114 protein-coding genes (1 of these 114 cut by a window edge) are annotated in these 112217 nt (G+C 63.5%); 48 read left to right on the top strand and 66 right to left on the bottom strand.

Going from position 1 to position 112217, the window contains the following annotated elements:
- Nucleotides 1-3: 3 nt before the first annotated feature.
- Complete coding sequence (locus BJ994_RS15550; protein ID WP_209066921.1) at nt 4-1182, top strand: ROK family transcriptional regulator; 1179 nt, start codon at nt 4-6, stop codon at nt 1180-1182.
- Here BJ994_RS15550 and BJ994_RS15545 read toward each other — a convergent pair.
- The 3 genes from BJ994_RS15545 to BJ994_RS15535 form a co-directional block, all read right to left on the bottom strand.
- Nucleotides 1172-1765 carry a DinB family protein gene (locus BJ994_RS15545; protein WP_167995335.1) on the bottom strand — a complete coding sequence of 198 codons (594 nt, stop codon included), beginning with the start codon at nt 1763-1765 and terminating at the stop codon, nt 1172-1174. The genes BJ994_RS15550 and BJ994_RS15545 overlap by 11 nt on opposite strands.
- A 123-nt stretch (nt 1766-1888) precedes the next feature.
- Entirely contained in the window at nt 1889-2755 is an 867-nt protein-coding gene (locus BJ994_RS15540; RefSeq protein ID WP_167995334.1) for an NPCBM/NEW2 domain-containing protein, read from the bottom strand.
- Between the two features lie 23 nt (nt 2756-2778).
- Entirely contained in the window at nt 2779-4164 is a 1386-nt protein-coding gene (locus BJ994_RS15535; protein WP_167995333.1) for a Gfo/Idh/MocA family protein, read from the bottom strand.
- 204 nt (nt 4165-4368) lie between these two features.
- On the opposite strand from BJ994_RS15535, the gene BJ994_RS15530 reads away from it, so the two are divergent.
- Together BJ994_RS15530 and BJ994_RS15525 are read left to right on the top strand one after the other, a co-directional pair.
- Nucleotides 4369-5010, top strand: a complete 642-nt coding sequence (locus tag BJ994_RS15530) for a hypothetical protein (protein ID WP_167995332.1) — start codon at nt 4369-4371, stop codon at nt 5008-5010.
- Between the two features lie 10 nt (nt 5011-5020).
- On the top strand, nt 5021-5626 hold the full coding sequence (locus BJ994_RS15525; RefSeq protein WP_209066919.1) for a hypothetical protein: 606 nt from the start codon (nt 5021-5023) through the stop codon (nt 5624-5626).
- On the opposite strand, the gene BJ994_RS15520 is transcribed toward BJ994_RS15525, so the two are convergent.
- Nucleotides 5623-6384 carry an IclR family transcriptional regulator gene (locus BJ994_RS15520; protein WP_167995330.1) on the bottom strand — a complete coding sequence of 254 codons (762 nt, stop codon included), beginning with the start codon at nt 6382-6384 and terminating at the stop codon, nt 5623-5625. The genes BJ994_RS15525 and BJ994_RS15520 overlap by 4 nt on opposite strands.
- Nucleotides 6385-6576: 192 nt before the next feature.
- Here BJ994_RS15520 and BJ994_RS15515 point away from each other — a divergent pair, with 192 nt between their 5' ends.
- Genes BJ994_RS15515 through BJ994_RS15500 form a run of 4 tightly spaced genes read left to right on the top strand, consistent with a single transcriptional unit; the run spans nt 6577 to nt 11682 of the window.
- On the top strand, nt 6577-7992 hold the full coding sequence (locus BJ994_RS15515) for an NAD-dependent malic enzyme (RefSeq protein ID WP_167995329.1): 1416 nt from the start codon (nt 6577-6579) through the stop codon (nt 7990-7992).
- A gap of 9 nt (nt 7993-8001) precedes the next feature.
- On the top strand, nt 8002-9600 hold the full coding sequence (gene aceB, locus BJ994_RS15510; protein WP_167995328.1) for a malate synthase A: 1599 nt from the start codon (nt 8002-8004) through the stop codon (nt 9598-9600).
- On the top strand, nt 9601-10860 hold the full coding sequence (locus BJ994_RS15505) for a DUF6986 family protein (protein ID WP_167995327.1): 1260 nt from the start codon (nt 9601-9603) through the stop codon (nt 10858-10860).
- A gap of 9 nt (nt 10861-10869) precedes the next feature.
- A complete protein-coding gene (locus BJ994_RS15500) occupies nt 10870-11682 on the top strand; it encodes a bifunctional allantoicase/(S)-ureidoglycine aminohydrolase (protein WP_209066917.1) in 813 nt (270 codons plus the stop codon).
- A 49-nt stretch (nt 11683-11731) separates the two neighbouring features.
- On the opposite strand, the gene BJ994_RS15495 is transcribed toward BJ994_RS15500, so the two are convergent.
- Nucleotides 11732-13471: an L-aspartate oxidase gene (locus BJ994_RS15495; RefSeq protein ID WP_167995326.1), complete on the bottom strand. Its 1740-nt coding sequence runs from the start codon at nt 13469-13471 to the stop codon at nt 11732-11734.
- 71 nt (nt 13472-13542) lie between these two features.
- On the opposite strand from BJ994_RS15495, the gene BJ994_RS15490 reads away from it, so the two are divergent.
- Both BJ994_RS15490 and BJ994_RS15485 read left to right on the top strand, forming a co-directional pair.
- Nucleotides 13543-14481, top strand: a complete 939-nt coding sequence (locus tag BJ994_RS15490) for a LysR family transcriptional regulator (RefSeq protein ID WP_167995325.1) — start codon at nt 13543-13545, stop codon at nt 14479-14481.
- Between the two features lie 5 nt (nt 14482-14486).
- Nucleotides 14487-14846, top strand: a complete 360-nt coding sequence (locus tag BJ994_RS15485) for a DoxX family protein (protein ID WP_167995324.1) — start codon at nt 14487-14489, stop codon at nt 14844-14846.
- Nucleotides 14847-14848: 2 nt separating this feature from the next.
- On the opposite strand, the gene BJ994_RS15480 is transcribed toward BJ994_RS15485, so the two are convergent.
- The 3 genes from BJ994_RS15480 to BJ994_RS15470 all read right to left on the bottom strand — a co-directional run bounded on the left by BJ994_RS15480 (nt 14849) and on the right by BJ994_RS15470 (nt 17231).
- Nucleotides 14849-15148: a DUF4193 family protein gene (locus BJ994_RS15480; protein WP_167995323.1), complete on the bottom strand. Its 300-nt coding sequence runs from the start codon at nt 15146-15148 to the stop codon at nt 14849-14851.
- A gap of 124 nt (nt 15149-15272) precedes the next feature.
- Complete coding sequence (locus BJ994_RS15475) at nt 15273-16346, bottom strand: alkene reductase (RefSeq protein WP_342450400.1); 1074 nt, start codon at nt 16344-16346, stop codon at nt 15273-15275.
- Between the two features lie 162 nt (nt 16347-16508).
- Nucleotides 16509-17231, bottom strand: a complete 723-nt coding sequence (locus BJ994_RS15470) for an SDR family NAD(P)-dependent oxidoreductase (protein ID WP_167995322.1) — start codon at nt 17229-17231, stop codon at nt 16509-16511.
- Nucleotides 17232-17298: 67 nt separating this feature from the next.
- Between BJ994_RS15470 and BJ994_RS15465 the strand changes: the two genes are divergently transcribed.
- Together BJ994_RS15465 and BJ994_RS15460 are read left to right on the top strand one after the other, a co-directional pair.
- Nucleotides 17299-17817: a MarR family winged helix-turn-helix transcriptional regulator gene (locus BJ994_RS15465; RefSeq protein WP_167995321.1), complete on the top strand. Its 519-nt coding sequence runs from the start codon at nt 17299-17301 to the stop codon at nt 17815-17817.
- A 76-nt stretch (nt 17818-17893) separates the two neighbouring features.
- Entirely contained in the window at nt 17894-18433 is a 540-nt protein-coding gene (locus tag BJ994_RS15460; protein ID WP_342450456.1) for an alpha/beta fold hydrolase, read from the top strand.
- A gap of 197 nt (nt 18434-18630) precedes the next feature.
- Here the strand turns inward: BJ994_RS15460 and BJ994_RS15455 are convergent, their stop codons facing one another.
- Nucleotides 18631-19152 carry a hypothetical protein gene (locus BJ994_RS15455; protein ID WP_167995319.1) on the bottom strand — a complete coding sequence of 174 codons (522 nt, stop codon included), beginning with the start codon at nt 19150-19152 and terminating at the stop codon, nt 18631-18633.
- 386 nt (nt 19153-19538) lie between these two features.
- Here BJ994_RS15455 and BJ994_RS15450 point away from each other — a divergent pair, with 386 nt between their 5' ends.
- On the top strand, nt 19539-19880 hold the full coding sequence (locus tag BJ994_RS15450) for a TfoX/Sxy family protein (protein ID WP_342450399.1): 342 nt from the start codon (nt 19539-19541) through the stop codon (nt 19878-19880).
- Nucleotides 19880-20491 carry a LysE family transporter gene (locus tag BJ994_RS15445; protein ID WP_167995317.1) on the top strand — a complete coding sequence of 204 codons (612 nt, stop codon included), beginning with the start codon at nt 19880-19882 and terminating at the stop codon, nt 20489-20491. Before BJ994_RS15450 ends, BJ994_RS15445 begins: the two co-directional genes overlap by 1 nt.
- Nucleotides 20492-20499: 8 nt before the next feature.
- Here BJ994_RS15445 and BJ994_RS15440 read toward each other — a convergent pair whose 3' ends face one another.
- Entirely contained in the window at nt 20500-20946 is a 447-nt protein-coding gene (locus BJ994_RS15440; RefSeq protein WP_167995316.1) for a MarR family winged helix-turn-helix transcriptional regulator, read from the bottom strand.
- A gap of 82 nt (nt 20947-21028) precedes the next feature.
- Between BJ994_RS15440 and BJ994_RS15435 the strand changes: the two genes are divergently transcribed.
- The gene (locus tag BJ994_RS15435) at nt 21029-21571 is read left to right on the top strand and encodes an NADPH-dependent FMN reductase (protein WP_209066915.1); all 543 of its coding nucleotides are present in this window, start codon (nt 21029-21031) and stop codon (nt 21569-21571) included.
- Here BJ994_RS15435 and BJ994_RS15430 read toward each other — a convergent pair.
- Entirely contained in the window at nt 21547-22188 is a 642-nt protein-coding gene (locus BJ994_RS15430; RefSeq protein ID WP_167995314.1) for a maleylpyruvate isomerase family mycothiol-dependent enzyme, read from the bottom strand. The genes BJ994_RS15435 and BJ994_RS15430 overlap by 25 nt on opposite strands.
- Nucleotides 22189-22704: 516 nt before the next feature.
- On the opposite strand from BJ994_RS15430, the gene BJ994_RS15425 reads away from it, so the two are divergent.
- Together BJ994_RS15425 and BJ994_RS15420 are read left to right on the top strand one after the other, a co-directional pair.
- A complete protein-coding gene (locus BJ994_RS15425; RefSeq protein ID WP_167995313.1) occupies nt 22705-23517 on the top strand; it encodes a PP2C family protein-serine/threonine phosphatase in 813 nt (270 codons plus the stop codon).
- An 85-nt stretch (nt 23518-23602) separates the two neighbouring features.
- Nucleotides 23603-24622 carry a phosphotransferase gene (locus BJ994_RS15420; protein WP_167995312.1) on the top strand — a complete coding sequence of 340 codons (1020 nt, stop codon included), beginning with the start codon at nt 23603-23605 and terminating at the stop codon, nt 24620-24622.
- Between the two features lie 44 nt (nt 24623-24666).
- Here the strand turns inward: BJ994_RS15420 and BJ994_RS15415 are convergent, their stop codons facing one another.
- The 3 genes from BJ994_RS15415 to BJ994_RS15405 form a co-directional block, all read right to left on the bottom strand.
- Nucleotides 24667-25068, bottom strand: a complete 402-nt coding sequence (locus BJ994_RS15415; protein ID WP_167995311.1) for a VOC family protein — start codon at nt 25066-25068, stop codon at nt 24667-24669.
- The gene (locus BJ994_RS15410; protein ID WP_167995310.1) at nt 25058-25693 is read right to left on the bottom strand and encodes a methyltransferase domain-containing protein; all 636 of its coding nucleotides are present in this window, start codon (nt 25691-25693) and stop codon (nt 25058-25060) included. Before BJ994_RS15410 ends, BJ994_RS15415 begins: the two co-directional genes overlap by 11 nt.
- Before the next feature lie 162 nt (nt 25694-25855).
- Nucleotides 25856-26668, bottom strand: a complete 813-nt coding sequence (locus BJ994_RS15405) for an NAD(P)H-binding protein (RefSeq protein WP_167995309.1) — start codon at nt 26666-26668, stop codon at nt 25856-25858.
- A 187-nt stretch (nt 26669-26855) separates the two neighbouring features.
- Here BJ994_RS15405 and BJ994_RS15400 point away from each other — a divergent pair, with 187 nt between their 5' ends.
- Nucleotides 26856-27158, top strand: coding sequence for a winged helix-turn-helix transcriptional regulator (locus BJ994_RS15400; protein ID WP_342450398.1), 303 nt, complete (start codon nt 26856-26858; stop codon nt 27156-27158).
- A 47-nt stretch (nt 27159-27205) separates the two neighbouring features.
- Here the strand turns inward: BJ994_RS15400 and BJ994_RS15395 are convergent, their stop codons facing one another.
- The gene (locus BJ994_RS15395) at nt 27206-28591 is read right to left on the bottom strand and encodes an ATP-binding protein (RefSeq protein ID WP_167995308.1); all 1386 of its coding nucleotides are present in this window, start codon (nt 28589-28591) and stop codon (nt 27206-27208) included.
- Nucleotides 28591-30246, bottom strand: coding sequence for an NAD(P)/FAD-dependent oxidoreductase (locus BJ994_RS15390; protein WP_167995307.1), 1656 nt, complete (start codon nt 30244-30246; stop codon nt 28591-28593). Before BJ994_RS15390 ends, BJ994_RS15395 begins: the two co-directional genes overlap by 1 nt.
- Nucleotides 30247-30528: 282 nt before the next feature.
- Here BJ994_RS15390 and BJ994_RS15385 point away from each other — a divergent pair, with 282 nt between their 5' ends.
- From BJ994_RS15385 to helR, 4 genes are all read left to right on the top strand, one after another.
- Complete coding sequence (locus tag BJ994_RS15385; protein ID WP_167995306.1) at nt 30529-32025, top strand: xanthine dehydrogenase small subunit; 1497 nt, start codon at nt 30529-30531, stop codon at nt 32023-32025.
- Nucleotides 32022-34445: a xanthine dehydrogenase molybdopterin binding subunit gene (gene xdhB, locus BJ994_RS15380; RefSeq protein WP_167995305.1), complete on the top strand. Its 2424-nt coding sequence runs from the start codon at nt 32022-32024 to the stop codon at nt 34443-34445. The genes BJ994_RS15385 and xdhB overlap by 4 nt, the downstream gene beginning before the upstream one ends.
- 1 nt (nt 34446) lies before the next feature.
- On the top strand, nt 34447-35244 hold the full coding sequence (gene xdhC / locus BJ994_RS15375; RefSeq protein WP_167995304.1) for a xanthine dehydrogenase accessory protein XdhC: 798 nt from the start codon (nt 34447-34449) through the stop codon (nt 35242-35244).
- A 143-nt stretch (nt 35245-35387) separates the two neighbouring features.
- The gene (gene helR / locus BJ994_RS15370; RefSeq protein WP_167995303.1) at nt 35388-37553 is read left to right on the top strand and encodes an RNA polymerase recycling motor ATPase HelR; all 2166 of its coding nucleotides are present in this window, start codon (nt 35388-35390) and stop codon (nt 37551-37553) included.
- Nucleotides 37554-37625: 72 nt separating this feature from the next.
- Here helR and BJ994_RS15365 read toward each other — a convergent pair whose 3' ends face one another.
- From BJ994_RS15365 to BJ994_RS15350, 4 genes are all read right to left on the bottom strand, one after another.
- Nucleotides 37626-37913 (bottom strand): DUF1905 domain-containing protein, encoded by a 288-nt coding sequence (locus BJ994_RS15365; RefSeq protein WP_167995302.1) that lies wholly within the window; start codon nt 37911-37913, stop codon nt 37626-37628.
- Nucleotides 37914-38085: 172 nt separating this feature from the next.
- Nucleotides 38086-39588: an NCS2 family permease gene (locus tag BJ994_RS15360; RefSeq protein WP_167995301.1), complete on the bottom strand. Its 1503-nt coding sequence runs from the start codon at nt 39586-39588 to the stop codon at nt 38086-38088.
- Between the two features lie 11 nt (nt 39589-39599).
- Entirely contained in the window at nt 39600-40094 is a 495-nt protein-coding gene (locus BJ994_RS15355; protein ID WP_167995300.1) for a nucleoside deaminase, read from the bottom strand.
- Nucleotides 40095-40381: 287 nt separating this feature from the next.
- On the bottom strand, nt 40382-41140 hold the full coding sequence (locus tag BJ994_RS15350; protein ID WP_167995299.1) for a hypothetical protein: 759 nt from the start codon (nt 41138-41140) through the stop codon (nt 40382-40384).
- Nucleotides 41141-41313: 173 nt separating this feature from the next.
- Between BJ994_RS15350 and BJ994_RS15345 the strand changes: the two genes are divergently transcribed.
- Nucleotides 41314-41910, top strand: coding sequence for a pullulanase X25 domain-containing protein (locus BJ994_RS15345; protein ID WP_167995298.1), 597 nt, complete (start codon nt 41314-41316; stop codon nt 41908-41910).
- Between the two features lie 24 nt (nt 41911-41934).
- On the opposite strand, the gene BJ994_RS15340 is transcribed toward BJ994_RS15345, so the two are convergent.
- From BJ994_RS15340 to BJ994_RS15300, 9 genes are all read right to left on the bottom strand, one after another.
- Nucleotides 41935-42732 carry an ABC transporter permease gene (locus tag BJ994_RS15340; RefSeq protein WP_167996053.1) on the bottom strand — a complete coding sequence of 266 codons (798 nt, stop codon included), beginning with the start codon at nt 42730-42732 and terminating at the stop codon, nt 41935-41937.
- A 112-nt stretch (nt 42733-42844) separates the two neighbouring features.
- Nucleotides 42845-43795 carry an ATP-binding cassette domain-containing protein gene (locus BJ994_RS15335; protein WP_167995297.1) on the bottom strand — a complete coding sequence of 317 codons (951 nt, stop codon included), beginning with the start codon at nt 43793-43795 and terminating at the stop codon, nt 42845-42847.
- Nucleotides 43792-44847 carry a LolA family protein gene (locus BJ994_RS15330; RefSeq protein WP_167995296.1) on the bottom strand — a complete coding sequence of 352 codons (1056 nt, stop codon included), beginning with the start codon at nt 44845-44847 and terminating at the stop codon, nt 43792-43794. The genes BJ994_RS15335 and BJ994_RS15330 overlap by 4 nt, the downstream gene beginning before the upstream one ends.
- 93 nt (nt 44848-44940) lie before the next feature.
- Entirely contained in the window at nt 44941-48399 is a 3459-nt protein-coding gene (locus BJ994_RS15325; RefSeq protein WP_167995295.1) for a DEAD/DEAH box helicase family protein, read from the bottom strand.
- 45 nt (nt 48400-48444) lie between these two features.
- Nucleotides 48445-49014, bottom strand: a complete 570-nt coding sequence (locus BJ994_RS15320; RefSeq protein ID WP_245192309.1) for a PIN domain-containing protein — start codon at nt 49012-49014, stop codon at nt 48445-48447.
- 62 nt (nt 49015-49076) lie between these two features.
- A complete protein-coding gene (locus BJ994_RS15315; RefSeq protein WP_167995293.1) occupies nt 49077-49532 on the bottom strand; it encodes a helix-turn-helix domain-containing protein in 456 nt (151 codons plus the stop codon).
- 75 nt (nt 49533-49607) lie between these two features.
- A complete protein-coding gene (locus BJ994_RS15310) occupies nt 49608-50537 on the bottom strand; it encodes a restriction endonuclease (RefSeq protein WP_342450397.1) in 930 nt (309 codons plus the stop codon).
- Nucleotides 50534-51727 carry a restriction endonuclease subunit S gene (locus BJ994_RS15305; protein ID WP_245192607.1) on the bottom strand — a complete coding sequence of 398 codons (1194 nt, stop codon included), beginning with the start codon at nt 51725-51727 and terminating at the stop codon, nt 50534-50536. The genes BJ994_RS15310 and BJ994_RS15305 overlap by 4 nt, the downstream gene beginning before the upstream one ends.
- A 2-nt stretch (nt 51728-51729) precedes the next feature.
- A complete protein-coding gene (locus BJ994_RS15300; protein ID WP_167995291.1) occupies nt 51730-53223 on the bottom strand; it encodes an N-6 DNA methylase in 1494 nt (497 codons plus the stop codon).
- Nucleotides 53224-53336: 113 nt separating this feature from the next.
- Between BJ994_RS15300 and BJ994_RS15295 the strand changes: the two genes are divergently transcribed.
- Entirely contained in the window at nt 53337-54581 is a 1245-nt protein-coding gene (locus tag BJ994_RS15295; protein WP_167995290.1) for a hypothetical protein, read from the top strand.
- Nucleotides 54582-54632: 51 nt separating this feature from the next.
- Nucleotides 54633-55127, top strand: a complete 495-nt coding sequence (locus BJ994_RS15290) for a GNAT family N-acetyltransferase (protein WP_167995289.1) — start codon at nt 54633-54635, stop codon at nt 55125-55127.
- On the opposite strand, the gene BJ994_RS15285 is transcribed toward BJ994_RS15290, so the two are convergent.
- From BJ994_RS15285 to BJ994_RS15275, 3 genes are all read right to left on the bottom strand, one after another.
- A complete protein-coding gene (locus tag BJ994_RS15285) occupies nt 55124-55336 on the bottom strand; it encodes a hypothetical protein (RefSeq protein ID WP_167995288.1) in 213 nt (70 codons plus the stop codon). The two genes, BJ994_RS15290 and BJ994_RS15285, sit on opposite strands and share 4 nt — an antisense overlap.
- Nucleotides 55337-55455: 119 nt before the next feature.
- Nucleotides 55456-55764: a hypothetical protein gene (locus tag BJ994_RS15280; protein ID WP_167995287.1), complete on the bottom strand. Its 309-nt coding sequence runs from the start codon at nt 55762-55764 to the stop codon at nt 55456-55458.
- Nucleotides 55765-55796: 32 nt separating this feature from the next.
- Nucleotides 55797-55937 (bottom strand): P-loop nucleotide/nucleoside kinase family protein, encoded by a 141-nt coding sequence (locus BJ994_RS15275; RefSeq protein WP_167995286.1) that lies wholly within the window; start codon nt 55935-55937, stop codon nt 55797-55799.
- Between the two features lie 47 nt (nt 55938-55984).
- Here BJ994_RS15275 and BJ994_RS18470 point away from each other — a divergent pair, with 47 nt between their 5' ends.
- Nucleotides 55985-56848 carry a GrpB family protein gene (locus BJ994_RS18470; RefSeq protein WP_167995285.1) on the top strand — a complete coding sequence of 288 codons (864 nt, stop codon included), beginning with the start codon at nt 55985-55987 and terminating at the stop codon, nt 56846-56848.
- Nucleotides 56849-56871: 23 nt separating this feature from the next.
- Here the strand turns inward: BJ994_RS18470 and BJ994_RS15265 are convergent, their stop codons facing one another.
- Genes BJ994_RS15265 through BJ994_RS15255 form a run of 3 tightly spaced genes read right to left on the bottom strand, consistent with a single transcriptional unit; the run spans nt 56872 to nt 57690 of the window.
- Nucleotides 56872-57150, bottom strand: coding sequence for a hypothetical protein (locus BJ994_RS15265; RefSeq protein WP_167995284.1), 279 nt, complete (start codon nt 57148-57150; stop codon nt 56872-56874).
- Complete coding sequence (locus tag BJ994_RS15260) at nt 57140-57424, bottom strand: hypothetical protein (protein ID WP_167995283.1); 285 nt, start codon at nt 57422-57424, stop codon at nt 57140-57142. The genes BJ994_RS15265 and BJ994_RS15260 overlap by 11 nt, the downstream gene beginning before the upstream one ends.
- Complete coding sequence (locus BJ994_RS15255; protein ID WP_167995282.1) at nt 57421-57690, bottom strand: hypothetical protein; 270 nt, start codon at nt 57688-57690, stop codon at nt 57421-57423. Before BJ994_RS15255 ends, BJ994_RS15260 begins: the two co-directional genes overlap by 4 nt.
- Before the next feature lie 127 nt (nt 57691-57817).
- On the opposite strand from BJ994_RS15255, the gene BJ994_RS15250 reads away from it, so the two are divergent.
- The 6 genes from BJ994_RS15250 (at nt 57818) to BJ994_RS15225 (ending at nt 66346) form a co-directional block, all read left to right on the top strand.
- A complete protein-coding gene (locus BJ994_RS15250; RefSeq protein ID WP_167995281.1) occupies nt 57818-60130 on the top strand; it encodes a beta-galactosidase in 2313 nt (770 codons plus the stop codon).
- Between the two features lie 105 nt (nt 60131-60235).
- Nucleotides 60236-61285 carry a DUF808 family protein gene (locus BJ994_RS15245; protein WP_167995280.1) on the top strand — a complete coding sequence of 350 codons (1050 nt, stop codon included), beginning with the start codon at nt 60236-60238 and terminating at the stop codon, nt 61283-61285.
- A gap of 308 nt (nt 61286-61593) precedes the next feature.
- A complete protein-coding gene (locus tag BJ994_RS15240; protein ID WP_167995279.1) occupies nt 61594-62913 on the top strand; it encodes an extracellular solute-binding protein in 1320 nt (439 codons plus the stop codon).
- 57 nt (nt 62914-62970) lie between these two features.
- Nucleotides 62971-63975 carry a carbohydrate ABC transporter permease gene (locus BJ994_RS15235; protein WP_167995278.1) on the top strand — a complete coding sequence of 335 codons (1005 nt, stop codon included), beginning with the start codon at nt 62971-62973 and terminating at the stop codon, nt 63973-63975.
- Nucleotides 63972-64859, top strand: a complete 888-nt coding sequence (locus BJ994_RS15230; RefSeq protein ID WP_167995277.1) for a carbohydrate ABC transporter permease — start codon at nt 63972-63974, stop codon at nt 64857-64859. Before BJ994_RS15235 ends, BJ994_RS15230 begins: the two co-directional genes overlap by 4 nt.
- On the top strand, nt 64859-66346 hold the full coding sequence (locus BJ994_RS15225; RefSeq protein ID WP_167995276.1) for a GH1 family beta-glucosidase: 1488 nt from the start codon (nt 64859-64861) through the stop codon (nt 66344-66346). The genes BJ994_RS15230 and BJ994_RS15225 overlap by 1 nt, the downstream gene beginning before the upstream one ends.
- Before the next feature lie 6 nt (nt 66347-66352).
- Here the strand turns inward: BJ994_RS15225 and BJ994_RS18240 are convergent, their stop codons facing one another.
- Nucleotides 66353-66520: a hypothetical protein gene (locus BJ994_RS18240; RefSeq protein WP_245192662.1), complete on the bottom strand. Its 168-nt coding sequence runs from the start codon at nt 66518-66520 to the stop codon at nt 66353-66355.
- Between BJ994_RS18240 and BJ994_RS15220 the strand changes: the two genes are divergently transcribed.
- A complete protein-coding gene (locus tag BJ994_RS15220; protein WP_245192604.1) occupies nt 66441-67415 on the top strand; it encodes a LacI family DNA-binding transcriptional regulator in 975 nt (324 codons plus the stop codon). The genes BJ994_RS18240 and BJ994_RS15220 overlap by 80 nt on opposite strands.
- A 14-nt stretch (nt 67416-67429) precedes the next feature.
- Nucleotides 67430-68485: a Gfo/Idh/MocA family protein gene (locus BJ994_RS15215; RefSeq protein ID WP_167995274.1), complete on the top strand. Its 1056-nt coding sequence runs from the start codon at nt 67430-67432 to the stop codon at nt 68483-68485.
- Here BJ994_RS15215 and BJ994_RS15210 read toward each other — a convergent pair.
- The gene (locus BJ994_RS15210; RefSeq protein WP_342450396.1) at nt 68466-69005 is read right to left on the bottom strand and encodes a GNAT family N-acetyltransferase; all 540 of its coding nucleotides are present in this window, start codon (nt 69003-69005) and stop codon (nt 68466-68468) included. The two genes, BJ994_RS15215 and BJ994_RS15210, sit on opposite strands and share 20 nt — an antisense overlap.
- A gap of 82 nt (nt 69006-69087) precedes the next feature.
- Entirely contained in the window at nt 69088-69240 is a 153-nt protein-coding gene (locus BJ994_RS15205; RefSeq protein ID WP_167990076.1) for a hypothetical protein, read from the bottom strand.
- A 136-nt stretch (nt 69241-69376) separates the two neighbouring features.
- On the opposite strand from BJ994_RS15205, the gene BJ994_RS15200 reads away from it, so the two are divergent.
- A complete protein-coding gene (locus BJ994_RS15200; protein ID WP_167995272.1) occupies nt 69377-71086 on the top strand; it encodes an HNH endonuclease signature motif containing protein in 1710 nt (569 codons plus the stop codon).
- Between the two features lie 194 nt (nt 71087-71280).
- A complete protein-coding gene (locus tag BJ994_RS15195) occupies nt 71281-71889 on the top strand; it encodes a hypothetical protein (protein ID WP_167995271.1) in 609 nt (202 codons plus the stop codon).
- Nucleotides 71890-71897: 8 nt separating this feature from the next.
- Here BJ994_RS15195 and BJ994_RS15190 read toward each other — a convergent pair whose 3' ends face one another.
- Nucleotides 71898-72458 (bottom strand): dihydrofolate reductase family protein, encoded by a 561-nt coding sequence (locus tag BJ994_RS15190; protein ID WP_167995270.1) that lies wholly within the window; start codon nt 72456-72458, stop codon nt 71898-71900.
- The gene (locus BJ994_RS15185; RefSeq protein ID WP_167995269.1) at nt 72458-73195 is read right to left on the bottom strand and encodes an alpha/beta hydrolase; all 738 of its coding nucleotides are present in this window, start codon (nt 73193-73195) and stop codon (nt 72458-72460) included. Before BJ994_RS15185 ends, BJ994_RS15190 begins: the two co-directional genes overlap by 1 nt.
- Nucleotides 73196-73304: 109 nt before the next feature.
- Between BJ994_RS15185 and BJ994_RS15180 the strand changes: the two genes are divergently transcribed.
- On the top strand, nt 73305-73580 hold the full coding sequence (locus BJ994_RS15180; RefSeq protein ID WP_167995268.1) for a hypothetical protein: 276 nt from the start codon (nt 73305-73307) through the stop codon (nt 73578-73580).
- A 65-nt stretch (nt 73581-73645) separates the two neighbouring features.
- Here BJ994_RS15180 and BJ994_RS15175 read toward each other — a convergent pair whose 3' ends face one another.
- The 3 genes from BJ994_RS15175 to BJ994_RS15165 form a co-directional block, all read right to left on the bottom strand.
- Nucleotides 73646-75664 (bottom strand): calcineurin-like phosphoesterase C-terminal domain-containing protein, encoded by a 2019-nt coding sequence (locus BJ994_RS15175; protein WP_167995267.1) that lies wholly within the window; start codon nt 75662-75664, stop codon nt 73646-73648.
- A gap of 132 nt (nt 75665-75796) precedes the next feature.
- The gene (locus tag BJ994_RS15170) at nt 75797-76252 is read right to left on the bottom strand and encodes a hypothetical protein (protein WP_167995266.1); all 456 of its coding nucleotides are present in this window, start codon (nt 76250-76252) and stop codon (nt 75797-75799) included.
- Between the two features lie 82 nt (nt 76253-76334).
- Entirely contained in the window at nt 76335-77033 is a 699-nt protein-coding gene (locus BJ994_RS15165) for a LysE family translocator (RefSeq protein ID WP_167995265.1), read from the bottom strand.
- 82 nt (nt 77034-77115) lie between these two features.
- Here BJ994_RS15165 and BJ994_RS15160 point away from each other — a divergent pair, with 82 nt between their 5' ends.
- The gene (locus BJ994_RS15160; protein ID WP_167995264.1) at nt 77116-78009 is read left to right on the top strand and encodes a LysR family transcriptional regulator; all 894 of its coding nucleotides are present in this window, start codon (nt 77116-77118) and stop codon (nt 78007-78009) included.
- Between the two features lie 98 nt (nt 78010-78107).
- Here the strand turns inward: BJ994_RS15160 and BJ994_RS15155 are convergent, their stop codons facing one another.
- The 9 genes from BJ994_RS15155 to BJ994_RS15115 all read right to left on the bottom strand — a co-directional run bounded on the left by BJ994_RS15155 (nt 78108) and on the right by BJ994_RS15115 (nt 86165).
- Entirely contained in the window at nt 78108-78737 is a 630-nt protein-coding gene (locus tag BJ994_RS15155; RefSeq protein WP_167996051.1) for an alpha/beta hydrolase family protein, read from the bottom strand.
- Between the two features lie 49 nt (nt 78738-78786).
- A complete protein-coding gene (locus BJ994_RS15150; RefSeq protein ID WP_167995263.1) occupies nt 78787-80244 on the bottom strand; it encodes an AAA family ATPase in 1458 nt (485 codons plus the stop codon).
- 20 nt (nt 80245-80264) lie between these two features.
- The gene (locus BJ994_RS15145; protein ID WP_167995262.1) at nt 80265-81017 is read right to left on the bottom strand and encodes a DUF1648 domain-containing protein; all 753 of its coding nucleotides are present in this window, start codon (nt 81015-81017) and stop codon (nt 80265-80267) included.
- 29 nt (nt 81018-81046) lie between these two features.
- Nucleotides 81047-81385, bottom strand: coding sequence for a DUF6504 family protein (locus BJ994_RS15140; protein ID WP_167995261.1), 339 nt, complete (start codon nt 81383-81385; stop codon nt 81047-81049).
- A 143-nt stretch (nt 81386-81528) separates the two neighbouring features.
- The gene (locus tag BJ994_RS15135) at nt 81529-81732 is read right to left on the bottom strand and encodes a hypothetical protein (RefSeq protein ID WP_167995260.1); all 204 of its coding nucleotides are present in this window, start codon (nt 81730-81732) and stop codon (nt 81529-81531) included.
- Between the two features lie 86 nt (nt 81733-81818).
- Nucleotides 81819-83450, bottom strand: coding sequence for a RecQ family ATP-dependent DNA helicase (locus BJ994_RS15130; RefSeq protein WP_167995259.1), 1632 nt, complete (start codon nt 83448-83450; stop codon nt 81819-81821).
- Entirely contained in the window at nt 83447-84196 is a 750-nt protein-coding gene (locus BJ994_RS15125) for a hypothetical protein (RefSeq protein WP_167995258.1), read from the bottom strand. Before BJ994_RS15125 ends, BJ994_RS15130 begins: the two co-directional genes overlap by 4 nt.
- A gap of 71 nt (nt 84197-84267) precedes the next feature.
- Nucleotides 84268-85383 carry an AI-2E family transporter gene (locus BJ994_RS15120; protein ID WP_167995257.1) on the bottom strand — a complete coding sequence of 372 codons (1116 nt, stop codon included), beginning with the start codon at nt 85381-85383 and terminating at the stop codon, nt 84268-84270.
- A gap of 71 nt (nt 85384-85454) precedes the next feature.
- Nucleotides 85455-86165, bottom strand: coding sequence for a hypothetical protein (locus BJ994_RS15115; RefSeq protein ID WP_167995256.1), 711 nt, complete (start codon nt 86163-86165; stop codon nt 85455-85457).
- Between the two features lie 308 nt (nt 86166-86473).
- On the opposite strand from BJ994_RS15115, the gene BJ994_RS15110 reads away from it, so the two are divergent.
- On the top strand, nt 86474-87025 hold the full coding sequence (locus BJ994_RS15110; protein ID WP_167995255.1) for a hypothetical protein: 552 nt from the start codon (nt 86474-86476) through the stop codon (nt 87023-87025).
- 4 nt (nt 87026-87029) lie between these two features.
- Here the strand turns inward: BJ994_RS15110 and BJ994_RS15105 are convergent, their stop codons facing one another.
- The gene (locus BJ994_RS15105) at nt 87030-87509 is read right to left on the bottom strand and encodes a nucleoside deaminase (RefSeq protein WP_167995254.1); all 480 of its coding nucleotides are present in this window, start codon (nt 87507-87509) and stop codon (nt 87030-87032) included.
- A 98-nt stretch (nt 87510-87607) separates the two neighbouring features.
- On the opposite strand from BJ994_RS15105, the gene BJ994_RS15100 reads away from it, so the two are divergent.
- Entirely contained in the window at nt 87608-88372 is a 765-nt protein-coding gene (locus BJ994_RS15100; RefSeq protein ID WP_167995253.1) for a MerR family transcriptional regulator, read from the top strand.
- Nucleotides 88373-88449: 77 nt separating this feature from the next.
- Entirely contained in the window at nt 88450-89532 is a 1083-nt protein-coding gene (locus BJ994_RS15095) for a PLP-dependent cysteine synthase family protein (protein ID WP_167995252.1), read from the top strand.
- On the opposite strand, the gene BJ994_RS15090 is transcribed toward BJ994_RS15095, so the two are convergent.
- A complete protein-coding gene (locus BJ994_RS15090) occupies nt 89529-90770 on the bottom strand; it encodes an ROK family transcriptional regulator (RefSeq protein ID WP_167995251.1) in 1242 nt (413 codons plus the stop codon). The genes BJ994_RS15095 and BJ994_RS15090 overlap by 4 nt on opposite strands.
- Nucleotides 90771-90922: 152 nt before the next feature.
- On the opposite strand from BJ994_RS15090, the gene BJ994_RS15085 reads away from it, so the two are divergent.
- Nucleotides 90923-91753, top strand: coding sequence for a DUF1206 domain-containing protein (locus BJ994_RS15085; RefSeq protein WP_167995250.1), 831 nt, complete (start codon nt 90923-90925; stop codon nt 91751-91753).
- A gap of 423 nt (nt 91754-92176) precedes the next feature.
- Here the strand turns inward: BJ994_RS15085 and BJ994_RS15075 are convergent, their stop codons facing one another.
- Nucleotides 92177-92746 (bottom strand): DinB family protein, encoded by a 570-nt coding sequence (locus BJ994_RS15075; protein ID WP_167995249.1) that lies wholly within the window; start codon nt 92744-92746, stop codon nt 92177-92179.
- A 57-nt stretch (nt 92747-92803) separates the two neighbouring features.
- On the opposite strand from BJ994_RS15075, the gene BJ994_RS15070 reads away from it, so the two are divergent.
- Nucleotides 92804-93280 carry a hypothetical protein gene (locus tag BJ994_RS15070; RefSeq protein WP_167995248.1) on the top strand — a complete coding sequence of 159 codons (477 nt, stop codon included), beginning with the start codon at nt 92804-92806 and terminating at the stop codon, nt 93278-93280.
- Nucleotides 93281-93286: 6 nt separating this feature from the next.
- Here BJ994_RS15070 and BJ994_RS15065 read toward each other — a convergent pair whose 3' ends face one another.
- From BJ994_RS15065 to rhaI, 8 genes are all read right to left on the bottom strand, one after another.
- A complete protein-coding gene (locus BJ994_RS15065) occupies nt 93287-93670 on the bottom strand; it encodes a VOC family protein (RefSeq protein WP_167995247.1) in 384 nt (127 codons plus the stop codon).
- 43 nt (nt 93671-93713) lie between these two features.
- A complete protein-coding gene (locus BJ994_RS15060; RefSeq protein ID WP_342450393.1) occupies nt 93714-94655 on the bottom strand; it encodes a DMT family transporter in 942 nt (313 codons plus the stop codon).
- 257 nt (nt 94656-94912) lie between these two features.
- Nucleotides 94913-95629 carry a cupin domain-containing protein gene (locus tag BJ994_RS15055; protein ID WP_342450392.1) on the bottom strand — a complete coding sequence of 239 codons (717 nt, stop codon included), beginning with the start codon at nt 95627-95629 and terminating at the stop codon, nt 94913-94915.
- A gap of 5 nt (nt 95630-95634) precedes the next feature.
- Complete coding sequence (locus tag BJ994_RS15050) at nt 95635-96540, bottom strand: DUF6807 domain-containing protein (protein ID WP_167995245.1); 906 nt, start codon at nt 96538-96540, stop codon at nt 95635-95637.
- Nucleotides 96533-97636, bottom strand: a complete 1104-nt coding sequence (locus tag BJ994_RS15045) for a Gfo/Idh/MocA family oxidoreductase (protein ID WP_167995244.1) — start codon at nt 97634-97636, stop codon at nt 96533-96535. The genes BJ994_RS15050 and BJ994_RS15045 overlap by 8 nt, the downstream gene beginning before the upstream one ends.
- Nucleotides 97637-97657: 21 nt before the next feature.
- Nucleotides 97658-99088: a rhamnulokinase gene (locus BJ994_RS15040; RefSeq protein ID WP_167995243.1), complete on the bottom strand. Its 1431-nt coding sequence runs from the start codon at nt 99086-99088 to the stop codon at nt 97658-97660.
- A gap of 9 nt (nt 99089-99097) precedes the next feature.
- A complete protein-coding gene (locus tag BJ994_RS15035) occupies nt 99098-101137 on the bottom strand; it encodes a bifunctional aldolase/short-chain dehydrogenase (protein ID WP_209066909.1) in 2040 nt (679 codons plus the stop codon).
- A complete protein-coding gene (rhaI, locus tag BJ994_RS15030) occupies nt 101137-102303 on the bottom strand; it encodes an L-rhamnose isomerase (RefSeq protein WP_167995242.1) in 1167 nt (388 codons plus the stop codon). Before rhaI ends, BJ994_RS15035 begins: the two co-directional genes overlap by 1 nt.
- Nucleotides 102304-102606: 303 nt before the next feature.
- Here rhaI and BJ994_RS15025 point away from each other — a divergent pair, with 303 nt between their 5' ends.
- The 5 genes from BJ994_RS15025 to BJ994_RS15005 all read left to right on the top strand — a co-directional run bounded on the left by BJ994_RS15025 (nt 102607) and on the right by BJ994_RS15005 (nt 107723).
- Nucleotides 102607-103605 carry a LacI family DNA-binding transcriptional regulator gene (locus BJ994_RS15025; protein ID WP_167995241.1) on the top strand — a complete coding sequence of 333 codons (999 nt, stop codon included), beginning with the start codon at nt 102607-102609 and terminating at the stop codon, nt 103603-103605.
- Nucleotides 103606-103845: 240 nt separating this feature from the next.
- Nucleotides 103846-105201 (top strand): reverse transcriptase family protein, encoded by a 1356-nt coding sequence (locus BJ994_RS15020; protein ID WP_167995240.1) that lies wholly within the window; start codon nt 103846-103848, stop codon nt 105199-105201.
- A gap of 75 nt (nt 105202-105276) precedes the next feature.
- Nucleotides 105277-105609 carry an L-rhamnose mutarotase gene (locus BJ994_RS15015; protein ID WP_167995239.1) on the top strand — a complete coding sequence of 111 codons (333 nt, stop codon included), beginning with the start codon at nt 105277-105279 and terminating at the stop codon, nt 105607-105609.
- 102 nt (nt 105610-105711) lie between these two features.
- Nucleotides 105712-106800, top strand: a complete 1089-nt coding sequence (locus BJ994_RS15010; RefSeq protein ID WP_167995238.1) for a Gfo/Idh/MocA family protein — start codon at nt 105712-105714, stop codon at nt 106798-106800.
- Complete coding sequence (locus BJ994_RS15005) at nt 106797-107723, top strand: glycoside hydrolase family protein (protein ID WP_167995237.1); 927 nt, start codon at nt 106797-106799, stop codon at nt 107721-107723. The genes BJ994_RS15010 and BJ994_RS15005 overlap by 4 nt, the downstream gene beginning before the upstream one ends.
- A 26-nt stretch (nt 107724-107749) precedes the next feature.
- Here BJ994_RS15005 and BJ994_RS15000 read toward each other — a convergent pair whose 3' ends face one another.
- Together BJ994_RS15000 and BJ994_RS14995 are read right to left on the bottom strand one after the other, a co-directional pair.
- Nucleotides 107750-108568, bottom strand: a complete 819-nt coding sequence (locus BJ994_RS15000; protein ID WP_167995236.1) for a maleylpyruvate isomerase N-terminal domain-containing protein — start codon at nt 108566-108568, stop codon at nt 107750-107752.
- Nucleotides 108555-108788, bottom strand: coding sequence for a PLDc N-terminal domain-containing protein (locus BJ994_RS14995; protein WP_167995235.1), 234 nt, complete (start codon nt 108786-108788; stop codon nt 108555-108557). The genes BJ994_RS15000 and BJ994_RS14995 overlap by 14 nt, the downstream gene beginning before the upstream one ends.
- 309 nt (nt 108789-109097) lie before the next feature.
- Between BJ994_RS14995 and BJ994_RS14990 the strand changes: the two genes are divergently transcribed.
- The gene (locus tag BJ994_RS14990; RefSeq protein ID WP_167995234.1) at nt 109098-111662 is read left to right on the top strand and encodes a rhamnogalacturonan lyase; all 2565 of its coding nucleotides are present in this window, start codon (nt 109098-109100) and stop codon (nt 111660-111662) included.
- Nucleotides 111663-111776: 114 nt separating this feature from the next.
- On the opposite strand, the gene BJ994_RS14985 is transcribed toward BJ994_RS14990, so the two are convergent.
- Nucleotides 111777-112217, bottom strand: partial view of a hypothetical protein gene (locus BJ994_RS14985; protein ID WP_167995233.1) — the end only. It continues 603 nt past the right edge of the window; the window shows 441 of its 1044 coding nt (coding positions 604-1044); its start codon lies beyond the right edge, outside the window; it ends in the stop codon at nt 111777-111779.

Genomic DNA, 112217 nt, shown 5'->3' with positions numbered 1-112217 from the left:
GCTATGTCGGTGACATCTCCGGACCTTCAACCTGGTGGCGCTCAGCTTCTCGAGCGCACTTATGCGGTCCAACGGGAGATCCGCAAAGCCCATCGCGTCATGGCATTTCAGCAGATCGTGGACCAGGAGGGTAGTGCAACCCGCGCCAAGATTGCCCGGAACACCGGACTGAATCCGTCGACGGTGTCGACAATCCTCAAGGAACTGATTGACGACGGCCTTGTGCTTGACGGTGAGCAGGCAGAAAGTACCGGTGGCAAACCGGCCACCACGTTGAAGGTTGATCGGTCGGTCCACGGCATTCTCACCGTAACGGTTCGGCCGCGGCGCTTCCGCGCGGCGCTATTCACGCTCGGTGGTGAAGTCGAATCGACCGAATCCAGGGAATTCGATCGAAACGTCGCTCCGGAAGACCTCGTGCACTTTGTGTCAACCTTCATCTCGAACACCGAGCGGAAGATCGGTGTGGTCGGGCTTCAGGTCCCGGGTGCCCAGGATGAGGGAACAGTACTGGAAAGTGTCCAGTTGGACTGGCACAACGTTCCATTGGCGTATCTGATCGAGGCCGCTACCGGGGTGCCGACTTTTGTTGTCAACGATGCTGATGCTGAAGCGATGGTTGAGGGCGCTTATCACCCGAATGCCGCAGCGACTTTGTACTTTGTGCACATGGGCGGCGGTTTGGGTGCCGCAATCGTCTCCCGCGGCCTGCTGTTGAGTGGACTTTCCGGCCGGGCCGGCGAAATTGGCCATGTCAGAGTCGATTACGAAGCATCGGAACCAGCCTGCCTGTGCGGGGTTGCCGGTTGCCTTGAATCAGTCGCCTCCATGCGTGCGATGCTTGGCCCCGCTTACTCTGAGGAACTGACCAGTGATGAGATTTCCGCGTTGGCTGCGGACCCCTCCGCCGTCGAACGGCTCGAAGCTGGGGCTGTTGCCTTGGCGAGGGCGCTGCGGTTGATATGCGCAGCGCTCGATATCCAGCAGGTAGTTCTGGGAGGAGATGCTCCACGATTGGGGTCGGCGTTCCTCGCCGCCGTGCAGAAAGAGCTGAACGCCAATCCCGCGATGGCGGCGCGCACACCCAGCGTTGTTTATGCGCATCCGCCGCGGGAAGCCTTCGGTGTCGCCCAGTACGCGCTCAACCGTGCGTTCGGCGTGCAGTGGTCCTTTAATCGGTAGGAGGAGTGGCGGTGGCCCGACGGGCAGCGGTTTCAACGCGTTCCCAATGCTGTGCCCACTCCTCGGCAGTGCGCTGGGGCATGTTCGGATCTTCCGGGCCGCGTCCGGTAGCGCCGTCGAGCAGTTCACGCAGAATGTCAGCGTGACCCACATGCTGGGCGGTCTCCACGCACATATGTACGAGAATCTGCTGAAGCGTTACCCGGCGTCGTTCTTCTGACCACCAAGGCACCTCGCCGACGGCGTCGAGCGGTAGGGCCGCGATCGTTGCATCCGTGTGGGCTGCCGAGAAGTGGTGCAGTTCAATAATGTCTTCACGGGTTTCCTCGGCGGTGAGCCAGAGATCGGCCTCGGGGGCGGCGTCGTCGTCGAACCAGGGTAGGTCTCTGCCGCTGGACCGGCCGAAAACCTCGCCGAAGTAGCCCAATTCCACGCTCGCGACGTGCTTCACCAGCCCCAGCAGATTGGTGCCGGTGGGTGTGAGGGGGCGGCGGGCGTCGTAATCGCTCAAGCCGTTAAGTTTGGCGAGCAGATCCTCCCGACGGCGGCGCAGGTAGCGGTGTAGAACCTCTTTGTCATCCATGTGGGCACTCTACTGGGTGGCCCTGACACGGGCGCCACGACAATCAATGACGGTTTCACCTGGACGCGACTGTGCCCCCTGCAGAGCGAGGCTCCGCAGGGGGCACAGTTGGCACGGTGGAACTTAGCCGGCGCAGGTGAACTTCGCGTCAGCCCAGTCGCCGTGGTCGTAGTTGATGCCGTCGCCGCCGTCGTCGACAGAAAGGGTCACGTAGGTGGCCCCGGAGATGTCGACGTCGATCGTTGCCGTCTCGGTAGTCGCCCCCATCACCGGAGTCTTGACGAGTTCCTCGCCATCGGCGAGGACGGAGAAGCTGATGGACCCAAGCGTGGCCTGGTAATCGTCCACGCCCACTTTGGCAGTGAATGAGGTGCACTTGCCGCCCGTGTAGTAACGGATGTCGCTCGCAGCATGTACGCCCAGACCCTTTTCGAAGGTCTGTCCATTCAGTTTAATGGGACCCCCGCTGTTCGAAAGGTCGCGCCCGATGGATCCGTAGCCGTTGGTCGCTTCCTGCCAGTCGAAGTCGCTGGCAAAGACGGTGCCGGTCGGGACCGTAGGCGGCGTTCCGGATTGCTGCTTGCGTTCAACGCTCGCTGTTCCGGTGCCGTCGCCACCCTCATACGTGACGGTTGCCGTGAAGATGCGCTCAAGGAAATCGTCCCGCTGCTCCGGGACACGGATCTGGAAGGTGACTTCAGCGGAAGCCCCGGGACGGATGGCCTTGACCTTCTGGGTGTCGGGATAGACAGTCCAGTTGATCGGTCCGGAGAAGGTGACTTCACCCTTCTTGACCGGTTCGCCGGTTCCGTTGGTGACCGTCACGGTGACATCTTCGATGGACGGACCGTCCAGGTTCACCTCGGAGATGGTGAGTTCGACGCTGGCGGCCTCTGCCTGTGCGTCGGTCTGGGCGTTCGCCGTGAAAGGAACGAGCGCGAGTGTGAAGGCGAAGAGAACCGCCAGAAGGGTGCGAGTGATGTTCTTCATTGAGATCTGTTGTCCTTTCCGGGTTAGGCCACGGGCGGCATGTCGGATTCGCGGGAATCGAGGCCAAGCCGAAGCTTCGCCCATTCACCGCGTGTGAAGTCGGGAACTTCGACGGGCTTGCCGCCATCTGCGAGCGACATGACGCTCAGCGGCACGGGGGAGCACCATGCCGCGGAGTCGTATACGTCGATATCGGGGACCAGGCCGGCACGCATCGTCTGTACGGTACGCCACTGCAGCAAGTAGTCAATGCCGCCGTGTCCTGCATTGGCGGCGTCCTCGCCCACCTTCTTCCAGATCCAGTGGTCGAACTCGTCGCGGTACGGAGCCCAGTTGGCCCAGGCGTGTCCGCTGTGGTCCGGTTCAAGGTAAACGCGGGCGTTGTAGTCCTCGAAGATGCCGCGGCTGCCCGCAATGGAGTTGATCCGCGAGTACGGGCGGGGAGAGCTTACGTCGTGCTCGGCACGAATAACACGTCCACGGTCGGTGTTGATGAGGCAGGTGACCAGATCGCCGTTGATGTATTCCTCCTGCCACGACGGGTGGTCCTTGGGCACGTACCGGGCACGGTAATCAGCCAGGCCCTTCGGCGCGGTGGCTGTTGCCTGCAAGGTGGTGAACCGGTCGCCACGGTTGATGTCCATCGCCGCCGCGATAGGCGCCAGTCCGTGCATAGGGTAAAAGCTTGCCGTGCTGCGGGTGTGCCACTTACGACGCCAGGCATCGGTGTAGTAAGAATCCGAAAACAGGAGCGAGCGGAGGTCATGCAGGTACCCGCCATGGCCGTTGGTGATCTCACCGAACATGCCCTCGTGCGCCATCTTCAGCATCGCCAGTTCGTTGCGGCCGTAGCTGCAGTTCTCCGCCAGCATCAGGTGCTTGCCGGTGCGCTCCGAGGTATCAACCAGGTCCCACAGTTCATCCAGTTCGGTGGCGATGGGAAGTTCAACCGAAACGTGCTTGCCGGATTCGAGGGCAGCTTTGCCCTGCTCGTAGTGGAACTCCCACGGCGTGGCAATGTAGACAAGGTCAATGTCATCGCGCTTCAGCAGTTCCTTGTAGGAGTCAGCCGAACCACCGAACTCCAATGGGCGCGGTTTTCCGTCTGCAACGAGCCGGTCGGCTGAGCGCTTGGCGCGGTCAGCTCGGATGTCGCACACGGCGGTCACCACCGCACCGGGAACATCTCCCCAGCCGAGAAGCATGCCTCCACCGCGGTTACCCAGGCCGATCAGCCCGATCCGAACCGTCTCATGCACCTCGAACGGCACATTGGTCATTGATTTTTGCGTCTTAGGCCGCTTTCCGGGCCCCTTCGCAAGAGCGGACTGTGCGGTAGCGGCGATGACACCACCCGCGAGTGCTCCCCCAAGCACCATTCGTCGAGAAGCGTCGGGTAGTTCAACCATGTTAATTTCCCTTCAAGAAGCTTGAGCGCTTGAGGAAACGACGCCCCTTCGCGCTGTTAGGTACATCACAACCCCACCTGACTAGGCAAAAAATGTCAAGACCCGATCGATAAATGACTTTTATAATCACATTCGATCACTTTTCGTGCTACAGGTCGCGCTACCATGGAAGTGGACCAGTCAGCTAGGTGGGGGTAGCGAAGCATGGGGAACAACGACGAAGCCGTGGTCGATCCGCTCAACCGGTGGCAGATGGCGGCCCACTACAGTGCTGAGGTCAAGGACCTCGGGCTGGGGCGGGCGCTGCGGAACTACTACCTGATCCTCCTGCCAATCGGCCTCGCAGTTCTGTTGCCGCTCGGCTTTGGGATCGGCTTTCTACTCTCGCCCGGACCGGTCGATCGGATCCATCTCCAGCTCGGCTTCTTTGCAGCGGGACTGGGCTTGATGATTGCGGCCTTTGTCTACCGGGCGAAGCGCATCAACACTGCCGTTGTGCCCTACGAGCCGGATGTGCTCGCGCTGTTCGAGAACCCACAGCGGAAGAGCCTGGTCAGCCAGGTCCTGGGGAGGGAGCCGCTTGTGCCCGGACACCTTGCCGTTACACGGGCGGGGGCGGTTCAACTGCGCAAGAAGTCCGCCGACCAGCTGGTGATCGTGCCGTACTTGATTCCGCTCATTCTTTCGCCGCAGCTGATAACTGATTCGTTTTGGGTCTGGCTCATTGGTGCGGCGGGTTTGAGCATGATCATCAGCGCACTGTTCCAACTGCGCCGCTTCATCCTGGCCGGTCGTTTCCTTGAGCGGACAGCCGACGGGACGGCGGAGGTGGCGCTTGAGAACTGAGAACAGTGCCATGGCGGATCCATGGAACCGGTGGCCCGCTGTTGAGTATTACAGCGCCGAGGTGAAGGACCTGGGCTTGGGTCGGGTACTGCGAAACTACTACCTGATCTGGTGGCCCCTCAGCGTAGCTGTCCTACTCCCTCTGAGCATCTTGTTCACGTCGATGCTTGTACCTGGTCCGCGCACGGTCGATTCACTTCAACCCGCTTTTCTCTTTGCCGCAGTGGCCGTGATGGGAGTGTCCTGGATCTACCTCATCAAGCGCGTTCGCACCGCAGTTATCCCCTACGATCCGGACGTGCTTTCGCTCCTGGACCGCCCCCAGCGCAGGGCCGTGCGGCGCCAGATCTTTGGCAGGATCCAGTTACATCCTGAACAGCCCCAGGTTGCTCGCGCAGCGGCCGTTCAACTGCGCAAGAAGCTCGCCGAGCAGCTCATTTTCGCCAGTTACCTCATTCCGTTCATCGCTGGCTGGCAGCTGTCCCTGGAACCGCTCTGGTTTTGGATGTTCACTGTGCTCGGAGCGGTCCTTCTGGCTGTCACCATCTTGGACCTGCGCCGGTTTGTCCTCACCGGGCGTTTCCTAGAAAGGACAGCGCCAGGCAAGGAAGGCTAGCTCGCCAGGTTCAGGTCATCCGAGATCGCCTGTGCCGCGGAACGCAGCAATGGCACGGCCTTGTTCGCGAATCCCTCATCCACGCGGGATACCGGCCCGGAGACCGAGATAGCGGTGGGAGTTGGCGCGTTAGGAACAGCCATGGCAAAGCAGCGCACGCCCAGTTCCTGTTCCTGCTCGTCGATTGAGTAGCCGCGCACGCGGATGTGCTCCAGCTCCTCGAGCAGTTGATCGACTGAGCTGATGCTCTTGTCCGTGGGAGTCGGCATGCCGGCCCGGGTCACTATGGTGCGCACGGCGTCGTTATCCAGTTGCGCAAGGATGGCCTTCCCGACGCCGGTGTCATGGGTGTGTGCGCGACGGCCCACCTCCGTGAACATCCGCATTGAGTGCGGCGAGGGCACCTGCGCGATGTACACCACCATGTCCGAGTCCAGCACCGCCATGTTGGAGGTCTCGCCCAGCCGGTCCACCAGCATCTTGAGCTGCGGGCGTGCCAGTGCGCCGAGCTGCTTGTTGGCGCCTTCACCCAGGCGAATCAAGCGCGGCCCCAGGGCATAACGACGGTTGGGCAGCTGCCGGGCATAGCCCTTCATGACAAGTGTCCGCAGCAGCCGGTGGATGGTAGGCAGCGGGAGATCCGTGGAGGAGGAGAGTTCGCTGAGCGTCACTTCTCCGCCGGCGTCGGTGATGAGTTCCAACAGCTCGAACACGCGCTCAACGGACTGGACACCGCCCGCTGCTACTTTCTCGGCCATCTGGATCCCCTTTACGTCGTAAGTGTTCCGCGCGGTGCCAGTGCAGCCGTAGCGGTCTCTCAACGATACCGCAATTCCATCAGACGGAAACTATCGGCGAACCAAGCTTGTAATTCCATCTGACAGATAATAATATCCATAATACGGAAGATGCAGAACGGCCGCGCAAGGCCCAATCAGTGAGGATCATCAATGGCGAGTCCCAGCCCCGGCTACTCAATCACCCTCCGCGTCCAGGCGCCGTCGAGCTTTACCGCTACCGCCGAACTCGCTGCCGCAGTCGGTTCCACCGGAGCCTCCATTACCGCGCTTGACGTCACCGAGTCGCACCACGACAGCATCGTTGTGGACGTAAGCTGCAACACCACCGACGCCGCCCACGGCGAGCAGGTACGGGATGCACTGAACGCTCTCGACGGCGTCCGCGTCAAGAACCTGAGCGACCGTACGTTCCTCATGCACCTCGGCGGCAAGCTCGAAATCGTCCCCAAGGTTGCCCTCCGCAACCGTGACGACCTCTCCCGCGCCTACACTCCCGGCGTCGCCCGCGTCTGCCTGGCGATTGCGGAGAATCCCGACGACGCCCGCCGCCTCACGGTCAAGCGCAACACCATCGCCGTGGTCACCGACGGCTCGGCCGTGCTCGGCCTGGGCAACATCGGTCCGGCCGCAGCGCTGCCGGTCATGGAGGGCAAGGCCGCACTGTTCAAGCAGTTCGCAAACGTGGACGCCTGGCCGGTCTGCCTGGACACCCAGGACACCGAGGAGATCATCAGCATCGTCAAGGCCCTCGCGCCGGTTTACGGCGGCGTGAACCTTGAGGACATCGCAGCTCCGCGCTGCTTCGAGATCGAGAACAGGCTGCGCGAAGAGCTCGACATTCCGGTCTTCCATGACGACCAGCACGGCACCGCTATTGTGACCCTCGCGGCGCTCAACAACGCGCTGCGCGTAGTGAACAAGCAGATCGAGAACGTGCGGATCGTCGTCTCGGGTGTCGGTGCCGCCGGCTCGGCAATTATCCAGCTGCTGCAGGCGCAGGGTGCCAAGAACATCGTCGCGTGCGACCGCAGGGGCGCAATCCACAGCGGCCAGAACCACACCGACGAGCACCGCCGGTGGATCGCCGAAAACACCAACCAGGGTGCCTTCGCCGGTTCGCTGCACGAGGCTTTGGCCGGTGCGGACGTCTTCATCGGGGTCAGCGGACCGAACATCCTCGGCGAAGAGCAGGTGGCGTCCATGGCGGAGAACGCGATCGTCTTCGCCATGGCCAACCCGGACCCCGAAATCGACCCGGTCATCGCCGCCCGCCACGCCGCCGTCGTCGCCACTGGACGCAGCGACTTCCCCAACCAGATCAACAACGTCCTCGCCTTCCCCGGCTTCTTCCGTGGACTGCTCGACGCCGGTGCCTCCGACATCACGCCTGACATGCTGGTTGCCGCAGCTGATGCAATCGCCGCTCGGGTGGACGATGATGAACTTAACGCCAGCTTCATCATCCCGAGCGTTTTCGACCCGCATGTCGCTGGCGATGTCGCCGCAGCCGTCGCAGCGGCAGCGGCGCCGGCTGCAGAACATTCAGCTTCAGAATCAGCAGAGTAGGAGCAGGACATGTCCATCGAACTTATCCGTACGACGCCGATTGAGGGCGCAGAGACCATCCTCACCCCCGAGGCGCTCCAGTTCATTGAGAAACTGCACCAGAGATTCAGGGACAGCAGGGATGAGCGGCTGGCGGCCCGCAGCGTGCGGCGCGAAGAAGTGGCTGGAACCGGCCGCCTGGATTTCCTGCCTGAAACTGCCGATGTGCGCAGCGGTGAGTGGACCGTTGCGTCTGCTCCTCCACAGCTGCAGGACCGCCGCGTCGAGATGACCGGACCTGCCTCGCCCGCGAAAATGGCCATCAACGCGTTGAACTCGGGCGCGAAGGTGTGGCTTGCGGACCTTGAGGATGCCAGCTCGCCGACCTGGCACAACGTCGTCGACTCCCAGGTGAATCTGTATGGGGCGGCGCGGGGCTCGCTGAGCTATACCTCGCCTGAGGGCAAGGAGTACACGCTGCGTACGGACGTGCCGCTCGCCGTCGTCGTCGCCCGTCCGCGTGGCTGGCACCTCCCGGAGAAGAACATCATTATCGACGGGGAGCCGGCCATCGGCGCGCTGGTCGACTTTGGTCTCCACTTCTTCCACAACGCCAAGCAGCTCCTGAACCTCGGCAGCGGCCCCTACTACTACCTACCCAAGCTTGAGAGCCACCTTGAGGCGCGGCTGTGGAACGAGGTGTTCGTCTTCGCACAGGACTACGTAGGCGTTCCGCAGGGATCGATCCGCGCCACGGTGCTCATCGAAACCATCCCGGCCGCGTTCGAGATGGACGAGATCCTGTACGAACTGCGCGACCATGCCTCGGGCCTGAACGCCGGACGCTGGGACTACCTCTTCAGCATCATCAAGTACTTCCGCGACGGCGGGGAGACCTTTGTTCTGCCGGACCGCGCGTCCGTTGCAATGACGGCGCCGTTCATGCGCGCCTACACCGAGCTGTTGGTCAAGACCTGTCACCGTCGCGGCGCCTTCGCTATGGGCGGCATGGCGGCGTTCATTCCGAACCGCCGCGAACCGGAAATCACTGCGCAGGCCATTGAGAAGGTTCGTGCGGACAAGACCCGCGAGGCCAATGACGGGTTCGACGGCTCCTGGGTCGCCCACCCCGACCTGGTGCCCGTGTGCCGGGAGGTGTTCGACGCCGTCCTTGGCCAGAAGCCCAACCAGATCGACCGGCAGCGTCCAGAGGTTGATGTGACGGCGGCGCAGCTGCTCGACATCGAATCCGCCGAAGGTGACGTCACGGAGGTCGGTCTGCGCGCAAACCTCTACGTCGCCGTGGCTTACGTTGCGGTGTGGTTGTCCGGCAACGGCGCAGTCGCTATCCACAACCTCATGGAGGATGCCGCCACGGCGGAGATCTCGCGCTCCCAGGTGTGGCAGCAGCTCCGGAACAAGACAGTGCTTGCGGACTCAGGCAACACGGTGACCCCCGAGCTGGTGAACACCATCCTCTCTGAAGAGACCGAGAAGCTGCGCGGCGAAGTTGGGGATGAGGCCTTCACGAAGTTCTATGAGCCTGCCAGCCGGCTTATCGCCGACATCTGCGTTTCCGAGGAGTACACAGACTTCCTCACCCTGCCCGCCTACGAGTTGGTGAGCTGAGTGGAATTCGCTCTCGGCTTCGATGACCACGCCGCCATTGACCGGCAGCTCGCGGACACCGACGCGCTGCTGGCCAGCAACTATCCCGGCGACAGCGGCGCCCGGCAGCCGGTCCACACCGTCTACGTGCCGGCTGATCGCTACCAGCCCTCCCTCCCGGGCGAGTGGGGCAGGGAGGCGTCCGCCGCCGTCGAGCGCGCCGGGGGTATGGCCGCGCTGTGCGCGACCTTGGGTGCGTCCGACGACGTCGCCAAGCTAGTGAGCGCAAAGCTCGCCACTGAGCCGATCGAGGACCTGCGCCTCGACTTCGAGGACGGGTACGGCAACCGGCCCGACGACGAAGAGGACGCCGAGGCTTCCCGCGCGGCAATCGCGGTGGCGCGTGCGGTGCGGGACGGCATCGCTCCGCCGTTCATCGGCATCCGCTTCAAATGCTTCGAGGAGGCAACCCGGCGTCGTGCACTGCGGACGTTGGACCTGTTCGTGGGTGGGCTGCTCGCGGAGGGGGCATTGCCGGACGGGCTGGTGTTGACGCTGCCCAAGGTTTCCACGGTGGCGCAGGTCGAAGCAATGGTATTTGCCTGCCGAAGGCTTGAAGCTGTGCACGGCCTGGAGTCCGGGCGGCTTCGGTTCGAAGTGCAGATGGAAACGCCGCAACTGATCCTCGGCGCCGACGGGACTGTGCCGGTGGCGCAGTTGCTGCACCGCGGTGAAGGCCGGGTGTCAGCCCTGCATTACGGTACGTATGACTACAGCGACTCGCTGCAGATCGCCGCCGAATACCAGTCCATGGAACATCCGGCTGCAGACTACGCGAAGCAGGTCATGCAGGTGGCTGTCGCAGGAACCGGAGTCCGGCTCTCCGATGGTTCGACGAACATCCTGCCGGTCGGGTCGCAGTCGGACGTTTCTGCTGCCTGGCAACTGCACGGCCGGCTGGTCCGGCGATCGCTTGAACGCGGCTACTATCAGGGCTGGGATCTGCACGCGGCGCAGCTGCCGAGCAGGTTCATCGCAACCTACGCCTTCTACCGCGAGGGCCTTCCGGCCGCGGCCCAGCGACTGCGCAATTACGTGCACCAATTGGAAAGCACCATCCTGGATGAGCCTGCTACCGCTCGCGCACTCGCCCGGTTTGTACACCGCGGTGTGCTGTGTGGCGCTGTTACCGACTCCGAGGTCAGCGAGCTGGCCGACATTTCCCTTTCCGAACTGGAGGCGCTCGCGCATCCCCGGAAGCATCCCACTACAACTCTCTAAGGACTGACCTTGAGCACCTACTACGCCCCCGAATCCGTCCTGCCGCCGCAGACGGACCTGCTGACCGGCCGCGCCGTTGTCACCGAGGCCTACACCGTGATTCCGCGCGGCGTGCTGCGCGACATCGTGGTGAGCGAACTTCCTGAGTGGACGGGCACCCGCACCTGGGTCCTGAACCGTCCCGTTGCGGGAGGTGCGACGACGTTCGCGCAGTACCTCATCGAGGTGTCTCAGGGTGGCGGCTCCACCGACCCCGAGCCCGAAGCCGGCGTCGAGTCCTTCGTTTTCCTGCTCGAGGGCGCGCTGACCATCAAGCTTGAGGGCGAGCTGCACGACCTGACCCCCGGTGGTTTTGCGTTCATCCCGCCGGGCGCCGAGTGGGAGGTTTCCAACTCGGAGCCGGAGCCGGCGAAGTTCCAGTGGATACGTAAGGCTTACCAGCCATTGGCGGGTCACACGCCCAAGGCCCGGGTCGGCAACGAGAAGGACATCGAGCCCGGGGCCATGCCCGGCACCGACAATAAGTGGCGCACCACGCGGATGCTGCCGACTGATGACATGGCGTACGACATGCACATCAACGTCGTGACCTTCGAACCGGGCGCCGTCATCCCGTTCGCCGAGACACACGTCATGGAGCACGGACTGTATGTGCTGGAAGGCAAGGCCGTTTACCGGCTGAACCAGGACTGGGTCGAGGTCCAGGAGGGTGACTACATGTCCCTCCGCGCGTTCTGCCCACAGGCCTGCTACGCCGGCGGACCGTCGAACTTCCGCTACCTGTTGTACAAGGACGTGAACCGGCAGATCAAACTGACGTAGTTCGTCGCGGGCGCCCTCCGGCGGCTTCGCAAAGCGGTGGCGGGCGCCCTCACTCGACGAGCTTGCCGGCCACCGAGTCGTCGGTGTCGGCCTCGGCCAGAGCACGAAACGACTCGGGCGCCGGGGGCAACGCCTCGAAGCTGACTCCGCCTCCCGGAGACCAGACGAAGTTGCCCTGCAGGGAGGGATCCATCGCCGGGAAATCCGCGCGGTTATGAGCGCCGCGGGTCTCGCGACGTTCGAGGGCACACTCCAGGGTGGCTCGTGCGGCCAGTAGGGATCCCAGGAGATCGAAGGCGTGGGCCAGGTCGTCGAACCCGGCAATGTCCGGATGGGCGGTGACGTTCTGGGCTCGTTCTTCCAGCACGGAGAGCTTGCTCAACCCCTCCTGCAACCCTTCCCCGGTACGCACAACACCGGCGTGCTCGGTCATCACGTTGCGCAGCTCGCGCTGCAATCGCCGCACCGACTCGGTGCCGTTTCCGTTCAGCAGGGACTGCATTTCGTTGCGGGCTAACCCGACGACGGCAGGATCCCGTCGGACACTGGTGCGAGACAACACGTACTCGGCGACGTGCTCACCGGTGATCCGCCCGTAGACGAGAAGCTCAATCAGCGAGTTGCCGCCCAGACGATTGGCGCCGTGCAGGCCCGAGGATGCCTCGCCGATCGCATACAGCCCGTCCACTCCCGTCCCGTGGTCCTCAGGTGCAACCCGGACCCCGCCCATCGAGTAGTGGGCGGTGGGGGCGATCTCCATCTTCGTGGTGGTGATGTCCAGCATTTGCAGGTCGATCAGGGTGCGGTAAACCCGCGGCAGCTTCTCCAGGATGGTCTCCTGCGGCAGGTGGGAAACGTCCAGATACACCCCGCCCTTCTCAGTCCCCCGGCCCTCGGCAGTCTCTGTGAATGCGGCCAGGGCAACCCGGTCCCGTGTGGAAAGCTCCATGCGCTCGGGATCGTAGCGTTCCATGAAGCGCTCACCGAGCGCGTTGGTGAGAATGCCGCCCTCTCCGCGCGCCGCCTCAGAGACCAGCGTGCCGGCGGCGTCGTCGGGCTCCAGAAGCCCTGAAGGGTGGAACTGGACCAGTTCGGCGTCGCGGACTCGTGCCCCTGCCAACGCGGCCAGCCGGAAGGAGTCACCGGTGTTCTCATCGCGTCTGGAGGAGGTATGGCGCCAGATGCGCGTGTGCCCGCCTGCGGCCAGAATGACCGCATCGGCATGGATTCGCACGGGAGTGCCGTCCACGATGTCGAACCCGTAAGCGCCGAAAATCGTACCGTCGGAGACGAGCAAGCGGGTGATGTAGACAGTGTCGATAACGGGCACGTTCAACTCAGCTGCCCGACGCATCAGGGTGCGCTGGATCTCCAGGCCTGTGTAGTCGCCGGCATAGGCCGTGCGGCGATGCTTATGAGCGCCGAAGAAGCGCTGGGAGATGCGCCCGTCCTCCTCCCGCGCGAACGGCATACCCCACTTCTCGAGGTCCTCGATGCCGCGCGCCGCGTTGCGTGCCACGGTCTCGACGATGGCTGGGTCCGCCAGGAAGTAGGACTCGCGCAGGGTGTCTGCCGCGTGCTGCTGCCAGCTGTCCTCCGGATCCATCGTGCCCAGGGCAGCATTGATCCCCCCGGCCGCCAGGGTGGTGTGGGCGTCGTGCTTGCGGCGCTTGCCGACTGCCAGCACCTGGACCCCGCGTTCGGCGAGTTCAATCGAGGCGCGAAGGCCGGCACCGCCCGTGCCAATGACCAGGACGGAGGTGGACAGAAGTCGTTCGGAAAGGTTCATGTTTCCCACGCTAAGGACTTGCGCTCAATGTATCCAATGCATTGTTCGAGTGGATCTGATGCGCCTATGCTATGACGGTGAAACTAGACCAACTACGCTCCTTCGAAGCGGTGGCACGAGTGGGGCATTTCACCCGCGCGGCGGAGGAGCTCTATCTCGCTCAACCATCTCTGAGCCGTCAGATCGCCGCGCTTGAGACGGATCTGGGTACTGAGCTCTTCCATCGTGGACCGTCAGGCGCTGCTCTGACCGATGCTGGTGAGCTGCTGCTCCCTCTTGCCCGCCGGATGCTCGGCGACGCCCGGACCGCTCGCGAGCAGATGGATGAACTGGCGGGGCTGCACCGCGGCCGTGTGAGGCTTGGCGCCCCGCCTACCCTCTGCGTCTCGCTGGTTGCCGATGTGCTTGCCGCGTTCCGTGCCGCGCACCCTTCAGTGGCGCTGCATGTGATGGAGGCTGGTTCCCGCGTTTTGATGGATGCTCTCAGTGAAGGCGCATTGGACCTTGCCCTGGTTGTCACCCGTGGAGAGGGTGCGGCTGCACCGGGCGCCGAGTTGATCCCGCTGCTTTCCGAGGAACTGGTGGTCGTGTCCGCCTCAGCTTCCCAGGCTGCGGAGGAGATTACCCTGCAGGAGTTGGCGCAGATTCCCCAAGTGGCATTCAACCGCAGTTACGATCTTCGTGTGGCCACCGATGCAGCGTTCTCCGCCAATGGCCTGGAACCTGTGATCGCGGTAGAGGGGGCGGAAATGGACGCTGTCCTGCGATTTGTTGAACGCGGACTCGGCGTGGCTGTGGTGCCCGCAATGGTGGTCATTGATCGGCCAGGCTTGCGCAGCGCACGTCTGGTGAAGCCCTCCCTGACGCGGACCGTTAATCTGGCGCGACGCAATGACGTCGGTCCGTCTGCCGCTGCGGCGGCCATGCAGCAGTTCGTCTTCCGCGCCGTGGACCGGCTCACGGCACCGGGCACCGATCTTGCGCAACTGGTCACGGCGGTACCACGTTGATTGAGATGTCAGCGCTACCAGACCCGGTGTGGCCCGTCGTCGTACTCGCGGTCATTCAGCTTGTTGACGGCCTGCTGTGCCTGAAACCGGTGCCGTTCATTGCGCAGTGCTTCACCGATGTGCGCTTTCCCAGGCGGTTCTGGTGGGTGGCGGCACCGATCAAGTTCGCCGCCGTCGTCGGGCTGGTGGCGGGGATCTGGGTCCCATACTTGGGGTTGATCACAACGATTGCGCTGGTGGTGTACTTCATTGCCGCCATCAGCATGCATATAGCCGCGCGGGATTTTGGCCGCAACCTGTTTGTCAACGCGAGCGGAATGCTGGTGATCTGCATTGCGACGCTGGTGTTCAGTTTCCTCGTCTAGCGTCAGCCTTCGCAGTCCACACAGTAGGAGAGCCCGTTTTTCGTCCTCGCAATCTGGGAACGGTGACGTACCAGGAAGCAGGAGTTGCACATGAATTCGTCGTTGCCCTGAGGAACGACGTGAACGACGAGTTCCTCCGCGACTATTTCACCGCCGGGCCCTTCGGCGTCGAGCCCTTCGGTCTCATCCAGTTCCCTCACAACGCTCTTGGCCGTCGGCGCACTGGCCGACTGCAATGCCTGCAGGGACTGCTCCTGCGACTCCTTCACGTCCGAGCGAAGTTCGTCGTAATCAGCTGCCACTTTTCAAAGCCTCACTTCTTCTCAGAGATCGAGTACGCGAATGAACAACGTACAGCCTGCCGTCGGAATTCCCTAAGTGCCGAGGTTGGAGCCCGCAAGAAGCAGGACATCCATCACTCCGTCGCTAGGCCGGCTGGTAGACGGGATAATCCGTGTAGCCCTCGGCGCCGGCACTGTAGAAGGTGGCCTGGTTCGGTTCGTTGACCGGCAGATCTTCCTTCCAGCGGCGCGCCAGATCAGGGTTGGCAATCGCCGGGCGACCGACGACGACGGCGTCTGCCAGCCCATCCGCAACCAGTGAGATCGCCTCATCTCGGGTGGTCATCACGCTGAAGCCGGTGTTCAGGAGGAAAGTGCCGTTGAAGCGCCGGCGCAGTTCCTGCACGAGTTCACCGGCAGGCTCACGGTGGAGCACGCTCAGGTAGGCGAGGCTGAGGGGCGACAGGGCCTCGGCCAGCAACGCGTAGGTCTGCCGGGAGTCTTCGTGATCGAGTTCGGTAGCTCCCTGGACGTTGTGCTCGGGCGAGATCCTGATACCCACGCGCTCGGCGCCGATCGCGGCAACGACGGCTTCGGTCACTTCAATCACGAAGCGGGCACGGTTCGCAGGTGAGCCGCCGTACTCGTCGTCGCGCTGGTTGGCGGCGGGGGAAAGGAACTCGTGCAGCAGGTATCCGTTGGCAGCGTGCAGCTCAACGCCGTCGAACCCGGCCTTGATCGCGTTGAGCGAGCCCTGCACAAACTCCTGAATCACACCGGGGAGTTCGTCCCTGGTGAGGCCGTGCGGGACCGGATACGGTTGCTTGCCCTTGTAGGTGCGGGTCATGCCCTCGATCGCGATGGCGCTGGGGCCGACCACGTTGTGGCCCCCATTGGTGTCCTCATGCGTGACCCGGCCGGCATGCATCACCTGGGCGAAGATCCGGCCGCCCTCACTGTGGACGGCTTCGGTGACCTTGGCCCAGCCCTGGATCTGCTCATCAGTCACGAGACCGGGCTGTCCGGGAAAGCCCTGCCCGACATGGCTGGGGTAAGTGCCTTCACTGACGATCAGCCCCAGTGTGGCGCGTTGGCGGTAATGCTCGACGACGATCGCGCCGGGCACGCCGTCCTCACCGGAGCGGCACCTTGTGAGCGGAGCCATTACTAAACGGTTCGGCAGTTCCAGATCACCAAGGGTCATCGGGGAGAAGAGCACGGGAAAGTCCTTTCACTACAAGCGTTTCACTCGGAAACGATTGTTGCCGGGGCAACTATTCCGGATGGGATGCGAATCACACGCTTCAGTAGACCGCTGTGCCGCGTTTCGGCACCTGGGCGGCATGGCGCCGTCGTCGTATTGTCCATGTTGCGTTTCCACTCAGCGAGTGGTGTGTGCGCCCCCGTTGACGTGGATGGTTTGCCCGGTGATATGTCGGGCACCCGGTGACGCCAGAAAGAACGCAGTTGCAGCGATATCGGCGGCGTCCCCTGCGCGTTTGTCGTGCGTGGCAGCGATGAGTTTTGCCCGTCGTTCATCGCGCATGCCACCGTGGAACAGGTCCGTATCCTCAATGTAGCCTGCGGCAATTACGTTTGTGGTGATGCCGTTCGGCCCAAGCTGGGCGGAGAGCCCTGCGTTCCAGGCCGCAAGGGCTGCTTTAGCAGTGGAGTAGGCATTGCCTGCGTACTCGGCTCCAATCGAACCCAGATGAATGACCGCAGAGCCGGGGCGCAGACGTGGTTGGCAGGCTGTCGTCATGAGAACCGCCGACAGCAGATTCAGCCGCAGGTTCTCCATCCACTGTGAAGCAGTCGCATTGATCGGGTTTTCTTCTTCATTAGTTGGCCGCGGAGCAAAGCCGCCCGCATTGTTTACGAGTACGTCCACGTGGCCATTCAGCTCGTCGAAGAGTGCCGCAACGTCATCCGGATTGCCGGCGTCGGATCGAATGTGCTCGCACCCGAGGCTTTCGGCAGTCGCTCGGAGTCGATTCGAGGTACGTCCAGTGATGATGACCCGATCACCTGCTTCGACGAACTGTTGCGCGATCGCACGTCCAATTCCATTGCTTCCACCGGTGACCAGTATTGTCCTGCTCATTGGCAGTGTCCTTCCGTTATTGTATGTTTAGCGCTAAACATACAGCTCGTCTCACATGGGAAGTCAAATGCAACAAGTCGGAGAAATAGGCGGATCTGATGAGGAAGCCACATCCGTAGCTGGTATTGCCGCGGCCTGGAAACGCGAACTCCCGGGCGTGGACGTTTCCTCCATTCACATCGTCACGCCGATACTGCGACTCACCAAGCGGGTCAGGGAAGGGCGGGATCGCGTTCTGCTGGAGGCCGGACTGGACGCTTCGACGCTGGATCTCCTAAGCGTGCTGCGTAGATCTGGCGCGCCGTATCAGTTATCGACCCGTCAGATCACCGAGCGCACGCTGGTCAGCGCGGGGGCTATCTCGCAGCGCATCACGCGTGCTGAGGAAGGTGGGCTGGTACAAAGGAGTCGTGGTGAATACGGCAAAACCGTCATCGTGACGCTTACGAAGCGAGGGCACGCCTTGGTCGAGAATGGGGCGGCAGCCGTCCTGAAATCAGATGCCGAACTGCTGGCGGGTGTAGACCCGGGGGAGCTCGCCATGCTGGCAGAGTTGCTGGGCAAACTGCAACGGGTCGGCGCTTGAATCAGCGACGGCGAGTAGTTCAGCCGCACGTCGCTTTCTGCTGGTCGTCGCGGATGTTGTGCAGGTCATCGAGGAGATCGGAGGTCCGGCCGCGCTCGTCGGGCAATCGATGGGTGGTCACACCGCGATGCTCGTGGCGGCCCACCGCCCGGACCTGGTTAGCCGGTTACTGCTGCTCGAATCTGACGCGGGGCGGGGGACGGAGGCGGAGCATCAGGAGTTGGGAGCCTACTTTTCATCATGGCCCACACCGTTTCGCGATCAGTTGGAAGCTCGAAGCTTCCTTGGCGACGGTCCGCTCCAGCGAGCGTGGGTCGAAGACCTGGAGATGAGGCCAGATGGATTGCATCCACGCTTCGATGCCGACGTCATGGTCGAGACCATGCGGGCAGTTGCGGTACCGCGGTGGGAAGAGTGGGAAAGGGTCGCCTGCCCCACAACCGTGGTGTATGGCAGCAACGGCATGTTTTCCGAGGAGGAGCGGAGTGCATTCGCGTCGAAGGCGCCCGTCATCCGACGGGTAAACCTTCCTGGCGCCGGACATGACGCCCATCTGGATTCCCCGCCCGCCTGGAAAGCTGAGTTACGCGCTTTCCTGGATCTCTGCGATGGTTAGCCCCCTGCGCACCGAACGCACCCGATGCTTCTGGAGCTTGAGCACGCAGAGCAACGGCGACGATCAATTGCTGTGCTCTCGAGGTGGAACTTGCTCCCTTGCACGACGGTCAGGCGGCCCGCCCCGAGGACGTAGCCACCTAACCGTGTTAGCTCACACCGTCCAGCCGTGGAAGGCCGTCCGGTCGGGAGCCTGGCCTAGCTGTCGGCGTCCACAGAAGTGTCGACACTCTGGGCAACGATGTAGTTCTCACCGTCCCAGTCAGCAAATGCTTCGTCCTCGAGATCCAACCCGGTCTCGTCCTCAACCGTCGGGAGGTCGAATGACTCATAGACCGTACCCGTTACGGAAACAGTCAATCCGGGAGTCACTTCCTCCATCTCGCCCTGGGCGACCACCAGGAGGGCTTCCACCGTCGTGTCATCGGTGCCCGCGATGGTGAAGGATGTATCGGACACGATCTCGTTCACATCCGCCGACAAGGTCACTTCCTCGTTGACATAGCTGTCATAGTTCTCGTAGAAATCTGTGTCGTAAACACCGTCGTAAGGGCCCGATTCCGCATCGACGGCGGCGTCCTCCTCGGCTATGTCTTCGACGTCGGCTCCCGTCTCAGTTCCGGAAGTGCTGTTGCACCCGGCAAGGCTCAGAGCGGCGATCGGCAGGATGCCGGCCATAGCAAGCTTCCGGGTCCGGCTCATGTACGTGTGCGTAGTCATATTGCATTCCTCCTTCGATGGGTTGGTTGGCGGCGCTTTCAACCCGATTGATGTACTGCTGCGCCGTTCCCCCTCACCGTAAGCACGCTTATTTTTCTCCTTCAATGAGCGATATTTTCTCGTTATCCGGGCTGCTGGACGGCTCTTGTGTCGGCGCAAACGCCTGACCCCTTGACTCGCGGGGATCCAGTGAGCGCCAGGGTCCGGAGCGGATTACTATCCCGAAACGACGATCGTTATTTCCGTGTTACGCAGCAGGTTGGACCTGGTCATCGGGCCTTGGACCGCGCAGGGCAATTCAGCGCGAGGTGCCACCTTTGGCTGGAAGTCTTCCCCGCGCGGCTTCGGGGATGTAGCGTGCACCTTCTGGAGAGATGGAGATTGCCGTGCCTGATTGGGAACTGGCGGATCGCATCCGCTATGCGTTGGCAACGCAGGGCGCGGTGCGCGAGAAGAAGATGTTCGGCGGGCTCTCCTTCATGGTGAACGGGAAGATGGTGGTGAGCGTAAGGCGCGACGGCGATTTGCTGGTGCGCATAGATCCCCGCCGCAGCGGCGAATTGCTTGCTGTCAGCGGCGCGCGGCCCGCTGAGATGGGTGCCGATCGGCCCATGGGAGATGGCTGGATTTCGGTGGGCCCGGAAGCGACGGCCACGGGGGAGGGGCTCTCCTTCTGGCTTGGTGTGGCCCTTGAGTACAACGCGCGCATCCGAAACGAGGACGGCTAGTGAGCGTCGCGTTTCTACTGACCACACTCGTGATTGTGGCGACGCCGGGCACCGGAGCCCTGTACACGATTGCCGCCGGCATGGCCCGCGGAACCCGGGCAAGTCTGGTCGCGGCGTTCGGCTGCACCCTGGGCGTTGTTCCGCATATGGTTGCCGCGATTACCGGGCTCGCCGCGCTCCTCAACGCCAGCGCCATCGCGTTCCAGACCATCAAGTACCTTGGCGTGGTCTACCTGCTCTATCTCGCCTGGCAGACCTGGCGCGACAAAAGCTCTCTCGAGGTGGACGCGCGTTCGGCGCCTGCGTCCGACTGGAACGTCATCCGCTCGGCGATCCTCATCAACGTGCTGAACCCGAAGCTTACGATCTTCTTTTTCGCGTTCCTCCCGCAGTTTGTCCGTCCGGCCGAACCGGACGCCTGGCTTCACATGGCCGGTCTCAGCCTGGTTTTCATGGGCGTCACACTGGTGATTTTCGGGGCGTATGGATTGTTCGCAGCCGCCATGAGGAAGTACGTGATCACCCGGCCGAGAGTAGTGACGTGGATGCGCCGCACATTTGCCGCAACGTACGTTGCCCTTGCCGGACGGCTGGCCCTTCAGGAGCGTTGAGGCCCTGGCTATTCCACGGGTACGGAGCGGCCCTTCAGGCTCTGGGCGAGATCACCGAGCGCATCGATCAGGTCGGAGACTTCTGTTCTGGCCAACCCGGCTGTGGTTTCTTCGGCGATGTCACGCCAGACCGATGAGAGCTGCTCGGCTACTCCCCGTCCCTGATCAGTGAGATTTACGACGACGGCGCGGCGGTCCTCAGCGGATGGTTCCCGCCGAATGATGCCATTGGCTTCCATCCGGCGAACTGCCGCAGTCATGGTGGGGGGCTCACATCCTGCGGCGACGGCAAGCTGGGCCTGACTGCGCGGGCCACGACGGGCTAGCTCCATAATCACGGTCTCCTGGCCAACCGCCAGTCCGATTCGGGCGAGTGCGGCACTCGCTAAGGCGCGATGCCGCATTCCGATGGTGCGGATGGCCGCATTGAGTGATCGCACTTCGTCTTCAGTCATCGAAGCCCTTGACATCGGTTAGTTAGCCACCTAACTTTAAATAGTAGTTAGTCAACTAACTATATCAAGGAAGGAGCACATGATGAAGATCTTGGGTATCTCGGGTTCCACCAGGGCGGATTCGTTCAATAGTGCGCTGATCCGCATGGTCGCAGCCAACCTCCCAGAGCATAACGTCGAGGTGGAGACGAACCTCGCTGCGCTGCCCTTTTACAACGCCGATATCGAAGCTCGCGAAATACCGGATGCCGTTGAAAACCTGCGGCAGCTGACAGCCGAAAGTGACATGGTGGTCATAGCAACTCCCGAATACAACGGCACAACACCCGGCGTACTCATGAACGCCGTCGAGTGGCTGTCCCGCCCGCACCGCAGCAGTGCCCTCGCGATGAAGCCGACCCTAGTGATCAGCGCATCACCCACGCCGGGTGGCGGAGGTCGCTCCGCCGCGCATCTGCGCAGCGTTCTGGAACGCATTGGCGCTGACGTCAGTCCCGCTGAGTTCGCAGTTCCCAGGGCCTACGGCGCCTTGAACCCGGAAACCGCTGAATACAGGGAGACCTCGCAGCGCCTGGATACGCTCCTTCGGACCGTTGCAGCTCAGTCGCCTGCCCTCGCTGGATAACGAGCTTCCAAAACGGGCTTCCCCGGACCGCTGAGGTCCGCCAGGGCGGTCCTGCGGCCCGATACCGCCATCAGCAGTGAGATCGCCGATCCCTCAACGGTGGGTCCCGTACCGTGGATGAACTCAGCATCGGTCGCGGTGAGGGTAAGACCGGCTATTAGGCCTTTCCCGCCGCCCACCGCAACGCTGGTGCGCGCTTGCAGCGCAAGGGCACGTACGACGGCGGCAGCCGGGTAGTCGCGCACGATACCGAGGGGCCGGCGGATGTCCTCACCATGCACGAACGCCTCGACGAGCCGTGTGTCCTTGGGTGCCGGTGGAGATGAGGTGCGAAACTGGACGGCGCGAAATGAGGAGAGCGTCTCCGCCGGGCTTCCCTTTCGCTCATCCGATACTTCGTTTGCGTTCGCCTTGTCGAAGTCGAAACCGGCCGCCGCGAAGTGCTTGATGAAGCTCCAGGGTGTGATCTTGGCGGTGGCAATCAGGTGCGCGACGACGTCGTGCACGTCCCAGCCTGAACATAACGACGGCGTCGCCCACTGCTCGGGTGTCAGCGCTTCGAGATCGTCCGCAAGGGCTATTCGTTCTGCGTGCACGGTGGGCCAGATGGCGGTCATGTCAGGTGCGCCTTTCACGTTGATCGCTACCTCTGAGTAGACGTGGGGCGTGCCTGAAAGTCATCGGTATCCTCATGGCACACTGGGTTGATGTACTCGCTCGAGCTCTTTTTCGATCCGGAGCTCGATGCTGGTGTTCGAAGCATCTGGCGCCAACTGAACGAACAAGACCTGAGCTCGCTCGAAACGCGGTCGCATCGCCGTCATGTGCCCCACGTTAGCCTGGCTGTCGGGCCGCGCCTGAATGAGCTTGATCCTGCGGCTTTCGCTGATTTCCGGACGCCTCGCCGGGTAGATTTCGACGCCGTTGCGACCTTCGCAGGGCCCGGCGGCGTCGTCTTCTTGTCAGTCCGTCCCTCGATGGACTTCCTGGGGTCGGTATGCCGGCGTGAATCTGGTTACGCTGGCGACCGGAGAATCCCGCTCACTCGCAACCTTCTGAGATCTGTTAGCCCAGGCCTTTAGTAGGCTCTGGTCTTCAGATGGTCCGGGTTCGGTTCACAGAACGGAGTAGCAATGACACTCGCATTTCAAGCGGCTGGTCGTTCCTGGCAAGGAGCACACCGGGACAATAACGAGGACTCATTTCTTACGTCAGAGTCCGCTATCGCCGTAGCGGATGGTGTGGGCGGGCATGCCGGTGGCGAGGTCGCGTCGGCAATGGTGATTCAGAATCTGGCCGCGGTCATCCAGTCGATGCGCGGCCGTGAGCTCAGTGAGAACCAGGTTCGGGAAACGATCGCGACGGCGAACTTCGGCGTGTCCCTGCGGGTGAGGCATGACGAGGCGCTGACAGGCATGTCGACCACCTTGTCGGCACTGTTCCGTGGCGACGGCGGCCTGCTGCTGGCTCATATCGGCGACTCGCGTGCGTACCTGCTGCGGGGGACGCAAGTCCACCAGGTTTCCAGGGACGATTCATACATCCAGGACCTTCTTGATGCCCAAAAGATCACCGCCGCGGACTCGCGAAGGCACCCGATGCGGTCAGTGGTTCTGAAGGTGCTCTCCGGTGACAACAGCAGTCCGACATCCTCCGTGGGTTTGTCCCGCCATGAAGCACTGGATGGCGACCGCTGGCTTCTGTGCAGCGACGGCTTGACGGACTACGTGCCGATCGAACTGGTGGAAGAGACGCTGTCGGCAGGGCTTGACCCCGAAGCCACCGCCGACATTCTCATCGCCCTGGCCGGCCAACACGACAGCCGGGACAACATCACACTGGTCGTGTGCGATGTGGTGAACAGGACGACGACGACGGCGGCAGTCCAGGTGGGTGGCGCGGCGTTGGAACTGTACGGAGCACTTCCCGCTCCGGGTATGCGCTGAGCGGCTGCATGGGCTAACCGATTGGGATTACCCAACCACTCTGGTAGCCTGCGAAACACAGAACGTAGCTGGAAGGTGAGCCATTGTGAGCGGTGATCAGGAAACTAGCCGAGCGGAAGCGGTCCGCGCAGGTTTGGAGCGCGACGTCGTCGAATTCAGTCCTGCCTCGATCTACGAATGGGGGCCTGTCTACCGAGCGCGGCTTACGACCGCCGACGGCAGGGAAGCTGACGCTGTCGTCAAGCCGACGCTGTCCGATCCGGGCCAGGCGGCCGCTCTGGGGAGGTGGCAGACGCACCTACACAATGCAGGCTTTCCGTGCGTTCGCCCGCTGACACTGGCTGCAACGGAGCTACCGGTGCACGCCGCCGAAACTGCCTGGATGGCGTACCCCTGGATCGAGGGGACTGTCTGGCCGGGCACTACGGCATTCATCATGGCCGCAGGGCGTGGACTGGGAATCTTCCATCGCGAATCCTTCACTTTCGACGACGCCGGCTTGCCCCGCTTCGAGTGGCCGAAATTCAGTGCGGAATCGGTGAGCGAGGACGTTGAGGCGATCCAGCAGGTCTGCAGGGAGCACGCCCAATCATTGGAGGGCGGGGATTATCCGCTCGGCGCTGCCGAGGCCGCTTCGCGTTGGGTAGGAGAGCTGGAAGCGTTTCACTCCGAACCACTTCCAGCAATTCGGGACGCAGGCCTTCCCAGCTGCGCAGTGAGCCTGGACTACCGTGCATCGAACCTCATCTACGCCGACGAGAGCCAGATTCCGACCTTCATCGATTTCGAGAACGGTGAAGTTGCACCAAGGCTGCTGGACCTTGCACTCTCTGTCCTGCTGTTCGCCAGCGAGGCGAAGAATAACCCCGGCCGCCTCTTCTCGAGCGAAGAATGGAAGGCATACCTGGCGGGCTACGTGGCGGAGGCGCCCCCTCTTACCGCGGATGAAACTGAGCTATGGCCAGCAGCCCTGAAGTATATGCGTCTTGAATGGGGCACCTGGCAACTGACTGAAGGGGCCGAGTGGCACCTGCCTGGTCAACAGGAATTTCTGCTTGACTTGCTCACCGTCCAGGATGCGGAGCGCTTCCCGCTGCGGACGTAGTCGCGGGCTTCACGAGGCGCTTGGCGCTGCACCCTCACGGGGGCTTACTGTGGCGAGAGGAACTCGAGCCGGTTGCCGTTGTTGTCATTCAGGTAGAAGCGTCGCATCCCGGGGAAGCCGTCGTCCCACTTGGGCGTCAGTCCGTGTGCCTCTACTCTGGCGGCGAGGTCATTAAGGTTTTGGACGAGAATGCCCGGATGGGCCTTCTTCTGCGGCGTGAAGTCTTCCTCGACGCCGAGATGCACTTCAAGGTTGTCGCCGCGCACCCACAGACCACCTCGTGCGGCGAGGTCCGCAGGCTTCTCAACTTCCGTGAGGCCGAGGACGCCGACGTAGAACGCCCGGCACTCGTCCTCACTGCCTGCCGGAATTGCGAGCAGTATGTGATGCAGTCCTAGCTTGAATGGAGTATCGGCAGGCGCGGCGTCGTAGCGGTCAACTGGCATGGGCGTTCTCATCCTTCTGTGAGTGGTCAAAGCGTCGGGCGGCAATAGCTCCGTGCGGGCGATGCCCAGGACCAACCCGCGAATGAGTTTCGACCGTCTCAAACCCGGCGGCACTCAGGCGACGGGACAACTCCTCAATGGGCCAGTAGTACGCCGGGACAACAGCGTGGGGAAAGCTCTCTAGCTGCAGCCCTTCGAAGAAACCTAGGAGCAGTCCGCCGCCCGGCCACACACATCGCGCGAATTCGCGTAGTGCTGCGGCCACCTCCGCAGGAGTCATGTGGATGATGGAATACCAGGCGAGGATGCCGCCAAGCGACGCGTCGGGAGCTTTCAGGTCATCAAGCGTACCCACCCTGAAAGGAACACCCGGGTAGCGTGCTTTCGCTTGCGAAATGAATGTCGGTACCAGGTCGACACCCTCAACCGACGCGCCATGATCCTGAAGGAAGCTCGTCCAGTGTCCAGGACCGCATCCGGCGTCAATCAGTTCGCCTTCCAGGCCGGCTGCCCATTCGCGGACAAGCTCCAGATCAGCGGGATGGACTGCCTCGATGTGTCCGACGGCGGCAACGTACTCATCCGCGCGCTGTGAGTAGGCGTGGCTCACATCGGCAGTCGTCACCGTTTCAGCCTACTTGCTCCTGAATGACGCTTCGGGCACTCCCATAGGTGTTTCAGCGAACGCCCGCACTGCAGGCATTGCATGCGTTGAGAGCGCTGCAGTCGTTTTCTGAGAGAGACACAGGTTCCTGCCTGGCGAATCGCGCGGCGGACCTCAAGCCTGCTATTCGCCCCGTCGCGCAACAGCAGCGGCCACCGGGAGCGGCTCGGTTGGCACACGACCGAGTACCTTCGCCAGGTCCGTTCCCGGCTCCCGTAGGAATCCATGTGTCGCGGCGCTGTGGATGGAGTGAAGCATGGCTGGCTGAAACGGGAGTAGCTCCACGTCAGCCAGTTCGGCTCGAAGATCCTTGAGGGACGCCGGCCGATACGTTGCCCCTATGATCCCCGCGACATCGCCGGCAGAAAACGGGCGGGCGCCTACGAGGTTATAGGTGCGGCCGCTGTGCCGCGCGGGCGCAAGCGCAACCAAAGCCGCTGCTTCGGCAAGATCCTGCCTGGCCACGGCGGCAATCGGCGCCTCTCCGAATGGCGCAGTGATGACGCCGTCGTCGTTCGGGGTAAGAAGGTGTCCCACAAGTTCTGCGTACAGCCCATTGCGCAGGATGGTCCACGGGGTCGACCCGGCCATCAGCCGCCGCTCAGTCCAGCGGTGGGCCAACGCGAACGCAAGGTGGTCACCTCCCGTGGCGAGGCTGGTATAGGTGATGTGCTCCACACCATCGCGTTCCGCCGCATCGATGACCCGTCGATGGCGTTCGATGACGGTGTCGTCCTCGTCGGCGCCCGCGGAAATGAAGACCAGCGTGTCGACGTCTTCGAAGTGGAGGGTGGCATCGTCGTCGAAATCAATCTGCCTTGTGTCCGGGACATCAGCACTCCGGCGGGTGCCGCCAACGACGTCGGCGCCTAGCTTTGTGAGGTGCGCAAAGACAGCGGCACCCAGCTGGCCTGAGACACCGGTTACCAAAATCATGTTTCTCCTGAAGGTTCTAATCAGTTACTAGACTCATCCTGAGTAACCAGCTGGAGGGTCCACAAGGAGGCACTTTGATGTCAGTCGGTCACATCGGGGTAACCCTTGGACTGGAGCCTGCGGCAAAGCGGAACACGCTGATTGCGGTATTCGCGATGTATTGGACCGCATCGGAGATAAGTGGTCGGTGTTGGTAATCGTCGAGCTGGCGTCAGGTCCCAGAAGATTTCGCGAACTGCAGCGGGCCGTTGAGGGGATCTCCCAGCGGATGCTGACGCTCACGGTGCGCCGGTTGGAACGAGACGGACTGATCACGCGAACCGTGCTCGCGGCGGTTCCCCCGCAGGTCACCTACGACCTCACCGATCGTGGGGCGAGCCTGACCCACCTGGTCAAGCAACTGGCGGACTGGTCCCTGGCACACAAGGACGCCATTGGCGATTCACGCGAGGACTATGACCGGGCGAATCCGGGGAACGAAATCCGGTAGATCCAGGCGCGGATTGAAGTTCCCGAAGGACCGCGCAACAGCGAAGTTCAGGACTGGACGAGCGGGAGCCGCACCCGGAAGACAGTGTTGCCCGGGACGGATTCGAAGTCGATGGTCCCACCATGCCTTTCGACAACAATTCGCCGGGCAATGTCGAGTCCCAACCCAGTTCCCTTGCCGACGTCCTTGGTTGTATAGAACGCCTCGAAGGCCCGCTTCGACACCGAGGGCGCTAACCCCGGTCCGGTGTCACCTATTTCGACCGACACTTCCGCTCCCTCGGCCCGGGTGGCTACGCGCAGGGTGCCGACGCCGTCCATCGCGTCCACGGCGTTGTCGATCAGGTTGGTCCACACCTGATTCAGTTCGCCCGGGTAGGCGTCGATGCGGGGAACGTCGTCACTGTACTCGCGCACGATTTCCACGCCGCCGCGAAGCTTGTGCCCAAGCATCACCAGCGTGCTTTCGAGTCCCTCAACCACGTCGATGGTCTGGCGGGAGCCCCGGTCCATCTGAGAGTAGGACTTCACGGCCGCAACAAGTTCCGAGACCCTCCTGGTGGACTCCCGTACCTCAGCGAGCAATCTTTCCATGGACACGGTGGCGGCTACCCACTCCAGTGCAGGGTCCAACGCCGGCCCTTCGAACAAGGCCTCGGCTCGACCGCACCAATCCAGGTCAACACCCGCTGCGGCCAGAGTTGGACCGATGAGCCAGTCGCGCTCGACCTGCCGCTCCGACAGCCAGTCAATGAGGAGATCCTCCTGATCGGCGAGCGTGATTGCGTCAGGAACGGCCGTCGTCGTCGTTATCTCCCGCCGTAGGGCTTCCAGATCAGCAAATTGGACCGGAGTGATGCCGGTGCGGGTGAGGCGCCCCACGGAGGCGAGCAGGGATCCCGATGCGTCCTCGAGGGCGTCGACGGCCCGGCTCGCGGCGGCTGCGGGATTGTTGATCTCGTGCGCGAGGCCCGCCGAAAGTGTGCCGAGCGTTGCCAGGGCCTCCCGCTGGCGCACGGTGGATTCGATGCGCCGGGCCGTCCCGTACAAGCCTTCGATGAAATGCACGCCGAACGGAAACCACTTCCCGAACAGCTCTCGCAGGGCTGTGGCGGGGACCCGGAGCACCCGGCCAGGCGTCCTTCCCCGGCCGGTGGCAAGGTACACGCTGGCCGGATCCCAGGCGCGGAAACCTCCAGCCCAACGCCCCGGCACATCCATGGTCCCGACGACGCTATCCTCCCGTCCCACGTGCCGGACCAGCTGAAGGCTGCCGTCGATGAGTACCCACCAGTAGTCCGCTGGTTCACCCTCCTCGAAGAGGTTGATGGCGGGTTTCACGGGAACCTCGTCACCTGCTTCGATGAGTTCGGCCAGCTGTTCGTCACTGAGTCCGGTGAAGAGGTCGATCTCCCGCAGGTCGCTCGGGTCCATCAGACGGTCCCCAGATAGCGATGCACCAGGTAGACGGACATGGCGCCTTCGCCCACTGCCGATGCCACCCGCTTCATCGAGTCCAGCCGGACGTCCCCGGCAGCGAACACGCCAGGCACGCTGGTTTCCAGTGCAAACGGCGCACGGGTCAGCGGCCAACGCGGAGGGTAGCCCGGATTGAGCAGGTCGTGCCCCGTGACGACGAATCCCCTTTCATCACGGACGACGTCGTCGCCAAGCCAGCTTGTTCGCGGAGACGCACCAATGAAGATGTAGAGCCAGCTTGAGGGGACTTCCTCAGTGCCGCCTGTGTCCCTGTCCGCAATAGTGACGGATTCAAGATGGCCGTCCCCGTGAACCGCCACAACCTCACTGCGATAGCGGACCTCGATCGCCGGCGATGAGGTGATGCGTTGAATAAGGTAATGGGACATTGTTGCCTCGAGGGTTCCGGAACGGACCACAAGCACCACCCGCTTCGCGAAACGCGCGAGATTCAGCGCGGCCTGCCCGGCGGAGTTCGCGGCACCGACAACGTAGACGTCGTCACCCTCGCACTGACTGGCTTCGCTTGCGTTCGCGCCGTAGTAAACACCGCGGCCGCTGAGCGCCTCCATCCCTTCCGCTTCGAGGCGCCGGTAGGACACCCCTGTGGCAATGATGAGTGCCCGCGCCTCGATGTCTTTCGACCCAAAAAGAACGGCCCGTACCTGACCGCGGGACTCAAAGCCGACGACGTCGTTCGCCAGCACTACTTCCGCCCCAAACCGGGAGACCTGCGCCATTGCCCGCTGTGTCAGGTCGGAGCCGCTCAGACCCTTCGGGAACCCTAGGTAGTTCTCGATGGCGGCGCTCTGGCCGGCCTGGCCGCCGGGTGCCTCGCGCTCGACGATCACGGTGCTGAGTCCTTCCGATGCCGCGTAAACGGCGGCGGCCAAGCCCGCCGGTCCGCCCCCGACGATGCAGACGTCGTAGAGCGGCTGTTCGGCACGGGTCCGCAAACCCAGAGCGGATGCAAGTTCGAGCGTCGACGGCGACTTGAGTACGGCGCCGTCGGGAAGCAGCACTATGGGCATGTCTTCCGGAGCCGCTCCCGCAAGGTCTCGCAAGCGTGAAGCTTCGGCGTCGCGCTCGATGTTGTACCAGCGGTAGGGCACGTAGTTGCGGGCAAGGAAGGTCTTGATTTCGTGGCTGCGGTCGGACCATCTGGCGCCGACCACGCGCAGGTCCGAGGTGTGATCCGGGTTCGCCCTTCGCCAGTCGTCGAGCAGGTCATCGACTACCGGATACAGTCGCTGGGCGGGTGGATCCCACGGTTTGAGCAGGTAATAGTCGAGCCCGATGTCGTTGATCGCCCGGATGGCGACGTCGGTATCCGCGTAGGCAGTGAGGAGAAGGAATTTCGCACCGGGCGCCTGCGGCCGTGCGCGCTCCAGCAGTTCGATCCCGGTCATTCGGGGCATCCGCTGGTCCGCCGCGATCAAGGCAACCGCCTGGTCCCGCAGAGCGAGCTTGTCCAGGACATCCAGTGCCTCGGCGCCTGAGGAGGCCCGGAGGATCCGGAACTCGGGCCCGTACCTGCTGCGGAGATCGCGGGCCACGGCCGCCGAAACCTGCGGATCGTCATCAACCGTAAGGATGTTCGGTTTCGTCATGACCGGCGGTCCCTGTAATCAGCCATGTGGCATGACCCATCTGCTCAGGAGACCTAGCGTGAAGCCTATCCAGAGCGGCCCCGCGCGTCTACGGGTCCACTTGCGCCAGGCCCGTTTTCCCGGCGTCTTCCGCTTCGCCATAACTATCTCCACATCGTGGAAACAAACTTCCATCAAATGGGTGTACGCTTAATCACACCGAAACTACGTAACGAACAGTCTGACGCAAGTTCAGGCAGTTCGGTTGGCGCGTCGGTCCGGTTCGTACGGGAGCGTGAAAAAATGGAAGGAATCAGGGTAACCGTCAACGGCGAAGTCCGTGACTGCAGTGGGACAAACCCGCACACTCGACTACTCGACTGGCTGCGGGACGAAGGACTCACCGGTTCAAAGGAAGGCTGCGCCGAAGGGGAATGCGGCGCATGTGCCGTCCTCGTAGCGAGGCCGGACGGACCGGATCGCAGCCGCTGGACCTCTGTTAACGCCTGCCTACCGCCCGCCCTCGCCTTCGACGGGCAGGAAATCATCACGGCGGAGGGTCTCGGAAACGTCTCCAACGCGTGTACGCCCGAAGAGCTGCACCCCGTCCAGCGTGAGATGGCGGAACGCGGCGGCTCGCAGTGCGGCTACTGCACTCCCGGATTCATCTGCTCAATGGCCGCCGAGTACTACCGCCCTGAGCGGACGCCAGCTGACAGCGACACATCTGATGGAGCAACCGGGCCCTCAGTGGTCGGCGAAGATCACGCCACGGACCACGAGTGCGGGCCCAACGGCTTCGACCTTCACGCCCTCAGCGGAAACCTCTGCCGCTGCACCGGCTACCGGCCAATCCGCGATGCTGCCTACGCACTCGAGACGCCACCGGACGCCGATCCGCTGCTGGACCGGCAGAACCGTCCGGCACCTGTGCCGCAGCGCACAAAGACGGAACAGTTCAGCCGCCCGGAAACTCTCACAGAGGTACTGCAGGCGCTGCAGGACAACCCGGACACCAAGCTGGTTGCCGGTGCAACCGATCTGGGCGTCGAAGTGAATCTCCGGCACTCGCGCCCGACGACGACGATCGCCATCGACCGGCTCGAAGAGCTCAGGACGTTGCGCCAGAGCGCGGACTCTATCGAGATCGGCGCCGCCCTCACCCTGTCGGAAGTGGAACGTGCGCTCGCCGGCCGCGTACCCCTGCTCAGCCACCTCTTCCCGCAGTTTGCATCCCGCCTGATCCGCAACGCCGCAACCTTCGGCGGGAACCTGTCCACCGGTTCGCCCATCGGCGACTCCGCGCCGGTCTTCCTCGCGCTGGACACGAGAGTTGTCCTGGCCTCGGTAGAGGGGGAACGCGAGGTCCCGCTCTCGGAGTACTACACCGGCTACCGGCAGTCCGTGCGTAAACCCAACGAACTGCTGCGCGCCATGAGAATCCCGCTGCCGCTCGCCGAGAGCACAGCGTTCTACAAGATCGCCAAGCGGCGCTTCGATGACATCTCCAGCGTGTCGGTGGGCATCGCCATGCAATTGAGCGACGGCGTCGTGAGTTCCGTCAGGATCGGGCTGGGCGGTGTCGCGGCGACGCCAATCAGGGCACTGAAGACTGAAGCGGCGCTCGTGGGACAACCGTGGACGTCCGACACCGCCGCCGCGGCCGCAGTGGTCATGGCCGGCGAAGGAACACCAATCGATGACATGCGGGCCAGCGCGCTTTACCGCTCGGCCATGCTGAGACAAGCCTTGCTGCGGTTCCACGCAGAGAACGCACCGGCACTGGAGGTGGCCAAGTGAAATCCCTCGCAGAACGTCCCGTGAATCCCGTGGTCGGCGTTTCGGTCTCCCACGAGAGCGCGTCCGCCCACGTGACCGGAACCGCCCTCTACACCGACGACCTCATTGTCCGCAGCCAGAACGTCCTCCATGCCTGGCCACTTCAGGCGACGCACGCGCGGGCACGGATTCTGAGCCTGCGCACCGAACCCGCGCTGGAGGTTCCCGGCGTGGTGAGGGTGCTGACGTCGTCGGACGTTCCAGGTGTCAATGACGCCGGCATCAAGCACGACGAACCGCTCTTCCCTGACGAGGTCATGTTCTACGGCCACGCAGTGTGCTGGGTTCTGGGTGAGTCCCTGGAGGCCGCCCGGCTGGGCGCCGAGGCCGTCGAGGTGGAGTATGAGCCGCTGCCCTCGCTGCTGACAGTGGCCGAAGCGATCGACGCCGGGAGCTTCCAGGGCAACCAGCCCACCGTCGAGCGCGGCGAGCCGGATGCGGCGTTGGAACGCTCAACGCACCGGTTCAGCGGCGAGTTCGAGTTCGGCGGCCAGGAGCACTTCTACCTCGAGACGCACGCATCGTTCGCCCACATCGACGAGGGTGGGCAGGTGTTCGTCCAGTGCAGCACCCAGCATCCCTCCGAGACCCAGGAGATCGTGGCGCACGTCCTTGGCCTGCACAGCCATGAAGTGACGGTGCAGTGCCTGCGGATGGGCGGCGGGTTCGGCGGCAAGGAGATGCAGCCGCACGGATTCGCTGCGATCGCGGCCCTCGGGGCAACCCTCACGGGCCGCCCTGTCCGCCTGCGCCTGAACCGCACACAGGACATCACCATGTCCGGCAAGCGCCACCCCTTCCACGCGAAGTGGGAAGTAGGGTTCGACGACGACGGCCGCCTCCAGGCACTCAATGCCACCCTCACCAGCGACGGCGGCTGGAGCCTCGACCTCTCGGAGCCGGTGCTGCAGCGCGCTTTGTGCCACATCGACAACGCGTACTTCATCCCGAACATTCGGGTCCACGGGCGCATCGCGAAGACCAACAAGACTTCGCAGACGGCGTTCCGCGGGTTTGGCGGCCCCCAGGGGATGCTCGTCATCGAGGACCTGCTCGGCCGGTGCGCGCCGTTGCTGGGGGTGGATCCGAGCGAGCTCCGGCGTCGTAATTTCTACGAACCAGGCCAGAGCACACCGTACGGCCAGCCCGTGCGGCACGCCGAGCGGCTGGCGGCGATCTGGCAGTCGCTGGAGGACCGCTCGGACATTGCGCGGCGGCGGGAGGAGATCGCCCGGTTCAACGCATCGCACCCGAACCAGAAGCGCGCGCTCGGCATGACGCCGGTCAAGTTCGGTATCTCGTTCAACCTGACGGCGTTCAACCAGGCCGGTGCGCTGGTGCACGTCTACAAGGACGGCTCGGTGCTCATCAACCACGGCGGAACCGAAATGGGTCAGGGCCTACACACGAAGATGCGCCAGGTCGCCGCGACCGCGCTCGGAGTCCCGCTGTCATTTGTCCGGCTGGCCCCGACGCGGACCGACAAGGTGCCCAACACCTCTGCAACGGCGGCCAGCTCCGGTGCTGACCTCAACGGCGGCGCCATCAAGAACGCGTGCGAGCAGATCAGCTCCCGGCTTGCGGAAGTGGCGGCACGGAAGCTGAACATCCACCCCGACGACGTCCGCTTCGACGCTGGCAAGGTCACCGGCATCGGCTTCCACGACTCCGAACTGACCTTCGAACAGCTGGCCCGCGACGCGTACTTCCAGCGCGTCTCCCTCTGGGCTGCCGGGTACTACCGGACGGAGGGCCTGCACTGGGACAGCTCCCGCATGCAGGGCGAACCGTTCAAGTACTTCAGCTACGGCGCTGCGGTCACAGAGGTTGAGGTTGACCGCTTCACCGGCGCGTATCGCCAGCTTCGGGCGGACATCGTGCACGACGTCGGTGACACCCTTTCGCCCCTGATCGACGTCGGACAGATTGAGGGCGGCTTCGTACAGGGGGCCGGCTGGCTCACGCTGGAAGAGCTGCGGTGGGACGTGTCCGACGGCGCCAACCGCGGCCGCCTGACTACCCAGTCCGCCAGCACCTACAAGCTGCCGAGTTTCTCCGAAATGCCGGAGGAGTTCAACGTGCACCTGTTCGAGCGGGCCACTGAGAGCGGCGTTGTCTACGGATCCAAGGCCGTTGGTGAACCCCCGCTGATGCTGGCGTTCAGCGTTCGGGAAGCCCTTCGTGAAGCGGTTGCCGCCTTCGGCCCGGGCGCCCGCGCCGTGGAACTCGGTAGCCCGGCTACGCCGGAAGCCGTGTTCTGGGCGATCGAACGGGCATCTGTCAGTAGCGCAAAGCTCGCGTCGTCGGATCTTCCCAAGGACGACGACGACGCGCACCAGGACAGCGCGCGGCGCGCCCCCGTCACCACATCAGTGCGTTGACATGGACTGGCTGGAGGCCCTGCAGCACCTGAGGTCGGAGGGCCTGCCGGGTGTTCTGGCCACGGTGTCCGAGGTCCGCGGTCATGCCCCGCGGGAGGCCGGAGCCAAGATGGTGGTCGGCACCGACGCTACGTGGGGGAGCGTCGGTGGCGGCAACCTCGAGGCGACAGTCGTGGACAGGGCGCGGGAGATGATGGCCGCCGGGAATGCTTCGGCGGAGAACGCCGAGTTCTCGCTGAGCGAGCACGCGGTGACGCAGCATGGCAGGCAGTGTTGTGGAGGAAAGGTGCGGGTGCTGCTCGAACCATTCCTCTCGCTGCCCTCCGTGGCGGTGTTCGGCGTCGGGCATGTCGGGTTGGAACTCGGACGGATCCTGTCCAGGCTGCCGCTGCGCTTGTTCCTGGTGGACAGCCGGGGTGAGCAGCTTGTGCCGGACCGGCTGGCCGAGGTGAGTGCGGGTGTCGCTGACGTGCAGGCTGTGCACACGCCGGTGCCGGACTCGTTCCTGCGCGAACTGCCCGCCGGCGCGCATGTCTTCATCATGAGCCACGACCACTCCGAGGATTTCCTGCTCTGCGACGCGGCCCTGCGCCGCGGGGATCTTGGTTCGGTGGGGCTGATCGGATCCTCGGCCAAGTGGTCCCGGTTCCGGCAGAAGCTGCTGGCGGAGGGTTACTCGGAGCCCGAGATCGACGGCATCCAGTGCCCGATCGGGTTGCCCGACGTCGTCGGGAAGGCACCGGCGGTCATTGCGGTGAGCGCGGCGGCGGATCTGTTGCGGAAGCTGACCGGAGGCTGACCCGCGGCGCTGAGCCGGACATGAGAATGGAGGGGAACGTTCCCCTCCATTCTCAATCTATAGCTCAGGTGGGGGCTTGTGGCAAGGCCCCCCTCGTGGCGCAGAATTGTCGATCGGTCCACCATCCGATCGGAGCCCACGCCATGAAACCCCTCACTATCAGTGCCTTCGACCTCCCGGATATCCTCGCCGCCAAGAAGGCCCCGGCCCTGATTGACGACGACGAACAGCACTTCGCCCTCATCGCCGATTCCCTCGAACGAACTCTCACCGCACTGTCCGAACGCCTCGACGCCGAGCGCAAGGCTTCCGGCCACAAGGGCCAGGCCGCGCTCGAACGGGATCAGGAGATTCACCGGCTGAGCGCCCGGCTGCGGACCCTGCGAAGGTTCGGCCTGGACCTGTGCCTCGGGCGCATGGTGGCAGCGGGCGACGACGAGCCCGTCTACGTCGGGCGCCTCGGCCTCACAGACAGCGACGGCCAGCGCCTGCTGATTGACTGGCGCTCCCCGGCGGCCGAACCGTTCTTCGGCGCGACGCACGGAAACCCGATGGGACTCAGCAGCCGCCGCCGCTACCGCTGGACTCGCGGCCGCATCACCGACTACTGGGACGAGGTCTTCACACTGGTTGGGCTCGAAAACAGTGCCGCCCTCGACGACCAGTCCGCCTTCATCGCCAGCCTCGCAGGGAGCCGATCTTCCCGCATGCGGGATGTTCTCGGCACTATCCAGTCAGATCAGGACGCCATCATCCGTGCCGGTTCCCGGGGCCCGCTGGTGGTCGACGGCGGTCCGGGCACGGGCAAGACAGTCGTGGCCCTGCACCGGACCGCGTACCTGCTGTACTCGGACCCGCGTCTCGGCCACGGTGGTGCCCAAAACCAAAGCGGTGTGCTCTTCGTCGGCCCGCATCAGCCGTACCTCGCCTATGTTGCAGATGTCCTGCCCAGCCTGGGCGAGGAAGGTGTGCAAACCTGTACCCTGAGCGACCTCACGCCGGAAGGGCCGGCGGCGGTACCAGAGCCAAACCCCGATGTCGCGCGCCTGAAGTCGTCCGCGAAGATGATGGAAGCGGTTGAGGGGGCGGTGAGGTTCTACGAGGAGCCACCGACCGAAGCCATGACGGTTGAGACGCCGTGGTCCGATCTGGAACTCAGCGGCGCCGACTGGGCCGAGGCGTTCAGCGCCGTGGAGGCCGGCACCCCGCACAACGAGGCACGCGAACAGGTCGCCGAGGCGCTTCTCACCATCCTGACGGACAAGCACGACGACGGCGTCCCTTCCGACACTCTCCGCACAGAATTGGCGCGGAACCGGGACTTGCAGTCGACCCTGAACAGGGCCTGGCCGATGATCGAGGCGACTGACCTCGTTGGTGACCTCTGGTCCGTGCCGGCGTACCTGCGCCTGTGCGCGCCATGGTTGAACCGCGATGGGGTTCGGCAACTGCAGCGGAAGGATCCCGCCGCCTGGACGGTGTCTGACCTGCCGCTTCTCGACGCGGCACGGCGGAGGCTGGGAGACGCGGAGACGGCCCGGCGCCGTCGTCGTTATGAAAAGGCTGCTGCCGCCGAGCAGGCGCACCTCACCCGAGTTGTGGAGGACCTCATTCAGGCCGACGACGGCGAGGGGCTGGTCACCATGCTGCGTCACCCTGACCTGCAGAAGAACCTGGTTGATGAGGGGGCGCTGCCTGGCGCGGATCAGGATCGGTTGGCAGGGCCATTCGCGCATGTCGTCGTGGATGAGGCTCAGGAATTGACCGACGCCCAGTGGCAGATGCTCCTGGCCCGGTGTCCGTCGCGGAGTTTCACGATCGTGGGGGACAGGGCGCAGGCCCGGCACGGGTTCACGGAGACGTGGCAGGAACGGCTCGGGCGGGTGGGACTCGGGAAGGTTGCGGTCTCGTCGCTGACGGTCAATTACCGCACACCGGTGGAGGTGATGGCTGAGGCCGAACCCGTGATCCGGGCCGCGGTGCCGGACGCCAATGTACCGATGTCCGTGCGCTCCAACGGCATTCCGGTGATGCAGGGTCATGTTGCTGAGCTGGGCACTGTTCTTGAGGAGTGGCTCGCAGCTCATCCGGTGGGCATTGCGTGCGTTATCGGCTCGTCGACCTTCTCGGCGGAGGACCGTGTTCAGGCCCTTACGCCGGAGCTCGCGAAGGGGCTCGAGTTCGATCTGGTGGTTCTGGTTGATCCGGAGCGTTTCGGTGAGGACGTTGAGGGTGCCGTGGACCGTTATGTGGCGATGACCCGGGCTACCCAGCAACTGGTCATCCTCCACAGCAAAGCGTCCCATTGAATCGGGCAATTCAGTGGGAAGGAACAGTTCCTTCCCACTAAACCGTTCGATTTAATGGGACTGCCGGTTCGCTCAGGCCCCAATGGTCAGCGCGACGGTGACCGTGTCGCCATCGTCGACCCCCTCGTTCTTGCGCACGAAGTCCTTGATTGGCACTATGTACCCGCCGTTCTTGGGGAACAGCGATGTCGTCCAGGTGGTCGCGCCGACGCTCACTGTCGCGGGGATCATGCCCCAGCCGTAACTGACGATCTTCGAGACAGTTCTTAACTCGTCGCGCTGGTGATCGGGGAGGGTCACGAAGTGGAACGGTGCCGGCCCGCGCCAGTACCAAATCTCGCCGTCGAATGTGAGGTTCACGGCGCCAGTCTAGTTGTGCATGGGCGGCCCGTGCCCAGCTAGCGGGTAGCGCACGATTCGGTGCGTCTTTGACGGAATTGAGCCGTGGATTGTGCCGGGCCGACGCCGCTACAGCAACCCTTAGTCATGACCCCGAGGTTCAAAGACGCACCGAATCGAACGGGTAAAGCTTCTAGCCGCCCATCCAAAGGGTGATCGGTCCGCGGGCGAAGTAGACCAGGAAGCCGGCCGCGACCACCCACAGCAGTGGGTGGATTTTGCGTGCCTTGCCCGACGAAGCCCGGATGATGACCCAGCTGATGAAACCGGCTCCAATCCCGTTCGCGATCGAGTAGGTCAGCGGCATGGTCACGATCGTGAGGAACACCGGCAGCGCCACCGAGAAGTTCCGGAAGTTGATCTCCCGGATCTGCGCAACCATCATGGCACCGACGACGACGAGGGCAGCCGCCGCTACCTCCAGCGGCACCACTGCGGTCAAGGGAGTGAAAAACATCGCCAACAGGAAGAGCGAGCCGGTCACCACCGACGCGAGCCCGGTCCGCGCACCCTCACCGATACCGGAAGCCGAGTCAATGAACACGGTGTTGGAGGACGCCGACGTCGCGCCTCCCGCCACAGCTCCGGCACCTTCGATGATGAGTGCTGACTTCAGCCGGGGGAAGTTGCCGCGCTTGTCAGCAAGGCCTGCCTGCTTTGCCAGCCCCGTCATTGTTCCCATGGCGTCGAAGAAGTTCGTGAACACCAGGGTGAAGACCAGCATGGTCGCAGCCAGTGCTCCGATGCGATCGAATGCACCGAAGAGGTCGAATGCTCCCACCAGACTGAAATCAGGGAGCGAGACAATGTTGGTCGGGATGACCGGTGCGTTCAGGTGCCAGCCGGTCGGGTTGTTCGGGCCGCCCGGTCCGAGCTTCAGTGACAGCTCGATGATGATCGCGATGATGGTGGTCACCACTATCCCGATCAGTAGCCCGCCCTGCACCCTGCGCGCCATGAGGATGCCCATGGTGATCAGGCCGATGATGAACACGAGCGTCGGCACAGTGGTGATGGAACCGCCGTCGCCCATTTGAACTGGAGGGCCGCCCGCAGTGGCGGTGACAAAGCCGGAGTCAACGAATCCGATAAAGGCGATGAACAGTCCGATACCGACGGTGATCGCGGCCTTGAGCTGACGCGGCACTGCGTTGAAGATTGCGGTTCGGGCGCCGGTCACAGCGAGGAAGACAATAAGCAGGCCGTTGATGACCACCAGGCCCATGGCCTCGGGCCAGGTCACGTCGCCTACGACTGACACCGCGAGGAACGAGTTGATGCCCAGTCCGGCAGCGAAGCCGAAAGGCAAGTTCGCTACCAGGCCAAAGATGATGGTCATGACGCCGGCGGTCAGGCCGGTAACGGCTGCAACCTGCGAGGCTTGCAGCCATCCGCCTTCGACGTCGAGCGCCGCGGCGTCTGGACTGAATCCGCCCAGGATCAGCGGGTTGAGGATGACGATGTACGCCATGGTGAAGAACGTGACGAGCCCGCCGCGGAGTTCGCGCCCCCGGGTTGAACCACGCTCGGTGATCTTGAAGAACTTGTCCAGCGCACTGAGCGGCTGGGATTTATCTCTACGCGGCGGTGATGCCGGCCCATCGGGCTGGCCGCCGGTCTGCGTGAGGGTAGACATGTGCGTTTCCTTTAGTAATCCACGCGCGCGGTGAGGGTGCTCCACGCATCGAAGGGGGCGGTGGAGGTTGTGGGGGCGGCGGCCGTCAGCACGTACTGGCGAACCGGCATGGCCCGCTCCTCCACTGGGGTGGCGAAGAAGTTGTAGAACACGGCGTCGTCGAAACCTGCTTGCGCGGCGTCGTGCCGGTCCGCAGCGAAGACAACAGAGCCAACCCGCGCCCATAGCGCAGCGGAAAGGCAGAGGGGACAGGGTTCGCAGCTCGTGTAGAGCGTGCAGCCCGAGAGGTCGAAGGTCTCCAGGGAAGCGCAGGCGTTACGGATTGCCATGACCTCGGCGTGCGCCGTCGGATCATTGTTGGCGGTGACGCGGTTGACGCCGTCGAAGGAGCGGCCGTCCGGAGCGACAATCAGGGCGCCAAACGGGCCGCCCGAATTGTGGACGTTGTCAGTTGCCAGGGAAATGGCCTGTGCGAGGAACTGCTCTTCTTTGGTGGTGGTAGTCAAGGAAGGTACTCCCAAAGTGGGGGCAGCAGTCGTTCGAGCTACAGGCGCCAAACGATAGTGCGGTGTTTCACGACCAGACTGCTGCGGTGTATGGATTTGCAGGTCCACCTGGTAGATAGCTCCCCTTCTGGAGAGCCCGCCGTTGGCTTCAGGCTTCGAGAGTAGCAGTGCCCTGTGACTTAGACCATAGGATTCGTGAAATTTCTTTTCCGTTTTGCGGAAACGTTATAAACGCGAGCACACCCCTCCCAGCACTGGCTGGAAAGGGTGCGTCTGTGTTTTGTGGGTTAGTTGCTTGCGCGTGACGCGAGGCGGTAGGCGGTGCCGCCGTCGTGCTTCTTGTACTCCACGAGGTGTGCCAGCGCCGCAACGCACAGCACAATTCCGGCCATCTCGCAGGTCTCCTCAATGAGCGTGAGGACGAAGAACTGCGGAGTGAGGCCGTTCGCCGCGACGGTCAGGCCGGCGAGCGTCTCGACCCCCATGCCTCCAACCACGAACACCACGCCCGCCAGGATCAGCCCGTTGCGCACACCCTTCGGTAGGGAGAACACCAGCCGCGTCAGCGCGAGGACGATGACCAGCGCGATCAGCCCGCCCGGAATAACCCACACGAAACCGAGGTCGAACGGAAGGAAGGCCGCCAGTTCGTAGCCGATGACATCGAGGCGCTCGTGCAGTTCAAGCATCTCGTCGATCGAAAAAATCACGCAGACGACGGCGAACAGCAGCCAGGAGCGCCGGTGCGCTGTGGCGCGGCGGGAGAAAAACCCCGCCATGACGCCGGCGACGATCCAGAGTCCCGAACTGAACCAGGTGGGGACGTTGATTTCGCGGCCGACGTCGAAGAAGTAGAACCAGAAGTGAATGTCGTCGAAAGTCTCGGCCGTGGACTTCTCGAGGGCGAGGAAGAGCAAGCCGCTGGCCAGGCTCAGCACCACCACAGGAATGCCAAGCAGCAGTGCTGTCCGGCCGAAGCGGATGCGCTCCCAGCTCGACTCCGGTACGGTGCCGGCTGGCGGCGAATCGGTGATTTCCTGCTGCAACGTGCATCCTCCCTGAGCTGCGTCCCGGGTCAGCGTAGTCCAGGATTATGAGGAACGGATGAGAAATACCGAGTAACGGTCTGACACATTGCACGTCGTCGTCGCGCCGCTTCACGGGATCGGCGCCTTCCGCTGTCAGAATTCTGGTGTCGCAGCCTACCGGGAGGTCCACCATGAATCCGCAGAACAACCAAGACAACACCACCGGCCGTTTGAAGACAGTGCTGGAGGTGCTCGCTGAGCAGCCCGGCGCCGTCGTGAGCGGCCAGCAGGTCCTGACCGTCGCCGTCGTGCGCGTGCCCCTGAGCGAGTGGGAAAGTGAACCGCTGAGCGGCGGGGTGTCCCGCGGTATCAAGCGGCTTTCGGCGGCGACCGCGAAGTTGGTGAAGGACGGACTGATCGTCAAGGGCCGTGGAGGCTGGGCGATCACAGCCGAGGGGGCGCGGGTGGCCGCAGCGCCGTCGGCCGTTGCCGTCGCGGGGGACTTCGGGCAGCTGCTGGGAGGTAAGACTTGGGATCCGGCGGCGCCCGAGGTGCAGATGGCCTATAGCCCGGTCTCGCAGCAGTGGGAGTTGACGGTTGAACTGCCGGCGGGCTTTTTTCTGTACAAGGTGGCGCTGAACCGCTCCTGGGCTGAAAACTACGGTGCGTTTGGTGTTCGTGACGGGGCTAACCACGAGCTAAGGCACGACGGCGGCGTGGTCACCTTCCGCTATGACCACGCTTCACATGACGTAGCAGTTTCCGCCCTGGATAAAGCGCTGGTCTGAGCGTTGATCCCTATCGCCTGAGCCCTACGCGAGTACGTCCTTCGTCGAAAAGCGGCCGTACGCCAGCGCCCCGAAAACCAACGCGTAGCCCGCCTGAAGCAATGCGTTGGCCAGGAAGGAGTCCCACACGATCGGGTCCCTCAACAGGTCCGCGAAGCCGAGCCAGTACTGACTGAGAAGCCAGGGGTGGAGCCACTCCAGCTGTGGAAGTTGTCCCAACACCTGACTGACGACGGCGGCCACCACTGTTGCGGCCATCGCCCCCACCGGCACGTCCGTAAGGGTGGACAGGAAGAGCCCGACGGCGGCGAGTCCCGTCAGCGAAAGGGTCACGTAGAGCGACACCAGCGCAACACGCAGGAGCGCTTCCGGCACGCCGATTGTTGTCCCTGACAGCAGCGTCACCGGCCCGACCGGGAACAACAGCGCACCTATCAGAACGCCCGCCATGGCAACCGTTAGCGTCGCTGCAAGACAGAAGGCGACGGCGGCAACGTACTTCACCGCGAGCAGGCGGCCCCGTGCCACCGGCGCCATCAACAGGTACCGCAGCGTGCCCGTGCTGGCTTCTCCTGCGATCGTGTCACCGGCAACCACGCCGACGGTCAACGGCAGGAACAGCGGAATGGCCACAATGGTTGCGACGACGGCGACGAACAGGCCGTTCTGGCTGACCTGGTCCAGGAACGCCGGGCCTCGTCCTCTTGACGGGCCGGACGACAGCCGTACCGCCACTGCAATGAGGACCGGGATCGCGGCAAGAGCGGCAAGGAGCGCCCAAGTGCGCCTGCGCCTGAACAACACCGAGAGTTCTGAGCCCATGAACCGCCAGCCGGATCCTTGGCGACCCGGCGCCGTTCGTCCGCGTGGGGACTCCTTGGGTGCGTCCTCACTTGGCGCCTCCTCGCCGGATGCCCTCTCACCTGACGCCTTCTCACTGGACAACGTCGAATCCTTCCCCGGTGAGCGCGACGAACAGGTCCTCAAGGCCCGGTTGCTCGAGTGTGAATCCGTTGACCCGGACGTCCGCTTCAACCAGTGCCCGCACGATTCGATCGGGCGCCATGCCGGCGGGAAACGGAGCGGTGACGGCCTGCCCAGGTGGGGTGGCGTCGTCGGGCTTCAAGCCGAGCCCGCGCAACACGGCGCGCGCCTCGCGGGTGTCGGGGGTGAGGATGCGGGCGCGGGGCTCACCTGTTCGGCGGAGGTCGTCGAGGCTGCCCTGGGCGACGAGGGCTCCGGCGCTGAGGACTGCGGCATGTGAGCAGATCTGTTCCACCTCGGCGAGCAGGTGGCTCGAGACGAAGACGGTGGTTCCCTCTTCGGTGAGGGAGCGGATGAGGTGACGGACTTCGCGGGTGCCCTGCGGGTCGAGGCCGTTGGTGGGCTCATCGAGGATGATCAGCTCGCGGTGGGTGAGCAGCGCGCTCGCGATGCCGAGCCGTTGCTTCATCCCGAGCGAGTAGCGGCCCACCTTTTTGCGGGCGGCCTGCGAGAGACCTACCCGTTCGAGCGCCCGCTCAACTCGGCGGCGGCGGGTTGCGGGTGGGACGTAGCGGTCGGCGGCGTCGAGGCGCAGGAGGTTCGCAGTGCCGGAGAGAAACGGGTAGAACCCTGGCCCTTCGACAAGCGCCCCGACCCTTGGCAGCACCTCGGGTAGCGCCCGCGGGATGGCTTGATCCAGGACCCGGACATCGCCGGACGTCGCGGATGCGAGTCCGAGCAGGATCCTTATGGTGGTTGTCTTCCCGGAACCGTTGGGGCCGAGGAAGCCGAAGACGGAACCGCGCGGCACCGCAAGGTCGATGCCGTTGACCACGTTTCTGCCACCCAACCTTTTGGTCAGGCCTTCGGTTTCAATGACGAGGTCGGAGCCGCCGCTCACTGCCCGGCGGCTACTGCCTGCAAGCGCTCCGGGGTGACGGAGCCGGCGAGGATTCGGCCGTCGTCAGTGATCAGCACGTTGACGAGCGTGGTTTCGACGAGGCGCCCTCCGTCCACCGGGGTGCTGAGCTGATTCATCGCCTCGGGCAGTTCCTGCTCACCGGCAGGCATGACGACGACGGCGCCCCACCCCTTGCCGACGACCGTTGGCTCTTCTGCATCGCTGGGCTTCTCCCCGGTGTCCGGCTTGTTGCCCTTGTCAAGTTCCGTAACTGTTGCGCCCTCCGGCGGGGTGAAGGCGAACAGGTTGGCGTCCGGTTCCTCGTAGCTGAGTTCGGTGAAGGCTGAGCTGAAGGCTGTTTCGTTGGTCGATTTTGCGGTGACGGTGACGCCCAGCGGAAGTCCTGTTTCGCCGTCGACAGCGACGCTCACCGAGCCGACGAGCGTCTCGTCGACGCGCGGCGTGAGGATGAGGTCGTAGACGGCGCGTCCGGCGACCATGCGGTCTGAGCCGACGGTCACTTCGGTTGAGGGGTCGATCTTCTCGAGGAAGCGGGCGGCGATGTCGTCGGGGGCGTGGGTGCCGCCGTCGTGCTGTTTGTGATTTTTGGCAGTGGCGTGGACGGCCTCATTTTCGTCCGAGTTGTAGTACCAGAGGTCATCGCCGTTGCGGATGATGTTGCGTTCCTCGAGCTGGTCGAGAACCTGCAGGCGCGCCTGGTCCGGGCCGTTGACGAAGACGTTGGCCGTGTGCGAGCCGGTGAGGAGTTCGAGGGCGGCGTTGGCGGGGGAAGTGCCGCCGCCGTCGTTCTCTGTTGGACCGATTGCGGCCAGATCCGGCAGGCCGAGGTTTGAGGTTTGCTCAATGGTGCCCGAGAAAGCATCGACGCTCGCGTTCTGGGCAAGCTCAAGGACTTCGGCGGGCGTCTTGTCGGGAAGGTCGACGGCGGCGCTGGCGGTGAGCGGCATGATCACGGCGGCAGCGCCGATTGCTCCGGCGGCGATGGCGGCCGGTGTCCATTGTCTCCAGGTTTTGCGTGTTGTCGGAGTCATCGAACTTTCCTCACCCTGCTAGTGCTCTGTTCGGCAGACCTGACGGTTACGCTACACCCGGATCCTGAGAGTTGGGTTGGAGTTTTAGTGACTTCAGCTCGCGCGGGTTGTCTCCTTGAGGTGACGCAGCACACCCTCAAGGACATCCGCCTTCTCCACGCCAAAAAGGTCATCCGGCCCGGTTGGCGCTACGGCCTTGAACGGCGACTCGTAAAGCTGGCCTACCTCCATGACACCGTTCCGCGTGAGGTGCTGCACGATCATGTTAACGAAGTCGAGCTGCGCGGTGTTCATCGTTGTGCCCGCGATGAATTCCGCCATCGCCTCTTTCACGGCGTCCGGCTCGAGCCCGACTAGCGAGCGGACAAAGTAGCCGAGGCCCTTCTCGGCGGCACGAGCCAGATCATCCTTGGAGCCGGCGCCGCTGTCCACGAGCAACTGTTCGAGTTCCTGCAGATCGAGTTCCGTCAAAGGCCGGTTCCGGCGGAGACGCTGGATAGTAGCGTGGTTCATCTTGTCAGCAAGGTAGAGGCGCACCTTCTCGCCGTACCGAACCAGATCGACGGAGCTGACGACGGAGGGAATGTCCACCTCGCGTATCTCACCAAGTTCGTCATCAAAGTCCGTATAGACCACCTTGCGGCGCTTCTTCTCGATGAGATGCAGAAGCGGCCGAAGCTTTCGCCGGATCTCCTCTAACCAGATTGGCGAGGCGGCTTCCCAATGGATCGGACTGAGAACGTCTTCAATCAACCCGAGCCGCTCGGCAATTGCCGGGATGCTCGGTTGATCCTGCAGAGCCGACGCGATGTCGATGATTTTCCGCCGAAGGGGTGCCAACTTCCCTGGGTCAGTCAGGAGCGCAAGCTGTGCGCTGAACAGAAGCTGATCGAAGCGCTTGGATTCCTCTGTGTCTTTCGGGGCCGTGATGACGGCCAAACCACTCAGGTGGGATTCGAGCACCTCGGCATCATGTGGTTCCAGGGAGTCCCATTGCTCCCTGCGAGCAAAGCGGTCAACGTGCTCCAGCCTAGGACGTACGCGAAAGTTCTCTCGGGGAAGATCGCGAACTGTGCAGTGGAGTGAATCTCGGATGCTATCGACATATCCGCTGTCGTAGTCCGCGTCCTGCAGAGCCTGAAGTAAGCGGACCCGCGTGAGGAAGGTGCGTTGTGCCAAGGGTTTGGCTATCGGGGTTTCGGATAGTTCAAGCTCGGCGTTGAAGAATTCGAGATTGCGACACAGGTCGAAGATAAGGAAGTCTTCCTTGTGCCTGTCCGGGCCATATAGGTCAGGGCATAGGCGCGTTCCGCGTCCTACCATCTGCCAGAACTTGGTCTTAGAGCGTACTGGTTTGAAGAACACCAGGTTGACCACCTGCGGAACGTCGATGCCGGTATCGAGCATGTCGACTGAAATAGCGATGTCGGGTTTGCTATCCGGTTTTCCGAACTTTTCGATGAGGGAGGACGCGTAGTTCACTTGGTAAGTGATGACCTGCGCGGCTTCGCCTTTCTCTCCCGGGTAGTTGACGTTGAAGCGTTCCTCAATGAACCGGGCGTGGTCATTGTTCCGGGCGAAGATGATGGTCTTGCCGATCCGGTCGCCGCCGGCCACCCGGTGTCCGCGCTCCGTCAGGACCTCGAGCGCCTTGTCTACGGTGTCCTTGTTGAAGAGCCATTTATTGACGACGGCGCGGTCCACTTCGTCGGGAATCTCGCCATCGTCGTCCCATTCCTTGGAATCCCACTCGTCCCTTTCACGCTCACTCAAGTCCTCGTATCGGATGCCCTCGTAGGGAAACTTGAGGGGTACTTCGATACCACGGCGGGGGACAAGCCAGCCTTCTGCGACGGCCCGGTCCAGCTCGTAGGCGAAGGTCGGGACGTTGTCCTCGATGTTGAAGAGGGCAAAGGTGTTGCGGTCGACATCATCCGTGGGCGTTGCTGTGAGGCCAATGAGGAACGAGTCGAAGTAATCGAAGATCGCCTTGTACTTCTGATAGACCGAGCGGTGCGCTTCGTCGACAATGATGAGGTCGTAGTGGCCAATGTTGTATCGCTCGCGATTGACCTTGCCGTCGCCCACCGTCTCGTCGATGAGGTTCATCATGGTGGGGTAGGTGGCCAGGTGAATGCGGCTGTCCGCAGTCTTGTCACGCCCAAGCACTTCCGGAGCAGAGCCGGGTAGGTGAGCCTTGAAGGCCCTCGCTGCCTGGTCCACGAGCGCCACCCGGTCCGCGAGGAAGAGCACGCGCTTGACCCAGTTGGCTTTCATGAGGAGATCAGCGAGAGCGATGACCGTGCGGGTTTTACCGGTTCCCGTGGCCATCACCACAAGGGCGCGTCTCTCGGCGTCGTTCTCGAATGCTTGGGTGACTGCACGGATGGCGGCGTGCTGGTAGTCCCGCTCCACGATTGCGTTGTCGATGATCGCTTCCCCGAGCGACTTCCTGGTGGTGCGGCGGTCCACCATAAGCTGCAACTGATTGCGAGTGTGGAAGCCCTGAATCTTCCGCTCGGCATAGAACGCGTCGTCCCAGATATAGGTCTGGTATCCGTTGGTGAAGTAGATGATGGGCCGCTGTCCGAAGCGCCGCTCGAGGCAGTCGGCGTAGAGACGGGCCTGCTGGCGGCCGTTGTGCGGATCCTTGGTGGTGCGTTTGGCTTCGACAACAGCGAGCGGCAGGCCGTTGGCTCCCCAGAGCACATAGTCTGCGGCGCCCTTGCCCGTGAGTGTGCCCTGCGGTGTGGGCATGGTGTCGACGGCGAATTCTCTGACGTCTTCGTGGGACAGATCCCACCCGGCCCACTCCAGTTGGGGGTCGATCAGGTCGGTGCGGGTGATGCCCTCGTCGTAATCATGTGTGTCCGGCTCGTGGCGGCGTTGTGCGGTGACGAGCTTGATCTGCTCACGGAGCTGCTTGAGTTCGTCCTCGAGGCTCGCCTTCTGTTGGTCTGCTTCGGCGAGCTTGCGATCCCGCTCCTCAAGCTCCTTCGCGAGGGCGGCAACTTGCTCGGCGGTTTTGGGTACGACGTCGGCCGGTTGGGCTGGTTTTGGACCGCTTGGCTTTGGCGGTGCGGGCATTGGGCGGCGCTGGGGGCTGAGGAGCGCACCGTCGAAGGCGAGTCCCGGTGTCGGGCGGTTCTGTTCCTGACGGGCGTAGCGGTGGGCGAGCCAGAAGCAGGTTTGGAAGAGTTCGCGGAGGATGGCCTCGGAGGTTTGGACGTTGATGGCGACGTTGGTGTGAACGGCTTTGTTGGAGACCTTCCGTACCAGATGCATCTTGTCGAGGAGGCGCTCACCGGTGAGTTTCTTGAAGGTGGGTTCGTTGAGCATGCCGTTGAGGTCGTCTTTGTACGGCTGGTTCAGCGACGTGTCGGCGGTGAAGATCCATTGCAGAGTGAACTCGAGGGTGCGGCGGCAGTAAAGGAGGGAGGTGCGCGGGTCGATCCGGGCAAAGCGCTCAGCGTTGCGGGCTTCGACGGCGATATCGGGCCATTCGGCACGTAGGAACGCGAAGTTGCTCTGTAATTGAGCCGCGTCCCCCATCATTGCCCCTCTGCTGGTCCCTTGCTGCAGGATATCTGAAGCGTGCTAGTACTTGCCGGACATGGCAAGGGCGTATCGCAGCTTCCTCACCCCGTCTGCGAATTGCACGGCATTCGCATCTACCAGGGCTTCGACGAGGTCTTTCGAATTCGACTTCGCTGACCAGTAGGCAAGATTGTCGAGCAACGCACCCCTAACCGCGTCGAGGCGACGCTCGAGTATCAAACACAGCATTTCATCACAGCTGTAAATCTCGAAGTTGTAAGCGTCCTTGAATGGTGCGAAATCGGAAGTGTTGTCGGTGACCAGATAGTCCACACCTCCGTGGTCGGCAGCCGCAAGTACGTGTGCGTCGAACTTATCTCGTCCCGTGAGTAGAGCGGAGTCAACGGTGTAACCGCTGATCAATGCGTTCGGGAATGCGCTCACGAGGTTCTCTCGCAGACCACCAATACCTGCGTCGCCTTTCCCTGGTGCGTTTCGGCGTAAATTGTAGAGCCATTCCACAAGCACATCTTCGCTCCAACGCAACTCGATTCCGTTCGAGCCGGAGCGCTTCGAGATGAGCGCAAACCAATCGCGCAAAGTTTTTGAGTAGAGGACGTTGGCGTCCAAAAAGATGAGTGTGGCCCCCGGTCGCATAGGCACCACCCTATGCGACCGGGGGCAGTCCCGATCTATCCTTGATCGATCTCGTGTTCCAGGTCTCGGAAAGCGTTGAAGGCTGCGCGTTCAGCATCAGCGCGACGTTCTGCGAACTCTTCAAGATCTGTGCGAAGAAATCGGTTATGTGAGCCGACTTTATGGGACGGGATCTCCCCGGCTGCTGCCATCTTGATCAGCGTGGGCCGGGAGATGCCGAGCATCTGAGCGGCCTCAACGCTGGTTAACGCCTTCGAACGGTGAGCCAGGCCAATCTCGCGGCCGGACGCAGCTAGCCGAAGGACTGTCTGCAGCAGGTCATTCAGGTTCTCTGGGAGAACCACCGTTTCGCCGGAAGCCGACTCGATGCGTATGCGGAGGTCCTTTGCGTTGACCTCACTGAAGCGTCGCGAGACTTCGGTTGCCTCTTCGCTCTGTTTCGGGCTGACATTGATAGTCGACAGTTCTTGTGTGCTGGTGAGTGCGCTCATGACAACTCCTTTTCACTCAATACTCATAATCTACCTTAAGTGAAATAAGTGCAAGGCGGCGTTGGATGGGTGAAGCTACTCGAAGTAGTCTTCGTCGAGGTCTACGACGTCGTAGGTCTGCTTCACCTGCACGCCGACTCGGTACTCGATCATCAGATTGACCAGACGAACGCTGTCGATCAGGATGACCCGCGACGCGATGCCCGCTGCGTACTTGCGGGCATTGTCCGTGAAACTGCTCGTCGTGATGAACACGCCCCGGGAGGCGCCTGTTCCTTGAAGAGCGCCAACGAAAGCCTGGATGGTCTCTCTGCCGACGTTATTGCCGTCTTTGTAGCGCTTGGCCTGGATGTAGACCTGGTCCAGGCCCAGCGCATCCTGATCTATGACGCCGTCCACACCTCCGTCCCCGCTGCCGCCGATTCGTCTGCCGCGTTGCTCGGCGCCGCCGTATCCCATTTTGAGGAGGAGGTCGACGACGGCCTCCTCAAAGAACTCGGGGCTCGACTCACGCAAACGGGTCAATAGTGCAACCCCGACTTCGGCCTCCATCTGTTCGATTGCCTGATCGATGAGGTCGGTAGGGCTGCCTTCTTCCTCCGCCTCTTCGCTGACTACAGACGAAGCCGATTTCTGACGCGCATCATTTAGCGCTTGTTGATGAGCACGGTATGCCGGCACCGTTCGGAGGTCCCTTTGTGCAAGTCCATCTGGGAAGCCCAGAAGCAACTCATGTCCGGTGTCGGTGATCGTGTAAAGCGCAGGTTTTGGGCGAATAATCGCTTCAGTCGCAATGAGGTGCGAGATGGCCCAGCCAACCCGTCCTTTCGCTTTCAGGCCACCACTGCTGTCACGGACGGCACGCTGCTCATCGGATACGTTGGCGAGTTCCATTGCTCCGCTGGTGACCTCAGCGCGGCTGCGAGAACGGCCGTCCTCAAGCGCGCGAAGGACCGGTGTCAGGAACTCGTGCCATTTCGGCACTTCGATTTGGGCGGTGCTCACAGTTCTCCTTTGAACGCGCGGTGTTGAAGCGAGGCGAAGAGGGTGTCCAGATGTGCGAGCTGGGTGCGGTGGTGGTCTTTCAAGCGCTCGACGGCGGCAACGCGGTTTGTGAACTCCATTTGCGACTGCCGCAACGGCACCGGGATACTCACCGTGAGGAGCTTCGACTTTGAAATGTTGGGCATCGACCCCGCAGAGCCGCCCGCTAATCCCTGCACCTGCTTGCGCTTTCGTGGATGAGCGAGAACCGCCTGTAAATATTCAGGAGTTATCTGGGCCGGTGTTCTGATCTTCAGCCTGAAGATCAGATCCGGCAGCAATCGCCGGGGTGGGGTTTTCCTCACGAAGGCTACCGCCGCGACGTGTTCTCGTGTGTTCTTCCTGCTGAACAGGACGTCGCCCGCCCGCACTTCATGTCGGGGGTCAGGCGTAGACAAGAGGGCTTTGTTCTGCGCTGGGTCGTAAATCATCTTTGTCACCGCACCCAGTTTCAGCACGGACCATTCCTCGTCTGCAGCCGGACGATCTTCACAGACGGGGCTTTGCCCGCTATCGACGCCTTCGAGTAGATTCTCAAGCCTGATTTGAGGGAAGCGTGAATTTTGCGTGGGATCACCGAACATCTCGTTGAAGATGGACTGGGTGAGGGCGTCGAGGTGGTCGAGGGCTTCGCGGCGCTTGGATCGGAGCTCGTCTGCCTTGTCCAAAATCGCCGCGATACGCCGCTGCTCGTCGAGGGGTGGCAGGGGTGTAGGAAGATTTCCAGCGCGCTTCAAATCCAGATTCGAGATGTTGGTCGTCTGATTGCCGAAACTGCGCAGCTTCTCTTGGATTGGCACGGAAGAGAACCAATGGAACAGGTACCGCGCCTCGACTACTTTCGGATCACCTCGCAGGGCAGTTACGAAGCCGCCAAATGTCGTTGGTCGGCTGAGGGCAGGAATCCAACAGCATCGACCGACCAGATTCCAACTGTTCGCGCTGGAAATGAGGATGTCCGCCTCCCGAAGAAGCTGCTCCTGACGCTTGAGGAACGAAGAAGGAATGGACCAAACGTCAGACTCATCCAGCCGCAACTGCACGTTTCGGGTGCGGAAACAGTCAATGTTCCCTTCACTCGGAGGCTCCAAGTCCGTCGGTTTGAATGTGATACCACGGATAAATCGGGCTACCTCACCGAGCGGAACCATCTTCACTTGAGCAGATCCTTCAGCTCGGACATGCCGTCAACGATCTCCTTCTCGAGCAGCTCAAGCTCCGCGATGATCTCCTCCGGCGCCTTGTGCTCGACCTCGTCGTACTCAACCTCCTTATACCGGTTGAGCGAGAGATCGTAGCCGTTCTCGGCGATCTCGGACTTGGGGACGAGAAAAGACCGGTCGGTTCGCGTCCGCTCGGCTTCCGTTGTCGTGCGCTGCTTGTATCGCTCCAGGACGTCGGCAAGGTCGGACGAACCGAGGGGAGTGCGCTTGTCGTCGAGGCTGAAGCCGTCGGACTTCACGTCGTAAAACCAGACGTTGTCGGTGCCGCCCGAGTTGGTCTTGGTGAAGAAGAGGATCGCGGTCGAAACGCCGGCATACGGTTTGAAGACGCCGGACGGGAGCTTCACGACGGCGTCGAGCTTGTGTTGCTCCACCAGGAGCTTGCGCAGGTCCTTGTGTGCCTTCGAGGAGCCGAAGAGGACGCCGTCCGGCACGATCACTGCAGCGCGTCCGCCGTTACGAAGCAACCGAAGGAAGAGTGCAAGGAACAGCAACTCAGTCTTCTTAGTTTTGACGGTAGCGAGCAGTTCCTTCGAAACCCCTGCGTAGTCGAGGCTGCCTGCGAACGGCGGATTCGCGAGTACCACGTGGTACTTCTCTTCCTCGGCAGAGTGCAGCTCGGCCAGCGAATCGCGGTAGGTAATCACCGGGTTCTCGACGCCGTGCAAGAGCATGTTCATGGAGCCGATGCGGAGCATGGTGTTGTCGAAGTCGTAGCCGTGGAACTGCTCGTGGTGGTAGAAATCCAGTTGCGGTTGGTTAGTGAGCAGGTCCGGCGATTCCCACAGGTGTTCGGCCGCTCGGACCAGGAATCCACACGTGCCCGAAGCCGGATCGCAGATCGCTTCCATCGGCTGAGGGTCCGTCATCTGCACCATGAGTTCGATGATGTGACGCGGCGTGCGGAACTGCCCGTTAGTGCCAGCGGTGGCAATCTTGGAGAGCATGTACTCGTACAGGTCACCCGTGGTGTCGCGGGCGGTCATGTCGATATCAGCGATGATGTCGATGACGCGTTCGAGGACGCCGGCGTTAGGAATCGTGAAGCGCGCGTCCTTCATGTGGTGGCTATAAGTGGAGTGCTCACCGTTCGACTGACGGGTAAGCTCCTCGCGCATGAAGGGGAAGATGTGTTCGGAGAAGAGTTTGAACTTCTCCTCGCGCGAGAACCCCTTGAACCTGCCCCAGCGCAGATCGCTGTAATCTCGCCCGCGCGGGTCTGTTCCGTCGGGAAAGATCGGGTTCTGAATGGGCTTGCCAGTGCGGTTGGCGCGCCTCTCCAGGCCTGTCTGCTCTTCGTCGAGCCGTTTCAGGAACAGCAGGTACGTGATCTGTTCGATGACCTCCAAGGGGTTGGAGATGCCCCCGGTCCAAAACGTGTCCCAAACTTTGTCTACCTGCGTGCGCACTGTCCCGTTGATCACGCGTTCCAGCTTAGTGGCGCTGTTCCTAGGCCCGTGACGGATTGTCGGTGCCAGGTTCTAAGGTCTTCCGCAATGGTGCGGATAGCGCACTGCGAGTTGAAGGGGGAGAGGGTTTGCGTGTCTTCATAGCTGTTATGAAACGTCGAATAAGTGGATGGTGGAAGGCGGCGCTTCGGCCCGGGTACTCGGTGGGCCGCTTTGCTTTCATCGGCTTGGCGATGACCGGGTTCATCACCTGGGCATCCTGGGAAGTCTGGCGGAATACGCCGGAGTGGATGGCGCGGGCAGCCGACTTTGTGCCGGGGGTTGAGCTCGAGATTGGTCTCACGGCCCTGATAGGTTACTCAGCGATAGCTATTGGCCTCCAAATTAAAGCCCGATCGGAGGACAAGAAGGGCCGGCCAGAGTTCTCTAAGCAATCGATGCGCGACCGTAAATTGATCGACGGCATGTTCCTAGGTTCCACCGCGATGGTGATCGTGTGTTGGCTGACGGTGCTGGGTCTGCTGATGACCTCGCCACCGCGGTATGGGTTGATCCTGTTCGTCTCTGCCCTGACTTACCTGAGCTGTCTGGCCACGGTTGATGCTTTAGAGCGGATCGATGCGGGAGGGCTCCCCCAGTACTACCAGGACGTCAGGAAAGCGAGGCGAACTCTTTCGTACTACAGGCGGATCCGAACACCGTCAACTGTTTGGCCGACCCTTACACGGGGGTCGAGAGCCTTTTACGCCGTTTCGAACATCCTTCTTGCTGGTCTTCCTGCAACTGCCGTAAACCTGAGTATCTATCTGATCATCGACTGGAGCGTCGCAGGACTAAATCTACGCGTGATGCTCTGGGTGTACGGGACGGCCGTCATTCTCGCGGGGGGCACTATGGCCGTGTACTTCTACTTTGCAACACAAGTCAGGTCACCTGACTTCACAACCAGGGTCGGCGCGAGATTGATGGCTCTGGCGTTGAGTATCCTCCTCGGATTGACAGTGGTTACTTGGATCATTGGTGAAGGAAGATCACTCGGGTCGTACTTCGTTACGGTCTCCTCCATCTCCCCGATAATTTTCACCTGGCTCTCTCTGCGATGGACGAAGGAGTCACTGGATCGGGGGAATCGCCTCTGGCTGATCCGTTCTGATTGGTGGCCAGGTGGTTTAGTACGAGTTCTTGTTAGCAGGCACGTCCACCGTGCCACTGTCGATGCACAGGAGAATCTGAACAAGCAGAAAGAGCTACAAAGAGATGCTGAGCTTCGAGCCATGGGGAAAATTCGCCGGTCCATTGTCCGGGCTGCGGCATCTCTCCAGTTGTCTGGGATCGAACGGCGCCTTCGCTACGACTTCGGAAATCTCGACTAACAGTTGTGTGGGTGCGGACGGCCAGCAGGCCGAGCCGATTACGGTGAAAGCATGACCGGTCACGAAATCCTTCCCCATGCTCTTTCCGAATCCGTCGTTCTCCGCCGGGCGACGCGGGAGGATATGCCCGCGATCGTCGCGCTGCTGGCCGACGATCAGCTGGGCCGGGAGCGGGACAGCATCACTGAACCCGAAGACATGGAACCTTACCTGCGGGCCTTCGAGGCCATCGACGAGGATCCTGCGCACCTGCTCGTCGTCGTCGTTCTGGGCTCCTCGGTGATCGGCACAATGCAGTTGAGCTTCCTGCCCGGGCTGGCTCGACGCGGTGCGCTACGGGCGCAGATTGAGGCGGTGCGGGTTGCGTCATCGGCGCGGAACTCCGGCGTCGGTAACCAGATGATTACCTGGGCGATCGGGGAAGCACGACGCCGGAACTGCGCACTCGTGCAGCTCACCACCGACAAACGGCGCACCGATGCCCACCGCTTCTACTCGCGGTTGGGGTTCGTTGCCTCGCACGAGGGGATGAAGCTGGCGCTTTAGCCGGGTTCCTCGTCATTGGCGACGGCTTCAATCCAGTCGACCACGTGGTCAGCGAAGTAGAAACCGTCGTCCTCCTGTGTGCCATCCGGCGCTGCGCCGACGGCACTGATTTTCTCCAACACTGACGCAGGGACCGCTTCGCCGTTGTGGGCAATCAGCCAATCCCGGGTCGCCTGGTCCAGGCGAGGCCACCATCCAGTGATGTTCATGGGTTGAGCATGACATGCCGTCGGAATGTCGGAGGGGTATGTGCTTCCTGGAAAATGCCTCAGCTGCACTCAGTGCATGCGATGCCTGCGCTGCTGGCACTTTTCCAAGAGCACTATGGTCAGCCGACGGTGAGAATTGGCAGCCCTTCATCGTCAGCGGGAGCCTCGAAGATGTTCGCGAGGTGCCGGACGTCGTCGTCGGCCAGGTTGTGTGCCCACGCGGGTTTATTTATCGACCTCGCGCGCGACCGCGCCAGCGCTGCGTCGAGCGGAGTTGCGATGTGGTGCAGCAGTGCCTCGTAGCCGGCCCTGTTGGCGCGCTCCTTCCAGAAAGTACGACGACGGCGGCTCCACTGGTTCCAGTCCAGCACCACATCGTCCCGGCCGCGAGAACCTGCAACGCCACCGTCCAGAGCTGGTCCTTGCACGCAGAAGCGCGCCGACGGTAGTCGTCGCCGGATTAGGGAAGCTCGGGGAAGAGGTGGAGCATCCATTCGTCGAGACTGAAGCGCACGGCCGGGAGTTCGTGCTCGAGTTGCCGCGCATAGGTCGTCTTGCCGGCGCCGTTGAGCCCGCACAGCAGATGCACTCTTGGGTTCATGTGTCGAGTCTTGCAGAAGAGTCGGCGGCAGCTGGCAGGATGACCTTGTGGACCAGATAGACAACTACGTGCGGTTTCAGAGCGCGGAACCGAATTCGCGTGGACGCTACGCAGGCATCTTTGGTATGGCCAACGGTCTGGCACGTGAAGGTCAACTTTCCGCTGCGGACTACGCCTGGTGGCGTACCTCCAACGACTGGTGCAACGCGGCTTATCCGGACCCGTCAACAGTTGATGCCAGCATCTACGATCGCGTCGTGAACCCGGCGGCGCAGGCCTGGTTCAAGGGCAGCGCCGCCCATCTACTTGCGAAGGTCGAGGAGTACCTCACGTTGCTCCAGCGGTACGGCGTGGAGTGCGTCCGGATTACTTCAAATGATCCGGGGCGGATCCTGTATGAGGATGAATTCCAGATCGTCGTGGACCCGCACATGGCGAACAGAATCGCCCTGGTTGCCCCGGACCCGGAGGGCTGGGCCAGCCGCTTCCACACGATTGAGCAGCGGCTAAAGGCACTGGTGCCGGAAGCGGCGATCGCGCACATCGGGTCCACGGCAGTTCCCGACCTGCCGGCGAAAGACGTCGTGGACGTGCTGGTCGGCGTCGATGCGGATGCGTGGACGGAGGCCGTTGCAGCTCTCGTCGCCGACGGTTTCGTACAGGACGGGAGCAGGGACGGTCACGCGTGGCTGGCGCAGATGAAGGGCGAGGAACGCACGGTGGTGATCCACGTCGTCGTACTCGGCGGTGCGGAGTGGAAGCGTCGAATCAGCTTCCGTGACATCCTGCGCCGCGATCCCGCTGCAAGAGCCGAGTACCTCGAAGTGAAGCGTCAGGCCGCGGGGAACGCTCAGAACTGGACGGACTACACTGCGCGGAAAGCCGCGGTTGTCGCGAGGATCCTCGCGTAAACCGCGGTGCGAGCCTCGCCGCGTCAGGCCCGCCGTCGTCGTCCGAGCACGTACCCGCCAACCGCGGCGGCAAGAGCGACCCCGCTACCGAGCAGGAGCCCGCCCAAAAGGCGCGTTGGAAAGCCCGGGGTATTGGTGATGTACCCGTTCCCGTCGACCGAGACGCCGCCACCCTGCCCGGCAATGAAGCCGAAGTCCCCGACGAAAACCGGTTGCGAAAGGACCGCGATAAGGATCCCAATCAGCAGCAGCGAACCACCGGTCACGAGAACCGCCAGGGCGCCCCGGGAACTACGAAGCATCGTCCGCCACCTTCCGGCCGTTCCGCCAGCCGATAGCCCCCGCGCTCACCATGAGGCCGCCGACCAGAAGCGCCCCGCCCACTCGGCTGAGGTTGTCCGAGAGGGAGGGTTCGACGTCGAACGAGACCACGAGCTCCGAGGAGTACGCAACGCTGGCCTCTTCAGCAATGGGTTGCATCGCGAAGACCGTTGACGGCTGGCCGAGCAGCAACGACGCCCCACCCAGGATCAGCAGCACCGCGAGGCTCAGAAGTGCAACGCCGAGCGTGTTCATGCGCGCCGCGCCCGGTAATACGCCAGCGCCCCGGTGATGAGCACGAGTCCGACTGCGGCAATCGACGTGCCGAAGATTTCCCCCGCGGCAAGACCCGGAACCGGTGATCCCTGTGTAAACGACGCTTCTGCCAGCGGTGCGTACGCGAACCACCCGAACGTCCGTGTGGACGGCACGGCCAGCGCCGCGATGCCCATCAGCACAAGGCCGACGACGGCGATCGTCACCCCCGCAGTCAAGAGCCGGTTGGCGCGAACCCAGTTCATGAATCCCCCTGTCCCGCCCCGAATGAACGAACTGTTCCGAACAGTAGCGCCTGCCGATGCGTTAGTGCCAGAGCAACGCCTTGCGTAACCATTGCCCCGCAGACGGAAACCGCTTACCGTCGAACCCATGCCCGCCGTAGAGACCATTCACCGCATCGCACACGTCAGCTGGAACGCACCCGAAACCCGCCCCAAGATGGCCAACGACGTCGACCATAGCCCGGGCCTCAACCTCACCAACCGATACATCCTGCGAAACGGCGAGCCCTGGATCCCGGTCACCGGTGAGATGCACTACAGCCGCCAGCCGCGTGAACGGTGGGCCGACGCGCTGCGGCTCATGAAGGCGGGCGGCATCGATGTCGTGGCGACCTACGTTTTCTGGATTCACCACCAGCCAACCGAAGCGGACCCGAACTTCGACGGAAACCTCGACCTCGCTGCGTTCGTGCAGCTCTGCAAGGAGGCCGGCCTCGAGGTCATCCTCCGGTTGGGCCCGTGGTGCCACGGCGAGGTCCGCAACGGCGGCCACCCGGACTGGATAGTCAGCGCCGATTACACCGAGCGCACCAACGACCCGCGCTACCTCGAAGCCGTCGGGAAGTGGTTCGCACGGATCGGCACGGAGGTTGCCGGGCTTTGCGGCGAGGCTGGCCCGATCATCGGGATCCAGGTCGAGAATGAGCTCTACGACCAACCGGACCACATCCTCGCGCTCAAGGAGATTGCCCGGGAATCGGGGTTGTTCGCCCCACTGTGGACGGCGACGGCGTGGGGGAGTGCGGACATCCCGGTCGGCGAAGTGTTCCCTCTTTACGGCGGATACTCGGACGGTTTCTGGGTGGACACCGATGAAGGTTGGCACGAGAGCTTCCGGGCGCACTTTTCCTTCTCCCATCAGTGGGATGATCCGGGTATCGGCAAGGACCTTGCGGGGGAGGCGTGGACCGGCGCTGTCGGCGTCAAGCATCCGGACTTTCCCGCTGCCACGTGTGAATTGGGCGGCGGGATGGCAACCGCCTACCATCGCCGGCCCGCGCCGAGCGCCCGCGACATTGCCGCCGTCGCGCTCTGCAAGCTCGGCAGTGGATCCGCCTGGCAGGGCTACTACATGTACGTGGGCGGCACGAATCCGCGAGGAGGACTGCAGGAGTCGCACGCGACCGGTTACCCTAACGACCTCCCGGAACGGAACTACGACTTCGGCGCCCCCATCGGCGCGCACCTCCAGACCCGGGAGAGCTTCCACCGGCTGCGGAACCAGCACTCGTTCCTGGCTGCGTTCGGGGATCGCCTCGCATCAATGAACGCGACTATCCCGGATAACGACGACGACGGCGCCCTCCGCTGGGCGCTACGAAGCGACGGGCGCGGCGGCTTTGTCTTCATCAACAACCACCGGCCGTACGAGCCGTTGCCGGAGCGCACGGGTGTCCGCTTCGAAATCGGCCTGGAACACGGCACGGTCCGCTTCCCGCACCGGCCGGTCGACATTCCGTCCGGTGAGTTCATGGCGTGGCCGGTGGCGCTCGAGGTGGGTGGCGTCGTCGTGCGCTGGGCGACACTGAACGTGCTTACGATCCTCGAGCCGGAGGAGGAGCGCCCGGTTCTGGTGCTGACCGCGAACGAGGGCGTCGATGCCCACCTTGCGGTGCCGGCCGGGTACTCGGTGGAGGGCCACGCACCGATCGAGGTTGATGGTGAACTGGTCCTGGAGGGTGTCTCGGGTCTCATCTCCCTGACCAACGACGACGGCGCCGGGTTGCGCGTCCTGATCCTTACCGCCCGGCAGGCACTGCAGGCATGGACACCGAGGGTGGGAGGCCGTCGTCGTCTGGTGCTCTCGGAAGCGGACGTTGTTGAGCGGGACGGCTCGCTTGCGGTTCTTGCCGCTGAATCGGGTGAAATTGCCGTGTTCCCGCCCCTCGGCGAGGCCGGTCCGAACGGCTTTTCGCAGCATTCGTTCACGTCCCCAACGAAAGCAGTGGAAGTGACCGTCGAACAGTCAGCCCCGGCGTCCGCGCCTGAAGAGCGTCCCGTTGTTGTGCCGGGTAGGGCTTCGGCGCCGGATCAGGCGGCGTTCGAAGCGCACGCTGCCCGTTTCACGATCACGGTGACAGGCAAGGCGCTCGCCGGAGAGCGCTCGTTGCTGCGGCTGGAGCTGGTGGGCGACGTGGCGTCGTCGTCGTTCGACGGCCGGGAGGAGGACGTCTACTGGAACGGGTCCGAGTGGGACATCGACATCACGCCCGCGGCGGACACCGAGCAGAGGGTGGTTGAGGTGGCTGTGTACCCGCTCGTGGCGTCCGCGCCCGTCTGGCTGCCCGAACCGGCGGACCGTATCCGGGCATCCTTGACGGAGCCGACGGCGAAGATCACCAGCGCGTCGGTGGTCAGCTACCGGGAAATGGCATTGCCCCAAGCAGGATGGGCTAACTGAGCGACGGCACGCGCCCGCCGCCATATAATCGAGCATGCCCAACATGCGCCCCGACCAAGGCATCCACGCCCGGCCTTCCGCCCTCAAGCAGTACGGGAGTGAGCTGTGAGCGGCGGTCTCGTCGCACTCCTGGACGACGTCGCGGCCCTGGCCCGCATCGCCGCCGCATCGGTTGACGACGTCGCTGCAGGTGCCGCCAGGGCGGGGGTCAAGGCTGCCGGCGTGGTGATTGACGACGCCGCAGTGACCCCGCAGTACGTGTCCGGTGCGGACCCGTCCCGTGAACTGCCGATGATCAAGCGGATTTTCTGGGGATCGCTCCGGAACAAGCTTCTAATCATCCTGCCGGCGCTGCTGCTGGTAAGTGCTTTCGCCTCGTGGGCCATCCCGTTCATTCTCATGCTGGGCGGCACCTATCTCTGTTACGAGGGTGCCGAGAAGGTCTGGCACAAGGTCCGCGGCGACCATGCAGCAGAGAAAACTCCGGCGGTGGAGAAGGGCCCTGAGGCGGAAGCCAAGGTGACCAAGGGCGCCATCACCACGGACTTCATCCTCTCCTGCGAGATCATGGTCATCTCAATGAACGAGGTGGCCGAAGAATCCATCCTCACACGGGCTCTTATCCTGATTGTCGTGGCCGTCGTCATCACGGTCGTCGTGTACGGAGCCGTTGCGCTGATCGTCAAGATGGACGACTTCGGTCTACACCTGACCACCAGGGACTCGGCGGGATCCAAGCGTTTTGGCGAGCTTCTCGTCAAGGGGATGCCCGCTGTACTGGCCGCCATTACGTTCGTGGGAACTATCGCCATGCTCTGGGTAGGCGGTCACATCATGGTGCAGGGCGCCCACGACCTCGGTTGGCATGCGCCCTATGACCTGATCCACACCCTCGAAGAACCCTTCGCCGGCATTGCCGTGGTCGGCGGTTTCCTGGCCTGGTTGGTCAACACCCTGTGCTCGGCCGTGGTCGGGTTGGCCTGGGGCCTGCTCATCATGTCCATTGTGCACCCGCTGCTGAAGGTGCTGCCGTTCGGCAAGAAGAAGGGCGGCCACGAGGAGGGCGACATCCGCGCTGCAGTAGCAGGCTACCGACCGAACAAGAGCCGCGCCGATTCCGAATCAGGTCCAGTAGAGAAGCCGAGCGGCCGGTAGGCGCCGCTCCAGCGGCGAATCACGCGTGATGGCAAGGTTTTAGGGGCTGCGCGCTGCCCCGACGGCCTAATGGTGCTGCTGCTGACAAACCGTAACCGTAGACGCTCGGTGGCGCCGTCGTCGTCGGACATTCCGCCTCGAAGGGCCGCAATCTGCGCTGGTGGAGCGCTCTATTGACATGTGACGCAGGTCATCTGTACATTGGCTAAACCGCTGATGGAGCGCTCCATCACATCTCCCGCACCGATTCGCATGGGCTTCTCAAGCACGCCCAATCCCACCCACAGCACGCACACAAAGGAGTGACCGTGACCTTTTCACGACGCACCAGAACCATCACCGCACTGACCGGTTCACTGGCCCTCGCACTGGCAGCTACCGGCTGCGGCACCGGCAGCGAAGAACCGGCCAGTGCCGAGAACCCGGTCGAACTCACCGTTACCACCTTCGGCAACTTCGGCTATGACGATCTGTACGCCGAGTACGAGGCGCAGAACCCCGGTGTGACGATCGAGGCGAACAACATCGACGGCAGCGCCAATGCCCGCACTGATACATTCACCAAGCTCGCGGCGGGCTCCGGCCTGAGCGACGTCGTCGCTGTCGAAGAGGGCTGGCTCGGCTCCATCATGGAAGTTTCCGACCAGTTCGTGGACCTGAACGAATACGGTGCCCAGGACATCAAAGACAACTGGGTCGACTGGAAGTTTGAGCAGGGCACCGATCCCAACGGCCGGGTGATCGGCTACGGCACGGACATCGGTCCCCAGGCATTGTGCTTCAACCAGGACCTCTTCGAAGCAGCCGGGTTTCCCACGGACCGCGAGGAAGTAGCTGAACTTTTCGGCGGGGATGACGCGACCTGGGAAACCTACTTCGATCTCGGCCGCCAATACAACGAGGCGACCGGCAAGGCCTGGTATGACCAGTCCGCGTTCGTCTGGAACTCCATGGTCAACCAGATGGAAGAGGGCTACTACACCACCGACGGCGAGCTGAACATCGAGGGCAATGACGCGATGCGCGCCAAGTTTGACCTACTGGCCGCCGGCACAGCGGACGGACTGTCCGCCAACCAGAAGCAGTTCGACTGGGGCAAGGGCAAGGCATTCGTCGACGGCTCCTTCGCGGTCCACGTGTGCCCGGCCTGGATGCTCGGCACCATCAAGGAGCAGCTTGAATCTGCCGGTGGAGGCCCTGAGAGCGGCTGGGACGTTGCCGACGTCTTCCCCGGCGGTGCCTCCAACTGGGGTGGAGCCTTCCTTTCCGTCCCCGAATCCTCAGAGAACCCTGCCGAGGCCGCCAAGCTTGCAGCCTGGCTCACCGCCCCGGAGCAGCAGGTCAAGCAATCCGCTGCGGCGAACAACTTCCCGAGCACCATTGAGGCGCAGCAGGCGATTGTCGAGGCCGCTGTACCCAATGAACTGTTCAACGACGCGCCTTACGGTGAGATCTTCGCATCGCGCGCAGAGGGCGTCGTCGCGCAGTTCAAAGGTCCGCAGGATTCGGTGATCCAGGAGAACGTCTTCGCACCCGCACTGAAGATTCTCGACACGGGCTCGGGCACGGCCGATGAGGCCTGGAACGAAGCCGTGAAGCTCCTCAACGACCTCGTAGTCAACAACTAGCAGCACCGGCCGGGGCCTCCGGGATCACCGGAGGCCCCCATGGAGTCTGGAACCGCCATGACCACGACATTGAATCGCCCGGCAGCTCCCCGCACAGCTGCCCCCAAGCAGAAACCGACCTTCCGCCAGCGCCTGAATGTCCTTGACGTCAAGGCGTCCCCTTACCTCTACATAGCGCCGTTCTTTCTCCTGTTCGCTCTCGTGGGGCTGTTCCCACTTGGCTACACGTTCTTCGTATCCCTCTTCGACTGGCACCTGCTCAAGGGCCAGGGCGAGTTCGTGGGCATGGCGAACTTCGCCGAAGTACTCCGGGACCGGTTCTTCTGGAATTCGCTGTTCAACACCATGAGCATCTTCCTGCTTTCCACCATCCCGCAGCTTGTGGTTGCAACCGCCATAGCGGCCGTGCTGGACCAGCATCTGAGGGCGAAGACGTTCTGGCGCATGAGCATTCTGCTCCCTTACATCGTCACGCCGGTAGCCGTGGCCATGATCTTCGCGAACATGTTCGGCGAGCAGTACGGGCTCATCAACAACATTCTGGCCAGCCTGGGCATCGACCGCATCATGTGGATGAACGAGACCCTGCCCAGCCACATCGCGATCGCCACCATGGTGAACTGGCGGTGGACCGGTTACAACGCCCTCATCCTGCTCGCAGCGATGCAGGCCGTGCCCCGGGACATTTATGAATCCGCTGCGATCGACGGCGCGGGTCCGTTCCGGCGCTTCTTCAGTATCACCCTGCCAAGCATCCGGCCCACCATGATCTTCGTGGTCATCACCGCAACCATCGGCGGCCTGCAGATCTTCACCGAGCCGAAGCTCTACGACCCCAGGTCGGCCGGCGGCACCGCACGGCAGTTCCAGACCACCGTTCTGTACCTGTGGGAGATGGCTTTCCAACGCCAAAACTTCGGCCAGGCCGCGACCATCGCGTGGCTCCTGTTCCTCATCATCATCCTCTTCGGAATCGTGAACTGGCTGATCACCCGCCGCATCGCCACCGCCGGTGACATCCGAAAGATACGCACCAGAGTTACCTCGAGGAGAGTGCGATGACCGTCATCGAGAACACCAAGCCCGAATCAACCAGGAAGTTCCCCCTGCGAAAGCGGATCTTTGGCAACGGGCACCGTCCGGGGTTTCTCACCTACGGCCTGCTGTTTGCCTTCTTCCTCGCCTCGGCGTACCCGCTCTGGTGGTCCGTGGTCATCGGCAGCCGGTCCAATGAGGCACTCGGTCAGACCTGGCCGCCGCTGCTCCCCGGAGGAAATTTCTGGACGAACGTCGGCGAGGTCTTCGACACCATCCCGTTCTGGCTGGCATTGGGCAACAGCGTCCTCATCTCGGGCATCATCACCGTCTCAGTGGTGGCTTTCTCCACCCTTGCCGGCTACTCCTTTGCGAAGCTCCGCTTCAGGGGGCGCAACGGATTGATGGTCGCGGTGATCGCCACCATGGCGATTCCCACTCAGCTCGGCATCATCCCGCTGTTCATGATGATGCGGACCCTGGGCTGGACAGGTGAGATCGGCGCCGTCGTTATTCCCACCCTGGTAACCGCCTTCGGTGTGTTCTTCATGCGCCAGTACCTCGTGGACGTCATCCCCGACGAGCTGATTGAGTCCGCCCGCATGGACGGTGCGTCAATGATTTCCACCTTCTGGCATGTGGCGCTGCCCGCCGCGCGCCCGGCCATGGCGATCCTCGGACTATTCACCTTCATGACGGCGTGGACGGACTTCCTCTGGCCGCTCCTGGTGCTCGACGCCGGCAACCCCACCCTGCAGACGGCGCTGAGCCAACTGCAGGCGGCGCGTTACGTGGATTACTCGATCGTGCTCACCGGTGCCGTCCTGGCAACACTTCCCCTGCTTGTGCTCTTCGCGCTCGCAGGCCGACAACTCATCTCAGGAATCATGCAAGGAGCAGTGAAGGGCTAATGCCACTCGACGCAATACACCAGCTATCCACCACCGACGGCACCGCCAGGGCGTGGCCCGAGGGTTTCCTTTGGGGTTCAGCCACCGCTGCGGCCCAGGTTGAGGGAGCAGGCCACGAGGGCGGTAAGGAGGACTCGGTCTGGGACGCATTCGCACGCGTGCCGGGAGCGATCGCCAATGGTGACACCCTCAACGACGCCGTCCGCCACTATGAGCGCATGCCCGAGGACGTCCGCATCATGAAGGAGCTCGGGCTCGGTTCCTACCGGTTCTCCACCAGTTGGGCCCGCGTCCGTCCCGGGGACCGCGGTCCCAACCCCGAAGGGCTCGGTTTCTACTCCCGGCTCGTCGATGAGCTGCTGGGCGCCGGCATCCTTCCCTGGCTGACCCTCTACCACTGGGACCTGCCGCAGGCACTGGAGGAGAAGGGCGGGTGGGCCAACCGGGACACCGCCTACCGTTTCGTGGAGTACGCGAACGATGTCTACTCGGCACTGGGCGATCGGGTCCAGCACTGGACCACCTTCAACGAACCGTTCTGCTCCTCGTTGCTCGGATACGCAGCCGGAGTGCACGCACCGGGCAGGCAGGACCCGCGTGCCGCAGTTGCCGCCGTCCACCACCAGCACCTGGCCCACGGCCTGGCTGTCAACGAACTGCGCTCCCGCGGCGCCGGCCAGCTCGGCATCACACTGAATCTCAGCAACGCGATTCCGCGGGACCCGGCGGACCCCATCGATCTGGACGCCGCCCGCCGCTTCGACTCGCTGCAGAACCGGATCTTCCTTGACCCGATCCTGCGCGGTGCTTACCCCGAAGACACGCTCGCGGACCTGGAGCAGTTCGGGATCCGGGACGTGATCCACCCCGGAGACCTTGAGATCATCGGTACGCCGATCGACTTCCTCGGCGTGAACCACTACCACGATGACCTCATCAGCGGTTACCCGAATAACGACGGCGACGACGGTCACTCCGGCGGCACCACCCGCAAAACCTCGTCATGCTGGATCGGTTCCGAAGACATCTCGTTCCCGAGCCGGGGTCTGCCCCGCACCGCGATGAACTGGGAGGTCAACCCGGACGGGTTGCGGAAGCTCCTGGTGCGGCTGGGTGATGAGTACCCGTCCCTCCCTCCGCTGTACGTCACGGAGAACGGGGCAGCGTACGACGACGTCGTCAGCAGCGACGGCGCGATTCACGACGTCGAGCGCACCAAATATGTACTGGACCACGTCGCCGCGGTGGGTGAGGCCATCGACGCCGGCGCCGATGTGCGCGGGTACTTCGTCTGGTCACTGCTCGATAATTTCGAGTGGTCCTGGGGGTACGGCAAGCGGTTTGGCATTGTCCGCGTGGACTACGAGTCCTTCGAGCGCACCATCAAAGACAGTGGGCATGCCTATCGCCGGTTGATCTCCGAGGCACGGGCGAATGGGGAGGTGGACCGGTCAAGGGGACAGGTGCTCACGCCGTCTGGGGCCTGACCCAACCTAGACTGGAGCCACCTGTTCCAGCCCATGCACGGAGATGATTGTGACAACAGACGCCAGCCGCTCGAGGCCCGCGCCAACCCTCGAAATGGTGGCCGCGCTGGCTGGCGTCTCACGATCAACGGTGTCCAGGGTGGTCAACGATGCGCCGAATGTTGATCCGGACATTGTGAAGTCCGTGCAGAAGGCCATCACAACGCTCAACTACATTCCCAACCGTGCTGCTCGTTCGCTCGCGAGCAGGCGCACCAACTCGGTTGCAGTGGTGGTTCCGGAGTCCACATCGAAGGTGTTCGCTGACCCGTTCTTCGCAACCCTGGTGGAGGGCGTTGCCCAGACCCTGGTGGAAACGAAGTACACGCTCAACCTGATCGTGTCCTCCGAGGCCAGGCCGGAGAAGACGAGGAGCTACCTTCTCGGCGGCAACGTTGACGGCGCCCTCGTGGTGTCTCACCACAGCGGGGATCACTCCTGGACGAGGATCAACGATTCCCTTCCGGTGGTCTTCGCCGGCCGGCCGTTCCGCGGGGAAAGCGACAGCTTCTACGTGGAGGTGGACAATCAAGCGGCCGCCGAACGCGCCACCCAACATCTGGTCGAGCAGGGCCGGACGGCGATTGCCACGATCGCCGGTCCCCAGGACATGTACGCGGGCATTGACCGCTTGCGGGGCTGGGAAGCGGCACTGCACTCAGCCCGGCTCAACACCTCACTCGTGGAATTCGGCGACTTCACCGAAAGCTCGGGCAGGAAAGCTATGCGAAGGCTTCTCGACCGCGGCGAGAAGATTGACGCGCTTTTCACTGCCAATGACCAGATGGCTGCCGGCGCCTATGCTGTGCTCGCGGAACGCAACATCCGCATCCCGGGCGAGATCGCCGTCGTCGGCTTCGATGATGACTCGTTTGCCACGTCGGTGACTCCGACCCTGACCACCGTCCACCACCCCATCGTTGAGATGGGGCATCGAATGGCCGAAATCCTGCTCTCACTCATCGAGGGCAATCCCGCCGAGCGGGTGACGAGGCTGCCAACCTCGCTCGTGATCCGGGATTCGGCCTGACCTCGAAGGAACCCATGCGTCAACACATTCTCGTTCCTCCTCCCTGCGCGGATCCGGAAGTAAACCCGCTGGCCGCTACCGGGAGGAAGCTGCGCTGGGGCGTGGTGGCAACCGGGCAGATCGCCCGTAAGGTGACGGCGGACATCGCCCTGCTAGAGGACGCCGTACTGCACGCGGTCAGCTCCCGCCGGGAGGCCGCTGCCGCTGAGTTCGCCCGCGAGTTCGGCTTCGCGGCGAGCTACCACGACGACGACGGCGAAGCCGGCTACCAGCGTTTGATGCGGGACCCCGACGTCGACGTCGTCTATATCGCCACGCCGCACAGCCAGCACCGGGAAGTGGCGGAGGCGGCGTTGAAGGCCGGCAAGCACGTGTTGTGCGAGAAACCGGTCACGACAGATGCGGCGGACGCAGCCGCGCTGGTGGATCTTGCGCGGGCCCAGGGTCTATTCCTCATGGAAGCGGTGTGGACGCGGTTCCTGCCAAGTGTGAACCGGGCGTGGGACATCATGGCGTCAGACGAACTCGGGGACGTCCAGTGTGTGCAGGCTGACCTGGGTTTTGTCTCCGCATATGACGCCGGATCCCGGCTCTGGGATCCAGCGGCCGGGGGCGGTGCTCTGCTTGACCTCGCTGTCTACCCGTTGACCTGGGCCTTTGGTTCGCTGGGCATCCCAACCGGTGTGACGGCGACGGGCACGGTGAACGACGACGGCGTGGACCTCCGCAACGCGCTCACTCTCACTTACGGGACGGGGGCCTTCGCCCAGCTGACAACGTCGATCACGGCGACGTATCCCAGCGCGGCAACCGTGAGCGGGAACGCAGGATGGTTGAGAACCTCGGCGCCGCTCTATAACCCTTCAGAACTGCTCATCCAGTCCGGCGGTGACAGCCGCACCGAGGTGTTCGGGCAGATCGGCGGCAACTACGTGTACCAGTTGCGGGAGGTCACCCGCTGCATTCAATCGGGCCTTACGGAAAGCCCCACGATGCCCTGGGCGGATACGCTCCTGACCATGCGTTTACTGGATGAAGTCCGCGCGCAGTTCAGCGCGGGAGCGGTGTGAGATCGGGTTGGGGATCAGTTGCCAGGCGGGCGTGGGTTTCCACGTCGAACCGCTCGACGCCGTAGCGCAGTTTCTCCCGTTCGATGCCCTCCGCGGGGAAGCCTGCGCGGGTTGCAACCCGGCACGAGGCCGGGTTGTTCACGCGGTGCCCGAGCTCGAGCCGGAACAGTCCCTCCGAGAAGGCCCATTCGCTTGCGGACGCCAGTCCGCGGGCTGCGAGGCCGGAACCACGGGCAGCGGCGGCGAGCCAGTAGGAGATCCACGCCGTTCCGTGGTTGAACTCCATATTGGTGACCCCGATGCTTCCCACGGCTTTTCCGCCTGCCTCGATCGCAAAGTGTCGTGCCGATGCGCTTTCCCGGGCGAGTTGATCCTCGATGAAGCTGCGGCACTCGTCAGGCGTCGAAAGGTTGTGGTGGCCGAACTGAAGGCGGAGATCCTCGCTGCCGGCGACGGCGCAGTGGAGCGCGCCGTCGTCGTCGGTTGTCCACTGTCGCAGAACTGCATTTGGCGCACTCACCGCTTGGGACTCAACTCCTTTGAGGGATTGTCGACTTCTTGAGGACAATAACAGCTCGTGCTTCCTCAGTATTCGGCAGCCTTTACTGGGCTTGTCCGTCCGGCGTTTCAGGATCGACTGAATCCTGCGGCTGTATCTCGTTCCCGTTGTCGTCATAGTAGGTCGTTGCTTCGACGAGGCTGACGATCCCAGCAGTAAGAAGTAGGGCGCCACCAAGAATCGGATAGATCCTCATATGCGGTTTCCTCACGGTAGCGGATGCTTACCTTAGTGTGGCGCCGAGGTTGCTGGGTGTGCCGGTTTGAGCCATGCTTCGCTGGTTCGCGTCCTCTCGATCCGGTTTTGTCAGACCCGGATGGTTGAGTAAAGGTATGGATTTCGTTGGCGGGTTGCCGAGTCTTGAGGACGCGTATTTGGACGCGGATCGTGGCTGGCGTGGCGCGTACTCTGAGGAATATCTGGATCCTGGCGGTGGTGGTGTGTTCGATGATGAGCATGCTCGGGAACGGGTGGAGGACGCTTCACCGTACGGGCTGGTCGGCTTCGTGCAGCACGCTCAGACAGGATCCGCTTCGTCGGCTTCGTCGGCTTCGTCGGGTTCGTCGGATTCGTCGGGTTCGTTGGGTTTGGCGGATACGTTGGGTTTGGCGGATACGTTGGATGCGTTGCGGGCGGCTGATCGGTTGATGTCGTGGGCTTCCGGGCAGCGTGCCCGGTTGGTGTCCCGGGTATATTCGGCCAGTGATGCGGGGAACTCGTCGTGGTCAGGCCGGGATTTGCAGTTCACCGAGGCCGTGTCGGAGACAGCTGCGCTGTTGAAGCTGTCCGAGGGTGCCGCGGCCCGTCTGGTCACCGAATCGTTGGCGTTGACCAACTCGTTGCCGGGCACACTGGAGGCCCTGGAGCAGGGCCGGCTGTGCCCGGGCAGGGCATCGGTCATTGCCGAGCAGTCCCGTACCCTCCCTGCCGAAGCGGTCCCGGGGTTTGAGGCGAAGGTCCTGGAGACCGCGGCGGAGTTGAACCGGCCCAAGCTCACCGCGAGGTGCCGGCGGTTGCGGGAGAAACTTCACCCCGAAACGATTACTGCCCGCAGGGTCAGAGCCGAGACCGAGCGGTGCGTGCTCATCGAACCGGCCCCGGATGGGATGTCCTGGCTGAGCGCGTACCTACCGGCGGAGCAGGCCCACGCCATTCACACAACCCTTGATGCCACCGCCCGCGGTTTACGAGCAGCCGATGACCCGCGGACCCTGCCCCAGCTCCGCGCCGACGTGTTCGCTGACATCCTCCTGAACGCCCCCGGCACCGTGATCACCGGACACCGCGGCGGCGGCGGAAGCGGTGTGGGCTGCGGCGTTGATCCTACCGCCGCCGTCGACGGCACTGTCGCGGGCCATCCGAACGGATCCACCGAAAGTGAGGGTCGGATTGTGGGTGCGGCCGGTGAAGGGGTGCGGGTTCCTTCTACGGCGAAGATCCTGGTCACCGTCCCGGTGTTCTCCCTGATGGGACTCACCGACGAACCGGCTGACCTGGAAGGGTACGGGCCGATCCCGGCCGAAGCCGCCAGGGAACTGGCCGGTAACGCCACCTCGTTCCTCAGGCTGCTCACCCACCCGTATACCGGGGCCGTGCTGGGTTTGGACCGAACCCGGTACCGGCCCAGCGAGGACCTACGCACCTGGGTCCGGGTGCGGGAGAAAACCTGTTCCTTCTATGGGTGTAACCGGCCGGCCAGCCGCTGCGAACTGGATCATCTGATCTCCTGGGCCGGGAATGGTGTCACTTGCCAGGACAACATGTATCCGGTCTGTCAACGGCATCACATGCTTAAGCATCAAACCGATTGGAACCCCACACCCAACCCCGACAGCGGCGGCGGTGGGCTGTCGTGGACCTCACCAGGTGGACGGACCTACACCACACCACCAGAACCACCACCAAGCGACGATGAAGTTTCACCCACCACCCGGATCCTGCAAAACCTCGCCACCACCATGCGCACGAGAGACAATGACGGTATACCCGATGACGGACCTGAACCCGAACAGAAGGAAGCCGACCGGCCGCCACCCTTCTGACACCGCCGAGCGCGCATAACGCACGACCAAGAGCACCCCTGTCGCGCCCAACAAAACGAAGCGATCAAAGCCTCCTGGCGAGTAGAAAGTTTTCCTTGCCTTCGCTCTGTCGCGCGCTCATTCGAACAGCCCTTGTGGGCGTGGCTCGTTGCAAGCGATGCTTAGAGCCACTGTGAGCCGAACGGGGGCAAGACGTGGAACTGATCGAGCATTCCGGCGGATGGAACCGCGCCGTGCGGCTCGCTGGCGGCCTTCAGGACCATGGCATCTCAGCAGCCGTGAAGCGTTACTACCTCACCGTCTTTCCGCTGGTCGTGATCGTGTCGGTAATTGTGGTCTGGATTGTCGGGGTGGTCATTTCCGGGCGCGCTGACTGGCTCTTCTTCGGGATTGGAGTGATGCTCTCCGGGCTTGCCGTAATGATCAGCGGGTTCGTGTACTCGTCGAAAAAGGTGAGCCCTCTCGTGACACCGGATGAGCCATCGATCCATTACCTGGTCAGCAAAGGAGAGTCGAAGCGCGGCCGCAGGCAGATTCACGGTTCGGTGCCTGCAGACGGAGACGAACGCATCGTGGCTCGCGGGTTGGCCATACAGATGCGGCAGGGCCACGCACTGCAACTGCTTATCGCGCCAGGATTCATATTGGCTTTCCTGCCCCAAGTCTTCAGAGCATCAGACGCACTGGGACTGCTTTACGGCCTGGTTATCGCCCTGTACGCCGCTGCGTTTGTTCTTCTGGCCCGTGAATTTCACCGGACAACAATCTTCCTGAAGTCGACGGAACCGGACGAGCCCGCCTGAACGCGGACTCAGCGACCGACGTCGTACTGCAAAGCCAACGTACCGTTCGCGAACCGCTGGGTGTCCTTGAGCTGAAGGTCCAGCCGAACATCCCGCGGGAAAAGGCTCAGACCGCCTCCAATGATCACCGGCAGCAGCAGCAAATACACCTCATCGATAAGCCCGGCACGGAAGGCATGAACGCCGAGCGTCGGCCCACCGATGCCGATGTCCGCTGACGCAGTCCGCTTCAACTTCTCCACAGCAGCAGGCTCGAACGAGCGCTCAAGCCGGGTTTTCGTCGTCGTAATGTCCTGCAGGCTGGTTGAGTAGACGATCTTGCTGGCCGCCTGCCAGATCTCGGCATACTCCATGGCGGCAGGGGAGTCGGCAACGGAAACGGGAGCTGTTTCCCACACGGTCATCAGCTCGTAGATCCGCCGTCCGTAAAGGTAGGTCCCTATCGGGCGTTCCTGTGCGTTGATGTAGGCGAGTATCTCTTCGTCCGGTTCGGCCCAGTCGAAATTGCCGTTCGCGTCGGCAATGTATCCATCCAGCGAACCGATCATGGAGTAAATCAGCTTCGCCACTACTTCAGCCATCCTTGCCGTGTGAGCCATTGTTCGCACAGGTCTGTCCATTGATCCGGACCGGACTCTTCAAGCGCGAGCCCCAGCCCGTGGGCGCCGTGAGGGAAGACGTGCAGCTCCGCGGGTACTCCCTCCCGGACCAGCGCGCGCATATAGGCGAGACTGTGCTCGACCGGCACGGCGTCGTCGTCGGCCGTATGCCAAAGGAACGACGGCGGCGTTGCTGCGGACACGTTCAGCTCCGGCGAAAGTTGGCGAAGCAGGTCCGACGACGGCGCGTTGCCGAGCAGGTTGTCGATGCTTCCCTGGTGAACGGCGTCCATGAAGGAAATGACGGGATAGCAGAGGATGGACAAATTAGGCACGGCCTCGGGCACGTCAAGCTGCGGGTCACCACAGGAGGTGGCCGTGGAGAGGGACGCCGCCAGATGCCCGCCTGCGGAAAAGCCCAGTACACCCACTCGGTTGATTTCGACCGGCAGCCCGTGCGCGCCCTCCCGGATACGGAGCATCGCTGCTTTGGCATCGGTTAGCGGGGCAGGGTGCCTGGCTGGAGCAACCTGGTAGTGAAGAACGAAAGCGTGAATACCCATCGCGGCGAGCCATTCCGCTACCGGCTCGGCTTCATGGGCGGCAGTCATTCCATACCCGCCGCCGGGAAGGACGAGGACGGCCGGAGATGGCTGCGGTGCGTCGGCCGACGCGGGAAGAACTGTCAGGTCGAGCGGGCTAGTCATGGGTTCACAGTAACGAAGCTCGCGCGCTTCAACGAGGGGTTGATGCGTGGAACTGAGGTGCGTATTTTAGTAAGGGTACTTTGTACTTTCCGGAGCATGAGGAGAAACCATGGCATCGTCGCAGACAACCACCGACCATGACGAGATCCGCAAATGGGTCGAGAGCAACGACGGCAAGCCTGCCAGCGTCAAGGGAACGGAGGGCAATGACGACGCCGGAGTCCTACGTATCGACTTCCCCGGAGGCGCAGGCGAGGACAGCCTCGAACACATCAGCTGGGATGAATGGTTTGAGAAGTTCGATGACAACAAGCTCGCTTTCCTGTACCAGGAGGAAAAGGCGAGCGGTGAATCAAGCACGTTCTTCAAGCTCGTGAACCGCTAGCGGCGGCCACCTAAAGGATCGCGCCCCGGCCCAAAGCGGACCGGGGCGCGATCCTGCTCAGGGCGTCAGTCGAAGACTTCCGAGCGGAAGTTCTGCTGCGGACGTTCCTCGACAACCTCGAACACCAGGGTTTCCGTGAAGGTTCGGCCGTGGCGGTCCGTCGTCGTTATGTCAGCGGTATGGACGCCCACCTCCAGGTCCCCGGGAAGTTCGAAACGCCACATGTGCGACATCGTCTGGGCGATGTTGTTACCCGGACGCGGCGCCGATGGTCCGTACTGGCTGCCCGCATACAGACTGAATCCCTGCGCCTCCGGGTTGCCCGACGTCGATTCGAACGCAAAGCGCGCAACCTGCAGTTGGCGGATGGCTGCGTACGGATCGGCATACTCGGCACCGGAGAGTTGGCCTTCGCCGGTGGCCGGCTGGGTGTGCGTCGCCGAGACAGGTGCACCGCCGTCAATCGAGACGCTCACCGAGGATTCCTTGGTGCCGTTCCAGATGTTGGCAGTGAGCCACGTTCCATCCGCAAGGTCCGGCGGCGTGACCATGCCGGGATCGCCGAGGTCACCAAGTGCTACCGGCGGCACAGCGTCGGTGTCGCTGTAGGGTGTGTCGGCGCGCCAATCCATGAGGGTCTGGAACCAGTCGCGGAAGTGCGGCGAATTGACGGCAAGGGCCATCTGGTCGTCGTCGCGCCCGGTCGCATGGAAGGTGTCAACGTAGGACGCGCCGTCGGTCTCCAGGGTGAGGAAGCCGGGGAGGGCGCCGTCGCGCTGGATGCCGTTGGGGACGCCGTCCAGATTGATGTCGCCGGAGTACCAGTCACCGCTCGGTGCGCCGGCAACAATGTGGTCGAACGGAATCGAACCCACGCCCACGGCTTCCTTCCACGGGCCGAACGAGGAACCCGCAGTCAGGTTCTCCAGTGAGTGGGTGTGCCCGGATAGTGAGAGCGCTTCGCGGCCCTCCAGCAGTTCGTAGAGCTTCAGGACGTCGTCGGTCTGGTGCTTCGGGCTGGTCATGTCCGCGTGCGAGACCAGCGGAATGTGAGTCGCGATGACCACGCGCTTGTCCATCGGCACGTTCTTCAGGTCCGCCTCGATCCAGCCAAGGGTCTCCTCGCCAAGCTTGCCGTTGTAGGCCGGTTTGTTCTCCGGGTCATTGCAGAACGAGTGCTTGCCGTCCTCGTTGTCCGCCGGGGTGCAGGGGTAGCGCACGTTGTCGAGGCCGATGATGTGCAGCTGGCCGACGTCGTAAGAGAAGTTCGTGGGCCCAACGTGCTGGCGGAAGGTATCGAAGGACCACTCGTCGCTGGTCGCATCGATGTCGTAGTCGTGGTTGCCCGGAACCGCGCGAATCGGCGCGCCGGCAGCGGACAGGTTCTCCTTCAGCCGCGGATACATGCCGAGGTCATCGCCCGCCACATCGCCGAGCAGCAGAAGCCCGCAGGCGTCCAGGTCCTCACGCTGGGACAGATCACGAACCAGTCCCGTCCGCGCGAAGCTGATCTCCTGGTTGGAGTACGTCTGCACGTCACCGAGGATGCCGCAGGTTACGTTCCCGGCGCTCGCCTTGTTCTTGGCGAGCGGGAAATTGATGGCCTTCGGAAGCGGACCGGTGGGCTCCAGGCCGCCGAACCGCAGGTTCTGCTCCGTGCCGTCCGGCGAATGGTGGTAGTGGAACTGTGCGAAGTTCGTCTTGTCAACCGGGGTGTCCCAGCGGGCGGGCTTGGTGATGAAGACGGTGTCGCCGTCGTCGACTGTCAGCTTGTAATGGCCCAACCTGTCAGTGAGGACAACGTCCCGGCCGTTCGAAACAGCAACCCCTTCGATGCCCTTTTCCCTAGGTTGGCGGATGCTGTCCTTATTGGCGTCGTCGAAGACGGCGCCGCGCAGCACGTTGTCCGGCTCGCCGGTTGCCGGGATGATCTGCGGACCGCCCACGTAGGCGGTGGGGTCGATGGGCGGCTCCGGCTTCTCCTTTGCCGTGGCCACCTGCAGGCTGAGGAAGGTGGCAGGAATGAGTACGACGGCGGCTGCCGCACCTGCGAGGGTGCGTTTGCCGATAGTTCGAGGCGTCATGCGGAAGTACCTTTCGCGTGAGAGTGATGTCGCGCTCCTCACGCTAGGGACGTCCGTTGGCCTCGTGTGGTCAGGCAACTGACAGTTTGGTGACGATCAGGTGAATAGGGCCTGCGTGTTTGATCGCAGGGCTCACGGACCAACTGAGAAGGGTAGTTCCTCTCCTTCGGCGAAGCTGAGAACTCCCTGTTCAGGTGTGATCGTGAACCACTGTCCCTCCTGCTCCGACGCGAAGATGATCACCCTCTGGTCGATGTCCAGCGGATCACCCCGAGGGTAGACGACGCTGACATCGGTGCAGGTTTGCGGCATGGACGCAATGCGGATCTCGTCCTGCTCTATGTCCCCCTTGAGTATCTTCTCGATGCTGACAACATGGATCTGGGCGTCGTAGCCGTAGATGCGCTGCTGTCCGTCTTCGGCGATGGGGCGCCCCACCAGCACCAGGGGCGCGTGGTCGAACAGGTCCTGCGGCGTTTCGAACAACACCCAGTCGGCACAGGCGCCGGAAACGGTCTCGCCGCTGCACCCCGATGTTCCCAGCGCAGCACCGAGCGCAATGAGCACTCCCGCGCTGACTCTCCGCATGGGTTCAGTGTGCATCGGCTCGCACTGTCCGCGATACGGCTGACCTGCCACGCTGCGGGTTTGAGGCCCAGTTGTAACCGTGTCAGAACCAGGAGATCACCACCGGCCCCGCAACCATCAGGCCGAGAAGCCCGAAGACGACGCCGGAGCCCAGGTCGATCCACCGGGTCACGCTCGCACGGCCCAGCCACCTGCTCGCCGTGTGTGCGGCAAGGGCAACGCCCACAAGGTAGATCCCGAGCGTCGCGGCCACCGTGCCGCCCATTACGACGACGACGAACAGCGCCCCCGCGCCGGGTGGCGTGAACTGAGGAAGCAGTGCCAGGAAGAAGAGGCCGGTCTTCGGATTGGTGAGGCAGCAGAGCAGCCCGGCGATGAAGCCGGACCGCGCGGCGCGGCGAACCTGCGGGCGGGTCTGGACTGCCGTCGTCGTCGTGCCGGTACTGTGTGTCGCGGCGCCGCCTGCTGGAACTGGTTCGTGCGCAGGACCCTTCGCCGAGTAGTGGACGGACACCGCGCGGTAGCCCAGATAGAGGAGGTACACGCCGCCGAGGAGGCGCAGGGTCTGGAAGGCCAGCGGTGAGTCCTCGAGGAACGCCGCTACCCCGACGGCGACAAGCGCCGCCCAGCCGAACACGCCCACCGTTGTGCCGAGTGCGGACAGCAATCCTGCCCGCCGGTCCCGGAGGGCGTTGCTGAGCGTCACCATGGTGTCCGGACCGGGCGTTAGGGCGAGGACGATGGCTACGCCGAGGAGGGCGAGGTAGCTCGAAGCGTTCATATGTCCACGATGACAGTTCGGGATACTTTCGCACTAGCAAATATTTACGGCGGACCGTCAGGCGAAACCGTACAATCGACCTATGCTGGATCCGCATCGCCTGACCATTCTTCGTTCGGTGATCGCGGCCGGCTCGGTCCATGCCGCTGCGCGCAGCCTGCACCTCGCACCGGCCACCGTCAGTCAGCACCTCCAGGGCCTGGCGCGGCAGACGGGGCTGGTGCTGTTCGAGAAGAGTGGTCGGGGAATCGAACCGACGCCGGCAGCCCGCCATCTAGCCGACGCCAGCGAGGACGCCCTCGTCAGCCTGGAACAGCTTGGGCGAACTGTGACGGATCTCCGCGAGGGAAGAGCCGAACGGATAGCGATCGCCTGCTTCGCCTCAGTTGCGCAGGCGTGGATGCCGCACGTGGTGAGGGCGCTGCATGCGGCGTCTCCCGGCGTCGTTGTTGAGATGAGCAGTAACGAACTGAATCCAGCTGGAGGACGGCAGCGGTCTGACGTCGATGTCCGCAACGAAGCCGTTGCGGGAACGGGTATACAGCAGGAGGGCTACCGGCGCCATGTGCTCGCGGAGGAGGAGTTCTGTGTGGTGCTGCCGGCTGATCATCCGCTGGCTTCCGGATCGGCTGTCACCCTCAGCGAGCTCAGCGACCAGCCCTGGATCGACCACGATATGCATGACGGCCCGACCGGCCAGATTATTGCGCGCGCATGCCAGAGCGCAGGATTCATCCCGCGCTACGTGGCCCGCCTTGATGACCATCACGCGGCGATCAGCCTGGCCGCAGCCGGGCTCGGCATCACGGTTCTTCCGAGGATGGCGATCGTGGGACTTTCGGAAGGGCTCGTGGTGCGGCCGCTCGCTGATCCTCCTGTCCATCGGCGCATTGTTGCCCACGCCCGGATGCACCCTCCGCGTGCCCGCCTGATTCAGGTGGTGCTCGATGCTCTGCGGGAGGCGGCTCACGCGTGATCGGCGTGCTCCGGGGGCTCCGATAGAAACTGCCCTTAGCGGCAGGCCTGCCGGTTCGAACCGGCAGGCGTGAACCTCCGGGCCGTTTCTGTGGATCCTCAGTGGGCGATGAATGCCGCCACACTGGGCGCGAGCGATGCGCCGATTTCCTGCTGGCTCCGCTTGTTGCCCTTGATCGCGAAGGAGTGATCGGCGTCGGGCACTGCCTGCAGCGTGGCTGTTGGGATTCTCGCGACGACGGCGTCCAGCAGTTCTGGCCGGGCGAACGCGTCATTGCGGCCCTGCAGGAACAGCATCGGAATTTCGATGCCGTACAAGTGCGCGTCGCGGATCTTTTCCGGCTTGCCCGGCGGGTGTAGAGGGTAACCGAGGTAGATAAGACCCGCAGAGGTCATCCCCTCTGCGACGGCCATCGATGCCATCCGCCCACCGAAAGACTTCCCGCACGCCCACACCGGTTGACCTTCCGAGCGGCTTGTCGCTTCCTGCATCGCCTGCCGCCACGCGGCGACCGCCTTCGGCGGACGGTCAGGGAAACGCCTGCCCTGATCGATGTACGGGAAGTTGAAGCGGAGCGTTGCAAAATTGAGCGCGTTCATCGCGTCGCTGAAACCTGTGAGGAAGGGATGGTCCATTCCCGCGCCGGCGCCGTGCGCAATGACAACAGTCGCCTTGGGCTTGCTCGGCCGGGCGTAGACTCCGGAGAACGTACTCTCTTCGGATTCCATACTGAGCTGCTCGGTGGTACTCACTCACCTATGATCTCCCACGAGCGAGCTATTCGAAGGAGATACTGCTCCCATAGGCTGAACCTTCGCTGCCCGGAAAGTGTCCGCCAGGAAACCCCTCCGGTTCATTGGCTGGTCCGCTACCGAGCAGGCTTCGGGTCAGCGCTTCGCCTTCGGACATCATCAGGTCGACCTCGGCGAGCAGATGCTCATCGGACAGTTCGGCACCGGTCGTAGCCGCGCGAAGAACGGTCCGCCGGGTCAGTTCCTTGGCAAAAGAGGCCGTGGTGCCTTCGGTCCGCTCTGCGACCTCACCAATCGCTGCAGAACTGAACTTGCCCTTCGGTGAGTAGAGGTCCAGCAGGGCTGTACGGCTTTTCCTTTCCGGCAGCGGAATTTCGACGGCGAGATCCACGCGACCGGGCCGCTGCGCGAGCGCCCGCTCAAGCATGTCCACGCGGTTGGTGGTGAGGACAAAGGCCACGTCCACGTCGCTGTCCAGCCCGTCCAGTGCGTCCAGCACCTCGAACAGCAGGGGCTGTGGGCCGTGGCCGAAGCTTCGGTCCTCCGCGATCAGGTCAACGTCCTCGAGGACCACCAGCGAGGGTGCCATAGCTCGGGCCATTTTTGCCGCCTCGGCAATGAACGCAAGTGAACCTCCTGAGAGGAGGATCGCCGTCGTACCCTTGCTTTCGCTGAGGAGGTGGCGCACTGTGTGCGTCTTTCCTGTTCCGGGCGGGCCGTAGAGGAGGATCCCGCGCTTGAGGTGCTGGCCGTACGACAGGATTGCGTCGCGATGCTCGGCGATTCCCAGCACGTGAGCGGCGACCTGCTCAAGGACACCGGCAGTCAGGACCACCTCATCAGAGCGAACGCTGGGCCGCTCGTGGAAGGTGACCCCTGCCGCCCCGGGGTGGTAGTCCGTTCTGGTGAAGGAGACCACCTGTCCCTTGATCACGCTGTGGTCCTGCAGATGCTCTCGCATTTCCTTCAGGAAGGCTGAGGCGGCGTCGCGATCGGCACCGATAACCTCCACTGTAGAACTGTTGTTGCCGAATTGTGGGTTAGCGCTGCGCTGCAGGGCAGCGAGCCGCACTCCTTCATAGGAGAAGAGCCAAATGCCGAAGCCGAGCGACTCACGGCGCGTCGTGGGTCCGGTGTCGATCGTGACGAAGTCGGGCTGACCTACCGGCACCGTGAAATGCATCAGTGAATTCTGAATGAGATCCGCGAACGAAGCATGTTGCCGCTGCTGGCCACCTCCAACGCCGATGAGCCGCCGCTCCGGGTCGCGACTGCTGATCTCATCCACCGCGATATCGACGTCGACGAACCGGTGCGCCGGGATTTCCTCGCTGACTGCCGGAAGGTCCTGGACGGGCGCTCCAAGATAATCGGAGAGGGCGTCCAGAAGGGACTCGCCTGCAGTTTTGAGCCGCGTGTGTTCAGATGCAAGATCTGCGAGGCGCTTGAAGTTGGAAAGGAAGATCCCCATCTGCTCATCCATGCCCGAAGCCTAGCAGTGAGCTACATCACCAGGGGCAAGACAGCGATCAACAGGAGCGGCACGCTCACCAGGGCCAGGAAAACGACGACGGCGGCCCGCCCTTTCCGCGTCCCGACGTTTACGGTGAGCCCGTAACCCGTTCCTTCACGCTTCGGAACCCACACGTGAGGATCGTCAACGTTGTTGTAGAGAACGCCCGCGATCCACAGCTTGTCTTCCGCCGCTTCTTCCTCGGTGGGTTCAACGCCGTCTCGCGCTGCCGTCGTGCGCGCCCAGCGCGCCGCCACCGCATAACTAGCGAAGATGGCTACCAGCACGAACATGACGAACAACCCTGCGGGCCAAGCAGCCAAGTATTCCGGGTCGTTCCACCCGCTGGCACTCAAGGCGCCTGTCAGCAGGGCAATGCCCACCGAGGTCAGGCCCAGCCCGGCGACGGTTCCCCGAATCATGCTTTCCCTGCGGTACTGCTCCCACAGGGTTGGTTGCTCTCGTGGCGGAACCATCCGGGACACCAGCGCGGATATGAACGCCATCAGTATGGTGACCCCCGCGCCGACGATAACGGAGCTGAATACGGAGCCGAACGACTTCTCTGCCCACGCGTCGGGTTGTCCGCTCGGTCCCCAATGCGTCGGGATCCGCTCAGGTAGCGAGTCATAGAGCGACGCGCCGTACCAAAAGAAACCGGCCAGGATGAGCAGCGCCACAGGAAAGGTCAGCCAGACCTTGTAGCGTCCCCTCTCCGGGCGGGACTGTGTAGCGATTCCCATGCGTCAACCCTATGTGCGGCTCCGGCTGCTCAGTGCACCGCCAGGTTGGTCACCCGCACCAGCCGCCATCCTTCCCAGCGCGGATCGCTGCAGATGTCGAACACGAGGATGGGAGAGGCCGGCCCCGTCTGTGCCCTGAACCGCCAGTACTGCATGGTCATGATGCTGCCCTGCCCCATGATGCCGGCAGGGTCCGGCTCCCACCAGCTACGCGAGCTGGACCAGCGCAACGGCTCACCGCGCACCTGCCAGATGCTGCCGCGCCAGCGCAACGCCAGCGGCTCATCCCGGGCAGTGAAACGGATGTCCGCTTCTTCATTGAGGGGCCGCGACCCCGGATCTATCTCGTCAACCTGATGCGCCGTCACTGTCCGCCGCCTTCCGCTATGCCGGACTTAAAACTAGAACAGATCTTCGATTAATGGAAGTCGAAGACAGGCCAAAAAAGAACCCGGACCGGCGAGCGGGAAAACCGCTGCCAATCCGGATTCCGGAAGTGTCGAAGAAGCGTCTAGCCTTGCTGCTCGCGACGGTTCAGTTCAAGGTTGACTTCTTCCAGCCGTGCCTCGGTTTCGGGCTCCGGAAAACCGGTCGCGTACTCGGCCTCCAGCTCGCGATGCGCGCGGCTATTGAGCACTTCCAACTCGGTATCGTCAAGGACAGTCAGATCCTCCGGGAACGGGTCCTCCGGCGAAATCTTGTGGTTGGTTTCCATAGGTCACTTTCAGGGTCAACGGGTTACTTCTCGAAGTGTAACCATGCTGACGTTCTCTGTGCGAGGAACTTTCGCAAAGGCAATGATTACTCCAAAGAGGCAAGCAACTTCTTCTCCTCCACAAGCGGCAGCGACAAAGACTTGTAGCCGTGCTCCTCGAACAAAACCGTCACAACATCGCTCTCGTAACCCATCACCACACCCTCGCCCCACTCCGGGTGCCGCACCAGGCCCTGCAGCGGGAACGGACGGCGACCGGCGTCGTCGTCGTGCCCGGCGGAGCGCCCCGCATCACAGTTATCGCACGTCCCGCACAGGTCCTCGCGCTCCTCACCGAAGTAACCGAGCAGAAATTTCCGTCGGCACCCCCGCTGCTCCGCATACTGCCGGGCCATATCCACGCGCGATCGGTCCATTTCCTGGCGCTGCTTCCGGTGATCGACGACGTCGGCAATCACCTGATCCACGTCCATCGAAGACGCAACACGGAACTTCCCATTGCGCTCGCGGACCGCACCCACCTCGAGCAACTGATTCAGCAGATCGGACAGCTTCCGCTGTGATACCCCGGTGGCCTCGCGGATTCCGGCGGAGTCCAGCGGTTCATCCGCCGCGCGCAGTGTCGCGAACAGCGCGCGCAGCCCCTCCTCATCGACACCCTTCGCTGCGAAATACCGCCGGATTCCCAGATCCTCGGGACGGTAGTGAAGTACGACGACGGCCGGCTCACCATCGCGCCCGGCCCGCCCGATCTCCTGGTAGTAGCTGTCCAACGAATCGGGGATGTCAGCGTGCACCACGAACCGTACGTCCGGCTTGTCGATCCCCATGCCGAACGCCGTCGTCGCGACAACCACGTCCAGCCCGCCCCGATGGAATGCCTCGTGCAGCGCGTTCCGCTCCGACTTCTTCCGCCCGGAATGGTACGCATCCGCACGTAATCCCGCTTCCTGAAGCTCCTGCGCATACTCCTCGGTCTCCTTGCGGGTTGCCGTGTAGAGCAGCCCCTGGCCGTCGAGGATGCGGACCTGATCCAGCACCGCCCGGCGCTTGTCCCGTTCCGATTCATGCTGTTCCACGCTGAGGTGAAGGTTGGGCCGGTCAAAACCTTCGGCAACGACGACGGCGCCCCCCAGCCGCAGCCGCTCCACGATTTCCTGCCGCACGGGCGGCGACGCGGTCGCCGTCAGCGCAATGACGGGCCGCTTCAGCTGCAACACCCGCGCGCCGAGTTGCAGGTATTCGGGACGGAAATCGTGGCCCCAGGTTGATACGCAGTGTGCTTCGTCGATGACGAGCACGGATATGTCCAGCGGGCCAAGCCGCTCCGCAACGTCATCCCGGGCCAGCTGCTCGGGTGCGAGGAACAGGAACTTGGCGCGGCGCTCTTCGTCGTCGTCCTCGGCGGCTGCCCACGCCTCGTCGATTTCTGTCTCGGTCGCTGCGGAATTCAGCACGTACGCGCGCGTGTCGCCCAGCGCCTCGTTGATCGCTTCAACCTGATCGCGCTGCAGCGAAATCAACGGCGAGATGACGACGGCGACACCCGGCCGGGACATCGCCGTCACCTGGTAGATGGCGGACTTCCCGTAACCTGTCGGCAGGACGCAGAGGAGGTTCCTGCCGTCGTCGGCCGCGGTTAGTGCCTTCCGCTGACCGGGCAGCAGGGTGTCCCAGCCAAAGAGCGAGCGCGCTGTATCAGCGAGTGTCTTTCTCATTCGGCGGCCGCTGTGATCAGGGCGAGCAGCGCGGAGTACAGCACCAGTCCGGCGAGGAACCACGGGAAGCTTGATCCGCGATTGGACGGCAGCTCCTCCTTGAACACATTCAGGAGCACGGAGCCTCCCAAAAGTGCGGTCAGGATGGCGACCACTACTGTGCTTGTCGGCGCGAAGAGGGCCGAGAGCGCCCACCCGAGGATCAGCGCGCCGGCTAGGACCAGCCGCCCGCTGGTCCTGAACCTGCGCGGATAGTGCTCCTCCAGGTGGCGGTCGGTGAGCACGAAGTGCAGGCCCATCGCGATGCTGAACAGGATGGCAAAGAGGACGCCGGTTTCCAGGCGAAGCGTCATCGTGTAAGTGATGAGCGCGTTGTAGATTGCGAAAGCGCCGACGTGCAACCAGTAGACGCCACCCGACTCGCCGCTGTCCCGGGTGCGCCGCCGCGTGGCCAGCCGGTCCAGCCCGTAGAACGCGGTGAACCCGGTGAGAGCGACAACGAAAATGCCGAGGTCAAACAGCGGCGTTACCTCGATCGTGTCCTCGAGCAGTTCGCCGATCGCTTCGTTCCCTTCGGCGATCTCAGGCAGGAGGTGCAGGAAGACGTACGCAACTGCGAGCCCGCCGGCGAAGGAGCCCGTGACGTGCTCCGGCACAAGCGGCAGCTTGCGGATCCGAAGCGCCGCCAGATGCAGCCCCGCGAGCACAAGGGCGATGATTAACGAGCCAGCAATCGCCAACGCCATGGAGCTACTCCTCGCTGAAAAGATCGACCGAAATCCTGTGCATAAGCCTGCTTGGTTTCATCGATTCGGCGCTAGGTCGGTTCGCTTCCGGCCGGTGGAAGATCGGGGTTCAATGGTTCGAGCCGAGGATCCTCCGCAGTCCACACCTGCAGGACCGCCCAGGCAACCGCGGCGATTGGCACCGAAAGCACTGCGCCGATGATCCCCGCGAGGATGGTCCCTGCTGTCAGCGCGAGCAAGATCACCAGAGCGTGCAACCGCAGGGACTTGCCCATCACCACCGGCTGCAGCAGGTCGCCTTCCAGTTGATTGACGACGACGACGACCCCCACCACGATCAACGCGACGATCGGCCCGTTGGCAACCAGCGCCACGAGTGCGGCAAGGACCCCGGCCAGTGTTGCGCCGACAAGCGGGATGAATGCGCCGATGAACACGATCATCGCGAGCGGAAGGGCAAGGGGCACCTGCAGGATCAGCAGCGCAATTCCGATGGCCACGGCGTCCACCAGCGCAACGATCGCGGTGCCGCGGACGTAACCGCCGAGAACTTCGAGGGTGCGAGCTCCGGAGCGGCGCAGCTTCTGCTCGCGCTCACCGCTGAATGGCCGAAGGAAGAACTCCCAGATCTTCTTGCCGTCCTTGAGGAAGAAGAACAGGATCACGATCATCAGCGTGGCACCGGTGAGGAACTCGGCCACGACCGAGACACCGGAGATCGCGCCCGAGCGAAATTGGGCGCTGGTGGCGAAGTCGATGACGACGGTGCGCGCCTGCTCGAGTTGCTCGGGGGTGATGGGGAACGGGCCGCTGGTAAGGAAGGCTTGCAGCTCATCGAGGCCCTCGGTGGCGGCGGTGACGAGCTCGTCTGCCTGGCTTCGCACGGAGAGCACGATGATCGTAATGAGTGTGCCGAGCAGAATCAGCAACGCGAGGAATGCGATGGCTGTGGCAAGTGCTCCGGGGACGCCCCGCCGTCGTAACAGGTTTACGAAGGGGCCGATCGCGGCCGACAGAATGAGGGCGATAATCACGGGTATCACCAGCAGACGGATCTGCAGCAGACCGTAAACCGCCACCACTACAAGAGTGAGGATCAGGAGGATCTGGGCTGCGCGGGACGCCGTGCGCCCGAGGCTGTCCTTCCAGGTGCTGGATCGAGCGGGCTTCAAGTGCGGCTCAGTCATAAGGTTCCTCCCCTTGCGGTCTGCCCGGACTAAATACTAAGCATACTTTGCATTCCGGGAGGGGTAAGGGCTCAGCTCCGCGTGACGGCGGCAGCGCGCTTCAATTCCTCCTTCTCTGCCTCTAACTTTTCCCCGTAGCGGAACACCGCGGCCAGTGCGAGTAGCGCTAGGCCAACCCAGATCGGCCAGAGCTGGACGTCGAAGTGGATACCGGGGGCTACGCCGAGCGGTCCGGTGGAACCAGTGGTCGGGAGAACGTCAGTGTTGCTTTTCCAGGAGGTGAACTTCAGCGTTTGCTCCGAGGCGCGAGTGTAGGCAATAAGGAGACAGACCTGTGATGCGATCCCCCCAACAATGACGGAGATTCCGGCTTTCCGCAGTGCCTGGGTGAGTGCGGGCTTGAAGGATGCTGCCCGATAGAACTGTGCAGCAAACCGGTAGACGGCATAGGCCACAAGCATCGTTGTGGCGCCCTGAAGCGCGTATCCCGCAGCCAATAGGATCCGCACATCCCACAGCAGCCCGGCGACCGTGACCTCGGCGGATGTAAAACCTCCTGAAACCACCCGGGCTGGAGGCCCCTCCGTTATCACTGTTCCCTCGGGCAGCTGTGGCCAGAAGGGCACGACAGGGAGTTCGATGTCGATTGATCCGAAGAGGAGCGCACCCGTTACCTGGAAGAGAGTACCGAGCGCCGTCCCGACCAGCATAAGAATGCTGACAATGTGTGCAGCGTTGATGGCCCGTGATTTCGTGGATGTCTGAGTATTGCTGGCGTGCACTGATCCCCCTGGGTGCGGCTGTATCGCTTGGCGCGGCCGGGGCCCTTGGCGCGGCGCTCTTTGGCCAGCGTTTCGATCCACCCTATACTCGCGATTCTTCGCGCAGGCATGAAGCGTGTTGAGCTCGGCCAACCGCGGCCTCCGGGTAAGGGGTATGTGCTGTCAGGATCTGACTGCACTGCAGGCAACGCATGCGGTGCAGTCGTTGCTGTCACTTCCGGGGGCAGGGTATGGCTCCGGAACTGCTCCACCAGTCGCGGATAGTGTGGTTAGGAGCGCAGCTACGACGACGTTGGGGGAAACGCAACATGGCATCGAATGAAGATTCTGTCTGGACCGATACGCCCGTGAAGTCCGAAGGAAAAGCCGACGGCGGCGCGCACAAGGACTCCGCACGAGTGTCAGCGCGCAAATCCGCACGGCGTGCCGGCCGTGCTGTGGTGGTGACCGCCGCCGTCGTCGGCGTTTTGTACTGGGTGGGATCGACGTCGAGCGCCGGTGGATGCGCGGGCGGAGTCGATGCAGGCGCCGGTTTTGTTGACGCGAACGGCAACGCGATTGCCGGGGTCCCGCCCTGCATCTCCATCACGACCTTGCCGCTCGTCACGGTCGTGCTGCTGATCGCCGCCCTTCCTGTGTTGTTCACGCTGTGGGTCAGTGCGCGTGAGCGGTCCGCGCGTTCGGTCCGTGTGGCGGGATTGGCCACCGCGCTCGCCATCATCGCAGTTGCGCTGGTTCACCTCGTCCCCATTTACGCGTACTACGCGACCGATCCGATTAGCACATGGTTCGAGACCGGCCACCTGCAATCTCCGCCGGCATGGATCGGCGCGCAGGTGGAGATTTCCCCGATGGAGTGACCGCTCAGTAGTCAGTCCGATTCTCCAGGGACGCCCACGCTTCGAACGGGGCTGCGCTCGCCGAGTCCGGAAGCGTAATCTGCCGCACCGGCATGGACCTCTCCTCGACAGGTGCTTCGAGGAACTCGTAGAACAGCGCGTCATCGAAACCCGCGCGCGCGGCGTCGTGCCGGTCCGCCGCAAAGACGATGCCATCGACACGAGCCCACAGCGCGGCCGCGAGACAGAGCGGGCAGGGCTCGCAGCTCGTGTAGAGCATGCAGCCGGTCAGATCGAATGTCCGTAGGGATGAGCACGCGTTGCGGATCGCCATCACTTCGGCGTGGGCCGTGGGGTCGTTGTGTGCGGTGACCCGGTTGGTGCCCTCGAAGGTGCGCCCACTGTCCGTCACGATCAGCGCACCGAAGGGGCCGCCGTCGTCGTGCACGTTTTCGGTCGCGAGCTGGACTGCCCGCACAAGGAATTGCTCCTCAAAAGCGCTCATGGTCCGAACCTTACACCCGCCGCAAACACTGTAAGTAGCGTGTTGACCTTGACGCAACGTCAACTTGTACGGTGGTGAAAGCACGTGAGGAGGAAGGGATGGACTGGTCAATACAGGAAGTGTCGCGGCTGGCGGGAACCACCAGCCGCACGCTACGGCACTACGACAGGGTGGGCCTGCTGCCGCCTTCGCGGGTGGGCAGCAACGGCTACCGCTATTACGACGACGACGCCCTCGTCCGCCTGCAGCGCATCCTGCTGCTTCGCGACCTGGGGCTCGGACTTCCCGCCATCGAGGAAGCCCTCGGCCGGAACGCTGAACCGACCCGTGCGCTGCGGAAGCACCTTGAGTGGCTGAGGCAGGAACAGGACCGGCTGGCGCGGCAGATCGCGTCAGTCTCGCAGACCATCGAACGATTGGAAGGAGGTGAAAAGCTCATGGCGGAAAACATGTTCGACGGCTTCGACCACACCCAGTACAAGGAAGAGGTCGAGGAACGTTGGGGCAAGGAAGCGTACGCGGCGGGAGACCGCTGGTGGACCGGAATGTCCGACGCCGAACGGGCGGAGTGGAAGGACCACACCGCACGTCTCGGCGCGGACTGGACCGCGGCCGCGCAGCAGGGCAATGCTCCCGGCAGCGACGAAGCGCAGGACCTGGCACGCCGGCACTACGAGTGGCTGTCCGGTGTTCCCGGACTGCCGACGTCGGGTGCTGGTGCGGGCAAGCCCTCGAAGGAGTACTTCGTGGGCCTCGGCGAAATGTACGTCGCGGACGACCGCTTCGGCGCGAACTACGGCGGCAGGGCAGGCGCGGAGTTCGTAAGGGATGCGATGAAGGTCTTCGCTGACCGAAACCTCTAGGACGAGAACGACGACGGCGGCACCCGGGGTGGGTGTTGCCGTCGTCGTGCTTCCTGAAGGAACGTAGGGTTTTGGGTATGAGCATTTCCGCTAGAGGCGACCGCGCGTGGTCGGATGAGGCAATCCGGCGCATCGAGGCCGAGGGCAACCGGTCCGCCGATACTCACCTGTTGGCCGTGCCTGTGCCCCAGGAGTGGGGCGTTGACGTCTACCTAAAGGACGAATCGACTCACCGTACCGGGAGCCTGAAGCACCGGTTGGCGCGCTCACTCTTCCTGTTCGGGCTGGTGAACGGCTGGATCCGGAAGGACACCACAATAGTCGAGGCGTCCAGTGGTTCCACGGCGGTGTCCGAAGCGTACTTTGCGCAGTTGCTGAACCTCCCGTTCGTCGCCGTGATGACGCACTCCACGAGCCTCGAGAAGATCGCCCTGATCGAGCAGTACGGTGGAACATGCCACTTCGTCGATGACGCCTCCGAGGTCTATGAGGCCGCCGAGCGCATCGCCGCAGAGACCGGCGGCCATTACATGGACCAGTTCACCTACGCTGAGCGGGCCACGGACTGGCGCGGCAACAACAACATCGCCGAGTCGATCTTCCGGCAGATGGAGCACGAACGCTTCCCGCTCCCGGACTGGGTTGTGGTCGGAGCGGGTACGGGCGGAACCAGCGCAACCATCGGCAGGTACATCCGGTACAACCGCCACCCAACCCGTCTCGCCGTCGTCGACCCCGAAAATTCAGCCTTCTACCCGATGTGGGCCAACCCCCGCGAGACGGCCGTCGGGAAGCCGTCCCGCATCGAGGGGATCGGCCGTCCGCGGCCCGAGCCGAGCTTCATCCCCGCCGTCATCGACACCATGATCCAGGTGCCGGACGCGGCCTCAGTTGCAGCCTCACGGCACCTGACCGCATTGACCGGAATCTCGGCGGGCCCCTCGACGGGTACAAACCTGTGGGGCGTGTGGCAGTTGGCCGCCCGGATGCGCGAAGAGGGGCGGCAGGGGAGCATTGTCTCCATCCTGTGCGATTCCGGCGAGCGGTATGCGTGCTCCTATAACGACGACGGCTGGCTGGCTGAGCGCGGCCTCGATCCGTCGCCTGCGCTCGCCGTCCTTGAGGAGTTCTTCGAGGCCGGGGTGTGGCGGGAGTCCTAGAAAGCGTGCAGCAACGTCGCCGGTTCAGGGACGTCCTGGTCTTCGCCGTTCCGGTTGCGCAGGACCAGATCCACCTGTTGGGGCAGGAGCAACTCGTCCAGAACAAGGTGCACGGCGCCAAGGACTCCGGCGCCGGTGCCCAGCGAGCTCGCCCTGACATCGAGGTTAGCGGTGACCAGTGGGAGGCAGAGCTGGAAGAGTTCCGCCTGAACAGCTGCGACCAGTGGAGGCGATGCAGCCAGGCTGCCACCCAAAACCACTTCCTCCGGGTTCAGGAAGTTCACTATCGAGGAGAGCGCCCTGCCGATCTGGACCCCTGCCTCACGCAACGCCTCAGTGGCAACGGTGTCCCCAGCGTGGCCCAACGTTATGACGTCCCCGGCGTTCTTGACGTCGTAGCCCGCTTCTTGAAGTGCAGCCGTGAGGGCGCGGCCGCTGGCTGCCGATTCGAGGCACGGGTAGGCGGCGCAACTGCAGCTGATCTTTGATGCACCCGCAATAAGGTTGTGGCTGATCTCGCCTGCGGCGCCGCCCCCGCCGCGGTAGAGCTGTCCTTCGGCGATGATGCCGCAGCCGATGCGCGTACCCAGTTTAAGCGCGAGAAGATGCTGCGTTTCTGTTCCTGACGACGCGAATTCGCCAAGGGCGACGAGGTTCGCATCGTTCTCAACAAAGACCGGCACTGATGTGTGCTGGGCGAGGAGCTGTGGGAGGTTCGCGTTGTGCCACGCGGGCATGGTTGCCGGACGCACGGTCCTGCCCGTTGAACGTTCGATGGGCGCAGGTATGCCGATAGCGATCCCACGAAGGTCCTGCGGTCCCCGCCCCAAATTCTCAATGGCTGTCAAGAACTGCGCCCACAGCCATTGAGCGGTGGCGGCCGGTCCCATGGACGTATCGACAGCTGACTCACTGCTGGCCACGATTTGCCCGCTGAAATCGGCGATCGCGATTGAGGCATGGTTCGCGCCAAGGTCGGCAACTGCAACCAGCCCAAATGTCCCCGCAACCTTCAGCTCCCGTGCCCGGCGTCCGCCCCGGGACGCCTCGTTGTCGCCCGATTCCTCGAGGAGGCCTGCGTCCAGGAGGCTATCGACGCGCAAGGACACGGTTGAAGGGGCCAGTCCCGTGATTCGTGCCAGGGCAGAACGGGAGGCGGCATTGCCATTCCGGACCAGTTGAAAGATATCCCCGGCAGTTGCGCTGCCGCTGTCGCCCCAGGTTCTCAGGTTTCGCATATAAGAGACTGTACTCCGAAAATCAAACAAAGTCGTCGGGAATCGAAGAAAGAACTTTGCACGGCCAACAAATTGGACGGCAAGCTAGTACTCCTGAGCAGCCGCCCTTCGAGGTACGCTGAAAGACTGGGACATTAGAGGCAGGAGTGGGGATGTCAACGGGCGAAGACAGCCTGGCCGGCGAAGCCGCTGACGCCGCCGAGGAGGTCTCGGACACCAAGGCGCTCGACGTCGTCGCACGCTTTGGATTCGCCGTCCTTGCGCTGGTTCATGTCCTCATCGGCGTTATAGCGCTGCAGATCGCTTTCGGCGGTGATGGTGAAGCCGAACCGACGGGCGCGCTGGAACAGCTCGCCAGCGGAACTGCAGGACCGTGGACCATGGGCATTTGCGCGATCGGTTGCCTGGGTCTCGCCATCTGGCAGCTCAGCGAAGCAACCCTTCGTGCCCGCCACCTGCCCACCGGGCAGCAGCTATCCAAAACCATTTCGTCCGGATCGCTCAGCATTATCTACGGCAGCGTGGCGTTTACGTTTGCGCGCTTCAGTTTCGGCATCGGCACCGATTCGAGTGAGTCCACCCAGGATTTCACGGCTGCGTATATGGGATCGGCGCTGGGCAACCTCGTGATCATCGCGGTGGGCGGAACAGTGTTCGGCATCGGCGTCTACTTCGTCTTCAAGGGGCTGCTGCGTAAGTTCCGGCCGGAGCTGCGCCACTTCGAGGACACCCGGCGGGGCGCGCTGATCGAGGTGCTCGGTGTTATCGGACACGTGGCGAAGGGTGCCTCCCTTATCTTGGTGGGCATCCTCTTCGTTGCGGCCGTCATCACGCACGACGCCCAGCGCTCCACCGGACTCGATGGAAGCTTGAAGGCGCTCACGGAACACCCGTTCGGTGTCCCGCTCCTCATTGCGATCGCCGTCGGACTCATCTGCTACGGCATCTTCGCGCTGATTCGTGCCAAGTTTGGGCGAATGTAGCTGCAGATTCCCGAGGGGCATGACCGCTTCACCGGAAACAACCTCGAACGCGGCGAGCACGTGGGGCTGATTCCGCTGACTGACGTCTTGGCTTCCGGTGACGAACTCCGGTTGAATCTGCCCGCGCTGTCGTGGGCCGTCGTCGAAATCGAGACCCGGAACATCTGAACCCAGCTACAACCATTTCACCAATACCAGCGGGTTCAACACTCCGGATGAGCACATGTTCACCGTCCTCGCTGACCTCGTATCCAGTGCTGCCCAGGATGGAGCCGAAGTCGTCATACTCCACCCATAGACGAACGGTAGGTGCATCCAGGCCTGCCAAGGTGAGATCGACATCGGTGAGGAACTGTCGAAGTAGCTCAACATCGCCTTTGGCGACATGTTTATATGCGAAGGCTTCCTTTACCGGTTCAGAACTCACTGACCTACCCGGCCGTCGATGCATTCGCGCAACAAGTCGGCGTGCCCGCAGTGCCTGGCATATTCCTCGACCCTGTGGATCAGCAACTCCCTGACGGCAATCCTGTCCTTCCCAACCCGCTCGCCCGGATCAGGGTGCCCGGCCAGCAGGGCGTCAGTTGCTTCCTGCTCGCGGGCGAGGTCGGTGTACGCGGTGTCGACTACCGACTGGTCGGGGATCGCGCCGTCAAAGTCGGCACCGCGCTTGCCGTACAGTTTCGGCAGCGGATCGCCGGAGGTGACCCAGTTGCGCCAGTCGCGTTCCACTTCGGCGAGATGGCGGAGCAGGCCGAGAAGGGACATGGTGGACGGCTGCACGGAGCGGCGAGCGAGCTGTTCCGCGTTCAACCCCTCGCACTTCATTCGCAGGGTCATCCGGTAGTCCGAGAGATAGTCCTGCAGGGTTTCCAGTTCGCCGTCGGGGCTGACGCCGTCGGTGTTGCGGGGGTCCTCATCCGGGTTCACCCACATATCCGGGTAGACGGTCGCCTTGGTCCATCGACTGACTTCGTTACTCACCCTGAACATCCTTACCCACCGATTGCATTCGCGCTAGCCTATGCGCGGGCCAGATACTCTTGTGCCATGCGTAATTCTGGGGGAAATTCACGTCAGCGGTTGGCCGGTGCTGCAGCATTGGCGACGACGGCGCTGCTGCTTAGCTCATGCGGAATGGGCGGCGCCTTCTCGGAGGCCCTGAGCGAGGAACCACAGGAGGTCGTTGCGAGCCCGCGGCAGTCATCGCCTCCGCCGCTGGATCTGGGGCTGGATCCCGCGGACGTCATTCAGCAGGGCAAAGGCGATTCCTCGACCATGGGAACCATAGGGTGGCCCGGGACGGAACTGCCGGTGGGCGAGTACAAGGTTTACGCGCAGTGCCGGGGAACCGAGAGCCTTACGTTCTCCCGCGCCTCGAACGCAGGTAACGAAAGCATGTCCACTCTCACGTGTGGCGGGCCAACCTGGTTCAGCGTTTCAGTGCCGGAGCCGGGCTACTTCGTCTCCTTCAGCGGTAAAACGAATCCCGACATCGAGTACGTCTTCGCCGTGACTAACCCCTGATCGGCCTCATAGCAGCGCGACCCCCGCCTCATCGGCACGCGTGGAAAGCACGCAGAACTCATTCCCCTCGGGATCCTGCAACACAGCCCAGCCCTTATCTCCGTCACGCAAGTCATTGACAATCGTCGCCCTGAGCCCGAGCAGCCGCTCCACCTCCTCATCACGGCTCCGGTCCACGGGCCGGAGGCAGATGTGCATCCGGTTCTTGACAGTCTTCGCCTCGGGCACTTTGAGGAAGAGGAGCCAACGGCCCGCTGGCCCGCGTAGTCCCGCTTCCTCCTCGGTGTTTTCCTCATCCGCCTCGAAATCGTCCAGAACCTGATCCCACCAGGCCACTTGCGACAGGGGATCATGTGCGTCTATGCAGAAATTAGCTGTTCGAGATGCCATAACCAGACCTTGGCACGCGCCGCCGACATTTCCAAGGGTCCATTCACGGTAGGTGCTGCAGATCGCCCGATGCCCGCGGGTTCGGCATCCGGGTCCGGCGCAACGGGACGGTGAGGACGGCCAGGCTCGCTATCACCAGCCCCACGCCCACCCAGCCTGCCGCGGGCAGCCGTTCACCCACAATGACGACGGCGAGCAGTGCCGCCACCACCGGCTCCCCCAGTGAGAGGGTGGTCGCCGTGCTTGCAGTGACGCGCGCAAGTCCCAGCCCGAAGAGCACGTACCCGAGGAACATCGGCACGATGGCCATGTACGCGCCAACCGCGACGTTCGTCCAGGACGCAAGCAACGGCCCACCGGTTGCCAGGAGGACCGGCATCAGCAGGAGGCCACCGAGCCCGAAGATCGCTCCCATCGCAGCCCGCGACGGCACACCGCCCTGCATGGTCCTATGCGCGGCCCACGAATACAGCGCATAGGTCACCCCGGCAAGCAGACCGAGCAGAATCCCGACGGCGGTGCTCCCGCCGTCCTGCGCTTCGCCGCCCGGTTCCGTGGCGGACAGCAGGACCACACCCGCTAGCCCGACGGCGGCACCCAGCATCCAGCGCCGCGTGAGCCGGTGCCGGTCGACAACCCGCTCGATGACCGCAGAGGCGAGAGGTGCTGAGCCGATCGAGACAACTGTCCCCACAGCCACTCCGGCCAGACGCATGGAACTGTAGAACGCGAGCGGGTAGACAGCGACCGAGAGGGCGCCGACCAGGATCGACGGCCACCGTCGTCGTAATTCGAAGCGGGCATGTGCCAGGGCAGGGGCTGCAATTGCCGCCTGCAGCAGGCCGCCGATTCCCATGGCGGCGGCGCCGATAGCGAGGGGTCCGACGTCGGACGCGAAGGTAGCCACCGTGCCCGTGGTCCCCCACAGCGCCGAGGCAGCCAGCACGAACAGTGCGCCGATACCGGCGCCGGAGTGCCGGCTCACGCTGGGGTTGAAACGTTCACGGTGCGCATGGTGCAAGCCTATCGACGAGCCTGAGCCCAAACGCGCCGACAATGTGCAGGATTCGCGGAAAGACCCCACGATCGTGGCAATAATCGGCGCGTTTGCGGAAGGCCGGGACGCTAGCCGCCCAGGTTCGTTGGCTCACCTTCGTTGGCTCACCGCAAACGGGGCTGGGCTGATGATACCGATCCTGCAGGGAGGCCGCGGATCCGTTGATCAGGTGCAACCGGGCCGTCTCAGCGCTGCGAAGCGTCCCAGATCCCCAGCCGCCCGCACATCCCGAACGCCCGCGGTTCCGGACGTGGAACAGCACGGACGACGGCGGCATCGCCCAGGTGCGACGCGTCGCCGTCACCAAGGGCGGCCAACTGCGAACGCGTGGCCTCCACGTCCGCCAACACAGTCTCACTCCACAGCCGCGACCACTCCTCCACACGCGGCTGAACCAGCGCGGCCGCAGCGGTGTAGAAGTCCTCCAACGGCCTCCGGTCTCCCGCGGAAAGCGCGGACAGCAGCTCTGAGTACCCCTCAATCGCAAGATCACGACGACGCCGGGCCGCTGCAGCCCGCTCGGCCTCCGACCCGTCGGGAAGGGTAGCCGCAGCACGGTACCGCTCCGGATCCGACACGACTGAAAGCGGGAACGTCATCACCGCATCCCCGGCTTCAGGCAGCCCGGAGTTCTGCATCACCGTAAGGATGTGCAGGTCGCCGGAGTTGATCAGCCGGTGCACCGTGCCCGGACTGAACCACAGCACCGAACCGGCCGAAAGCACATCCCGCGCATAACCGGCCGAGGACAGCGTATGCACCTCACCCGATCCGCCGACCACCACGTACCCCTCGTTGGACACCGTATGCAGGTGCGGTGTGCCGCCGTGGTGCCCGTCGTCGGTCTCCCACTCGTACACGCGCAGGTCGCTGATCCCCACCGAACCAGGGAAAAGAGGCACGGAACTCACAGTGAGGCCGCCTTCGCGATCCGCTCGACGTCGTCCCGCCCACAGATCCGGTCCACGAACACGTACCGGTGCTGCAACCGCAACGTTTCCCCGGGCGCCAGGGAAATTTCCTCATCAAACGAAGGTGAGGGCGCCAAAGCCGCGAACGGCTCGCTGCGGACGAACCACTTCAGCGGAACCGACGACGACGACGTCCCCGCCATCGCCACGATAGTGGCACCGCCGTCGAGCTCGTCATGCTCGCCTGCCAGCGCAATCCACGGGGTGGAAGCGCCCATCATGTCCTCGCCCTCGGCGCCGTCCGGCCCCAGAATGGAGCACCCGGTCCAGCTGCGCGGCCCGCGCCAGAAGAGGCCGGTGTAGCCGGCGTTCGGCCGGCCGTGGGTGGTCGGGCTCCCGAGGTCGAGCGAGCGGCCGGAAACGTTGGTGAGCTCGGTGGAGAAGTCCAACTGCCAGGACTGCTCCTGCACATCAACGCCGGAGAAGACCGTTGAGCGCTCCTCGGAAAGCCAGCGCTCGCCCGCGGAGTTGCGCCAGGTCAGGGTTTCGCCAAGAGTGACCCGGCCCGGAGCGGCAAGCGCAGCGGTGAACTGCTCGTGCTCGATGGACCCGAGGTTGTCCCGCCACTGGTAATCCGTTTCCGGTGAGAACGTCGGCCCGCCCCAGAAGTTCTGCCCGGAAACGTGCGACCACGTCATCTGCAGACCCTTGTGCCAGCGGTGATCCCACGGCCGGAACCCGGTCAGCGGCGCACCGCTCAGCGTACGCAACGGATGCAGGTACGGCTTCGGGGCCTCGGAACGGGTTGCGGCGGGAAGAAACACGTAGGTCGCCAGGTCAACGGGGCCGCAGGAGATCACGAGCTCGTTATTGGCGGGCCGCCGGACGGACAGCTCAGACATCAGCGGACTCCTTCGATCGAACACCGTTCATGGACCAGTAGAACGGATTATCCGGTGTGAGTTCGCTACGACGCACGCGCCGACCGGTGAACGCCGACTGGTACAACCCCGCCACCAGCTCAAGCACCCTCCGCCCGTCATGCCCCGAGGCTGCCGGGCGCTCGCCGCGTTCGAGCGAACCGACAAGCTCCTCCAATTGCACGGCGTGCGAACTCGCGAGGTTCTGCGTCGGCGCCCATGCGGAGGCCACGGCCGCGTCGACGTGCGGTGCCGGCGTCCATTTCCAGTGCGAATTGTCATACCCGTAGAGGTGCTCAACCTCCACGGTGGCGTCGGCGAAGTCGAAGCGCAGGTAGCTCGTTTCCCGCGGCGAGAGCACACTGTTCACGATGGACACGATGGCGCCGCTCTCGAAGGTCACGTGCGCAAAGGACACGTCTTCGGTCTCAACGCTATGGTGCAACGTTGCCATGGTGGCGCTGATCTCGGTCCAGTCGCCCAGCAGCGAGAGCAGCAGATCCATCTGGTGAATGCCGTGGCCCATCGCCGGTCCACCACCTTCGGTCTCCCACTTGCCGCGCCACTCGACGTCGTAATAGGCGGTATCGCGGTACCAGAGCGTGTGGCAGATACCCACCAGCGGCGCCCCCAATTCACCCGCAGCGATCTGGGCCCGGAGCTGCTGCGCCGCAGAGCCGAATCGGTGTTGGAAGACGTAGGACGCGTATGGCCCGCCGGACCCCTCATGTTCGACGATGGCGTCATATTCAGCCAGGGACAGAGTCGGCGGTTTCTCACACCAGACCGAGGCACCGGCGTCGAGCGAGCGGATGACGGCGTCGGCGTGGGACCCAGGGGGAGTGCACACCACCACGAGATCCGGCCGCACCTCCGCCAGCATGTCGGCCACAGAGGAGTACGACGACGGCGCGCCCCACTCAGCCGCGACCTCGGCGGCCCGCGAGGCGTCCATGTCCACGATCGCCGCAATTTCGACCCGGTTCCCAAGGCCCCGCAAGCCGGGCAGATGCTGCCCCTGCGCGATCCCTCCGGCTCCGACGACGGCGACGCGGATGGGTTTGGAACGATCTGCCACTGGGGAATCCTCTTCTTTGAGTTAGATGCTGCTCAGGGTCTTGCTGGGTTCGTAGGTGTGAGTCTGCGCGGTGCTGCGGACGGCGGCGCGGATGTCGGTGAGGGTTGCATTGGAACCGAGTGCGCCGTCGGCCCGTGCCTGAACCAGCACGTTCCCGAGTGCGGTTGCTTCAACGGGTCCGGCGGCCACCGGCAGCCCACTTGCATCAGCGGTGAGCTGGCACAGCAGCCGGTTCTGCGAACCGCCACCGACAATATGCACCACGTCGGTCGCCCGCCCACTCAGCTCGGCTGCCTGCGCGAGGGTGCGGGCGTACACCTGGGCGAGGCTGTCCAGGATGCAGCGTACGACGGCGGCGGGAGACTCCAGCGCGGCGCCCGCTGCGTCGCGAATGCGGTGCGGCATGTCGTCCGGGGCGATGAAGTCGTCGGAGTCGGCGTCGATCAGGGGCCCGCCGGCGGGTAGTGCGGAAGCTTCTGCGAGGACCTCTTCGAGGGTCACCGCAGAGCCCCATTCCCGGAGGCACTCCTGCAAGAGCCACAGCCCACCGCAGTTGCGCAGGTAGCGGATGGTCCCGTCAACGCCTCGCTCGTTGGTGAAGTTCGCCTGCCGGCTCGCTTCGGTACGGATCGGTTCAGACAGTTCGACGCCCACCAAGGACCAGGTGCCGGAAGAGATGTAGGCAAAACGTGCGTCAGCCGCCGGAACTGCCGCAACCGCCGACGCCGTGTCGTGCGACCCGACGGCTACCACCCTCGTGTCCGCCGGAAGGCCGGTCTTCCCGGCGATCGCCGGGAGCAGGGTTCCGAGGGCTTCGCCGGGTTGGATCAGTTCGGGGAAGATGTCCTGCGGGATGTCCAGGGCGTCGAACAGCCCGGCGGCAAAGCGGCCCGTGGCAGCGTCCAGCACCCCGGTGGTCGATGCGTTGGTCGCCTCGCAGCGCCGCTGGCCGGTGAGCCAGTATCCGAGCAAATCGGGAATCAGCAGCGCCTGCGTGCCCTCGAGCGACGGCTCAGCGGCCAATTGATAAACGGTATTGAACGGCAGGAACTGCAGTCCCGTGGTCGCATAAAGCCGCTCGAACGGGACCTTTCCATGTACGGCGTCCACAACGGAGGCCGTGCGGGAGTCCCGGTAGCTGTGCGGCTGGGAGGCGAGGCCGCCGTCGTCGTACACCAGGCCGTAATCCACAGCCCAGGTGTCGACGCCGATGCTCGCGATCCGCTCGCCGGTCGCCGCGGTCCGCTCGGCAGCGAGGGCGAGCCCGTGCAGCACCTGCTTGAACAGGTCCTCCACATTCCAACGCAGGGCGCCGTCGATCTCCTGTACCCCGTTCGGGAAGCGGTGGACGATTTCCAGCGACGGGCCGTCAGCACCCATCCGGCCGAGAATCACCCGGCCGGATGAAGCCCCAATGTCGATCGCCGCGTAAACCGCGGGCTTTGCGTTCATCGCCGGAACTTAGCGGAGGAACGCGGCGGCGACGCCGGCGTCGACTGGGACGTGCAGTCCGGTGGTGTGCGAGAGCTCGGCGGAGGTGAGTACGACGGCGGCATTCGCCACATGTTCGGGCAGTACCTCGCGCTTGAGGAGGGTGCGCTGGGCGTAGTACTCGCCGAGCTTCTCTTCGTCCACACCGTAGACCGCGGCGCGTTTGGCGCCCCAGCCGCCGGCGAAGATACCGGAGCCGCGGACAACGCCGTCGGGGTTGATGCCGTTGACGCGCACGCCGTGCTCGCCAAGTTCAGCCGCAAGCAGGCGCACCTGATGCGCCTGATCGGCTTTGGTGGCGGAGTAGGCGATGTTGTTCGGGCCCGCGAAAACAGAGTTCTTGGAGGAGATGTAGATGATGTCGCCGCCCATTTCCTGGTCGATCAGGACCTTCGCGGCGGCCTTCGAGACCAGAAAGGATCCCTTTGCCATGACGTTGTGCTGCAGGTCCCAGTCCTTTTCGGAGGTTTCCAGCAGCGGCTTGGAGATCGAGAGGCCGGCGTTGTTGACCACGAGGTCCAGCCCGCCGAAAGCAAGCACCGCGGCGTCGACTGCCTGCTGTACTTGCGCGGGGTCGGTGACGTCGGCCTGGACGCCGATAGCGACGTCGGAACCGCCCAGTTCATCAGCGACTTTTTCGGCACTCTCCAGATTCAGGTCAGCGATGACCACGCACGCGCCTTCCGCGGCGAGGCGGGTGGCGATGGCCTTGCCGATGCCCGACGCCGCACCCGTGACCAGCGCGATGCGGGTGGCGTGGGACTTGGGCTTGGGCATCCGTGCGAGTTTGGCCTCCTCCAAAGCCCAATACTCGATGCGGAACTTCTCCGACTCGTCGATGGGTGCGTAGGTGGAAATCGCCTCGGCTCCGCGCATCACGTTGATCGCGTTGATGTAGAACTCACCGGCCACACGGGCGGTCTGCTTGTTCGCACCGTAGGAGAACATGCCGACGCCGGGAACCAGAACAATCGCCGGGTCAGCCCCGCGCATAGCCGGGGACTCCCCATCGGCGTGGCGCTCGTAATACGCCTGGTAGTCCTGACGGTACTCCTTATGGAGTTCCTTCAGACGTTTGATGGAGTCCTCGATGGACGCGCCCGCCGGCAGGTCAAGGACCAGCGGTTTGACCTTGGTGCGCAGGAAGTGATCCGGGCAGGACGTCCCCAAAGCCGCCAGGCGCGGGTGCTCCGAAGCGCTCAGGAAACCCAGGACGGCGTCGTCGTCCGAGTAATGCCCAACCTGCGCCCGGTCCGTCGAGGCAAGCCCGCGGATAACCGGCGCAAGGGCTGCCGCCTTGGCACGGCGCTCCTCGACGGACAGCGGCGCATAACCGTCCAGCGGCTCCCCGAAGGGGTTCGGGGCGCCGTTCTCGGCGATGTACCGCTCAGCGGTCTCGATCATCCACAGCGAGTTGTCTTCCGCCTCCTCGGAGGTATCGCCCCACGCGGTGATGCCGTGACCGCCGAGGATCGTGCCGACGGCCTGCGGGTTCTCGGCCTTGATCGCGGCGATGTCCAGGCCGAGCTGGAAGCCGGGACGCCGCCAGGGAACCCACACCACCTTGTCACCGAAAATCTTCCCGGTGAGTGCTTCGCCGTCGACCGCCGTCGCGATCGCGATACCCGAGTCCGGGTGCAGATGGTCCACGTGTGCGGCGTCGACCAGGCCGTGCATGGCCGTGTCGATCGAGGGGGCCGCGCCACCCTTGCCGTGCAGCGTGTAATCAAACGCGGCAACCATTTCGTCCTCGCGGTCCACGCCCGGATAAACGTTGGTCAGTGCGCGGAGCCGGTCGAGGCGGAGGACAGCGAGGCCCTGCTCCTTGAGCGTGCCAAGGTCCCCGCCGGAGCCCTTGACCCACAGGAGCTCGACGTTCTCGCCCGTCACCGGGTCAGTGTCCGTGCCCTTCGCAGACGTGTTACCGCCCGCGTAATTCGTGTTCCGCTTATCCGCGCCAAGCCGGTTGGAGCGCTCAATGAGGTCCTGAACTGTCTGGTTCGTCATCATTACGCGCCCCATCCTGCCTGCTGACCGCCTTCGCGGTCGGCGTTGATTGTTCCCTGGTATCCGCCGGCTGCGTAGGCGGCCATGGGGTCCGCGGGGAGTCCGCGGGATTCCCGCCACTCGGCGAGCCCTAAGCGGACGTCGGTGTAGAAGGCGTCCATGAAGACGGCATGCGCGCCGAGCACGTCGCCTGATTCCTGGGCTCTGGTCAGCGCGTCCCGGTCAACGAGGAGTGCGCGGGCGGTCATCTCCTGAACGTTCATGACCGAGCGGATCTGGCCCGGGATCTTCTCTTCGAGGTTGTGGCACTGGTCCAGCATGAGGGCAACGTTGCTTGCCGGGTCGAGTGCGCCGCCACGGGCCACCTCGTACATGATGCGGAAGAGCTGGAATGGATCTGCGGCGCCGACAATGAGATCGTCGTCGGCGTAGAAACGCGAGTTGAAGTCGAAGGAACCAAGCTTCCCGAGGCGGATCAGCTGCGCAACGATGAACTCGATGTTGGTGCCGGGAGCGTGGTGGCCGGTGTCGAGGCAGACCATGGCCTTCTCGCCGAGGGCAAGCGTGTGGGCGTAGGAGGTACCCCAGTCCGGAACGTCCGTGTGATAGAACGCCGGCTCGAAGAACTTGTACTCGAGGACCATGCGCTGGTCATCGCCGAGGCGCTCGTAGACCTTTTGCAGGGAGTCATGCAGCCAGTCCTGGCGTGAGCGCATGTCACCCTGGCCGGGGTAGTTGGTGCCGTCCGCCAGCCAGATCTTCAGGTCCTGGGAACCGGTGACGTTCATGATGTCAATGCACTCGTACATGTGGTCCAGTGCCTTGTTCCGCACAGCGGCATCGCTGTGGGTCAGGGAGCCGAACTTGTAGATATCGTCCTGGAACGTGTTGCTGTTGATCGTGCCGAGTGTGACGCCCAATTCCTGGGCGAATCCGGAAAGCTCGGAGTAGTTCTCGACCTTGTCCCAGGGGATGTGGAGGGCGACGGTGGGCGCCAACCCGGTCAGCTCATTGACCTTGGCTGCGTCAGCGATCTTCTCCTGCACAGTCCGCGGAGTCCCGGGCGTCTGGAACACCTTGAACCGCGTACCGGAATTACCGTACGCCCACGACGGCACCTCGATCGCGAGGTTCTCCAGAACCGGCGCTATGCGGCTTAGGTCCACCATTGCTCTTTCTCCACATCTGCCGCGGCTGGCATCCGGGCCGGCGCGTCGTCGTCGTCGTTCTTGGTTGTCCGCATCGACTCTCCTCAAATGGGCCTTCTGAACCCGCTTCCGGTAGTTATAAGGCCCATTTAGGGAGAGTCGATGCAGTGGATCGAATTTGAATCGATTCATTGGTTCGTTTCAAAGGTATCCTTGCCCTTGAGGAGTGTCAAGCAATTAGCAAAGGGCTGTACATTTCTGAACACTATGAGGTAGCTGCACGCAGTTGCAGGCAGAATGCAGTAAACGGATGGGGTTCCTTAGATGGTCAGTATCAAAGACGTTGCAGACCAGGCGCAGGTGGCAGTGGGCACGGTGTCTAACGTGCTCAACAACCCGGACCGGGTGGCGGAGAAGACGCGCGAACGCGTGCTCAGCGTCATTTCGGAACTCGGGTTTGTGAGGAACGACGCCGCGCGGCAGCTTCGTGCAGGCCTCAGCCGGACTATCGGGCTCATCGTGCTCGACGTGAGCAACCCCTTCTTCTCCTCGCTCGCCCGGGCGGCGGAGGATCGCGCTGCGGAGTCGGACAGCACGGTCCTGCTGGGGGACAGCGGCCACGACGCCGTCCGTGAAGGCCGCTATCTGGACGTCTTTGAGCAGCAGCGCGTGCGGGGTGTGCTTATCTCGCCGGTCGGGAACATCGACTCACGGCTTGAGCAACTCCGCGCACACGGCGTGCCCGTTGTCCTCGTTGACCGGACAGATCCGCAGCGGCGGGTCAGTTCCGTGTCGGTGGACGACGTGGCCGGCGGATACCTGGCCGTGAAGCACATGCTGACGCGTGGTCGCCGGCGCATCGCCTTTGTTGGTGCAACCACCGATATCCAGCAGGTTGCGGACCGCCTCGCCGGTGCGCAGCAGGCCGTGGATGAACACCCCGAGGCTGAGCTCGAAGTGGTCGAAGCCGCTGCAATGACGGTCCTTGCCGGCCGCGCCGCCGGTGAACTCCTCGCCGAACGTGGAAGGGACGGCCTGCCGGACGGCATCTTCTGCGCCAATGACCTCCTCGCCATCGGCGTGATGCAGGCAGTGCTGCTGATCCGCGGTCTTAGCATTCCGGAGGACCTGGCGCTGATCGGCTACGACGACATTGACTTCGCCCAGTCCGCGGTCGTCCCGCTGTCCACGGTGCGCCGCCCCACCGAACTAATGGGACGCACCGCCATCGAACTCCTGCTTGAGGCCATCGACCAGAAGACGCACGAGAGCCGCCAGGTGATCTTTCAGCCCGAACTCGTGAGCCGAGGCAGCACGCTCTAAAACAGCACGAGGGTTTCGATGCAGGACGCAATCCGTTAGCGTGAGCCTGGGCGGTGGCCCTGGACGAGGCGGATGGTGCACGCGATGTTCCATCCTCTCCGGGGCTACCCCGGGGGACGCAGATAGACCTCACACAGAGCGCCTCAGGTGCGACGCTGCGCTTCGCGCAGTCAGGCACCCGAACGGACAGGCAGGTCGTCCGGGGTCACCGTCCGTACACGGGGGAGCGAGGGGGACATCATGACGACGACGACGCCGGGCGCGCGCGTCCTCGCCCGGACGCCCCACCCCAGCCCGGTTGCGATCGCAACCGCGCTCGCCCACGCGTTCCTCGCGACGGATGACTGGTCGAAGAACGGCCTCCTGGCGGCCGGCGCCGAGGTACTCGGCGCACGCCGGCGCTGGTTGGGGCCGGTGGCCGCGGAAGTGCTTCGGTTCTACCGGCAACCGCCGGTTGACGCGCCCCGGGAACTGGCCGCCGTCGTCGTACTCAATGACGCCTTCCGGGCTGCGGTTGCCCGGGCGAAGAAAAACGGCGTCCCGATTCGGATTGCGCACTTCGCACCAACCCCGGTTCGGGCGCCGCGTGGCCTGAATGATCTTTCCGACCTCGCCCGGCTGCTTCGCCTGCCTGCGGGTGAGCTCGATTGGTTCGCGGACACCCGGCACTGGAACCGTCGCGCCCACTCGAAACGGTTGCAGCATTACCGGTACGAATGGCGGTCCCGGCCGGGCAGGATGCCACGACTGCTGGAAGTCCCGCGGCCGAGGCTCCGCGAGCTCCAGCGCACTGTGCACCGCGAGATCCTTGCAGGGCTCCGCGTCCACAGCGCGGCGCACGGCTTCGTGTCAGGCAGGAGTGCCGCAACCGGCGCCCGCTTCCATGAGGGCGCCAGGGTTGTGATCAACCTGGACCTGGCGACATTCTTCACGCGGGTGCGCGCCGGACGGGTGTATGGCATCTTCCGCCGGGCCGGGTTCGCTGAACCCGTGGCCCACGCGCTGACCGGGCTCTGCACGCATTCGGTGCCGTCAGGAATCGCGCGCAATGCGCCCGCCGGAGGAACTGCGGGCGAATGGTTCGAACTCCGCCGGGCACTTGTACTTCCGCACCTTCCCCAGGGGGCGCCGTCGTCGCCTGCGCTTGCCAACCTCGCTGTGCGGAGGCTGGACTTCCGGCTGGAAGGCTGGGCCACCGCGGCCGGCGCGGTGTACACCCGCTACGCCGACGACCTCGCGTTCAGCGGCGGTGACCAACTGGCGCGCCGGGCGGATGCGTTTGTACGCGGCGCTACGCGGATCATCGAAGCGGAAGGCCACCTGGTGAATGCTCACAAGACGCGGGTCCGTGGTTCGAGCGTGCGCCAGACGGTCACCGGAATCGTGGTCAACGAACGCGCCAACGCGAGCCGTCCGGAGTACGAACGGTTGAAGGCAATCCTGCACAACTGCGTGCGGCACGGACCGGAGTCCCAGAACCGCTCGGGCCATCACGACTTCCGCGCGCATCTCCTCGGCCGGGTTGCCTGGATGGAGTTGCTCAATCCGGCACGGGGGTTGAAGCTGCGGGAGAGCTTCGACCGCATCGAGTGGTGAAATTTGCTGTGTGTCACCTGAAATCACCGGTGGTAGCATGAAACGATTCAGTATGAGAACTCGAACAGGAGAATCATGGAACGCGTCTGCTTCCAGCTGCAGGTGAAGCCCGACCGCCTTGAGGAGTACAAGGAACGTCATGCAGCGGTCTGGCCGGACATGGTGCAGGCCCTCAAAGAGACCGGATGGAACAACTACTCACTCTTCCTCCGGCCTGATGGCCTGTTGATCGGCTACGTGGAATCCGAGGACTTCGCCGCAGCCCAGCAAGCCATGGCCGGGACAGACGTGAATGCGCGCTGGCAGGCGGAGATGGGCGAGTTCTTCGTCGAACTGGCCGGACGTCCGGACGAAGGGTTCCTGCAACTCGAAGAGGTTTTTCACCTCGAGGACCAGCTTCCGCGCTGACCGCCTGCGCAAACCCGTTGACTCTGTGCGGGATGCGCGGCCTCGAAACCGCGTACTCTGCAGCAAGTCAACGGATCTATCCGGAACCCACAAGGAGCACCGATGACAACCACCCTCCGCGCCGCAATTCTCGGAACCGGTGCCGTGGCGCACCTGCACGCCGAGGCTTTGGCCGAGCTCGACGGCGTCACGCTCGTTGCCGCCGCGGACCCCAGCGAGGAACGGGTCCGGGACTTCAATGCCCGGCACGGCGTTCCGGCCGGGTACGCCACCTTGGAGGAGTTGCTCGCGTCGGAGGATGTCGACGTCGTGCACGTCTGCACCCCGCCTGCAGGGCACGCGGGTCAGACCAGGGCAGCGTTCGACGCCGGCGCCCACGCGATCGTTGAGAAGCCGCCGGCACTTTCGCTCGCTGAAGTGGACGAGATGCAACAGGCGGCGGATAGGGCGGGCCGCCAGTTCGCCGTCGTTTTCCAGCAGCGCACGGGCACCGCGGCCAAACACATTCGTGAACTGCTGAGCTCAGGAGAGCTGGGTCGGCCGCTGACCGCGGTCTGCCACACGCACTGGTACCGCGGCTCCGAGTATTACGACGTGCCCTGGCGCGGAACTTGGGAGAGCGAGGGCGGCGGGACCACGCTGAGCCACGGCATTCACCAGATCGATCTGCTGGCGTACCTGTTGGGGGATTGGGCTTCGGTATCGGGACAGTTGTTCCGGCTGGATCGCGACGTGGAAACGGAAGATACCTCGTGCGGCGTCGTCGTGTTCGAAAGCGGGGCTGTGGCGTCTGTGCTGACTACGGTGCTGGCACCCCGCGAGTCGAGCCTGATCCGCATCGATACCGAGCACGCCACCATCGAACTCGAGCACCTCTATGGGCACAACCATGCGAGCTGGAAGGTGACCCCGGCGCGGCACATCGACGCCGGGCAGTCGGCAGGGTGGGCGCTTCCGGACATTGAGGTACCCAGCGGTCATGCGGCGTTGCTGGGCGAGGTGTACGCGGCGCTGTTGAGCGGATCCGACGTGCCCGCCGTTGCCGCGGCTCCTACTCGCGCGATCGAGATTGTCGCTGCCCTGTACGCCTCCGCCGGCAGAGGGGCCCCGGTTCAGCGCGCCGAGTTGACCGATCCGAAGTTCCGTGGCGGTATGCGCGTACCGGTGACGGACCTGCGGCCCTCGCGTTGAGCGCGCCGCTCCTCGCCGATCCGCTCGGCGGGCCCACGGACCCCACGGTCATCCGCAACGAGCAGACCGGCCAGTGGTGGATGTTCTACACCCAGCGCCGTTCTTCCGATACAGGCGAGGGCGTGGCGTGGGTGCACGGGTCGCGGATCGGGATGGCAGTGTCCGACGACGGCGCCCGCTGGGAATACCGCGGCGTCGCCAAGGGGCTCGACCCGGTCAACGAGCACGGCCCGAACACGCACTGGGCGCCCGAGGTTGCCTGGGACGGTTCGCAGTACCACATGTACCTCACCTGGATTCGGGGTATTCCGTCCACGTGGGCGGGTCACGAGCGGCGAATCGCCCATCTGGTGGGTCCTGATCTTGAGCGATGGTCGCATCAGGGCTTCCTGGAACTAAGTTCGCGATACGTGATCGACGCCGCCGTCGCCCGGACACCCGATGGCCTGCTGCGCCTCTGGTACAAGGACGAGGCCGACGAGTCCACCACGTGGTCCGCCGTCAGCACCGACTGGCACACCTGGACGGTCGAGGGGCAGGCCATCGGGGGCGCGCCTCACGAGGGGCCGAACGTCTTCGAGCTCGACGGCTGGTTCTGGATGATCGTGGACGAGTGGCGCGGGCAGCGGGTCTACCGGTCCGACGACGGCGTCAACTGGTCCGCGCAGGGCCTCATCCTTGATTCGCCCGGGTCCCACCCGGAGGATCGGCAGGTGGGCCGGCATGCCGACGTCGTCGTTCTGGGGGATCAAGCTGTCGCCTTCTACTTCACCCACCCGGAGTGGGACGGAAGTAACGACGTCGAGCAGCAGGCAGGCGCGCTGCGGCGGTCAGCGGTGCATCGTGCGCGGCTGCGGGTCGACGACGACGGCTTGCTGCGTTGCGATCGGAACGTGCCGGCGGATGAGCCGTTCATTTTCTGAGCGCGGTTCCACCCGGGGACGCACGCTCAGACGATGATTCCCCTCATCCCGAGCAAGCCAGCGGCCAGGCGGGTGTCGCCGCTGATGGTGACGGCGCCGTCGTCGTACTTTGCTCCCGTCAGCAGGCGCCACGCGGTATCGGACGCGACAGCGAAAGATGCGGCGGGCTCGACGACGGGACCTGCGTTCAGCTCCCACCGCCCGCTTTCGTGGACGCGCTCGAGGTGCCAGCTGTGGACGAGACCGAGGTCGACGTTGATCCGGCTCCCGACTGGCGCGGGCCTCCGGAACTGGTGAGGCAGGGCCCAGACGAACGTCTCAAGCACGAGCGGCAGATACCTCTCCGCGTAGTCGCCCACCTTCCCGACGGCCTCGCGGATCTGCATCTGATGCACCCACCGCTCAGTCAGGTCCTGTGCGATGTCGAACCATTCGGGAACGCTGTCGCCGGCCCAGATAACGCCACCCTCGGCGGTGAGATCGAGGGTGGCCCACCACCGGTCCATCTCTTCACCGGAGAACTTCAGCAGGTCAATGATGACCCGCGGGCTCAGTCCCCAGGCGCCCGAAATCCACCGTTGGTTCTTGGCGTCAAGTGCGTCGACGAAGGTTCGGTATTCCTCAACCTCCAGCTGGCCGCTGGTATCACCGTCACGCAAGCGGGACAGCCAGCCGAGGTCGTCATCCAGCAGGTGGAGGACCACGGCCTTGACGTTCCACTCCGCGGCGGCGGTCGGCAGCAGCCACTCGTCAGCGGTGAGTTCCGATAGCAGCTCGAGCAGTTCCCGGCGCTCCTGCGTCAGCTGCGGGCGCACGTCCCGCGGCTCGAGGTCACGCAGTTGCATTATGCCGTTGGGTTCCGGTCCGCCGGCCGACGAGCAGCCACAGCACCGAGCCGACAATCGGCGCGAAGATGATCACCAGCAGCCACAGCAGGCGCTGGACCGGCGTGTAGTTGCGGTTGCGGGCAAGCGAGACGACGGTGGCGATCGCCAGCACGACAAGGAGCAGGCCGATTGCCGTGACGGTCAGTTCCCAGTGCGTCGGGACAAGCGGATTAGTCATTGGTTCCCCTTTTGGTTCGCGTCCAGCTTAGGCGAGCGGCGCCGTCGTGCTGGTGCATCCGGCAGGTTCGATCAACGTCCAGCCGACCCATACCGGACACGAAGCGTGCAGACCGGATATGAACACGACCAACCTGGACACGAGCCGGACCAGGCTGGACGCAGGTGAGGGAAATTGCGCTCACCTGCGTCTGATCTTCTCCATCTGCACCAACGCGGGCCACGAAAGAAAGTACGCCGCGCACCCTTGACCAGCTTCCGCCACTTCGCCTAGCGTAGAGAAAGCGCTTTCCGTTGAAAGGATTCAAAGATGAACTCGCGCTTTCGCATCGCACCTATACCCGCAACGCTGGCTCTCAGCGCAGCCCTGATCGCCGGGGGTGGCGGCCTTCCCGCTGCCGCAGCTCCGGCCCCGGATGCCCAACCCGGCATTCAGCTCGAACACCTCGACCGCGGCCTTGTAGCCGCTAACACCCCCGAGGGCATCTTCCTCAGCTGGCGGCTCCTGGCCACCGAGGTGACCGGAGCCTCCGAAACCGGCCAGACCGGCGCTGACTTCGCCGTCTACCGCAACGGCGAGAAGATCGCCACGGTCACCGACAGCACCAACTACCTCGACCCGGACGCAACGGAAGGTGCAACCTACTCAGTTGCCGCCGTCGTCGACGGCGTTGAACTGCAGCCCAGCGAAGAAGTGAGCCCGTGGTCGCAGAACTACACGGACATTCCGCTGCAGAAGCCGGCCGACGGCGTGACACCGGCCGGCGAAAGCTACACCTATGCAGCCAGCGACATGAGCATCGGTGACGCGGATGGCGACGGCGACTACGAGTACGTCGTGAAGTGGGAGCCGTCCAACTCCAAGGACGTTTCGCAGGTCGGCTACACCGGCAACACGTACATCGATACCTACACGATGGACGGGACGCTGCTGCACCGCATCGACCTCGGCGTGAACATCCGCTCCGGCGCGCACTATACGCAGTTCATGGTCTACGATTTCGACGGCGACGGCCGCACCGAGATGATGATGAAGACCGCGCCGGGCACCACGGTCACCACCTACACGGACGGCGTCGCGGGGGAGCCCGAGTACATCACCCTCCCGAAGGATGACCGCAAGGCCGGCTACAGCAACGAGGACGACTACCGGCTCTCGGCCGAGGGCTATTACGAGCACGTCCTCGACATGTTCGCCGGCTGGCACGAGCATCCCGAGGTTGTCGCCGGCAAGTGGCCCGCCACGCTCGAGGAAGCATTCGGTATCGAACAGCGCTACGAGTACCCGCTCTCCGACGCCGATGCCCGCGCCATGACCGACTACTTCATGGACGTCTACGCACCTTCGCGGAGTACCCGCAACAACCTCCGGGCGTTCGAGGGCTTCATCCTCAGCGGGCCCGAGTACCTGACCGTGTTCGACGGCGCCACCGGCGAGGAGCTCCAGACCGTTGACTATGAGCCGGGCCGGCACGACGACGGCCTCATGTGGGGCGACTACGCCATGTCCCGCATCGAGCCGGGCAACCGCGTGGACCGTTTCCTCGCCGGCGTCGCGTACCTGGACGGACAGCGTCCCTCGGCGGTCTTCGCCCGCGGCTACTACACGCGCTCCACGATTGCCGCCTACAACTGGGACGGCAAGAACCTGACCCAGGACTGGTTCGTGGACAGCGGCTGGACGCCGATGACGAACCCATTCAATGACGGTCCGCACGGCCGCCTCGGGACCGACCCGGAGTTCGGGTCCATCACCACGCAGGGTTTCCATTCGCTCAGCGCGGCGGACGTGGACAATGACGGCCGCCAGGAGATCGTGTACGGCTCGGCGACAATCGACGACGACGGCTCCCTGCTTTACAGCTCGTTCGACACCATGCCGGAAGGCAGCGCAACGCCGGGTGTCGAAGCCGGACTCGGTCACGGTGACGCAATGCACGTGACGGACATCGACCCGAACCGCCCGGGTCAGGAAATCTGGACCGTTCATGAGGGCGGCGCGTACGCACCCTACGGTTCGGCGATGCGCGATGCTGCTACCGGCGAAGTGCTCTTCGGCGCCTACTCCGGCCGGGATACCGGCCGCGGCATGATCGGCGACGTCCGCTCCGACGTCGAAGGCATTGAGGTGTGGGCGAGCATGCCGAACGGCACCCTCGGCTCAGGCCTGTTGAGCTCCGACGGCGAGCCGCTGGAATCCCGCACGCCGGGAACCAACCAGAGCATCAAATGGGCGGCGGATATGACCACGCAGATCGTCAACGGTTCCGGCAATGCGACGCCGACCATCGACGACTGGACCCGCGGCCGCCTGCTCACCGCCGAAGGAACGCGCACCAACAACGGCACCAAGGGCAACCCCGCCCTGGTCGCGGACGCGCTCGGTGACTGGCGTGAGGAACTGTTTGTGCGCACGGCAGACAGCTCCGCCATCCGGGTGTACCTGAGCACCGAGGTTACCGGGCACAAGCTCACGACGCTGATGCACGATCCGCAGTACCGCGTGGAGGTCGCCCGCCAGAACACCTCCTACAACCAGCCGTCCTACACGAGCTACTACTTCGCCTCGGACATGAACTTCTCGGAGGTCCCAGTACCTGACGCGTGGACGCCTGGCATTGTTGCTGATCTGCAGGCAACGCTGGAGGGCTTCATCGCCAGCGGGGACGTCGATGGGCCGGTCGCCAGGCAGTTGGAGGCTTCCCTCGACCAAGCGCAGCGTGCAGTGGAAGAGGGTAACTTCCAGGGCGTCGGCAAGGCGATGGACAAGTTCGTGAAGTTCCTGAACCAGGGCAAGAGGCCCGACGTCGTTTCGGACAATGCCCGCGCCGCTCTTGAGCACTGTGCAGGGACGATCCTCGGGATGGTCCGGTAGCCCCAGCGGACCCATAACGGAGCAACCCGGACACGAAGTAGAGCAATCCGGACAAAAGGGAGAGGAATTTCGCACCCGATTGTCCGGATTGCTCTACGTTTCACGACGTCGAGGCTAAACGTCGTTGCGCGTGAAAGCGGCGGCGCGGACGACGTCGTCGTTCTCCAACCCCGCACCCAGTGCGCCACCCACGGTCGCGAGCGCCGCGGTGAGCAGGCTCAGCTGCGCGTACTCGGTCAGGCCCACAGGTGCCCCGACGACGGCGGCGAACACCCCGGCGTCGACCAACAGCAACGCCGCTGCGAATGAGAGGACGAACAGTGCGGCGAAAAAGGTCATGACTCCGATCACCACGGTCGCCGTCGTGGCGAGGTTGAACAGGGCCACCTGCTCGCGCTCGAGGCGCCGCCGCGGACGCTCCCACAGGTCCGCGCCGATCATCAGGGTGAGCGTCACGGCACCGACGGCAAGAACGGTGAGCAGGATGAGCCGAAGTGGTGCGTACGCTGTCGCGAGCACCCAGAGGTCCGACGTAGCCAGCGTCACCACCCCCGC

Source organism: Arthrobacter pigmenti (genome assembly GCF_011927905.1).
GTDB lineage: Bacteria > Actinomycetota > Actinomycetes > Actinomycetales > Micrococcaceae > Arthrobacter_D > Arthrobacter_D pigmenti.
Note: the sequence above shows the minus strand (reverse complement) of the source record. Positions and strands in the feature narration are given on the sequence as shown.

What these genes read in the sequence shown, in the direction of transcription:
- BJ994_RS15285 (WP_167995288.1), bottom strand. Translation starts at nt 55,336, where the DNA reads ATGAACATCACTGGATGGTGGCCTCGCCTGGACCAGGCGACCCGGGAT.
- BJ994_RS15530 (WP_167995332.1), top strand. Translation starts at nt 4,369, where the DNA reads ATGGGGAACAACGACGAAGCCGTGGTCGATCCGCTCAACCGGTGGCAG.
- BJ994_RS15020 (WP_167995240.1), top strand. Translation starts at nt 103,846, where the DNA reads ATGACGACGACGACGCCGGGCGCGCGCGTCCTCGCCCGGACGCCCCAC.
- BJ994_RS15395 (WP_167995308.1), bottom strand. Translation starts at nt 28,591, where the DNA reads ATGGACCCGAGCGACCTGCGGGAGATCGACCTCTTCACCGGACTCAGT.
- BJ994_RS15125 (WP_167995258.1), bottom strand. Translation starts at nt 84,196, where the DNA reads ATGGCGTTGGCGATTGCTGGCTCGTTAATCATCGCCCTTGTGCTCGCG.
- BJ994_RS15485 (WP_167995324.1), top strand. Translation starts at nt 14,487, where the DNA reads ATGTCAGCGCTACCAGACCCGGTGTGGCCCGTCGTCGTACTCGCGGTC.
- BJ994_RS15135 (WP_167995260.1), bottom strand. Translation starts at nt 81,732, where the DNA reads ATGGAAACCAACCACAAGATTTCGCCGGAGGACCCGTTCCCGGAGGAT.
- BJ994_RS15235 (WP_167995278.1), top strand. Translation starts at nt 62,971, where the DNA reads ATGACCACGACATTGAATCGCCCGGCAGCTCCCCGCACAGCTGCCCCC.
- BJ994_RS15525 (WP_209066919.1), top strand. Translation starts at nt 5,021, where the DNA reads ATGGCGGATCCATGGAACCGGTGGCCCGCTGTTGAGTATTACAGCGCC.
- BJ994_RS15315 (WP_167995293.1), bottom strand. Translation starts at nt 49,532, where the DNA reads ATGAGCGCACTCACCAGCACACAAGAACTGTCGACTATCAATGTCAGC.
- BJ994_RS15535 (WP_167995333.1), bottom strand. Translation starts at nt 4,164, where the DNA reads ATGGTTGAACTACCCGACGCTTCTCGACGAATGGTGCTTGGGGGAGCA.
- aceB (WP_167995328.1), top strand. Translation starts at nt 8,002, where the DNA reads ATGTCCATCGAACTTATCCGTACGACGCCGATTGAGGGCGCAGAGACC.
- BJ994_RS15230 (WP_167995277.1), top strand. Translation starts at nt 63,972, where the DNA reads ATGACCGTCATCGAGAACACCAAGCCCGAATCAACCAGGAAGTTCCCC.
- BJ994_RS15010 (WP_167995238.1), top strand. Translation starts at nt 105,712, where the DNA reads ATGACAACCACCCTCCGCGCCGCAATTCTCGGAACCGGTGCCGTGGCG.
- BJ994_RS15070 (WP_167995248.1), top strand. Translation starts at nt 92,804, where the DNA reads ATGCGTAATTCTGGGGGAAATTCACGTCAGCGGTTGGCCGGTGCTGCA.
- BJ994_RS15225 (WP_167995276.1), top strand. Translation starts at nt 64,859, where the DNA reads ATGCCACTCGACGCAATACACCAGCTATCCACCACCGACGGCACCGCC.
- BJ994_RS15455 (WP_167995319.1), bottom strand. Translation starts at nt 19,152, where the DNA reads ATGACTACGCACACGTACATGAGCCGGACCCGGAAGCTTGCTATGGCC.
- BJ994_RS15160 (WP_167995264.1), top strand. Translation starts at nt 77,116, where the DNA reads ATGCTGGATCCGCATCGCCTGACCATTCTTCGTTCGGTGATCGCGGCC.
- BJ994_RS15425 (WP_167995313.1), top strand. Translation starts at nt 22,705, where the DNA reads ATGACACTCGCATTTCAAGCGGCTGGTCGTTCCTGGCAAGGAGCACAC.
- BJ994_RS15330 (WP_167995296.1), bottom strand. Translation starts at nt 44,847, where the DNA reads ATGACTCCGACAACACGCAAAACCTGGAGACAATGGACACCGGCCGCC.
- BJ994_RS15360 (WP_167995301.1), bottom strand. Translation starts at nt 39,588, where the DNA reads ATGTCTACCCTCACGCAGACCGGCGGCCAGCCCGATGGGCCGGCATCA.
- BJ994_RS14990 (WP_167995234.1), top strand. Translation starts at nt 109,098, where the DNA reads ATGAACTCGCGCTTTCGCATCGCACCTATACCCGCAACGCTGGCTCTC.
- BJ994_RS15390 (WP_167995307.1), bottom strand. Translation starts at nt 30,246, where the DNA reads ATGACGAAACCGAACATCCTTACGGTTGATGACGATCCGCAGGTTTCG.
- BJ994_RS15255 (WP_167995282.1), bottom strand. Translation starts at nt 57,690, where the DNA reads ATGAACTGGGTTCGCGCCAACCGGCTCTTGACTGCGGGGGTGACGATC.
- BJ994_RS15145 (WP_167995262.1), bottom strand. Translation starts at nt 81,017, where the DNA reads ATGGGAATCGCTACACAGTCCCGCCCGGAGAGGGGACGCTACAAGGTC.
- BJ994_RS15120 (WP_167995257.1), bottom strand. Translation starts at nt 85,383, where the DNA reads ATGACTGAGCCGCACTTGAAGCCCGCTCGATCCAGCACCTGGAAGGAC.
- helR (WP_167995303.1), top strand. Translation starts at nt 35,388, where the DNA reads ATGAAACCCCTCACTATCAGTGCCTTCGACCTCCCGGATATCCTCGCC.
- BJ994_RS15495 (WP_167995326.1), bottom strand. Translation starts at nt 13,471, where the DNA reads ATGAACCTTTCCGAACGACTTCTGTCCACCTCCGTCCTGGTCATTGGC.
- BJ994_RS15470 (WP_167995322.1), bottom strand. Translation starts at nt 17,231, where the DNA reads ATGAGCAGGACAATACTGGTCACCGGTGGAAGCAATGGAATTGGACGT.
- BJ994_RS15150 (WP_167995263.1), bottom strand. Translation starts at nt 80,244, where the DNA reads ATGGATGAGCAGATGGGGATCTTCCTTTCCAACTTCAAGCGCCTCGCA.
- BJ994_RS15220 (WP_245192604.1), top strand. Translation starts at nt 66,441, where the DNA reads ATGGTGGCCGCGCTGGCTGGCGTCTCACGATCAACGGTGTCCAGGGTG.
- BJ994_RS15205 (WP_167990076.1), bottom strand. Translation starts at nt 69,240, where the DNA reads ATGAGGATCTATCCGATTCTTGGTGGCGCCCTACTTCTTACTGCTGGG.
- BJ994_RS15545 (WP_167995335.1), bottom strand. Translation starts at nt 1,765, where the DNA reads ATGGATGACAAAGAGGTTCTACACCGCTACCTGCGCCGCCGTCGGGAG.
- BJ994_RS15100 (WP_167995253.1), top strand. Translation starts at nt 87,608, where the DNA reads ATGGACTGGTCAATACAGGAAGTGTCGCGGCTGGCGGGAACCACCAGC.
- BJ994_RS15095 (WP_167995252.1), top strand. Translation starts at nt 88,450, where the DNA reads ATGAGCATTTCCGCTAGAGGCGACCGCGCGTGGTCGGATGAGGCAATC.
- BJ994_RS15180 (WP_167995268.1), top strand. Translation starts at nt 73,305, where the DNA reads ATGGCATCGTCGCAGACAACCACCGACCATGACGAGATCCGCAAATGG.
- BJ994_RS15170 (WP_167995266.1), bottom strand. Translation starts at nt 76,252, where the DNA reads ATGCGGAGAGTCAGCGCGGGAGTGCTCATTGCGCTCGGTGCTGCGCTG.
- BJ994_RS15035 (WP_209066909.1), bottom strand. Translation starts at nt 101,137, where the DNA reads ATGATGACGAACCAGACAGTTCAGGACCTCATTGAGCGCTCCAACCGG.
- BJ994_RS15065 (WP_167995247.1), bottom strand. Translation starts at nt 93,670, where the DNA reads ATGGCATCTCGAACAGCTAATTTCTGCATAGACGCACATGATCCCCTG.
- BJ994_RS15325 (WP_167995295.1), bottom strand. Translation starts at nt 48,399, where the DNA reads ATGGGGGACGCGGCTCAATTACAGAGCAACTTCGCGTTCCTACGTGCC.
- BJ994_RS15050 (WP_167995245.1), bottom strand. Translation starts at nt 96,540, where the DNA reads ATGTCTGAGCTGTCCGTCCGGCGGCCCGCCAATAACGAGCTCGTGATC.
- BJ994_RS15110 (WP_167995255.1), top strand. Translation starts at nt 86,474, where the DNA reads ATGGCATCGAATGAAGATTCTGTCTGGACCGATACGCCCGTGAAGTCC.
- BJ994_RS15465 (WP_167995321.1), top strand. Translation starts at nt 17,299, where the DNA reads ATGCAACAAGTCGGAGAAATAGGCGGATCTGATGAGGAAGCCACATCC.
- BJ994_RS15290 (WP_167995289.1), top strand. Translation starts at nt 54,633, where the DNA reads ATGACCGGTCACGAAATCCTTCCCCATGCTCTTTCCGAATCCGTCGTT.
- BJ994_RS15155 (WP_167996051.1), bottom strand. Translation starts at nt 78,737, where the DNA reads ATGGAATCCGAAGAGAGTACGTTCTCCGGAGTCTACGCCCGGCCGAGC.
- BJ994_RS15040 (WP_167995243.1), bottom strand. Translation starts at nt 99,088, where the DNA reads ATGAACGCAAAGCCCGCGGTTTACGCGGCGATCGACATTGGGGCTTCA.
- BJ994_RS15550 (WP_209066921.1), top strand. Translation starts at nt 4, where the DNA reads ATGTCGGTGACATCTCCGGACCTTCAACCTGGTGGCGCTCAGCTTCTC.
- BJ994_RS15250 (WP_167995281.1), top strand. Translation starts at nt 57,818, where the DNA reads ATGCCCGCCGTAGAGACCATTCACCGCATCGCACACGTCAGCTGGAAC.
- BJ994_RS15345 (WP_167995298.1), top strand. Translation starts at nt 41,314, where the DNA reads ATGAATCCGCAGAACAACCAAGACAACACCACCGGCCGTTTGAAGACA.
- BJ994_RS15200 (WP_167995272.1), top strand. Translation starts at nt 69,377, where the DNA reads ATGGATTTCGTTGGCGGGTTGCCGAGTCTTGAGGACGCGTATTTGGAC.
- BJ994_RS15185 (WP_167995269.1), bottom strand. Translation starts at nt 73,195, where the DNA reads ATGACTAGCCCGCTCGACCTGACAGTTCTTCCCGCGTCGGCCGACGCA.
- BJ994_RS15085 (WP_167995250.1), top strand. Translation starts at nt 90,923, where the DNA reads ATGTCAACGGGCGAAGACAGCCTGGCCGGCGAAGCCGCTGACGCCGCC.
- BJ994_RS18240 (WP_245192662.1), bottom strand. Translation starts at nt 66,520, where the DNA reads ATGTCCGGATCAACATTCGGCGCATCGTTGACCACCCTGGACACCGTT.
- BJ994_RS15105 (WP_167995254.1), bottom strand. Translation starts at nt 87,509, where the DNA reads ATGAGCGCTTTTGAGGAGCAATTCCTTGTGCGGGCAGTCCAGCTCGCG.
- BJ994_RS15165 (WP_167995265.1), bottom strand. Translation starts at nt 77,033, where the DNA reads ATGAACGCTTCGAGCTACCTCGCCCTCCTCGGCGTAGCCATCGTCCTC.
- BJ994_RS14995 (WP_167995235.1), bottom strand. Translation starts at nt 108,788, where the DNA reads ATGACTAATCCGCTTGTCCCGACGCACTGGGAACTGACCGTCACGGCA.
- BJ994_RS15000 (WP_167995236.1), bottom strand. Translation starts at nt 108,568, where the DNA reads ATGCAACTGCGTGACCTCGAGCCGCGGGACGTGCGCCCGCAGCTGACG.
- BJ994_RS15025 (WP_167995241.1), top strand. Translation starts at nt 102,607, where the DNA reads ATGGTCAGTATCAAAGACGTTGCAGACCAGGCGCAGGTGGCAGTGGGC.
- BJ994_RS15405 (WP_167995309.1), bottom strand. Translation starts at nt 26,668, where the DNA reads ATGATTTTGGTAACCGGTGTCTCAGGCCAGCTGGGTGCCGCTGTCTTT.
- BJ994_RS15540 (WP_167995334.1), bottom strand. Translation starts at nt 2,755, where the DNA reads ATGAAGAACATCACTCGCACCCTTCTGGCGGTTCTCTTCGCCTTCACA.
- BJ994_RS15440 (WP_167995316.1), bottom strand. Translation starts at nt 20,946, where the DNA reads ATGACTGAAGACGAAGTGCGATCACTCAATGCGGCCATCCGCACCATC.
- BJ994_RS15175 (WP_167995267.1), bottom strand. Translation starts at nt 75,664, where the DNA reads ATGACGCCTCGAACTATCGGCAAACGCACCCTCGCAGGTGCGGCAGCC.
- BJ994_RS15130 (WP_167995259.1), bottom strand. Translation starts at nt 83,450, where the DNA reads ATGAGAAAGACACTCGCTGATACAGCGCGCTCGCTCTTTGGCTGGGAC.
- BJ994_RS15385 (WP_167995306.1), top strand. Translation starts at nt 30,529, where the DNA reads ATGGAAGGAATCAGGGTAACCGTCAACGGCGAAGTCCGTGACTGCAGT.
- BJ994_RS15260 (WP_167995283.1), bottom strand. Translation starts at nt 57,424, where the DNA reads ATGAACACGCTCGGCGTTGCACTTCTGAGCCTCGCGGTGCTGCTGATC.
- BJ994_RS15340 (WP_167996053.1), bottom strand. Translation starts at nt 42,732, where the DNA reads ATGGGCTCAGAACTCTCGGTGTTGTTCAGGCGCAGGCGCACTTGGGCG.
- BJ994_RS15430 (WP_167995314.1), bottom strand. Translation starts at nt 22,188, where the DNA reads ATGACCGCCATCTGGCCCACCGTGCACGCAGAACGAATAGCCCTTGCG.
- BJ994_RS15435 (WP_209066915.1), top strand. Translation starts at nt 21,029, where the DNA reads ATGAAGATCTTGGGTATCTCGGGTTCCACCAGGGCGGATTCGTTCAAT.
- BJ994_RS15075 (WP_167995249.1), bottom strand. Translation starts at nt 92,746, where the DNA reads ATGTTCAGGGTGAGTAACGAAGTCAGTCGATGGACCAAGGCGACCGTC.
- BJ994_RS15090 (WP_167995251.1), bottom strand. Translation starts at nt 90,770, where the DNA reads ATGCGAAACCTGAGAACCTGGGGCGACAGCGGCAGCGCAACTGCCGGG.
- BJ994_RS15265 (WP_167995284.1), bottom strand. Translation starts at nt 57,150, where the DNA reads ATGCTTCGTAGTTCCCGGGGCGCCCTGGCGGTTCTCGTGACCGGTGGT.
- BJ994_RS15015 (WP_167995239.1), top strand. Translation starts at nt 105,277, where the DNA reads ATGGAACGCGTCTGCTTCCAGCTGCAGGTGAAGCCCGACCGCCTTGAG.
- BJ994_RS15275 (WP_167995286.1), bottom strand. Translation starts at nt 55,937, where the DNA reads ATGAACCCAAGAGTGCATCTGCTGTGCGGGCTCAACGGCGCCGGCAAG.
- xdhC (WP_167995304.1), top strand. Translation starts at nt 34,447, where the DNA reads ATGGACTGGCTGGAGGCCCTGCAGCACCTGAGGTCGGAGGGCCTGCCG.
- BJ994_RS15515 (WP_167995329.1), top strand. Translation starts at nt 6,577, where the DNA reads ATGGCGAGTCCCAGCCCCGGCTACTCAATCACCCTCCGCGTCCAGGCG.
- rhaI (WP_167995242.1), bottom strand. Translation starts at nt 102,303, where the DNA reads ATGGTGGACCTAAGCCGCATAGCGCCGGTTCTGGAGAACCTCGCGATC.
- BJ994_RS15520 (WP_167995330.1), bottom strand. Translation starts at nt 6,384, where the DNA reads ATGGCCGAGAAAGTAGCAGCGGGCGGTGTCCAGTCCGTTGAGCGCGTG.
- BJ994_RS15490 (WP_167995325.1), top strand. Translation starts at nt 13,543, where the DNA reads ATGACGGTGAAACTAGACCAACTACGCTCCTTCGAAGCGGTGGCACGA.
- BJ994_RS15215 (WP_167995274.1), top strand. Translation starts at nt 67,430, where the DNA reads ATGCGTCAACACATTCTCGTTCCTCCTCCCTGCGCGGATCCGGAAGTA.
- BJ994_RS15415 (WP_167995311.1), bottom strand. Translation starts at nt 25,068, where the DNA reads ATGCCAGTTGACCGCTACGACGCCGCGCCTGCCGATACTCCATTCAAG.
- BJ994_RS15305 (WP_245192607.1), bottom strand. Translation starts at nt 51,727, where the DNA reads ATGGTTCCGCTCGGTGAGGTAGCCCGATTTATCCGTGGTATCACATTC.